Annotated in this window: 109 protein-coding genes, 3 pseudogenes and 2 riboswitches; of the genes and pseudogenes, 69 read left to right on the forward strand and 43 right to left on the reverse strand. The window is 61.7% G+C overall.

Annotated features, from left to right (window positions below):
- The 7 genes from MKZ35_RS06420 to MKZ35_RS06450 all read left to right on the forward strand — a co-directional run.
- Positions 1-391 (forward strand): hypothetical protein (locus MKZ35_RS06420; protein ID WP_482512407.1); only part of this gene is annotated, 391 nt, incomplete at its 5' end.
- Complete coding sequence (locus MKZ35_RS06425) at positions 384-887, forward strand: Mov34/MPN/PAD-1 family protein (RefSeq protein ID WP_482512408.1); 504 nt, start codon at positions 384-386, stop codon at positions 885-887. The genes MKZ35_RS06420 and MKZ35_RS06425, both read left to right, overlap by 8 nt.
- Positions 888-899: 12 nt before the next feature.
- Positions 900-2,042: an SAVED domain-containing protein gene (locus MKZ35_RS06430; RefSeq protein WP_482512409.1), complete on the forward strand. Its 1,143-nt coding sequence runs from the start codon at positions 900-902 to the stop codon at positions 2,040-2,042.
- 15 nt (positions 2,043-2,057) lie between these two features.
- Positions 2,058-2,330, forward strand: coding sequence for a hypothetical protein (locus MKZ35_RS06435; RefSeq protein ID WP_482512410.1), 273 nt, complete (start codon positions 2,058-2,060; stop codon positions 2,328-2,330).
- Between the two features lie 36 nt (positions 2,331-2,366).
- A complete protein-coding gene (locus tag MKZ35_RS06440; protein ID WP_482512411.1) occupies positions 2,367-3,128 on the forward strand; it encodes an SMODS-associated NUDIX domain-containing protein in 762 nt (253 codons plus the stop codon).
- 637 nt (positions 3,129-3,765) lie between these two features.
- Entirely contained in the window at positions 3,766-4,773 is a 1,008-nt protein-coding gene (locus MKZ35_RS06445) for a site-specific integrase (protein WP_482512412.1), read from the forward strand.
- Between the two features lie 25 nt (positions 4,774-4,798).
- Positions 4,799-5,170 carry a hypothetical protein gene (locus MKZ35_RS06450; protein WP_482512413.1) on the forward strand — a complete coding sequence of 124 codons (372 nt, stop codon included), beginning with the start codon at positions 4,799-4,801 and terminating at the stop codon, positions 5,168-5,170.
- 349 nt (positions 5,171-5,519) lie between these two features.
- Here MKZ35_RS06450 and MKZ35_RS06455 read toward each other — a convergent pair whose 3' ends face one another.
- Together MKZ35_RS06455 and MKZ35_RS06460 are read right to left on the reverse strand one after the other, a co-directional pair.
- The gene (locus MKZ35_RS06455) at positions 5,520-6,851 is read right to left on the reverse strand and encodes an ATP-binding protein (protein ID WP_482512414.1); all 1,332 of its coding nucleotides are present in this window, start codon (positions 6,849-6,851) and stop codon (positions 5,520-5,522) included.
- Positions 6,852-6,928: 77 nt separating this feature from the next.
- Positions 6,929-8,929, reverse strand: a complete 2,001-nt coding sequence (locus tag MKZ35_RS06460; protein ID WP_482512415.1) for a phospholipase D family protein — start codon at positions 8,927-8,929, stop codon at positions 6,929-6,931.
- A 247-nt stretch (positions 8,930-9,176) separates the two neighbouring features.
- Between MKZ35_RS06460 and MKZ35_RS06465 the strand changes: the two genes are divergently transcribed.
- Genes MKZ35_RS06465 through MKZ35_RS06480 form a run of 4 tightly spaced genes read left to right on the forward strand, consistent with a single transcriptional unit; the run spans position 9,177 to position 14,560 of the window.
- Positions 9,177-10,634 carry a site-specific DNA-methyltransferase gene (locus MKZ35_RS06465; protein ID WP_482512416.1) on the forward strand — a complete coding sequence of 486 codons (1,458 nt, stop codon included), beginning with the start codon at positions 9,177-9,179 and terminating at the stop codon, positions 10,632-10,634.
- Entirely contained in the window at positions 10,615-10,767 is a 153-nt protein-coding gene (locus tag MKZ35_RS06470) for a hypothetical protein (protein WP_482512417.1), read from the forward strand. The genes MKZ35_RS06465 and MKZ35_RS06470 overlap by 20 nt, the downstream gene beginning before the upstream one ends.
- Before the next feature lie 12 nt (positions 10,768-10,779).
- Complete coding sequence (locus MKZ35_RS06475; protein WP_482512418.1) at positions 10,780-13,443, forward strand: DEAD/DEAH box helicase; 2,664 nt, start codon at positions 10,780-10,782, stop codon at positions 13,441-13,443.
- 40 nt (positions 13,444-13,483) lie between these two features.
- Positions 13,484-14,560 carry a hypothetical protein gene (locus MKZ35_RS06480; RefSeq protein ID WP_482512419.1) on the forward strand — a complete coding sequence of 359 codons (1,077 nt, stop codon included), beginning with the start codon at positions 13,484-13,486 and terminating at the stop codon, positions 14,558-14,560.
- Between the two features lie 26 nt (positions 14,561-14,586).
- Here the strand turns inward: MKZ35_RS06480 and MKZ35_RS06485 are convergent, their stop codons facing one another.
- Both MKZ35_RS06485 and topA read right to left on the reverse strand, forming a co-directional pair.
- Positions 14,587-14,937 carry a hypothetical protein gene (locus MKZ35_RS06485; RefSeq protein ID WP_482512420.1) on the reverse strand — a complete coding sequence of 117 codons (351 nt, stop codon included), beginning with the start codon at positions 14,935-14,937 and terminating at the stop codon, positions 14,587-14,589.
- Positions 14,907-17,231 (reverse strand): type I DNA topoisomerase, encoded by a 2,325-nt coding sequence (gene topA, locus MKZ35_RS06490; protein ID WP_482512421.1) that lies wholly within the window; start codon positions 17,229-17,231, stop codon positions 14,907-14,909. Before topA ends, MKZ35_RS06485 begins: the two co-directional genes overlap by 31 nt.
- A gap of 188 nt (positions 17,232-17,419) precedes the next feature.
- Here topA and MKZ35_RS06495 point away from each other — a divergent pair, with 188 nt between their 5' ends.
- Positions 17,420-18,187, forward strand: a complete 768-nt coding sequence (locus MKZ35_RS06495; protein WP_482512422.1) for an IS5 family transposase — start codon at positions 17,420-17,422, stop codon at positions 18,185-18,187.
- 13 nt (positions 18,188-18,200) lie between these two features.
- On the opposite strand, the gene MKZ35_RS06500 is transcribed toward MKZ35_RS06495, so the two are convergent.
- The 5 genes from MKZ35_RS06500 to MKZ35_RS06520 all read right to left on the reverse strand — a co-directional run bounded on the left by MKZ35_RS06500 (position 18,201) and on the right by MKZ35_RS06520 (position 20,111).
- Positions 18,201-18,515, reverse strand: coding sequence for a hypothetical protein (locus MKZ35_RS06500; protein ID WP_482512423.1), 315 nt, complete (start codon positions 18,513-18,515; stop codon positions 18,201-18,203).
- A gap of 245 nt (positions 18,516-18,760) precedes the next feature.
- Complete coding sequence (locus MKZ35_RS06505; RefSeq protein WP_482512424.1) at positions 18,761-19,093, reverse strand: hypothetical protein; 333 nt, start codon at positions 19,091-19,093, stop codon at positions 18,761-18,763.
- Positions 19,094-19,121: 28 nt separating this feature from the next.
- Positions 19,122-19,457 (reverse strand): hypothetical protein, encoded by a 336-nt coding sequence (locus MKZ35_RS06510; RefSeq protein WP_482512425.1) that lies wholly within the window; start codon positions 19,455-19,457, stop codon positions 19,122-19,124.
- Between the two features lie 124 nt (positions 19,458-19,581).
- Complete coding sequence (locus tag MKZ35_RS06515; protein WP_482512426.1) at positions 19,582-19,758, reverse strand: hypothetical protein; 177 nt, start codon at positions 19,756-19,758, stop codon at positions 19,582-19,584.
- Positions 19,759-19,766: 8 nt separating this feature from the next.
- Positions 19,767-20,111 (reverse strand): hypothetical protein, encoded by a 345-nt coding sequence (locus MKZ35_RS06520; protein ID WP_482512427.1) that lies wholly within the window; start codon positions 20,109-20,111, stop codon positions 19,767-19,769.
- Positions 20,112-21,384: 1,273 nt separating this feature from the next.
- Here MKZ35_RS06520 and MKZ35_RS06525 point away from each other — a divergent pair.
- The 8 genes from MKZ35_RS06525 to MKZ35_RS06560 all read left to right on the forward strand — a co-directional run bounded on the left by MKZ35_RS06525 (position 21,385) and on the right by MKZ35_RS06560 (position 28,215).
- Positions 21,385-22,527 carry a replication initiation protein gene (locus MKZ35_RS06525; RefSeq protein WP_482512428.1) on the forward strand — a complete coding sequence of 381 codons (1,143 nt, stop codon included), beginning with the start codon at positions 21,385-21,387 and terminating at the stop codon, positions 22,525-22,527.
- Between the two features lie 184 nt (positions 22,528-22,711).
- The gene (locus MKZ35_RS06530) at positions 22,712-24,211 is read left to right on the forward strand and encodes an IS1182 family transposase (RefSeq protein WP_482512429.1); all 1,500 of its coding nucleotides are present in this window, start codon (positions 22,712-22,714) and stop codon (positions 24,209-24,211) included.
- Between the two features lie 288 nt (positions 24,212-24,499).
- The gene (locus tag MKZ35_RS06535) at positions 24,500-24,751 is read left to right on the forward strand and encodes a cation transporter dimerization domain-containing protein (protein WP_482512430.1); all 252 of its coding nucleotides are present in this window, start codon (positions 24,500-24,502) and stop codon (positions 24,749-24,751) included.
- Positions 24,752-24,776: 25 nt separating this feature from the next.
- Positions 24,777-25,454, forward strand: coding sequence for a DUF305 domain-containing protein (locus MKZ35_RS06540; protein WP_482512432.1), 678 nt, complete (start codon positions 24,777-24,779; stop codon positions 25,452-25,454).
- Between the two features lie 367 nt (positions 25,455-25,821).
- Positions 25,822-26,544, forward strand: a complete 723-nt coding sequence (locus MKZ35_RS06545; RefSeq protein ID WP_482512433.1) for a ZIP family metal transporter — start codon at positions 25,822-25,824, stop codon at positions 26,542-26,544.
- A 153-nt stretch (positions 26,545-26,697) separates the two neighbouring features.
- Complete coding sequence (locus MKZ35_RS06550) at positions 26,698-26,901, forward strand: hypothetical protein (RefSeq protein ID WP_482512435.1); 204 nt, start codon at positions 26,698-26,700, stop codon at positions 26,899-26,901.
- 11 nt (positions 26,902-26,912) lie between these two features.
- Complete coding sequence (locus tag MKZ35_RS06555; RefSeq protein ID WP_482512436.1) at positions 26,913-27,185, forward strand: hypothetical protein; 273 nt, start codon at positions 26,913-26,915, stop codon at positions 27,183-27,185.
- A 292-nt stretch (positions 27,186-27,477) separates the two neighbouring features.
- Positions 27,478-28,215, forward strand: a complete 738-nt coding sequence (locus MKZ35_RS06560; protein WP_482512437.1) for a DUF305 domain-containing protein — start codon at positions 27,478-27,480, stop codon at positions 28,213-28,215.
- Between the two features lie 41 nt (positions 28,216-28,256).
- Here the strand turns inward: MKZ35_RS06560 and MKZ35_RS06565 are convergent, their stop codons facing one another.
- Together MKZ35_RS06565 and MKZ35_RS06570 are read right to left on the reverse strand one after the other, a co-directional pair.
- Positions 28,257-28,694: a hypothetical protein gene (locus tag MKZ35_RS06565; RefSeq protein WP_482512438.1), complete on the reverse strand. Its 438-nt coding sequence runs from the start codon at positions 28,692-28,694 to the stop codon at positions 28,257-28,259.
- A gap of 82 nt (positions 28,695-28,776) precedes the next feature.
- Complete coding sequence (locus tag MKZ35_RS06570; RefSeq protein WP_482512439.1) at positions 28,777-29,493, reverse strand: phosphatase PAP2 family protein; 717 nt, start codon at positions 29,491-29,493, stop codon at positions 28,777-28,779.
- A gap of 227 nt (positions 29,494-29,720) precedes the next feature.
- Here MKZ35_RS06570 and MKZ35_RS06575 point away from each other — a divergent pair, with 227 nt between their 5' ends.
- Together MKZ35_RS06575 and MKZ35_RS06580 are read left to right on the forward strand one after the other, a co-directional pair.
- Positions 29,721-30,494, forward strand: a complete 774-nt coding sequence (locus MKZ35_RS06575; protein WP_482512440.1) for a phosphatase PAP2 family protein — start codon at positions 29,721-29,723, stop codon at positions 30,492-30,494.
- An 81-nt stretch (positions 30,495-30,575) separates the two neighbouring features.
- Positions 30,576-31,367, forward strand: a pseudogene (locus tag MKZ35_RS06580) (SdiA-regulated domain-containing protein); the annotation flags it as partial.
- A 70-nt stretch (positions 31,368-31,437) separates the two neighbouring features.
- On the opposite strand, the gene MKZ35_RS06585 reads toward MKZ35_RS06580, so the two are convergent.
- Together MKZ35_RS06585 and MKZ35_RS06590 are read right to left on the reverse strand one after the other, a co-directional pair.
- The gene (locus tag MKZ35_RS06585; RefSeq protein WP_482512513.1) at positions 31,438-31,647 is read right to left on the reverse strand and encodes a phosphatase PAP2 family protein; all 210 of its coding nucleotides are present in this window, start codon (positions 31,645-31,647) and stop codon (positions 31,438-31,440) included.
- Positions 31,575-32,018, reverse strand: coding sequence for a phosphatase PAP2 family protein (locus MKZ35_RS06590; protein ID WP_482512514.1), 444 nt, complete (start codon positions 32,016-32,018; stop codon positions 31,575-31,577). The genes MKZ35_RS06585 and MKZ35_RS06590 overlap by 73 nt, the downstream gene beginning before the upstream one ends.
- 114 nt (positions 32,019-32,132) lie before the next feature.
- On the opposite strand from MKZ35_RS06590, the gene MKZ35_RS06595 reads away from it, so the two are divergent.
- Positions 32,133-32,546 carry an EamA family transporter gene (locus MKZ35_RS06595; protein ID WP_482512441.1) on the forward strand — a complete coding sequence of 138 codons (414 nt, stop codon included), beginning with the start codon at positions 32,133-32,135 and terminating at the stop codon, positions 32,544-32,546.
- A 27-nt stretch (positions 32,547-32,573) separates the two neighbouring features.
- Positions 32,574-33,398, forward strand: coding sequence for a phosphatase PAP2 family protein (locus MKZ35_RS06600; protein ID WP_482512442.1), 825 nt, complete (start codon positions 32,574-32,576; stop codon positions 33,396-33,398).
- 92 nt (positions 33,399-33,490) lie between these two features.
- On the opposite strand, the gene MKZ35_RS06605 is transcribed toward MKZ35_RS06600, so the two are convergent.
- The 5 genes from MKZ35_RS06605 to MKZ35_RS06625 form a co-directional block, all read right to left on the reverse strand.
- Positions 33,491-33,925 (reverse strand): PepSY-like domain-containing protein, encoded by a 435-nt coding sequence (locus MKZ35_RS06605; protein ID WP_482512443.1) that lies wholly within the window; start codon positions 33,923-33,925, stop codon positions 33,491-33,493.
- 37 nt (positions 33,926-33,962) lie between these two features.
- The gene (locus MKZ35_RS06610) at positions 33,963-35,270 is read right to left on the reverse strand and encodes a sensor histidine kinase (RefSeq protein WP_482512444.1); all 1,308 of its coding nucleotides are present in this window, start codon (positions 35,268-35,270) and stop codon (positions 33,963-33,965) included.
- On the reverse strand, positions 35,267-35,944 hold the full coding sequence (locus MKZ35_RS06615) for a response regulator transcription factor (RefSeq protein WP_482512445.1): 678 nt from the start codon (positions 35,942-35,944) through the stop codon (positions 35,267-35,269). Before MKZ35_RS06615 ends, MKZ35_RS06610 begins: the two co-directional genes overlap by 4 nt.
- Positions 35,945-36,090: 146 nt before the next feature.
- Entirely contained in the window at positions 36,091-36,918 is an 828-nt protein-coding gene (locus MKZ35_RS06620; RefSeq protein ID WP_482512446.1) for a COG4705 family protein, read from the reverse strand.
- 203 nt (positions 36,919-37,121) lie between these two features.
- Positions 37,122-38,195: an acetamidase/formamidase family protein gene (locus MKZ35_RS06625; protein WP_482512447.1), complete on the reverse strand. Its 1,074-nt coding sequence runs from the start codon at positions 38,193-38,195 to the stop codon at positions 37,122-37,124.
- 258 nt (positions 38,196-38,453) lie between these two features.
- Here MKZ35_RS06625 and MKZ35_RS06630 point away from each other — a divergent pair, with 258 nt between their 5' ends.
- The 12 genes from MKZ35_RS06630 to MKZ35_RS06685 all read left to right on the forward strand — a co-directional run bounded on the left by MKZ35_RS06630 (position 38,454) and on the right by MKZ35_RS06685 (position 50,274).
- Positions 38,454-39,167 (forward strand): response regulator transcription factor, encoded by a 714-nt coding sequence (locus tag MKZ35_RS06630; RefSeq protein WP_482512448.1) that lies wholly within the window; start codon positions 38,454-38,456, stop codon positions 39,165-39,167.
- Complete coding sequence (locus tag MKZ35_RS06635) at positions 39,164-40,471, forward strand: sensor histidine kinase (protein ID WP_482512449.1); 1,308 nt, start codon at positions 39,164-39,166, stop codon at positions 40,469-40,471. Before MKZ35_RS06630 ends, MKZ35_RS06635 begins: the two co-directional genes overlap by 4 nt.
- Before the next feature lie 39 nt (positions 40,472-40,510).
- Positions 40,511-41,302, forward strand: coding sequence for a S1/P1 nuclease (locus MKZ35_RS06640; RefSeq protein WP_482512450.1), 792 nt, complete (start codon positions 40,511-40,513; stop codon positions 41,300-41,302).
- Between the two features lie 11 nt (positions 41,303-41,313).
- Entirely contained in the window at positions 41,314-41,532 is a 219-nt protein-coding gene (locus MKZ35_RS06645; protein ID WP_482512451.1) for a hypothetical protein, read from the forward strand.
- Positions 41,533-41,603: 71 nt separating this feature from the next.
- On the forward strand, positions 41,604-42,941 hold the full coding sequence (locus tag MKZ35_RS06650) for a TolC family protein (RefSeq protein ID WP_482512452.1): 1,338 nt from the start codon (positions 41,604-41,606) through the stop codon (positions 42,939-42,941).
- An 88-nt stretch (positions 42,942-43,029) separates the two neighbouring features.
- Positions 43,030-43,959, forward strand: a complete 930-nt coding sequence (locus MKZ35_RS06655; RefSeq protein ID WP_482512453.1) for an efflux RND transporter periplasmic adaptor subunit — start codon at positions 43,030-43,032, stop codon at positions 43,957-43,959.
- The gene (locus tag MKZ35_RS06660; RefSeq protein WP_482512454.1) at positions 43,956-47,192 is read left to right on the forward strand and encodes an efflux RND transporter permease subunit; all 3,237 of its coding nucleotides are present in this window, start codon (positions 43,956-43,958) and stop codon (positions 47,190-47,192) included. The genes MKZ35_RS06655 and MKZ35_RS06660 overlap by 4 nt, the downstream gene beginning before the upstream one ends.
- 63 nt (positions 47,193-47,255) lie before the next feature.
- On the forward strand, positions 47,256-47,657 hold the full coding sequence (locus MKZ35_RS06665) for a metal-sensing transcriptional repressor (protein WP_482512456.1): 402 nt from the start codon (positions 47,256-47,258) through the stop codon (positions 47,655-47,657).
- 60 nt (positions 47,658-47,717) lie between these two features.
- The gene (locus tag MKZ35_RS06670) at positions 47,718-47,891 is read left to right on the forward strand and encodes a hypothetical protein (protein ID WP_482512457.1); all 174 of its coding nucleotides are present in this window, start codon (positions 47,718-47,720) and stop codon (positions 47,889-47,891) included.
- Between the two features lie 96 nt (positions 47,892-47,987).
- A complete protein-coding gene (crcB, locus tag MKZ35_RS06675; protein ID WP_482512458.1) occupies positions 47,988-48,365 on the forward strand; it encodes a fluoride efflux transporter CrcB in 378 nt (125 codons plus the stop codon).
- A gap of 75 nt (positions 48,366-48,440) precedes the next feature.
- A riboswitch (Fluoride riboswitch) is annotated at positions 48,441-48,515 on the forward strand.
- Positions 48,516-48,571: 56 nt separating this feature from the next.
- Positions 48,572-49,912 (forward strand): voltage-gated chloride channel family protein, encoded by a 1,341-nt coding sequence (locus MKZ35_RS06680; RefSeq protein ID WP_482512459.1) that lies wholly within the window; start codon positions 48,572-48,574, stop codon positions 49,910-49,912.
- The gene (locus MKZ35_RS06685; RefSeq protein ID WP_482512460.1) at positions 49,909-50,274 is read left to right on the forward strand and encodes a DUF190 domain-containing protein; all 366 of its coding nucleotides are present in this window, start codon (positions 49,909-49,911) and stop codon (positions 50,272-50,274) included. The genes MKZ35_RS06680 and MKZ35_RS06685 overlap by 4 nt, the downstream gene beginning before the upstream one ends.
- A 14-nt stretch (positions 50,275-50,288) precedes the next feature.
- On the opposite strand, the gene MKZ35_RS06690 is transcribed toward MKZ35_RS06685, so the two are convergent.
- The 4 genes and pseudogenes from MKZ35_RS06690 to MKZ35_RS06705 all read right to left on the reverse strand — a co-directional run.
- Positions 50,289-51,200 (reverse strand): YncE family protein, encoded by a 912-nt coding sequence (locus MKZ35_RS06690; RefSeq protein ID WP_482512461.1) that lies wholly within the window; start codon positions 51,198-51,200, stop codon positions 50,289-50,291.
- 546 nt (positions 51,201-51,746) lie between these two features.
- Positions 51,747-53,417 (reverse strand): molybdopterin-dependent oxidoreductase, encoded by a 1,671-nt coding sequence (locus MKZ35_RS06695; protein WP_482512462.1) that lies wholly within the window; start codon positions 53,415-53,417, stop codon positions 51,747-51,749.
- A 272-nt stretch (positions 53,418-53,689) separates the two neighbouring features.
- Positions 53,690-54,169 carry an SLAC1 family transporter gene (locus MKZ35_RS06700; protein ID WP_482512463.1) on the reverse strand — a complete coding sequence of 160 codons (480 nt, stop codon included), beginning with the start codon at positions 54,167-54,169 and terminating at the stop codon, positions 53,690-53,692.
- Between the two features lie 35 nt (positions 54,170-54,204).
- Positions 54,205-54,459: pseudogene (locus MKZ35_RS06705) on the reverse strand (SLAC1 family transporter); the annotation flags it as partial.
- A 329-nt stretch (positions 54,460-54,788) separates the two neighbouring features.
- Here MKZ35_RS06705 and MKZ35_RS06710 point away from each other — a divergent pair.
- The 12 genes from MKZ35_RS06710 to MKZ35_RS06765 all read left to right on the forward strand — a co-directional run bounded on the left by MKZ35_RS06710 (position 54,789) and on the right by MKZ35_RS06765 (position 68,782).
- The gene (locus MKZ35_RS06710; RefSeq protein WP_482512464.1) at positions 54,789-55,229 is read left to right on the forward strand and encodes a universal stress protein; all 441 of its coding nucleotides are present in this window, start codon (positions 54,789-54,791) and stop codon (positions 55,227-55,229) included.
- 296 nt (positions 55,230-55,525) lie between these two features.
- The gene (locus MKZ35_RS06715) at positions 55,526-56,485 is read left to right on the forward strand and encodes a DUF2490 domain-containing protein (RefSeq protein ID WP_482512465.1); all 960 of its coding nucleotides are present in this window, start codon (positions 55,526-55,528) and stop codon (positions 56,483-56,485) included.
- A gap of 198 nt (positions 56,486-56,683) precedes the next feature.
- Positions 56,684-57,361, forward strand: a complete 678-nt coding sequence (locus MKZ35_RS06720; protein ID WP_482512515.1) for a response regulator transcription factor — start codon at positions 56,684-56,686, stop codon at positions 57,359-57,361.
- Complete coding sequence (locus tag MKZ35_RS06725; protein ID WP_482512466.1) at positions 57,358-58,635, forward strand: sensor histidine kinase; 1,278 nt, start codon at positions 57,358-57,360, stop codon at positions 58,633-58,635. Before MKZ35_RS06720 ends, MKZ35_RS06725 begins: the two co-directional genes overlap by 4 nt.
- Positions 58,636-58,734: 99 nt before the next feature.
- Entirely contained in the window at positions 58,735-59,250 is a 516-nt protein-coding gene (locus MKZ35_RS06730; RefSeq protein ID WP_482512467.1) for a hypothetical protein, read from the forward strand.
- Positions 59,251-59,275: 25 nt separating this feature from the next.
- Positions 59,276-60,196: a phosphatase PAP2 family protein gene (locus MKZ35_RS06735; RefSeq protein ID WP_482512468.1), complete on the forward strand. Its 921-nt coding sequence runs from the start codon at positions 59,276-59,278 to the stop codon at positions 60,194-60,196.
- A complete protein-coding gene (locus MKZ35_RS06740; RefSeq protein WP_482512469.1) occupies positions 60,103-64,539 on the forward strand; it encodes a CusA/CzcA family heavy metal efflux RND transporter in 4,437 nt (1,478 codons plus the stop codon). Before MKZ35_RS06735 ends, MKZ35_RS06740 begins: the two co-directional genes overlap by 94 nt.
- Positions 64,540-64,710: 171 nt before the next feature.
- Positions 64,711-65,799, forward strand: a complete 1,089-nt coding sequence (locus tag MKZ35_RS06745) for an efflux RND transporter periplasmic adaptor subunit (RefSeq protein ID WP_482512470.1) — start codon at positions 64,711-64,713, stop codon at positions 65,797-65,799.
- 28 nt (positions 65,800-65,827) lie between these two features.
- On the forward strand, positions 65,828-67,102 hold the full coding sequence (locus MKZ35_RS06750; RefSeq protein WP_482512471.1) for a sodium:proton exchanger: 1,275 nt from the start codon (positions 65,828-65,830) through the stop codon (positions 67,100-67,102).
- A 58-nt stretch (positions 67,103-67,160) separates the two neighbouring features.
- On the forward strand, positions 67,161-67,409 hold the full coding sequence (locus MKZ35_RS06755; protein WP_482512472.1) for a hypothetical protein: 249 nt from the start codon (positions 67,161-67,163) through the stop codon (positions 67,407-67,409).
- Between the two features lie 103 nt (positions 67,410-67,512).
- Positions 67,513-68,463, forward strand: coding sequence for an IS481 family transposase (locus MKZ35_RS06760; RefSeq protein WP_482512473.1), 951 nt, complete (start codon positions 67,513-67,515; stop codon positions 68,461-68,463).
- Positions 68,384-68,782 (forward strand): hypothetical protein, encoded by a 399-nt coding sequence (locus MKZ35_RS06765; protein ID WP_482512474.1) that lies wholly within the window; start codon positions 68,384-68,386, stop codon positions 68,780-68,782. The genes MKZ35_RS06760 and MKZ35_RS06765 overlap by 80 nt, the downstream gene beginning before the upstream one ends.
- 436 nt (positions 68,783-69,218) lie before the next feature.
- Here the strand turns inward: MKZ35_RS06765 and MKZ35_RS06770 are convergent, their stop codons facing one another.
- The 7 genes and pseudogenes from MKZ35_RS06770 to MKZ35_RS06800 all read right to left on the reverse strand — a co-directional run bounded on the left by MKZ35_RS06770 (position 69,219) and on the right by MKZ35_RS06800 (position 73,292).
- Positions 69,219-69,713: a hypothetical protein gene (locus MKZ35_RS06770; protein WP_482512475.1), complete on the reverse strand. Its 495-nt coding sequence runs from the start codon at positions 69,711-69,713 to the stop codon at positions 69,219-69,221.
- Positions 69,714-69,744: 31 nt separating this feature from the next.
- Positions 69,745-70,074 (reverse strand): hypothetical protein, encoded by a 330-nt coding sequence (locus MKZ35_RS06775; protein WP_482512476.1) that lies wholly within the window; start codon positions 70,072-70,074, stop codon positions 69,745-69,747.
- 64 nt (positions 70,075-70,138) lie between these two features.
- The gene (locus MKZ35_RS06780; RefSeq protein WP_482512477.1) at positions 70,139-70,555 is read right to left on the reverse strand and encodes a hypothetical protein; all 417 of its coding nucleotides are present in this window, start codon (positions 70,553-70,555) and stop codon (positions 70,139-70,141) included.
- A 35-nt stretch (positions 70,556-70,590) separates the two neighbouring features.
- The gene (locus tag MKZ35_RS06785) at positions 70,591-70,728 is read right to left on the reverse strand and encodes a hypothetical protein (RefSeq protein ID WP_482512478.1); all 138 of its coding nucleotides are present in this window, start codon (positions 70,726-70,728) and stop codon (positions 70,591-70,593) included.
- Positions 70,729-70,972: 244 nt separating this feature from the next.
- Positions 70,973-71,611, reverse strand: a complete 639-nt coding sequence (locus MKZ35_RS06790) for a zincin-like metallopeptidase domain-containing protein (protein ID WP_482512516.1) — start codon at positions 71,609-71,611, stop codon at positions 70,973-70,975.
- Positions 71,588-71,885: pseudogene (locus MKZ35_RS06795) on the reverse strand (ArdC-like ssDNA-binding domain-containing protein); the annotation flags it as partial. The gene MKZ35_RS06790 and the pseudogene MKZ35_RS06795, both read right to left, overlap by 24 nt.
- A 279-nt stretch (positions 71,886-72,164) precedes the next feature.
- Positions 72,165-73,292, reverse strand: a complete 1,128-nt coding sequence (locus MKZ35_RS06800) for an IS110 family transposase (protein WP_482512062.1) — start codon at positions 73,290-73,292, stop codon at positions 72,165-72,167.
- A gap of 438 nt (positions 73,293-73,730) precedes the next feature.
- On the opposite strand from MKZ35_RS06800, the gene MKZ35_RS06805 reads away from it, so the two are divergent.
- Together MKZ35_RS06805 and MKZ35_RS06810 are read left to right on the forward strand one after the other, a co-directional pair.
- On the forward strand, positions 73,731-74,033 hold the full coding sequence (locus tag MKZ35_RS06805) for a hypothetical protein (protein WP_482512479.1): 303 nt from the start codon (positions 73,731-73,733) through the stop codon (positions 74,031-74,033).
- Positions 74,030-74,815: a Fic family protein gene (locus MKZ35_RS06810; RefSeq protein ID WP_482512480.1), complete on the forward strand. Its 786-nt coding sequence runs from the start codon at positions 74,030-74,032 to the stop codon at positions 74,813-74,815. Before MKZ35_RS06805 ends, MKZ35_RS06810 begins: the two co-directional genes overlap by 4 nt.
- Positions 74,816-74,823: 8 nt before the next feature.
- Here the strand turns inward: MKZ35_RS06810 and MKZ35_RS06815 are convergent, their stop codons facing one another.
- From MKZ35_RS06815 to MKZ35_RS06840, 6 genes are all read right to left on the reverse strand, one after another.
- Positions 74,824-76,914, reverse strand: a complete 2,091-nt coding sequence (locus MKZ35_RS06815; RefSeq protein WP_482512481.1) for a toprim domain-containing protein — start codon at positions 76,912-76,914, stop codon at positions 74,824-74,826.
- A 103-nt stretch (positions 76,915-77,017) separates the two neighbouring features.
- Positions 77,018-79,240 carry a DUF3945 domain-containing protein gene (locus tag MKZ35_RS06820; RefSeq protein ID WP_482512482.1) on the reverse strand — a complete coding sequence of 741 codons (2,223 nt, stop codon included), beginning with the start codon at positions 79,238-79,240 and terminating at the stop codon, positions 77,018-77,020.
- A gap of 224 nt (positions 79,241-79,464) precedes the next feature.
- Positions 79,465-81,474 carry a conjugal transfer protein MobC gene (gene mobC / locus MKZ35_RS06825; RefSeq protein ID WP_482512483.1) on the reverse strand — a complete coding sequence of 670 codons (2,010 nt, stop codon included), beginning with the start codon at positions 81,472-81,474 and terminating at the stop codon, positions 79,465-79,467.
- Positions 81,475-81,609: 135 nt separating this feature from the next.
- Positions 81,610-81,822 carry a hypothetical protein gene (locus MKZ35_RS06830; RefSeq protein WP_482512484.1) on the reverse strand — a complete coding sequence of 71 codons (213 nt, stop codon included), beginning with the start codon at positions 81,820-81,822 and terminating at the stop codon, positions 81,610-81,612.
- A gap of 44 nt (positions 81,823-81,866) precedes the next feature.
- Complete coding sequence (locus tag MKZ35_RS06835; RefSeq protein WP_482512485.1) at positions 81,867-82,373, reverse strand: relaxase/mobilization nuclease domain-containing protein; 507 nt, start codon at positions 82,371-82,373, stop codon at positions 81,867-81,869.
- 103 nt (positions 82,374-82,476) lie between these two features.
- Positions 82,477-82,800 carry a plasmid mobilization protein gene (locus MKZ35_RS06840; RefSeq protein ID WP_482512486.1) on the reverse strand — a complete coding sequence of 108 codons (324 nt, stop codon included), beginning with the start codon at positions 82,798-82,800 and terminating at the stop codon, positions 82,477-82,479.
- A gap of 720 nt (positions 82,801-83,520) precedes the next feature.
- Here MKZ35_RS06840 and MKZ35_RS06845 point away from each other — a divergent pair.
- The 17 genes from MKZ35_RS06845 to MKZ35_RS06925 all read left to right on the forward strand — a co-directional run bounded on the left by MKZ35_RS06845 (position 83,521) and on the right by MKZ35_RS06925 (position 98,113).
- A complete protein-coding gene (locus MKZ35_RS06845; RefSeq protein ID WP_482512517.1) occupies positions 83,521-84,282 on the forward strand; it encodes a ParA family protein in 762 nt (253 codons plus the stop codon).
- A 65-nt stretch (positions 84,283-84,347) separates the two neighbouring features.
- Complete coding sequence (locus tag MKZ35_RS06850; protein WP_482512487.1) at positions 84,348-85,049, forward strand: hypothetical protein; 702 nt, start codon at positions 84,348-84,350, stop codon at positions 85,047-85,049.
- 288 nt (positions 85,050-85,337) lie between these two features.
- A riboswitch (cobalamin riboswitch) is annotated at positions 85,338-85,526 on the forward strand.
- Positions 85,527-85,874: 348 nt separating this feature from the next.
- A complete protein-coding gene (locus tag MKZ35_RS06855; RefSeq protein WP_482512488.1) occupies positions 85,875-86,903 on the forward strand; it encodes a sensor histidine kinase in 1,029 nt (342 codons plus the stop codon).
- A gap of 37 nt (positions 86,904-86,940) precedes the next feature.
- Entirely contained in the window at positions 86,941-87,501 is a 561-nt protein-coding gene (locus MKZ35_RS06860; RefSeq protein WP_482512489.1) for a response regulator, read from the forward strand.
- Positions 87,470-87,688: a LytR/AlgR family response regulator transcription factor gene (locus MKZ35_RS06865; RefSeq protein WP_482512490.1), complete on the forward strand. Its 219-nt coding sequence runs from the start codon at positions 87,470-87,472 to the stop codon at positions 87,686-87,688. The genes MKZ35_RS06860 and MKZ35_RS06865 overlap by 32 nt, the downstream gene beginning before the upstream one ends.
- 535 nt (positions 87,689-88,223) lie before the next feature.
- On the forward strand, positions 88,224-88,739 hold the full coding sequence (locus MKZ35_RS06870) for a hypothetical protein (RefSeq protein ID WP_482512491.1): 516 nt from the start codon (positions 88,224-88,226) through the stop codon (positions 88,737-88,739).
- A gap of 44 nt (positions 88,740-88,783) precedes the next feature.
- Positions 88,784-89,101 (forward strand): DUF4134 domain-containing protein, encoded by a 318-nt coding sequence (locus tag MKZ35_RS06875; protein WP_482512492.1) that lies wholly within the window; start codon positions 88,784-88,786, stop codon positions 89,099-89,101.
- A gap of 9 nt (positions 89,102-89,110) precedes the next feature.
- Positions 89,111-89,443: a DUF4133 domain-containing protein gene (locus MKZ35_RS06880; protein WP_482512493.1), complete on the forward strand. Its 333-nt coding sequence runs from the start codon at positions 89,111-89,113 to the stop codon at positions 89,441-89,443.
- Positions 89,444-89,469: 26 nt separating this feature from the next.
- On the forward strand, positions 89,470-91,956 hold the full coding sequence (locus MKZ35_RS06885) for a TraG family conjugative transposon ATPase (protein ID WP_482512494.1): 2,487 nt from the start codon (positions 89,470-89,472) through the stop codon (positions 91,954-91,956).
- A 30-nt stretch (positions 91,957-91,986) separates the two neighbouring features.
- The gene (locus MKZ35_RS06890; protein ID WP_482512495.1) at positions 91,987-92,550 is read left to right on the forward strand and encodes a hypothetical protein; all 564 of its coding nucleotides are present in this window, start codon (positions 91,987-91,989) and stop codon (positions 92,548-92,550) included.
- A 30-nt stretch (positions 92,551-92,580) separates the two neighbouring features.
- Complete coding sequence (locus tag MKZ35_RS06895; protein WP_482512496.1) at positions 92,581-93,228, forward strand: hypothetical protein; 648 nt, start codon at positions 92,581-92,583, stop codon at positions 93,226-93,228.
- Positions 93,229-93,242: 14 nt separating this feature from the next.
- On the forward strand, positions 93,243-93,893 hold the full coding sequence (locus tag MKZ35_RS06900) for a hypothetical protein (protein ID WP_482512497.1): 651 nt from the start codon (positions 93,243-93,245) through the stop codon (positions 93,891-93,893).
- 51 nt (positions 93,894-93,944) lie between these two features.
- Positions 93,945-95,081: a conjugative transposon protein TraJ gene (traJ, locus tag MKZ35_RS06905; protein WP_482512498.1), complete on the forward strand. Its 1,137-nt coding sequence runs from the start codon at positions 93,945-93,947 to the stop codon at positions 95,079-95,081.
- A gap of 35 nt (positions 95,082-95,116) precedes the next feature.
- Positions 95,117-95,731: a conjugative transposon protein TraK gene (gene traK / locus MKZ35_RS06910; protein ID WP_482512499.1), complete on the forward strand. Its 615-nt coding sequence runs from the start codon at positions 95,117-95,119 to the stop codon at positions 95,729-95,731.
- Positions 95,732-95,743: 12 nt separating this feature from the next.
- Positions 95,744-96,952, forward strand: coding sequence for a conjugative transposon protein TraM (gene traM, locus MKZ35_RS06915; RefSeq protein WP_482512500.1), 1,209 nt, complete (start codon positions 95,744-95,746; stop codon positions 96,950-96,952).
- 12 nt (positions 96,953-96,964) lie between these two features.
- Positions 96,965-97,828, forward strand: coding sequence for a conjugative transposon protein TraN (gene traN, locus MKZ35_RS06920; protein WP_482512501.1), 864 nt, complete (start codon positions 96,965-96,967; stop codon positions 97,826-97,828).
- Positions 97,829-97,921: 93 nt separating this feature from the next.
- Entirely contained in the window at positions 97,922-98,113 is a 192-nt protein-coding gene (locus MKZ35_RS06925; RefSeq protein ID WP_482512502.1) for a hypothetical protein, read from the forward strand.
- A gap of 13 nt (positions 98,114-98,126) precedes the next feature.
- On the opposite strand, the gene MKZ35_RS06930 is transcribed toward MKZ35_RS06925, so the two are convergent.
- From MKZ35_RS06930 to MKZ35_RS06965, 8 genes are all read right to left on the reverse strand, one after another.
- Entirely contained in the window at positions 98,127-98,855 is a 729-nt protein-coding gene (locus MKZ35_RS06930; RefSeq protein ID WP_482512503.1) for a nucleotidyl transferase AbiEii/AbiGii toxin family protein, read from the reverse strand.
- Positions 98,856-98,863: 8 nt separating this feature from the next.
- Positions 98,864-99,223 carry a DUF6922 domain-containing protein gene (locus MKZ35_RS06935; RefSeq protein ID WP_482512504.1) on the reverse strand — a complete coding sequence of 120 codons (360 nt, stop codon included), beginning with the start codon at positions 99,221-99,223 and terminating at the stop codon, positions 98,864-98,866.
- 126 nt (positions 99,224-99,349) lie between these two features.
- On the reverse strand, positions 99,350-100,462 hold the full coding sequence (locus MKZ35_RS06940; RefSeq protein WP_482512505.1) for a Fic/DOC family protein: 1,113 nt from the start codon (positions 100,460-100,462) through the stop codon (positions 99,350-99,352).
- An 87-nt stretch (positions 100,463-100,549) separates the two neighbouring features.
- Positions 100,550-100,849 carry an antitoxin VbhA family protein gene (locus MKZ35_RS06945; protein WP_482512506.1) on the reverse strand — a complete coding sequence of 100 codons (300 nt, stop codon included), beginning with the start codon at positions 100,847-100,849 and terminating at the stop codon, positions 100,550-100,552.
- Positions 100,850-100,912: 63 nt separating this feature from the next.
- Positions 100,913-101,191, reverse strand: a complete 279-nt coding sequence (locus MKZ35_RS06950; RefSeq protein WP_482512507.1) for a hypothetical protein — start codon at positions 101,189-101,191, stop codon at positions 100,913-100,915.
- A 94-nt stretch (positions 101,192-101,285) separates the two neighbouring features.
- The gene (locus tag MKZ35_RS06955; protein ID WP_482512508.1) at positions 101,286-102,920 is read right to left on the reverse strand and encodes a DUF4942 domain-containing protein; all 1,635 of its coding nucleotides are present in this window, start codon (positions 102,918-102,920) and stop codon (positions 101,286-101,288) included.
- A 179-nt stretch (positions 102,921-103,099) separates the two neighbouring features.
- Complete coding sequence (locus tag MKZ35_RS06960; protein ID WP_482512509.1) at positions 103,100-103,342, reverse strand: hypothetical protein; 243 nt, start codon at positions 103,340-103,342, stop codon at positions 103,100-103,102.
- Positions 103,343-103,395: 53 nt separating this feature from the next.
- Positions 103,396-103,920 (reverse strand): 2'-5' RNA ligase family protein, encoded by a 525-nt coding sequence (locus tag MKZ35_RS06965; RefSeq protein ID WP_482512510.1) that lies wholly within the window; start codon positions 103,918-103,920, stop codon positions 103,396-103,398.
- A gap of 229 nt (positions 103,921-104,149) precedes the next feature.
- Here MKZ35_RS06965 and MKZ35_RS06970 point away from each other — a divergent pair, with 229 nt between their 5' ends.
- Together MKZ35_RS06970 and MKZ35_RS06975 are read left to right on the forward strand one after the other, a co-directional pair.
- Positions 104,150-105,223, forward strand: coding sequence for a cyclic GMP-AMP synthase DncV-like nucleotidyltransferase (locus MKZ35_RS06970; RefSeq protein ID WP_482512511.1), 1,074 nt, complete (start codon positions 104,150-104,152; stop codon positions 105,221-105,223).
- Between the two features lie 5 nt (positions 105,224-105,228).
- Positions 105,229-106,559 (forward strand): ThiF family adenylyltransferase (locus tag MKZ35_RS06975; RefSeq protein ID WP_482512512.1); only part of this gene is annotated, 1,331 nt, incomplete at its 3' end.

Raw genomic sequence — 106,559 nt, forward strand, 5'->3', positions numbered from 1 at the left:
CTGGCCCACCCAGGCAGGCTGCTTGCAATGCTTGTACACTTCGAACGACCCCGATGCTCCCCTGGCCAACCGTGCCCTGTTCGCCGCGCCTGGGCAGGAGTTCAGCGTAGCACTTTCCGGCTGCGGCTCACTGCACACGCCATATGCCTCGCTGGATGCTTCGCAGACAGCCATTCTGGCCGCCCGCCTGGCCGTAAACGCGCTGACTGGCCGGGAAAAGGAAAGCCCCCTGTGGTCGTGGAAGGGCGATAAACGCGAATTCAAAGCCGCAGGCTTTAAAACTGGACCTAGATACAAGCTTTCGGAGGAGACACTGCGGCGTGAGGCAACCGTCTATATCAGTGCTGCATGCCCTGTTTGCGGCGGCAAAACCAACGTGCTACATGCTTGAGACAGACCCGCCATTTTTGATTTTTCGCCGCCATAACGGAGGGCGCATCAAAGTAACGGCGGCGGTCCTGCACGTTATACAAAGCTATGCCCAGCACAGTCGGCGAGCGACCGAAGCGGGCGGGGTCTTGCTGGGTCGCTACCTGCAGGGCAGTGCTGATGTGGTGATTGATGCCGTAACGGTCCCGATGCCCGAAGACAAACGCAGCCGGTATTCTTTTTACCGTGCCAAAGCCCGGCATCAAGCGGCCATCGACGCTGCCTGGCGAGCTAGCGGAGGCACGTGTACTTACCTCGGAGAGTGGCATACGCACCCCGAAACCCATCCTACCCCTTCGGGCATCGACACCACTGATTGGCGGCGGCGACTATGCACCGATGATTATCATGACGAGTTGTTTTTCTTGATTGTTGGCACGGTCGCAATCCGCGCCTGGTCGGGCAATGCCTCCTTATTGCCCTCAACTCCACTGCAACCCATTTCAATTCCCGCTTAGCTCTCCTTTTCAATGTCTTACACTTCAATTCCTGCCGATGTGCGATTTCAAATCTGGCTTCGGGCAGGAGGCCGGTGCCAGTTTCCGGGGTGCAACGAACCCCTGTGGAAGGACACGCTAACGCTGCAGAAAATGAACCGCTCCTACCTGGCTCACATCGTAGCCGATAGCCCAAATGGGCCACGGGGCGACGAGCACGAATCGGACAAGCTAAAGGATTCGCTATCGAATATCATGCTGTTGTGTGGTGACCACCACCGGCTTATTGACGGGCCAAACTGGCGGAATTATTCCGTAGAATCGCTCCGCACGCAAAAGCAGGAGCACGAAGACCGTATTGAGCGCCAAACCGGTCTGCAGCCCACGATGCGTACCCAAATTGTGCTCATCGGCACGCGCATCGGCACCCGGCGGGGCGATGGAGCCCTTAATGACGATGATGCGAAAACCGCCGTACTGCCAGCGCACTACCCGGCCACCGACCGAGCTATTCAGGTTGACTTGAGCGAGCTTGAGCTGACTGAGCAGGACCCCGGCTTTTGGGAAGTAGCCAAGACCCACGCCGAACGCCGCCTGGACCCCATAGTAAAAGGGGTGGATGCTACGGGCCGCCCTATCGTGCACCTGTCCATTTTTGGCCTGGCATCTATCCCTATTTTGATTTACTGCGGTAGCATCATCCGAGATTTTGTGACGGCCGACGTGTACCAGCGCCACCGCGTGCCCACAACCTGGGATTGGCAGCCCTTTGATAATGACGGTTTCGATTACAAAGTAATTGCGCCCGAAGCAGCCGATGAAGCCTGCTCCGTCGCCATTAACCTGTCGCTTAGTGGCCATGTTCATCAGCATGAAATAGACCGAGCGCTAGGCGAGGCACTACCCACCTACCTCATCACGATTGCCGACCCCAGCGTTCATTACCTGCACGGCCGAGAGCAGTTGGCCCTGTTCACTAAGGCTTGGCGCTTGCTGTTGAGTCGTATTCGGCAGCACCACGGCGACAAATGCGAAATCCACCTTTTTCCCGCGGTACCCGTTTCGGTAGCCATTGAAATCGGCCGGGCGGTGCTACCTAAAATAGACCCAGCTATTCACGTCTATAACCTCGACAAAATGACTGCCACGTTTCAAGCGGTATTGACAATTGCCTAATCTGTTTCCTCGCTTATGAATGCCCCCCTGCCTTCCACCGACCCCCAGGTTTTCACCCTCGTTCGCCACTCCGACGAAACCGGTATCAGCGGTACCGGGCGGGTGCTCGATGGCGTAATGTTTCACACGGGACAAGTAGTCGTCTGCTGGCGCTCCGACTTGCGCATCGACAAGCCCGGCCATAGTAGCATCGTTATTTATGCGTCATGGGAAGCATTCCACGCCATTCACATTGCCCCCCACCCCGTCGAACAAACCAAAGTACTATTCTCCCCGCTAGCTTTTTAAGTTAGGCTTCAACAACGCTTACCCCACGCCAAGAGCATGACGTTCATCCAGTTTCTCCCACATCTGATTAAAGGCAGTAAATGGCTGATTCCTAAATTATTTGAGGCGGAACGTGAGAAGCGCGGCCCCGGCTTTTTAAAAAAGTTAAAGCTGCTTTACGCCAGCAAAATCACCTTTCCGGATAAGCACCTGCGGGTATCTATTTCCTACCTTTTTCGCATCAAAATTGACGATAAATACTTGCTGATAAAAGGGCGCCGCATTGACCAATACCAACCAGTGGGCGGGGTGTATAAGTACTATTCGGAAGACGTGCGTGATTTTTTCAACAAGCTGGATGTGCGCGACGATAAGCTGATGCCCATCGACGACCATAGCCGAGACGACCTACGCCTCCGGGTACCTGGCAGGCATCTGATTGAATTCTTGAACTGGTTTACTTCGGAGCAAGGCCGCGAGACCGACCAGCAGCGCGAGTTTCAGGAAGAGCTGGTGGAGCCGGGCTTCCTCTCGGTTGCGTTCAGCAAAATAACCTCGCGGTATCAGTACACCGTTTGGCGGCCTCTAACCTACTCGCCTTACAGCGAAGCAACCGAGTTGATGGTGTATCAGGTGTACGAATTGCAGCTGACAAATCCGCAGGAAGCCGAACTAAAAGCATTGCAACAACAAAACGTGAAGGAACTGCGCTGGGTAACTGAGGACCAAATCAAGCGGCTCGGTGACGACCAGTTGGCCCACCCCGACCCCTTCCGTATCGGCCAGCACGCCTGCTATCTTTTATCGCCAGCGAGCTGAATACGCATAGCAGTCAGCTGACCGGCATGCAGCCCGTTCTCAGCATTACCCATCAGAAACCCATGCAGCAATCCCGTCGGCATCATTGGCCTTGGTTAAAAGTTTGGTCCAAAAGTTAAACGAAGGGCTGGAAGTCGGCTTCCATTTGACGATGAATAAGACCTCTGCGTCATTTCCCATGGTTTACCGGAGAAGTCGAACTCACCTTGACAATGACGCAACGGCCAACTCTCCAGCGTGCCGTCACCTATTCAACGCAGGTCGAAGTGTTAGTCGTTGGCCCTGATGTAGGTAGAAGCGATAAGGGTACCGAACAGGTCAACAAGGTGGGGCCATCAGGATGCATAAGAGGTCCCACTTTCCGGCCCCATTTCTACCTCCATAATCGCCACCTGTTCATTGGGGCCGGCAAGGTGCACCTTCTTGGCCCCACCCGTGCACGGCCACCTGGTGTTGCTACGCCCGTCGGCTACGTCCATCGAATGGCCGGCCGTTTAACCTTTGTACCAAACTTTTAACCAAGGCCAATATTTCCCGAAATAAACTTAGGTTCCATAATGCTTAATTATCGGACCTAAGTTTGGCGTATATTTGAGGCGCACTTGCAGTCCTATATTTTGCAATTGCCAAAAGCAAGATGGTACCAAAGGGAAAAAAGAACCTGCCGGCCGTGACCGGTGAGCTGCCGGCCCTGGCGCTGGCCAACGACCTGGCCGGACAAGTCGCGCCGAACGTCGGGCGCTACCTGGCCATGGGCCTCGAAGGCGCGGACAACACCCGCCTGGCGTACTCGGCCGACCTACGCAGCTACGAGGCCTTCTGCGTCGCGCACGAATTCACGCCCTGGCCGGCTGCCGTGGCCACGCTCGCCAGCTACGTGGCCCACCTGGCCGACATTCCGCGCAAGCTGGCTACCATCAACCGGCACCTGGCCGCCATCGAGAAAAACCACCAGTTGCTCGGGCTGCCCTCGGCCATCAACGCGCCGGCGCTGGACGTGCTGCGCAAGGGCGTGGCCCGCGCCGTGGGCAAGAAGCAGAAGCAGGCCCCGGCTTTTTCGGTGGCCCACCTCAAAAAGTGCCTCGCCGAGCTGGACCTGACCCGGCCGGAAGGCGTACGCGCGCACGCGCTCCTTTTAATAGGCTTCACCGGGGCCTTCCGCCGCTCCGAGCTGGTGGGTCTGAATCTGGAGCATATTGAGTTGACCGATGCCGCCCTCATCCTGAGCCTGCCCAAAAGCAAGACCAACCAGACTGGAGAGTTGGAGCAAAAAGCCATTTTCTACGCTTCCAATCCGCTCTTCTGCCCAATCCGCGCTTACAAGGCTTGGGTAGAGCTGTTGGGCGAGCGTACGCAGGGCCCGGTGTTCGTATCGCTCTCGCGGGGCAAGACCGGCGAACCGGGCATGCCGTCGCGCCGCCGGCTATCGGACCGGCGCGTCAATTTGCTCGTGAAGGAGCACCTGGGCGAAAAGTATTCGGCCCACTCGCTACGGGCTTCCTTCATCACCACGGCCAAGCTCAACGGGCAGTCCAACGAGTTTATCAAGAACCAGACGAAGCAGAAAACCGACGCCATGATTAGCCGCTACTCCCGGCTCGACGACATCATTGCCTATAATGCGGCTCACTCGCTGGGTTTGTAACTTGGCGCACCTACTTATATAAGGTATGGAAAACCTGCTCCAGCCCCGGCACCCGCTTGATAAGTATCACCAGTCGCAGTTGGAATTTCTAGCCGCGCTGCCGGAAGCGCAGCGCGCAGAGCACGCTCGCCTGTTTCGGTTGGGCAATGCCAGCTACCGCTATCAGCAGCAAGCCGTTGGAGAAATCATCGAGGCCGACTACCACGACTGGCTCGATGGCTTGCCGGCCAACATGCGCCGCTTGGTTGAGCAGGAAGGCTTCGAGCAAAGCAAAAGCAGCCTGGCGTTGCGGCGGCACGCCCTAGAACGGCGTGACCAAGGCTATTCCGCCTTTATGCAGGCCATTCTATCGCCCGAAGACTGGGCTTATCAGCAAAGTGTAGCCTCGGAATCATGAACCGCCCTGCTCCCCTCGCTTCGGCGCTGCAAGCGGTGGCCGCGGGCCCGCCCGACGCCACGAATTACTTCATGTAGTGCCCATGTAACAATTCGCGGGTTCTGGTATCCACTACCTGCCACTACGGCTTGGAAACGCCTTTTCTTATGTAGTGCTTATGTAACAGCCGCCGTGATTTCAGTAATGAGATGCGCGGCAGGACTGATGTAGGCGGCAATCTAAATGGCCCCTTGAACCCATTATGAACCCATACCGGTAAGCCCTGAATGATGCCAAAAGCGGCTTCTGCGCTTACCGGGGCCACTTATTGCGCTGCATACTGAGGTTGTCGCCAGCCGGCGTGAACCCTTTATGAACCCTTTAGCACGTACTCGGTGCCTACGCCGGTGGTGCCTGATTTTTGCAGGAAGCCCAGCCGGTCCAGCTCATTCAGGAAGCGAGTGGCCGTGGACTTGCTCACGCCCGCGAGCTGCTGCACGGCTGAATTGGTAACCGCCCCCGAAGCCTGGACGGCGAGGATGATTTTGACCAGCTCGTCGCGCAGGCCCTGCTGGCGCAAGGAATCTTCGGTGTACTTAAAAAACTCGACGGTGCAGCCGCCCGCCTCAAAGGTGTAGCGCGGCATCGGCAGCGCGTGCCGGCGGCACTCCGCCATCATTTTGAGGGTCCCCCGGCCCCAGGATTCAATGTAGCCGACCCGAAACAAGGTGTTGGCCAGGTCCGGGTTGAAGGGCCGGGACGGATGCTTACGCGTTAGGTTTTCCACGGTCCAATGGTCGGGCAGATGGCCGTCGTTCCAGAAGATGACCCGGTCATCGTACACGCTTAGCTGCACCGGCGAGCCACTGCTGTAGTCTTTGTGGGCCAGCGCGTTGAGCAAGGCCTCGCGCAGGGCCTCTTTCGGGAACATGAATTCCTCGGTGCGGTGGGCGCCCTCGTAGGTAATACCGGCGGCCAGGTACTTGGTCAGCAGCAGGTCCAGGCCTTTTTCAATCTGGTCGAGCAGGGGGCCATGCACTTCGTCCTGGTAGCGCAGGTCGTGGTCGGTGGCGAAGCGGCCTATTTTCAGGTAGGCCCCGGTCACGAACCGCTCCGGGGTCGGGTGAAACAGCAGAATCGCGGCCCGCTTCAGGAAGGGGCCTTCCACCAGGTGCAGGTTTTCCAGGAGGGTGCTGTCCGCGTCGAGCAGCACGTCGGCGTCGACGCGGCCGCTGCGGCGGGCGCGCTGGCGGAACAGCTCCAGCGCCGGGGTGCTCAGCGCGGCCACGTCGGCACCAGGCACGGGCACACCATCCCAGTGCTTGCCCTGCTTGCGCAGCAGAAACTTGTCGAGCGCCGTGCCCTTTAGCTCCTGCTTGGTGCTGCCGCTGCGGTAGTGGTACTGGCCTTTGTAGCTGATGGGATACGGGTACGCTTCCACCACGATTTCCAGATACGTCAGCTCTCCCTCCTGGTGGCTGTGCACGTCCACGAGGATGCCGAGCAGGTCGCGGACCTTATTGGGAATTTCCTCCAGCAATTGGCGGCTGTTGGCAATGCCCACCACCTGGCCTTGGTCGTTCTTGCCAATGGTGAGCGTGCCGCCCTGGGCGTTGGCAAAGCCGCAGAGCCACTTGATGTATTCGTCGCGCCACGACTCTTTCCATTCGGTATTCTGACTTTCGTGGGCAGCAGGTGGCATTTAGATGGGGGTGACGGCGGGAGTTGAACAACCCAAATTTAGGCGTTAAACCCACGGGAAGCTAAAAAAGCCAGTGACTATTGCTCACCCAACACGCGCCGCCACCAGCTTGGCTTTTTACCCAGCTGCACTTCCAGAAAGGCTTCCAATTCATCCTTTTTGAAGACCAGCCGGTCGCCCTGCCGGCCGCTGCTCAGCAAATAGTCGGGGATGTCCTTGCGCAGTTTGCGCAGCGTCATCGGCTCCATGAGTAGCACGGCGCGGGTGCCGCTTATTTGCCAGGCCGTGGGGTTGTGCTGGAGGATTTCCAGCAGTTCAGTACGCACTTTGTCGTGCTTGCCACGGGTGTAGCCGTCGAGCGAAACGACGGTGCACCACGCGGGCAATTCCATTTGCGGGGGCAAGGAATCTCGAAACAACGCAACCAGAACTTCGCTGGAAAACGTGAGAATATCCAGCGGAAAGCCCTCTGTTTGCAGCTTCTCGCACACGCGCAGCAGGTAGCGCCGGTAGAACGCCGTGCCGAGCTGAGACTTGAGATGCTTGACTTGCCGGGCCAGGGTGCGACTCACGCCGGTGTGGTCGGGCAGCGACGCATCGGTGTAGAGCACGAGACAGCGCTTGCGAATCTCGGTTTCGAAACTGTCCTTTTCCTGGTTCATGGAGAGTACCACGGCGGGGTACTGGCCTACCAGGTGGTCTTCCTTGATGAGGGCCACGGCGTGGGCATTGAAACGGGCGGCGTCGAGGTCGTCGAAGGCCAGGGGGTAGCGCTGGTTCTGCTCGCGCAGGCCGGCCACTTTTGACTTCGTGAACCAGTCTTTTTCCAGAAAGCCATCGAGCCCGAACATGGACTTGAGCAGCAGCCGAATCAGCTCCGATTTGCCGCAGTTGCTGCGGCCGTACAGAATGCCGAAGATGGGGTAGTCGTAGATGAAGCCGTTGCGGGCCGCGTCGTTGCGGATGTCGCACAGAAACGGGCTCAGGTAGAGCCAGCACTGGAAGGTGAAGTAGTCGCGGGCCAGCTTGTCGGCGTTGCCGTGAAACTGCTCGTAGCCGGCGAAGTACTCCACCAGCAGGGCGGCATCGGCGGCCACGTCGACATCGGCTACGTCCAGCGACCAGGGCTGGCCGCCGCGCGTGACGCGGGCCGTGCGCCAGTCCACGGTCACGGTTTCCTCATCGTTGTGCTCGGCCGTGCGCTGGTGGGATTTGACGTAGCGAATGCCTTCCGTGGCAATCTTCCGGTCCACGCGCACCGCGTTTTTGCTGGTCACGAGCTGGGCGGCCAGCTCGGCCAGTACTTTGGGCGGGCGCTGGGCCAGGAACTTCTCAATGACGACCGGCCCCGGCGGGGCCTGCTCTATCACGTAGATGGTGGGCAGGCCGTTGCCGGCCGTGGCGCGGGCCGGGTTGAAAAGCGGTAGGTGCGAAGCGTCGAGTCGTTCGGCGGTGAAGGCCTCTTCGGCCACGGGCGCGGCCGACTGTTCCCGGATGGCCAGGTACTTAGCCTGCTTCGCCTCCCACGCCACGGGGTCGTTGTCGAACACGTAGAAGCTCTCGTTCTGCACGCCGCCAAAGCCGCGCTCCGACAGGTTGGCGCTGCCCGCCAGCACGCGGGTTTCGCCGGTGGCGCTGTTTTCGAGCAGGAAGAGCTTCTCGTGCGACACCAGCTGCTGCACCACGAAGAAGCGCAGCGTGCCGGCCGCGATGCGGGTGTGGAGGTCCGCGTGGCGACCATCGGGCTGGCGCAATGCTTCGGCTAGCTCTTCGCGAATCTCACTCAGCAACAGGGTTTGAAAATGCAGCAGCTTGGCGGCGTCGTTGATGATGTCCTCGCGGCCGAAGATGATTTCCACGTCGGGGCACCAGGCCGCCAGCTGGGCTATCATCGAAATACTGTTGGAATAGGTTAGCACCCGCACCCGGTCGTAGCCGCTGAATAGCTGCGCGGCGGTGCTCGTATCGGCGCGTTCGGCGCGGGCGTACACTACTTCCAGGCCCGGCTCGGGAGTGCGCTCAAACAGGCTGGGGGCGGCCGGTCTGGCCGGTTTGGCGGGGGACTTGGAAGAACTCACCGGAATCAAGCTAAATGGGGCCGGAGTATCGGCTTTTGGGCCAGAAAGATGGGCGCGCTGGCCGAACGCAACCAGGCCCCAGTGACATGCTAACGAAGATAGTGCTTTCGGATTCATGATTTTAGCACGAGGCCCGGTGGCTCATGCGTGGGCATTCTGCACAACCAGTTTTTTTCGCTATGCTATCAGATTAGCTCCCCGTTTTGGCCCTCCGTACCTTCGTCCTCACACCTATTGCCACCCCCGCATGCCCACCCTCCACTGGATTGGTAAAGACAAAGTCATCAACCACCACCAGGACGTTCCTTTCCGCCTCCTCGACCACCAGTACGGAGCCCTGGCCGACGGCACCCAAACCGCCGAACCCACCGGCAGCGGCAACCAGATTATCCACGGCGACAACCTCGAAGCCCTGAAAGCCCTGCTGCCGCAGAACGAGGGCCGGGTGAAGTGCATCTATATCGACCCGCCCTACAACACCGGCAACGAGGGCTGGGTGTACAACGACAACGTCAACGACCCCAAAATCAAGAAGTGGCTCAGCCAGGTAGTGGGCAAGGAAGGCGAAGACCTTTCCCGCCACGATAAATGGCTGTGCATGATGTACCCACGCCTCAAGTTGCTGCACAAGCTGCTGGCGGAAGATGGCAGCATTTGGATTTCGATTGATGATGTCGAAGGTTCTAACCTTCGGCTGGTTCTGGATGAGATATTTGGAGCAAGCAATTTCATTGATACCATTATCTGGCAAAAGAGCTTTTCACCAAATAACACCGCTCAATTTCTATCGGCGAGTCACGAATTCATACTGTGTTTCGCTAAAAATCGCAGGTCGTGGAAAATCAATTTATTGCCTCGTACAGAAGAAGCTGATGGACGCTATCAGAATCTAGATGATGATGTTCGTGGCGATTGGACATCTGGCGATATGAGCGCCAGAAACTATTATGGCGACGGCGACTATCCTGTAGTTTCCCCTTCTGGGCGAGTTATTCCTGGCCCGCCAAAAGGAAGGTATTGGACGATTAATAAAGAGAAGTTTGATGCCCTAAATGCTGACAATAGAATCTGGTGGGGGAAAAAGGGCGAGAATGCACCTCGCCTAAAGCGGTTTAAGGAAAACGTCAAACAGGGTATCGTCGCTCAGACTATCTGGCCGCATAGCGAAGTTGGGCACTCACAAGAGGCTAAGAAGGAAGCAAATAAGGTTTTACATGACGTTGAAACCTTCCCAACTCCAAAACCTACAAGGCTGATTGAACGGGTTTTACAACTCGCCACTGACAAAGACTCAATCGTTCTCGACAGCTTCGCTGGCAGCGGCACCACGGCCCACGCCGTCCTCAAGCTCAATCAGCAGGACGGCGGCAACCGCAAATTTATCCTCACAGAGATGGAAGACTACGCCGAGCACATCACGGCGGAGCGGGTGAAGCGCGTGATGCGGGGCTACGCCGGCCAGCCCGGCACCGGCGGTAGCTTCGACTACCGCACGCTGGGCGAGCCGGTGTTTACCGAGGGCGGCGAGCTGAACGAGCAGGCGGGGCTAGCGGGCCTGCGCCAGTACCTCTACTACGCCGAAACCAAGCAGGCCCTACCCCCTAGCCCCGGCCGAAGCCGACAACGCGGCCTTCCTGGCCCTCTACGACGATACGGCCTACTACTTCCACTACGCGCCCGATGCCGTGACCACGCTGGGCCATGACTTTCTGGCCACCATGCGCACCCGCGCCGGGCAGTACATCATCTACGCCGACAACTGCCTGCTCACTGCGGACTTCATGACCCAGCACGGCATCATTTTTAAGAAAATCCCCCGCGACATTTCGCGCTTCTAGCCCCCGGCCGACATGGAGCTCAAACCCTACCAGCAGGAGGTCATCACGGACCTCGCCCGCTTCCTCGACTGCGTGCAGGCCACCAAAAACCTGCCCGACGCCTTCCACGAGTTCTGGGCCGCGCACCCGCGCACGCCCTTGCAGCCGTTTCCGGGCACGGCCATCGAGCCCTACAAAAACACGGTCCAGAGCGTGCCGCACGTCACCATAAAGGTGCCCACGGCCGGCGGCAAAACCTTCCTGGCGGCCAACGCGCTGCGCACCATCTTCGCCGCTTTCCCGGCAGGCCGGCCCAAGGCTGTGGTGTGGCTGGTGCCCTCCATCACCATTCTAGACCAGACGCTGCGCAACCTGAAAGACGCCGGCCACCCTTACCGCCAGAAAATCAACACCCACTTCGCCGGCCGGGTGGAGGTGTACGACAAAGCGGCCCTGCTGCAAGGCAGCGGCTTTTCGGCCAGCAGCGTGCAGGAGCAGCTGAGCCTGGTGGTGCTGAGCTTCGACAGCCTGCGGGCCAAGAATAAGGAAGACCGCAAGGTGTACCAGGAAAACGGCAACCTGCAGTCCTTCGGCACCCTGCTGGGCGATGACGAGGACATTACGCTCATGCGCGTGATTCAGGCCCTGAACCCGGTGGTGGTGGTGGACGAGAGCCACAACGCGGAAAGCGACCTGAGCGTGGACATGCTCAAGAACCTCAACCCCTCGTTCATCCTCGACCTGACGGCCACGCCCCGCAAAAACAGCAACATCATCAGCTTCGTGGACGCGCTGGCGCTCAAGAAGGAGCACATGGTGAAGCTGCCCGTCATCGTCTACAACCACAACGACCGCACGGAAGTCATCAACTCGGCCCTGCAATTGCAGCGCAACCTGGAGCTGCAGGCCCGGCAGGAGCAGAAAGCCGGCGGGCGCTACATCCGGCCCATCGTGCTGTTTCAGGCCCAGCCCAAAACGGCCGACGACAACACCACCTTCGAGCTGTTGAAAAAGAAGCTCATCGACCTGAAAATCCCCGAAAGCCACATCCGCATCAAGACGGCCGGGCTCAACGAGCTGAAGAACGAAGACCTGGCTTCGCCGAAGTGCGAAGTGCGCTACATCATCACGGTGAATGCCCTGAAAGAAGGCTGGGACGCGCCGTTTGCCTACATCCTGGCCTCGCTGGCCGACAAGTCGTCGGCCGTGGACGTGGAGCAGATTCTGGGCCGGGTGCTGCGCCAGCCCTACGTGGCCCCGCACGCCGCGCCCATGCTCAACATGAGCTACGTGCTGACGGCCTCCGGCAAGTTTATGGAGACGCTGGCCAAAATCGTGGTAGGCCTCAACAAGGCCGGTTTCAGCGCCCGCGACTACAAAGTAGCCGACCCGGCCACGCTGGCCCCCGCGCCCGACCCGCTGGCCAGCTTCGTGCAGGCTCCGCTCAACTTCGATGCGCCTACCCCCACGACGGCGGCCGACGACCTGGCCGACATCGACGTGCGCCGCATTGCGCCGCTGGCCCCCGCCACCGACGAAGCCGCTGCGGCCGTGTTGGTCACGGACCCGCTGGCCAGTCTCCCGGCCGCCGGGGGCTCGGTGCAGGCCATTGCCGAAGCGGCCCTGGCCCAACAAGCCGAGTTTGAGAAAACCGTGGCCGCCAGCACCGCCGGCGGGGCCACGCCCCTGCCCACCGTGCTCCAATCCCTCGTGAAGACCTACCCCATCAAGGAAATATTCCGCGAGCAGGCCGCCGCCCTGGTGCTGCCCCAGTTCTTCTGGAAAAAGCCCGCCGCCAGCCTCTTCGACAGCGGCGAAGGCAGCCAGGCCGTGCTGCTGGAAAAGGAATACCTGCTCGAAGGCTTCCCGCTGGGCAAGGCCGACACCAACATCAAGTTCGACGGCGTATCGGCCGAGCTCTACCGCGTGGACCTCGACGAAACCAAAAAGGAAGCCACGCCCACCTTCGCTCGCATCGACGGCGATGCCAAGGAGCGCATCATGGCCTTCATCCTGGACCCGGCCCGCAAAGACAGCCGCGTGAAGAACTTCACGCGCCGCATCCTCGACCTCATCGGCAACCTCTACCCCATTGCCGACAAGGAGATTGAGCGCTACGTGAAGCGCATTCTGGAGGACTTTACCGACGAGCAGTTCACCGACTTTGCCAACCACGAGTACACCTACACCGGCAAAATCAAGGACAAGATTAAGCTGCTGTCGGAGGAGTACGCCTACAAGCAGTTCCGCAATTTTCTCGACCAGGACAAGGCCTTTATTCAGCCCGCCTACATCTTCCCCACCCAGATTTCGCCCGGCGACACCAGCAAGGATATCACCAAATCGCTCTATGAGCAGGAAGGCAAAATCAACGGCTTCGAGGAAAAGGTCATCAACGAAATAGCCAACCTGCCCAACATTGCCTTCTGGACCCGCAACCCCGAGCGCGGCAAAGGCTTCCGCATCAACGGCTTCCTGAACCACTACCCCGATTTCATTATCCAGACCAAAAGCGGCAAAACCCTGGTGGTCGAAACCAAGGGCGACCACCTCGACGCAGAGCAGAAAATCAAGCTCGGAGCCACCTGGGCGCAGAAAGCCGGCAACGCCTTCCGCTACTTCATGGTGTACGAGCGCCGTGTGGTGGACGGAGCCTACAAGCTGGATGACTTTCTCAATACGCTCCGCGAGATATAGAGCCAGGCCAGATGCTGGTACCTGATACACTGTTCATATTATGCTCACTCGAACCGAAGCACTCAAAATTGCTCGTCTTTTTCGCTTTTTTGATGCTACCTGCCGTCAGGACTTATCGACCCGACGCATAATATCTGAGCGCGACTATGTTTCAAATCTGGCAACGCACATCCGTTACCCACTAGGTGCAGTATTATCCAGCAGTCTACTCTCTGCTGGAAATTTCTTGAACAAGGGGCGAATTTTTCATAACGGAAGCCCCCGCTTTGTATCCGTTACCTCGGCCCCTAATATTGAGCAGGAGTATGGTTGCGATGGTATCATCATTTTCAGCTTCGACCACGGCAAAGGCAAAGTTTTGCACCGGGTGGGCATGTATGAGGCCAAATGGCCCCGACTCAAAAAGAACTCAACGCTGATTGCGAATGGCTGGGATGACATAGGTTGGCGACCAGTCAGCAAAAAGCGAATCCCGCCGCCGCCTAAAATCTACAAGTCCCGCTTCACGAACGAGGTTCTTAGGCAACAAGCACTTGTGCATTCCGGGTTTGTGGTTTGGGAACAGTTTTTCTGTCAGAAGGAAGTGCTTTACCGGGATGCAAATTTCAGACTGTATGGTTCCACATGCGTTTGGCATAAGCATGCTCACCGCTACCTAGTAGATAATCCATGGCTACAGCCAGGTCCGGGCTCTGATTTTCATGGACCATCTTCACGAGCGTGGAACGAACACGATTTGACAGCTCTTCTGCAACGCAATAGTTTGAGCTTTGGCTACCTTATCTATTTGATGTTGCGTCCCAACCGTTTAGGGAAATATCTCACGGCGGTTAACAATGAAATCCGCATATCTGCTTCTGCTACGAGAAGGCCGTCTAAAGCGGAAAACTATCATGGCTCTGACCTTTCCTATCAACAGGCCATCAGGGATGACAATGACCGTCTAATAACGATTCCTGTGTTCACAAATGACGACGCAGCTGCTGATTTTCCAGATGCCATTGCTCAATTCATGCGTACCAGCGGCATCAATAGCTACGTTCACGTTACGGTTGACGCTGGGTTTATTCCAGAAGAAGAGCTAGAGATATTTTTGCAAGGCATTGATGAAAAATAGCTTTTGTGTTTAGGGTGCCAGTTCTGCTAAAACATGGCCATCTGCATTTGGAAAGTTTCCAATGCCTCACCATCCGGCAGCAAAAACCGCTGGCTCGGGCTACTCGGCGGAAACTGCAGCAACTCGTTCGGCACGTCGAGGCTACGCAGCAGGCGGTGAAGTAGCCGCGGCTCCTCCTTCTTCAGGTTGCCGTTTTTCAGGTTGATAACGGTGGTGTAAGGAAACTTGTGCGCCTCGCAAAAAGGCAGCAGCCCGCCCCGGGCAATCATTTTCAGCCGGTTCTGGGCATAGAGCAGCGCATCCTGATAGAGTAAGGCCAGATTCAGGTCAGGAAAGCTCAGGGGTGCTACTTCCGGCCCGCGTTTTTCTTCTTCCATGCTTTATAGTTTTTAATCATTTCGGCGGCCTGCTCGGCCGTTGTGGCCTTGGCCTGCTCCTCCGTACAGTCGGGCTTAAACTTAGCTTTTACCACTCCGTCGGTCACGAAAAGGCCCCACTCGTTGCGGCCGATGGTGAATTTGCCGACAGTGGCCAATACATTTTTAGCAGCGGTGGCCTGGGCCTTCATGATACAGTTGATGGCCAGCGCTGGGGTAACGGCCGCGGCAGTTATACCGGCTGGCAAATCGAAATACTGCTCGTTCCACTTCAGGTAAACGCCTTTGGGGCCCTGCCCTACTACCACCGGCTTGCCCTGGTGCTGGCCTACCTCGCGGGGAGCCGAGGCTCGGCGCAGGGTGATGATGTCCTGAGCCTGCGCCTCGCTCAGTTGCGCGGGGCTGATGCCTCCGGTAATGTTGTAGTATTTCTCGGCGTGCAGGACATAGGGGCCGTTTTTGCCGGTTCCCACCAGCATTTCCGCGCCTTCAAAGTGGCCGACCAGGCGCTTTTGTAACTCGGCTCGGTCCGGGGTGAGCTGGTCGGCGGCGGCCACCCAGCCCAGCAGGTTCTTGTCGAACATCGGCACGAACTGCTGGTAGGTCTGCTGGCCCCGGGCAATCTTATCGAAAACGGCTTCGCAGCCAGCGGTGAACTTGTAGTCCATCACCTTCGGGAAATTCCGCTCCAGAAACTCCGTGACCTGGGTGCCGATGGCCGTGGGCAGGAGCTTGTCCTTATCGGCTCCCAGCGTCTCGCTGCGCTGGCTGGTGGTCAGTTGGCCGCTCTGCCAGGTCAGCACCTGCGCGCTCAGCTTCTTGCCTGCGACACTACCGGTGCTGATGTACTTACGGGCGAAAATCGTGCGCAGGATGGACGCGTAGGTACTCGGTCGGCCAATGCCCTGCTTTTCCAGGTCTGCGACCAGGGTGGCCTCGTTGTAGCGCTTGGCGGGCCGGGCAAAGCGCTGCCGCGCCTCCAGCTTGACCAGCGTCAGGGCCTCGCCTTCCTGCACCGGATGTTTGAGCGTCGTTTCGGCCTCGTCATCGGGCTCCTCCCCTTCTTCCTCGGCGTCCTGATACACGGCCAGGTAGCCGGCACGGGTGAGCACGCGGGTGGAGCTGGTGTAGGTGTCGGCGGTATCGGCGGCCGGGGCGAGGGTTATCGTGGTCTGGTCGTACTGGGCAGCCAGCATCTGCGAGGCCAGGGCGCGGGTATAAATCAGTCGGTAGAGCGCCTGCTCGTCGGGCGTGTCGCCGGCGCTGGACTGCTCCCAGTGCGTGGGGCGGATGGCTTCGTGGGCTTCTTGCGCGCCGTCCTTGTTTTTGGTCTGGCGGGCCTGGAACTGGCCGGCTCCGAACTGCGCGGTAATCTGCGCCTGGGCCTGCTGGGTGGCTTCCTCGCCCAGGTTCACGCTGTCGGTGCGGATATAGGTGATGTGCCCGCCTTCGAACAGCTTCTGAGCCAGGTCCGACACCTTCTGCACAGTAAAGCGGAGCTTTTTCACGCCCTCCTGTTGCAGCGTCGAGGTGGAGAAAGCCGGCGAGGGTTGGCGCTCTACGGGTTTCTTCTCCACATCCAGCACGCCAAAGTCCGCGCCGCGGCCGACCTGCTGCAAGTAAGCCTGCGCCTGGTCAAGCGCGGCGAAGGGGGCGTCCGTGCGGCGGGCCCGCAGCTGCTCGCCGTGGCTGGTCTGCAGGGTGGCCACCACCGGCACCGTAAACGTGTCGATGAACTGCTGAATCTGCCGCTCCCGCTCCACCACCAGGCGCACGGCCACCGACTGCACCCGGCCGGCCGAGAGGCCCGCCGCCAGCTTGCGGTTCAGCACCGGGCTGATGGTGAAGCCCACCAGCCGGTCCACGGCCCGCCGGCCCTCCTGGGCGTGCACCAGGTGCAGGTCCACCGTAGTAGGCGTATCCAGCGCAGCTTTGATGGCCTTCTCGGTGATTTCCTGAAAGGCGATTCGCTTGGTGGTGCGCGGGTCCAGCCCCAGCACCTCGCAGAGGTGAAACGCAATGGCCTCGCCTTCGCGGTCGGGGTCGGTGGCCAGGTACACGCCCTGGGGGCCAGCAGCTTTGGCCAGGCGGCGCAGATTAGCCACCACCGCCTTTTTATCGTCGCTCACGACGTATTTCAGGGCGTGGCCATGCTCGCGGTCGATGCCAATGTCGCCCCCGCCTACGGGCAGGTCCCGAATGTGGCCCACGGACGCGGCTACCTCGTAATCAGGCCCCGCGTAGCCCTTGATTTTTTTAATCTTGTTGGGGCTTTCGACGATAATGAGTTTCATGAAACGCAGCTGGTACGCCACGAAACTACTGAGCCGCTTTAGCCCTTGGGGGAAAAAAGGACGAGTGGTAAAAACTCGCGGGTGAAGTGCAGCAGCTGGCCACGAATGGTAGAAAAGCTGCCCGCTTAGTTAGCCGTTTTCTGACTAAAAGCTAGGGGGTGTTTACAGTTAAGCTCGTACTTTGAAGGATGAACAAAGACCGCAGTTTGTTGACGGACGTGCAGTGGGAACGGCTTTCGCCGCTGCTGCCGGGCCAGGAACGCTCGCCGGGTACGACGGGCAAAGACACGCGCCTGTTTGTGGAGGCCGTGCTCTGGCGGGCGCGTTGCGGCGTATCCTGGCGTGATTTGCCTGTCGAACGGTTCGGCCCGTGGCACACGGTCTATGCCCGGTTTCGACGCTGGCGGCAAGCCGGGGTCTGGCCCCACGTACTGGCACAGGTCCAAAACGCCACCGGCTTACAGCGGTTGTTGGTCGATTCCACGGCCGTGCGGGCGCACCAGGTGGCGGCGGGGGCTAAAAAAGACAGCCCCTGTGGGCAAGCCCTTGGCCGCAGCCGGGGTGGCTTCACGACCAAACTACACCTGAGTTGCGATGCGCAGGGCCGCATTTGCGCCCTGGCCCTGACCGGCGGGCAAGCCGGTGATTGTCCACAAGCGCCGGGCTTGCTCGTTGGCCACTTGCGCCCCGGCCAGGCCGTGCTGGCGGACCGGGCCTACGACGCAGGCTACGTGCGCACCCAAATCCACCAAGCCGGCGCCACGGCCGTGATTCCCAGCAAGAAAAACCGCCTGCTCGCCCTGCCCCACGATGCCGACCTCTACAAAGAACGCAACCACATCGAACGGGCCATCAATGGCTTGAAACGATTTCGAGCTGTTGCCACCCGCTTTGATAAACGCGCCGCCAACTACTTTGCCACCTGTTGCCTCGTTGCCGCTTTAACCTGGCTATGATTGTAAACACTCCCTAGCTGGCGTCTGGCTGGTTCTTCTTGAAGCGCGGGCGGCCCAGCGCCGGGGCGGGCGGCTCCACGGGGTTGTCCATCTGCTTCTGGGCCAGCTTGGTCATCGTGAGCAGGTCGGACTTGGCCAGCTCGGCTACTTTCACCAGCTCGTTCAGGGTGAAGCTGCCAGGGTTGGCCATGCGCACGTTGAGCGTGTTGTGCGAGATGCCGATATGCCGGGCCGTGTCGCTGCGCATACCCAGGGCGTGAATTAGTTCGGCCAGCGAGTTATAGGAAAGAGGTTTGAGCATAGCCGGGGCCGCAAAGAGGTCTAACACGAGCAAAGATTAGTCAATTTTTGCAACATTACGGCCCCCGCCGTCCCGTAGTTCGGTCTATTCGAAAAAGCGGGGCGCGCTCAGCCGGACAATCTCCTGCCCGTCCGGTTCGGTGATGCGGTCGAGGTACACCAAAACCTTGCCGTCGCGGGCCTGGCGCTCATCGGCCAGCTACCGCTAAATGGAATTGTTAACAGGGCAAGATAAGACGAGAATGAGAGCCAAAAACCACTTTTTATAAGCGGCTATTTGCCTGCTACCAGGGACGGGCTGTTCCACTCGCGGTAAGCGGTGGTGTAGCGGTCGGCCACGATGGCCAGGCGCCCGGACTGGTCCCCGCGCTTTATCCAGACGTGGGAACTGCCGCAATGCACGCGGTAGCCGGGACCCAGCAGCTGGCGGGCTAGGCCGGCGAACTCGCGCACGTCGGCCGTATCGGGTGCGGCCTCGATAAGCTGCCGCAGCTGCTCCAGACGCTGCGCTTCGGCTGCATCGGCCGGTTGCTGCTCCACGGCCAGATAAGCCAGCTGTGGGGCGAAAAAGGGGCTATTCAGGGGGTGTTGAGTGGTTGGGGGCATGACAAAAAGAACAAAAGGGAGAAAATGGCTACTCGATGGGCGGTCCGGGGCTGGCCAGTTCCCATGAGAGCAGCAGCACCTGGGCATTGTGGAAAGCCTGGCCGAACACGCCGCGCTGGTAATCGCGGGCCAGCTGGCCCACGTTCGCAAACTCGTAGCGCAGGCCCGTGTCACCCAGGGGCTGCAAAAACCGGTCGGCCTCCTCGGCGCTGAATCCGCTTAGGTCCCGGCCGTTACTGAGCAGCAGCTGTACGCCGGGGCGCTCGTGGCGGCCCCGCTCGTAGGTGGTATAAATCAGGCCGACGGCCCGCTCACGGGCATAGTACACGGCATCACCAACGGCTAAATCTTGAGCTTGGGGCATGGGATTGGAGTTAGTGAAGAAGCAAGGAAAACTGACCGCCCTGCTCCTCGCGGGTGGCCCGTAGTGCCTCGCGGCCGATGGGGCGCACCGCCCGCACCAAGGCGCTGAGCACGTCAAAATCGGCCTAGGTGTTGATGTGTACGCCAAGGCGCTGGGCCACTTCGGCGGTCAGGCCGCCGTTGTCGAGGCCTTTGTCTAGCTGCTGCATCAGCACTTCCACGTCGGTGATGGCGGCAATTACACGGCTGCGGTACTGGTTCCACCCCGGATGGAGGATGGTGGGGGCTTCGCTGGCTCGCATCCCGGATGCTAAAGGTGAGTATCGTATCCCGTTACCGACGTAAAGAGGCTGGGTAAATCCTCCCCGTACACCATTTCAAACGTCTGCTGATTGGTGATGACCGGCACCCAGTCGACCAGCTTCTGGTGGTAAAACTCCACCGTGTAAGTATCAGTCGGCATGAGGGTAATTTTCAACCGGTTCACCTGGGCCTGGTTGCGGCGCAGGTCCATGCGCAGCCAGGGGTTGGGGTTGCTGGCCGTCCGGCCGGCCGCCATGAGCTTGTCGGCCCCGGTCATGGCCAGGAACCGCCAGCCCCCGAGTTGCAGCAGGATGGTGTAAGCTTCTTCGACGATTTCGGGGGCGGTGCTCATCAGTTTGGGGCTGGTCTTAGTGGCGTTTTCTATGCTATTTAAACGCCAAAATGACTGTTAATGTTTCAATAATATTTAAATTATAGTTTTAATTATTGATTGTTAACAAGCGCTTTTGGAACTACTTGCCCAGAAAAACGATGTAGCTGGTATGGTTGCCTTGGTTGCGCAAGCATCCCATGGTGACGTTCGCGCACTTCGAACACTAAAACCTGTCGGGCATTGGTAGTATAAAGCCGGTGAATATGTTACAGGGAATTAGGGGTATATTTTACAGCTAAAGGCCTGTTTTTTTGTGCTTTGCTTACACTTAATAAGGTGTTTTTGGATCATTAATATTTCAATAATATTTAAATTATTGTGTCTGTTTTTGTTATTCTAATGGTGCTTTTGGCCCGTACATTGATTCTTTTCCCCCTTGTTCCTATCAGCAGACCTCGTTCCCGGCTTATCTCCGGTGTTCTACAGCGGTAGTGATGTCTAGGTCTTAACCATTCAGGATTCGGCCTGACGGTCACTCCAAAAAGCTCGCTGTCTAGGGGTAGTTACCCTGGGAGCATCAGTGGCTCTAGAAGCCATGAGTAGCTGCTGATTATCCTAGTACCTTGGCAGTACAAGATGTCCTAATCAATCTCGTAATAGTGGTATAAAAAAGCAGAAAAGTGCAATCCCGTTTTTTTGCCCTTTTAAACTTTGTTTTTTGTTTTCCTTTCGGCTCCTTGTGCCGTTCAGGTATATACCACCAGTTCTAAATGCTTTTTCTTTTTTCGAACTAGATAGTTGTAATTAACAGATTAGTTAAAAAGAGCCTATTAGTTTACTATAAGGAGTAAATGCCCAAAAGCTAAGTTCTGGACAGGTAAAAGCTAAGTTTCGGACAGGTGCTTCAGATTCAAAAGCTAAGTTCTGGACAGGTTTTGGTCTTCAAATGGTAAGGTTTGGACAGGTAAAAAGTAAGGTTTGGACAGGTGGTTATCCACATTACCCGGGACGCTTCCGGGGCAGAGTCTGAGTGGGGAAACGGAATAAGCTAAGGTTTGGACAGGTTCCCAGCGGCATTGACCGCAGGTCTTTGGGATTGGGGTTCCGGCGAGCTGACCGAATAAACTAAGCTTTGGACAGGTGGTGGGCGCGGCTCTTTGGCCGGTGTTTGTGGGAGGGAACGAGCGAGGGGTTTACGCAAAAGGTAAGGTGAGCAAAATCGCACCTTACCTTATTAGCCGTTTTGGTATATCTTGCGTATCCTTCCCACCGCTGTCCATTGCTTAACCCCATGGCTGATAAACGTATCTCCCGTACCCCTGCCGCCCCGCTGCTGGAGCTTGACCTCAAGTACGAGCCCGAATACCGGGGCGAAGTCAAGCAGCACTGGAACGTAACTTTTGCCCACCAGAAGAAGATTTCGGTGTACGGCAAGCGCATCATGGCGCGGGTAATCGACCAGATTCGGGACAACGACTACCAGTTGCGGGACTTCTACCAGCTGCACATTTCCTCCATCCTGGAAGGCACCGACATCGAGCCGGAGACAGCGTATTCCAAAATCAAGGGGGCGCTCTACGAACTGGCCGACGTGAAGTGGGAGTTTGAGAGTATCGGCGACAAGGAATGGTATTTCCGGCACCTGCTCGATACCACCCGCGAGCAGCGCGTGGGCTACAAGGACGGCATCATCACTATTCTGCTCAATCCGCAGCTGGCCCCCTACCTGGTGAAGGCGGCGCACTTCAGCAAGTTTCCGCTGCACGGCTACATGAACCTCAAGAGCTGGTACAGCATGCGGTTCTTCGAAATCCTGGCCGCCTGGCAGGACAAGGGCTACTGGGAAGTGCCGGTGGAAGAATACCGCCAGTATATGGATTGCTGGTATGAGTACGACAAGCGTGGGCAGGTGAAGAAAGGCAAGACCGGCAAGCCGATGATGAAGTACCCCAATACTATGCTCCTGATTGCGAACACCATGAAGGAGCCGGAAAAGGAGCTGGCTGGCACTGATTTTGAGTTTACCTTCACGCCCATTTACGAGACTACCCGGCCCACCCGGGGCCGCAAGAAGATAATCCGGTTTCGGTTCGAGCTCAAGAAGGGGCCGACGCTGAAGGACATTCCCGCCTCCTGGCTCGAAAACGCTGATACCGGCAGTATCATCGCCCGGCTGCGGGACTGGAAGGTTACCGATGCTAACATCGTCAAGTACGCCCCCATCCTCAAGCAGGAAGGGGCACTGGAGCTGCTCAAGGCCTGGGAGGCGAAGAACCGCTCAAATCGCCACATCGATGATAAGCTGCGCTACTGCAACGCGGCCTTCGTGCGGGCCGGCAAGCAGGCGCTGGAGGATGCTAAGCAGGCTAAAATCGACGCCAAAAATGAGGCGGCGGAGGCCAAGCTCATCGTGCAGCAGGCCCTGAATCTGTAACCTAGCTACCGCCACAGGCGAAACCTTGGCTTTGGTTAAAAGTTTGGTCCAAAAGTTAAACGGGCCGTTGGTTACCGGTTGCCAGTGGCTGTCGGGTTGACTTCCATTACTGCGCGGCGCTGGGGCCAGAAAGGTATAGTGGCTGTTGCAGAAGTAGGTAGCTGGCCAGCGGTACCTTAGGTCTATGCAGGGCCACAAGCAGTTCACCGACAAAGTCGTCACCCGCTTTCGCTTGTCCGAGCGCGAGGCGCCGTATAATCTCTACCGCCGCCTGAGCGAACTACTCAACTGGGGCTTCCTGTATCAGCAGACGCAGATGCTGTACAGCCATACGGGCCAGCCCTCGCTCGACCCGGTGGTCTTTTTTAAGCTGATGCTGGTCAGCCGCCTGGAAAACCTGGTCAGCGACCGCCGCCTCGTGGAGCACTGTAGTCTGCGTTTGGACATCCTCTATTTTTTGGGCTACGAGGTGGACGAGGATCTGCCCTGGCATTCCACGATCAGCCGCACCCGCCAACTCTTTCCGGCTGCCGTGTTCGAGCACCTGTTCGACCACGTTTTTGCCCAGTGCGTGGCCGCCGGGCTGGTCACGGGCCACACCCAAGCCGTCGACTCGGCCTTCGTTAAAGCCAACGCCTCGCTGGAGAGTCTGTGCGAAAAGCAGCCTGCGGAAGCGCCTGCGCCCGTCCTGCACGTGGCTGGCGAACCGGTGGTGGAAACGCCAGTGGTGATACGCTCCAGTCCGGCGCACCACTTGCGGCGCGTCGCCACCGCCCACGCCCGCTACGCCCGCAATGCCAGTGGCCCGTTGGGGCGTAGCCGTCCCCAGGCCCAGCTGCTGAGCAACAAAACGCACTACAGCCCGGCCGATCCCGAGGCGCGCATCTCGGTCAAACCGGGGAAGGCCCGTGCCTTGAATTATCTGTGTAGTATGGCCGTGGACGAGGGCCATGGCCTCATTAGCCACGTGCAGGCCGATTTTGCAGACCGGCGCGATAGCGTGCTGCTGCCCAGTATCGTCGCGCCACTGCACCAGCGTCTGCTTGCCCATGACTTACCGGTGACCGATGTCGTCGCAGACACCAACTACTCCAATGGCGTGAATTACGCCTTACTCGAAGCCCGGGGCATTACCCCCTGGATTCCGGTCTTTGGCCAGTATAAGCCCGAAATTGAGGGCTTTCCCTATGATCGGGAGGCAGACTGTTTTACCTGTCCGGCCGGCAAGCGGTTGCCGTTTAAACGCTTCGATTCCAACCAGGACGGCCGACTCTCCAAGCGCTATAGCGCCTCCACGAGCGATTGTCGACGCTGCGCGCGCAAACCAAGCTGTGCCCCCAAGAGCAAGTGCCGCAAAATTACGCGCACGGCCTATGCGGACCATTACCGCCGGGCGCTGGCGCGGCAGCAAAGTCGATTAGGTCAACGGATGCGCCGGCTGCGCCAGCGCACGATAGAGCCGGTATTCGGCAGCTTGCTGCAGCACTACGGGCTGCGGCGCGTCAACACGCGGGGCCGTAGCAATGCCCATAAAACGATGCTGCTCACGGCCATCGCTTTTAACCTCAAGAAGCTGCTCAAGCACCAGCCCAAACGGGTACTCCGGCTAGCTATTTCCCTGCCTGCCCTACCACTTAGGAAGCCGTTTTTTCCCTGCTGGAAGAGGCGTCACCACCGGCAATAGCAGTTTAACAATAGTAAGTGAAAGAGGCGCAGGAGTTCTGCAACAGCCACTATTCCTTGCCGGCCCCAATCAACAGGTGGCTGTTATGCAGGTAGAAATGGGGCCGGAAAGTGGGACCTCTTATGCATCCTGATGGCCCCACCTTGTTGACCTGTTCGGTACCCTTATCGCTTCTGCCTACATCAGGGCTAACGACTAACACTTCGACCTGCGTTGAATAGGTGACGGCACGCTGGAGAGTTGGCCGTTGCGTCATTGTCAAGGTGAGTTCGACTTCTCCGGTAAACCATGGGAAATGACGCAGAGGTCTTATTCATCGTCAAATGGAAGCCGACTTCCAGCCCTTCGTTTAACTTTTGGACCAAACTTTTAACCAAGGCCAAGATGGGCTTCGAGTACTTCGCCGACCTGCATGTCATCGTCGACGGCCGCATCAGCGTGCGCGAAGGCCATAGCATTGCCGGCGCAGTGAAGGCCGCCATCAAGCAGGCCAAGCCCGCCGTGTACAACGTGCTGATGCACATCGAACCCACCGAGTAAAGCCTCCGCCCTAAAGCCCCTTTTCATGAACGTGCACTCCGCCTATTTCGCGCTGCTTCTCAGTGCCAGCTTGGCCATCGACAGCTGCAACGCCCCCCACGACACCAACGCCCACGAGCAGGAAGCCCACGCCGGCCAGTCCAAACCGGCCCCCGTGGCCGCCCCGCCCAGCCTGCGCGACACCCTGCAACTGCTGGTCCACCAGCTCGACACGCTGCGCCGCACCGGCGACTGGGACGCCGATTTTGCCCGCCTGATGCAGCTTCACCACGCCGGGGCCCAGCGCCTGGCCCGGCTGGAGCTGGCGCAGGGCCGCGATTCGACCCTGCGTGGCCTGGCTCAGCAGGTGCTGAAGGACCACGAGCGCGACAACCACCTGCTCACGCTGGCCGTGACCCGCGAACGGCCCGGCGGCCGGGACTACCGCCCCGGCAACGCCCGGGATGCTTTTGTCCGGCGCATCGCCGCCGCGCTGGCTCCCCTGCGCCAGTTGCCGCCCCTGCCCGGCACCCCCGACGCGGATTTTGCCACCCTCATGCGCCTGCACCACCAAAGTGGCGTGGCCCTGGCGCAAACCGAACTGGCTTTTGGGCAGAACGCGCAGCTAAAGCAAGCGGCCCGCGAAATCATCCGGGACGAGCAGCCGGAAATCAAGCAGTACCAACGCTGGCTGCAAGCCCATGCCAATACCCCGTCCAAGTAATTTACCCCCATGCTGCTGACCATTGTGTGTTGTTAAACAAATAGGGCAAAACCTCCGACTCGGCCGCACAGCCGCTTGCTTTCCCTAATTAGTTATTTGGCTGACAATGCTTTACCAGGCACACGGATAAAACGATAGTCTAAACGTTCGTTTTCGCTACCCTCTTTCGATTGTGTTAAGGAGCGTGTAAGACTATCGGTTTTCCGATGCTCTTATGCCGCTTTTGCACCTTACCACGAGCAACCACGCCATTTGGCCACGGACTCGGAGGTTTTCCCCTATTTGTTTAACAACACCCATCATTCCTACCGCCGTCACCCCGCCCTGGCCCATCCTGCTCGGCTTTTCGGTCCTGCCGGCCGTTGTCATGATTGCGGGCGCGGCCCTGGCCGTCTGGCGCGCGCCCGGCCCGCAGCTGCGCAGCGCCATCCTGCACTTCGCGGCCGGCGTCATCTTCTCAGTCGTCGCCGTCGAGCTGCTGCCCGACATCGTCCAGCACCACGCCCCCTACGAAGTGGCCATCGGCTTCGGCCTCGGCGTGACCACCATGCTCGGGCTGCGCTACTTCACCCAGCGCCTTGAAAAACAGGAAAAAGCCGGCAAAGACGCCGAACCAGCCGCTGACCGCTCGGGCCTCGCTACTGCCACCGCCGCATCGCTGCCGTGGGGCCTGCTGGTGGCCATCGGCATCGACATATTCATCGATGGCCTGCTGCTCGGCATCGGTTTCGCGGCCGGGGCCAAAGAAGGCACCCTGCTGGCCATCGCCCTCACCATCGAGCTCCTTTCGCTCGGCCTGGCCACCGCCGTCGAGCTGCGCCAGGACGGCCACGGCAAGGGCCGGGCCGTGGCCATCGTGGCCGGCACCTCCCTCATGCTGCTCATCGGGGCCGGCATCGGCACCACCGTGTTGCGCGGGGCCACCGGCAACCTGCTCGAAATCGTGCTTTCCTTCGGCCTGGCCGCCCTGCTGTTTCTCGTCACCGAAGAGCTACTCACCGAGGCCCACGAGGAAACCGAAACCCCGTTGCTCACCCTGGCTTTCTTTGTCGGCTTCCTCTTATTCCTGCTGCTCGGCATGATTGCCTAGCCGCCGCTTATCCCACTCCCCATGCACCCCGCTAAAATCGACCTGACCCTGGAGCCCGCCGGCCGCCGCATTGCTTTTTCCAAAGAACTGCTCGAAGTAGCCCACCTCTTCCGCCGCGTGGGCGGCCAAGCCGCGCCCTGACCGCGCCTGGCCGTGAACACCCGCTCGCCCTACCTCGACACCGACACCTTCGCCCCCGGCACCCTCCTGGAATACTTCGTGCAGCACGAAACCCAGCAGGGCGACGAAGAATCCCGCAGCCATGTCGTCAGCACCCTTGTTTCGGGAAACGGCGGCCAACGCTCTTCCTATCGGCCGTTGCTCCGTATAACCTCCCAAACCACTTTTTCACGTTAACGCCCGCTTCCATGACCCCGCAGCAAGACCACCCCGCAGAGCACCAGAAAATCATCGAGGCCCACCAGAAGGCCGCCCATTATTTCGAGCACGCCGTGCAAAACCACCGTGCCGCTGTCGAACACCTCAAAAAGGGCGACCACGAGAAAGCGGCCCACCACGGCTACACCGCCTACGGCTTTGCTGCGCACGGCCAAAAGCACGCCGAGGAAGCCGCCTTGCACCACTCGCACGAGCACGGCGACCACGAACCCCTGCACGCCCACGAGCAGGGCGGCCACTAAGCCCGGCCCTAGCCGCATTCCATAAAAAGGCCAGTCTTCTTCCCGAAGCTGGCCTTTTCCCCTTTTTTCCAATACCCATGACCGTAGCCGAAGAAAACGGCCAAGCCGCGCCCTGACCGCGCCTGGCCGTGAACACCCGCTCGCCCTACCTCGATACCGATGCTTTCGCGCCCGGTACTTTGCTGGAATATTACGGGCCGCACGAAACCCGGAGAGGGGAGCCCAAGGCCCGCAGCCACATAGCCGGCACCACCCCCTCGTGCCTTTCGTTCGGCTCACCTATCTTCCCTCGATGCGTCGTGTTGCCACCCCCGTTTTACGAGTTGCCCACGCCTTGCTTCTGGCCGGCGGGCTGCTGCTCGCCAGCTGCCGCAGCGGCCCCGAAGAAGCGGCTGATGTCCACGAAGCCGGCGCCCCGGCCACGATGATGGCGGCCCTGTACACCATGGCCGACCACTCCCAGGCCCTCCAGCAAAAGGGCAACCTCGACCTCTACTTTGCCCAGCTCATGCGCGAAAACCACCGCGCCGCCGTGGCCATGTCGGCCCTGGAGCTTAAGCAGGGCCAGGACCCCGAGCTGCGCCGCGTGGCGCAGGACATACACCACGCCCACCAGCAGCTCGTTTTGGGCCTGGACTCGGCCATCCAGCGCATTCAGGCCCAGCCGCCTGCTTTCCCGGAGCACACCACCCAATCCCACGAGTTGGAGAAGCTGCTCGAAGCCGCCACCACCGGCCTGCACCCCGCCGCCCACCGCAATATTTCCCAGGCGGCAGGGGATAAGACGCCGTCGGATAACTACTTTGAGCGGGCGGCCGAGGATGCCGGCACGGGCAGCATCGACCGGGACTACGCCGCCCTGCTCGGGGCCCACCACCAGAACGCCATTGCCCTGGCCCACGCCGAGCTGCAGCTGGGCCGCGATACCTCGTTGCAAAAAGCCGCCTACTTCATTCTGCAAGACCAGCAGCGCGAAATCGACCAACTGCAGGCCTGGCTGAAGCAGCACCCGGCAAAGGCAGGCAATTAATGGCCTTGGCGGTTCAGCAGGAAGCCCATTCGACCGCTCCGCTACCCAACTTTGGTTACGGCTTCCACCAGCTGATAGCCACCTGCTTCCAAGGATGCCTGAATGGCTTTTAAATCAGGGCCATTGATGTGGGCGGTGGCCACTTCGGCTTCGCCCACGGCCACCCGGTCCACCACGAGTCCGAGCCCCGTCAACTGCTCGCGCACCCAGACAATGCAGTCGGGCGCGCACATGTTGTCGATGGTCAGCACGTAGCGCACGAGCTGCGTCATGCCGGCAGTATCGTCTTTGGGAAGGGCCATAATGAGTAGCGGGAAATCCAACTGGTACGGTTGGCAACCCCCATGCAACGGAATAGCCGCGCCCCGTGTTCGACCCGCATGTGCCACCACCATAAGCCCGCGCTCAAACTCCAACGCTTCGGCATCTACCTGGCCGTCGGCATTCTGGTGCTGCTGAGCCAGTACTACGGGTCGCATTAGAGTCGGAACGGAATACGACGGTAGGGGAGCTGGGGCCGGCAAGTTTTGTGCTGGCCTGAACCTGCACCCGTGAGGCTTCTCAGAAAGCCGGCGTTTTGGGTGCCGTCCCGCGCCACTCGTGCCAGACGAGGCTCAGCTCCCGGAAGTAGTGCGAAAAGAGCAGGTGCAACCCGCCCACCCAGCCAACCGAGCCAACCCAGCCGGCCAGGACGTCGGAAGGATAATGCACGCCCAGATACATCCGCGACCACCCCATGCCCCCGGCCCAGAGCACCCCGGCGGCCACGGCCGGCCAGCGCCAGCGGGTGCGCCACAGCAAAAAGCCCACTGCCGCCGCTACCGCCGCCGCCGCCATGGAATGGCCGCTGGGGAAGCTGGACGACGTTTCCGGGGCCAGCGACACCCACAGCGCTGGCCGCGTGCGACCGAGCAGGTACTTGGCCGCTAGGTTGAGCAGTTGCGCCCCGACCACGGCCAGGGCAAAGAAGGACAGCGCGCGCCGCTGCCGGGCCAGTAGCAGCCCCGCCGCGATGGCCAGCGCCAGCAGCGAAGCTCCCAAAGGCCCGCCGGCGCGGGTAATGGCCAGCGCCGCAGTATCCAGGCCCGGGCTGCCGTGGGCGTGCAGAAACTGTAAAATGCCCTGGTCGCCGGGCAGGCCCTCGCCTTCCCATACCTCACTGGCTACGCGCACGAAAATGAACCAGGGGGCGACGAAGCCCAGCAGCAAGCCCGCCAGCAGCTTGCGGTGGTGGTGCCAGACGTGGCGAACAAAGGGAAGCAAGGAGGTAGCGGCCATCGCCAAAAAAGGGAAATCAGTGGACCAGCGGGTAAACTGCCGCTAACGCAAAGCCGGCAGCGGGGGCGAAGTCTTCCAAAAGAATTTAGAATTGGCACCGAACCTTGTTGGGGTTATCGAGGCGGTAGCGACCCGGGACGACTTTCACAAAGCAGGCAAAGGACATGAGGAGAAAACAACCGTCCGGTCCGGGTAACCCTCGTTGGCGGGGCTACTTACCGTGCCTGGTGTTGCTCGGGCTACTGGGTGGACCCGTTCGGGCGCAGCGGCGGCCGTTGCCCGTTATTCCCGATTCCCTGCGCCCGGCGGGTCCGCTCGCCGCTATCCACTCCCCGGTGGTGCGCGTGGCCGTGGCCGTGGGCCCGCCGGTGCTGCTCATCGCCCACGGGCTGCTCACCCGCAACGGGCACGGCCGCTGGCTGGGCAGCAGCTACGCCGTGCAGGAAGAGGTGCACGAAGCCTTTCCCACTTTCCACACCGACCTCGACAACTACTCGCGCTACGTGCCGGCCGTGGCCGTTTTCGGCCTGAGCCTGGCCGGGGTGCCGGCCCGCCACGACCTGGTGGAGCGGGCCCTGCTGCTGGAAATGGCCACCATTCTCAGCACCGAAACCACCGTCTTCATCAAGGAGCGCACCGGGGTAGCCCGCCCGGATAACCCGGCCGACCTGTCTTCTTTTCCCTCGCACCACACGGCCGCGGCCTTTGCCGGGGCCACTTTTATGGCCGAGGAATACGGCGGACGCAGTCTCTGGTACAGCGTGGCCGGCTACTCGGTGGCCACGGCCACCGGGGCCATCCGGCTGCTCAACAACCGCCACTGGATATCCGATGTGACGGTGGCCGCCGGCATTGGCATTCTCTCCACGGAGGCGGCCTACGCCGTGTACCCGCTGCTCAAGAAAGTTGTGTTCCGGGGGCGCACGCCCCACGGCCTGCTGCTGCCGGCCCAACCCCTGGGCAGCCGCGCCGGCGTGGCCCTGGTCTGGCTGCTGCGCTGAGGCGGGGGCAGGCCATCAATCAATCCCCGTTTTACCTAATCCCCCTTCTCCCTAGTGATTAAAGCCATTATAACCGTTGGAATGCTCCTGAGCGGGTGCGGCAACCCCCAGCCGGCCGCCACGGCCACCCCGCCCGCATCTGCTGCCGCGCGCAGCGCCTACGACTTCGCTCACCCCTCGGTCACCTATGCGTTGCCGCCCGAACTGCTCGAAATCTCCGGCCAGACCTGGGTGAGTGATACCCAGTTGGCCTGCATCGAGGACGAAACCGGCGATTTGCTGTTTTACAACCTGGGCACCCAGCGCCTGGACAGCACCGTGCACTTCGCTGGCCCCGGCGACTACGAGGACGTGGCGCGCGTGCCCGGCGGCTGGCTTATCCTGCGCAGCGACGGCACCGTGTTCCGGCGCACGGGCCGCACCACCACCACCTTCGCGACCGGCCTGAGTGCCGCCAGCGAGCCCGAGGGCCTGACCTACGACGCGGCCAGCCGCACCCTGCTCGTGGCCTGCAAGGGCGAAGCCGGCGCGGGCCTGGACGGCACCCAGCGGGCCGTGTACCGCCTCAACCCCACCACGTACCGCATCGAGCCGAAGCCGGCTTACGTGCTCGACATCGAAGCCATCCTAGCCCGCTCGCCCGACGCGGCCCGTAGCGGCAAGGCCGGCAAAAAAGCGGGGCAACTGAGCCGGTTCGCCCCCTCGGCCGTGGCCGTGCACCCGCGCACCCACCACGTGTTCGTGCTCTCGGCCCGCGGCAACGACTTGGTGGAGCTGGACGCCCAGGGCCGCCTGGTGGCCGCCCAGACCCTGGATACCGGCCTGTTTCCGCAGCCCGAAGGCCTGGCTTTTGCCCCCAACGGCGACTTATTCGTGTCGAGCGAAGCGGGCAGCAAAAGGGGCAGGGCCGCCTGTACCGGTTTCGCGAGCAGCGGGCCCAGCCCTAGAGCGGCGGATTCGGCAGCCCCACCCGGCCGATGCCCCACGCATATGCCCGCGCCCCCGCCCAGCCCAGCAACCCGCCCAACAGGGCCCCGCCCACCACATCACTCGGATAATGCACCCCCAGGTATACCCGGCTCAGGCACACCAGCCCGGCCCACAGCAGCAGGGCCCCTTGGCCACCCGGAAGCGGCGGGGCAGCACCAGGCACAGCAGCGTGGTGAGCGCGGCCACGTTGGCGGCGTGCGAGGACAAAAAGCCCAATTCTCCGCCCGGCCCGTCGGGCAGGTAGAGCAGCGGGCCCAGGTCGGGGGTGTGGGAGGGGCGCAGCCGGTGCACGAAGGGCTTGAAGCCCCGCGCCGAAATCGAATCGGCCAGCCCCACGCAGATGCCAATGGCCGGCAGCAGCAGCAGGGCCCGCCGCCGAAACAGGTAGCCCAGCACCACCAGCAGCACCAGGTAGCCGCTCAGCCAGGCCGTGCGCTCGGAAGCGAACACCATGAGGGGGTCGAGCAGCGGGGTGTGCCCGCCGTTGATGAACCGGAGCAGGGCGTGGTCGGCGTGGCGCAGCAGATTCAGCATGGGCAGCGGGGCAGGAAAGGGGCAAAGGTCACCAACCCCGCGCGGTCCCGGCCGCGGCGGAACCGCATTTATTTTTCATTCTCTCCTTTTTCAACCCTTTAATTCCTGAACCTCATGTGGTGGATGTATGCGTTGCTTTCGGCCTTCTTTGCCGCCCTTACCGCCATTCTGGCCAAAATTGGTATTCAGGGCGTGGACTCTAACCTGGCCACGGCCATCCGCACGGTCGTGATTGTGGTGCTGGCCTGGGGCATCGTCTACTTCCGGGGCGGCCTGGACCAAATCGGCCTGCTCACCCGCTCCAACCTCATTTTCCTGGGCCTCTCGGGCGTGGCCACGGGCCTGTCGTGGATATTCTACTTCCGGGCCCTGCAGCTGGGCAAGGTTTCGCAGGTGGCCCCCGTCGATAAGCTCAGCGTGGCCCTGGCCATCCTGCTGTCGGTGGTGTTTCTGGGCGAAAAACTTACCTGGCACACCGGCGTGGGCGCGGCCATGATTATCGGCGGCACCCTGGTCTTGATTTTCTAAACGCTAATCTTTATCCCTTCCCGTTCTATGAATCTACGCGCGCTGCTCCGCCACTCCACTTTTGGCCTGCTTTTGCTGGGGAGCTCCCTGCCCGCCGCACTGGCGCAGCAAGTGCCCGCCCCGGCCCCGGCCGACACGCTCCACAAATTTGAGCGCCCGGGTACGGGGGCGGGGGCCGTCGACAAAAAGCCCTGGTACCGGGGCAAGCTGGTGCGGGCCAGCATCGTGCCGGCGGTGCTCATCGGCTACGGCATCAACACGATTAACGGCCACGGCTTCTACTCGTCCTACGACGCCAAAAGCGACGTCAACCACTTGTTCGGGCCGGGCCGCCACACCCGCGCCGACGACTACCTGCAGTTCGCGCCCTACCTGGAGCTGGGCGGGGTGCTGCTGGCCGGCGTGGAGAGCCGCAACGACCGGGTAAACCTGGGTCTGGTCATTCTGAAAAGCGAGCTGATTATGGTGTCCAGCGTGTTCATCGTCAAATACGCCACCAACATCGACCGGCCCGACGGCACCCCCACGGCCTTCCCGTCGGGGCACACGGCGCAGGCGTTTCTGGCCGCCAGCATTCTGCACACCGAACTGCGCGACAAAAGCCAGTGGTACGGCATCGGGGCCTACACCCTGGCTACCGGCGTGGCCGCCCTGCGCATGATTAACGACAAGCACTGGGAGTCGGACGTGTTTGCCGGGGCGGGCTTCGGCATCCTCTCGGCCCACCTGGGCTACCTGTCGCACCGCTACCGCTGGGGCCACCGGCCCCAGGACACGGCGTCTTCGTTGCAGGTAACGCCGCTCTACTACGCCGGGGCCACCGGCCTGAGCCTGCGCTGGCAGCTGCGTTAGCAGTGGGGCCAGCATGGTCAGGCCTTACACCACAACACCCCGCCAGCCGGGGGCTGACGGGGTGAGGCATCGGGGGCGGGCCTACGCGCGGGTTATTTCTTAACCAGCGAGCCGTCGGCGTTGAAGAGCACGTCGTGGCTTTTGCCGCCTTTGCTTACTTCGGCCTCATAGGTCGTCTTGCCCTCGGCCGAAACCAGGGTGGCGGCTTCGGTCACTTTGTAGGCCTTGTAGTCGCTGGCCAGCTTGGTGCGCACGGCGGCCGGCAGCTTAGCCGGCGACATGTCCGATTCGGTTTCCACCAGTTCGCCGGCCGGGGTAATCAGGGCCGACATGGTGATGCCGTTCTGCGTGAAGCCGGCTTCGTACTTGGTCCCTTCCTTCTCCCAGGTATTGCTGGTGATGGCGGGAAACTTGGCTTTGAAGGTGGCCTTCACCGCGGCGGGCACCTGGGCGGGCTTGAGCATTTGGGCGTGGGCGGGGGCGGTCAGTGCCAGGGCAAAGGCGGCCATAATCAGGACTTGCTTCATCAGTGAAATAGGATTGTTGGTGAAATTATACCCAAAGCTATTGCCCGATAATGTGATTTTTCTGTAGTGCTAGCCTATTGACAATGTTAGGGTTAGGCAGCTGGAAAAAGTCCACCCGCAGCGTGTGGATGGCCCCGGCCGGCCCAAACTCATAGCTCAGTCCAAACTCGTAGTGCTGGCAAATCTGCTGCACGATGCTCAGGCCCAGGCCGGGCGAAGCGGAGGCCGCGTGGTGCTTGCGGAACCGCTCGAAAAACCGGGCGGGGTCGCCTTCGATGACCGGGCCGGCGTTGGCCACGACCAGCGCCTCGGCGCTGAGCGTGACCTCGATGACCCCGCCGCCGAGGCTGTGCTTGAGGGCGTTCTGGAGCAGGTTGGCCACCAGTGAATCGGCCAGGCCGGGGTGCATCGCCAGCACCGGCACCCCGGTCACCACCACGCGCAGCGTCAGGCCCCGGGCGGCGGCCAGCTCTTCCAGCTGGCCGGCTTTTTCCGTCACCACCTGGTCCAGCCGCACGGGCACGGCCTGCGCGAACTGCTGGTTTTCGATGCGGCTGAGCAGGGTCAGGGCGTGGTGCAGGCGCGAGAGGCGGTGGGTGGCCCCGTAAAGCGCGCCCACGAGTACGGCCGAGGCGGGGCGCAGGGTGTCGTCCTGCACGAGCTGTTCCAGCTGGGCCTGCATGATGGCCAAGGGGGTTTGGATTTCGTGGGCCGCGTTTTCGGTGAAGTCCTTGAGGCGCTGGTAGTCGGCGGCCAGGCGCGCGCTCATCTGCGTTAGGGCCTGGTTGAGCTCGGTAAACTCGTCAATGGGCGTAGCCGGCAGCGCCAACGGGCCGCGCCGGTGCAGGTCGTAGGTGCGCAGCTCGGCCAGCGTACGCTGGAACGGGGCCCACAGCCAGCGGGCCAGCCAGCGGTTAAGCACCAGTAAGCTCCCGAACAACCCCCCGAGTACGGCCAGCATCACGCTCAGCACCACCAGCAGCAGGTCGGCCGTTTCCAGCTGCGACTTGCGCAGCGTCACCCAATACCGGGTGCCGGCCCGCTGCACCGGAAAGCTCAGCTCGCGGTAGGGCACCATGGTTTGCTCTTCCTCGTCGTAGCGCACGGAATCGTGCAGGCCCTCGGTCACCGGCGTGCGGCTCACCCGCAGCGAATCCCCTAGCAGGGCACTGGTCCGGGGCGCGGTGCGGGCGTGGGTGAGGATACGTTGCTGGTCGAGAAGCTGTTCGTCCACTTCGTTGCGCAGCGCCCAGTTCAGGCTGAAGTACAGCACTACCCCGCCCAGGGCGAACAAGGCCACGGCCAGCAGCAGGTAGTAGCGGTTGGTTTTGGCGAGCAGCTTCATGCGGCCCGCAGGCGGTAGCCCAGCCCGTAAATGGTTTGGATGTAGTCGCCGGCCCCGTGCTCCTGGAGCTTCTTGCGCAGGTTTTTCAGGTGGGTGTACACGTAGTCGAACGAGTCGGAGGCATCCGCCTCGTCGCCCCAGAGGTGCTCGGCGATGGCCTCCTTGGTGAGCACGCGCTGGGGGTTGGCCAACAAATACAGCAGCAGGTCATACTCCTTTTTGGTGAGCGTCAGGGGCTCGCCGTGCACGAAGACCTGCGCGTCGTCGGGCCAGGCCACCAGGTCGCGAAAGACCAGCTGCCGCTGCCCCTTAAACTGCCGCCGCCGGATGATGGCCTTGAGCCGGGCGTTCAGCTCGGAGAGGTGAAAGGGCTTCACCAGGTAATCATCGGCCCCCAGCCCCAGGCCCGTGAGCCGGTCGTCGAGCGCGGCCCGCGCCGAGATGATGAGCACGCCCGCCGCCGAGCCATCGGCTTTGAGGGCCCGGATAAGGTCGAGGCCGTTGCCGTCGGGCAGGGTCAGGTCCACCACCACGCAGTCGTACTGATAAAGCTTTATTTTCTCGTGTGCCAGCGCGTAGGTGGGCGCTATTTCGCACACGTAGCCGTCTTGCACCAGGCAATTCACAATGGCCGAGCGCAGGCCGGGCTCATCTTCAACCAGCAGGATTTTCATGTGACTCCGCTTGCCGATTAGGAGTAAGCGAACGTAAGAATAAACGTCAATTCTGTGCGCTTCCTGGCCGGCAGCGCGTGGATAAGAGTCGTTATGAAACCTAGTGATTTCCTGCAGGGGCTTGCTGGCCGGCGGCCGCGCACCCATCAAGCCCCTTCGTTCTCGCCCCGTGCGCCCGGTCCCGCGGCAACTGCCGGCACCCGTTCGGCCCGCTGGGGGAATACCAGTAGCCCAATGATAATGAGGACCGCCAGCACGGCCGAGGCCGTGTAGCGGCTCAGCTCCAGCCCCCCGTTGGCGCGGGGCTTATCCAGAAAATCACCCACCGTCGCCCCCAGCGGACGGGTCAGAATAAAAGCGGCCCAGAATATGACGGTGCGCGAGATGGTGGTCCAGTAATACGCCGCCGCGATCAGGGCCAGGCCGGCGGCGAAGACGAGCGCGCCGCCTTCGTAGCCCAGGCCGAGGCCGTCTTTTGGGTCGGCCACCCAGTCGCCCGCCGCCGTGCCCAGGGTTTGGGAAAACATGACGGTGGCCCAGTAAAATACTTCGGCTTTGCGGGTGGTGAGCTGATTGACCGATACCGACCCCAGCGACCAGTACCAGAGCCCCAGACAAGCGAGCAGCAAGGCCAACAGAATCGACGTGCCGCCGATGTAGCCGATGCCCAGTGAGCGGTCGAAGAAGTCGGCCAGGGTAGTGCCGGCCGTGGTCGTGGCCACGATGACAAACCAGAACAAATACGGATGAAACTTCGTGGCCCGAATCTGAGCAGTGACGGCCAGCACGAAAATCGTGGCAAAAATGGCCGTGCCCACCAGATAGCCCAGGTTCATTGACATCGTGACGGCGTCGCCCGCCGTTTCGCCCAGGGTGGTCGCAATGATTTTTACTACCCAGAAAAGAAAAGTCACCTCGGGTACCTTGCTGAAGTCCATCTTCTGCTCAGTCGGGTTCATATCAATCGTGTTCATGCGGCGGGAGCCTGCCTGGCGCAGGATGCTTAAGTGGGCAATGCGAAGAAGCGCCCGGCTCCTTCTGTTGAGGGCTAGATACTGTGCCTACTGCCCAAGCTTTGTAATTGAATGGCTTGGGCAAACCCAGCGCAAGGGTAGCCTGCAATACTGTGGTTAGTCTGGAGCCAATGCTACCCCCTCGTCGCTATTGCTGCCCGATTTTACTTGCGCGTCGCGGCGATGAAGAGGCTTTTGGGTAGAATGGCGTGTACGCCCTTGGAACCGTCCACGAGTTGGGTCACGTGCAGGTCCACGGCCACGCTGCACAGCACGTAGGCGTCGTCGCGGCTCAGGTGCTTTTCGGTGACGAGGAAGTCCACCATGTTGCGCGTGGCCAGGCTTACGGCCTCGTCCAGGCTGGTATCAAACCCCATGGCAATGAATTCCGTGGGGGTTTCGGCCCGGGGCCAGTTCAGGTGCTGGCCCTTGTGCACGATGAATTGGAAGGTGCCCACCAGCGAGGTTTCCAGCGCTTTCAAATCCACTTCGCCGTCGCCCTGGGCGGCGTGCCCGTCGCCGGCCGAGAACAAGGCCCCCGGCGCGTGCACCGGAATGAAGAGCGTACTGCCGGCCACCATCTCCTTGTTGTCGATGTTGCCCGCGTTTATCCAGGGCGGGTAGGAGCTGATGCGGCCCGACACGTCGGGCGGGGCAACACCCATGCTGCCAAAAAAGGGCCGCAGCGGCACCTCGATGCCGGGAGCGAAGAGCCCCACCAGGCGCTTGAGGTCCAACGGCACGATGCGCATGCGGGCATACGGGAAGTCGTTGGGCAGCGCGCCGTGGCCGGGCGTGAAAGCGTTGTAGGCGTAGGGTACGGCCAACTTTACGTCCTGAATGCGCACTTCGAGCACGTCGCCGGGCTGGGCTTCTTCCACGTAGATGGGGCCGGTGAGGATGTGAATGCCCGGCCCTTTGTCCGTCACCTGCTGGATAATTGCCCGTAGCTCGGGCTGCACCTGGGCGGGCAGCAGGCCCGCTTCTTCCAGCAGCGCGGGCGTACACGCCACCAGCGTCTGCATCTGCACCACGTCGCCCGATTTAATCCGCAGCTTGGGCGGGGCCGTCGCGTCGTAGTAGCCTATCGTCACGGTTTGGGGCGTGGCCAGCAGCTGCTTGACCGGAGGGGCCGCCGCCCGTGTGGGTGGCTGCTGGCTGTGGGCGCTGAGCCCCACCCATGAAAGGGCCCCCAGAGACAGCAGGGCCACGCCTTTTTTGAATATGGCTTTATTCATGATGCTCAGCGAAATAAGGGGGCGGTGGTGAGAATGATGCGATACGTGCCTTGATTGGAAATGACCACCGGGCGGCAAGAGGCCGGGGCTTGGAAAAAGGGGGTGACGTTCAATTCGTTCAGCGCCGCTTACCCTGCTGAAAGCTCGGGTACGATTCTGAGGATATTTAGAAACGTAATTATTTTGTGGATGAGCATTAGCGGCACCCAACAACCCCATTCCCCATCTTCCAATTTTCTTCCAACTTGCCGCGTAACCTTGTCCTTTCCCCGCTGCCCTTTCCCCATGAAGCTCCTGATTGTCGAAGATGAAGCTGAGCTGGTGACTGACCTCGTGGACTACCTGCGGGGCCAGCACTACGTGTGCGAAGTGGCCACGACGTATGAGCAGGCCCGCGAAAAGATGCTGTTTCACGACTACGACTGCATCCTGCTCGACCTGACCCTGCCCGGCGGCGACGGGCTGACCCTGCTCGGCGAGCTGCAGCGCCAGCACAAGGCCGACGGCGTCATCATCACCTCGGCCCGCGACGCGCTGGAAGACCGCATCCAGGGCCTGCGCCTGGGGGCCGACGACTACCTGCCCAAGCCCTTTCACCTGGCCGAGCTCAGCGCCCGCATCGCGGCGCTGGTGCGTCGCCGCCGCTTCAACGGCACCAACCGCCTGGTGGTGCACGACTTGCTGGTGGACGTGCAGGCCCGCACCGCCGCCGTGGGCGAGCACCCACTGCCGCTCACCCGCTCCGAGTTCGACTTGCTGCTGCTGCTGCTGGCCAACCAGGGCCAGGTGGTGGCCCGCGGGGCCATCGCCGAGCACTTGAGCGGCGACGCGGCCGAGCTGTTCGACAACTACGACACCATCTACGTGCACGTGCGCAACCTCAAGCGCAAGCTGGCCGAGGCCGGGGCGGCCGACTGCATCCACACCGTGTACGGGCTGGGCTACCGCTTCGAGGCCCCCGCCGCGCCGTGAAGCTGCTCACCCGCACCACGCTGGCGCTGCTGGCTTACGCCGGGCTGGTGCTGGTGGCCGGCACCTTCGTGTTCTACGCCATCGTGCGCCGCCTCAACAACGCCGACGTGGACGACGCCCTGCGCCTGCGCCGGCAGGAAGTGACGCGGCTGCTCCCCTACGTGCACACCCCGGCCGAGCTGGCCCTGTGGATGCGCCTGGACCCCAGTCTGAAGCTGCACCCCACGCCGCCGGGGCCACCCGTGCCCGATACCATCAGCGAAGTCGTGGGCTACGACAGCCTGGCCCGCGAGCCGGAGCCGGAGCGCCAGCTGGTGTCCTACCTCACCTACCAGGGGCGGCCCTACCGGCTGGTGCTGCGCCGCTCACTGGTCGAAAACCACGAGCTGCTCACCGGCCTGGCCGAGTCGCAGGCCATTTTGCTGGCCGTGCTGCTTGCCGGGATGCTGGGCCTGCAGGCAGTGCTGGCCCGGCGGCTATGGCGGCCGTTCTACCGCACGCTGCGCCAGTTGCAGCATTTTCGTCTCGACCAGCCCGCCGAGGTGACGCTGGCCACCACCACCACGCGGGAATTTGAGGAGCTGCACGCGGTGCTGGCCCGGCTGCTGGCCCACGTGCAGCGCACCTACCGCAGCCAGAAGGAATTCACCGAAAACGCCTCCCACGAGCTGCAAACCCCGCTGGCCGTGCTCCGCACCAAGCTGGGGCTGCTGCTGCAGGCCCCGGGCCTGACCGAAGTGCAGGCCGGCCACCTCGACGCGCTGCTGGCCGTGACGCAGCGCCTGGCCCGCCTCAACCGCAGCCTGCTGCTGCTGGCCCGCCTGGAGAACCAGTCCGTCGCGCCCCCGGAAACCCTGGACCTGGCCGAGGTGCTCCAGGCCCAGCTGGGGCAGTTGGAGGAGCAGATAGCGGGGGCCGAACTGACGCTCATCACCGACCTGGCCGCGCCGGTGCCGGTGGCTGCCCCGCGCACGCTGGTGGACATTCTGGTGAGCAACTTGCTCACCAACGCCATCCGCCACAACCACCCCGGCGGTACCATCCTCGTGCATCTTACGGCGACGAAGCTGCGGGTGGAAAACACCGGCCGCCCGCGCCCGCTGCCGGCGGGGCAGGAATTTGGCCGTTTCCGCAAGGAGGCCGACAGCGCCCCCGGCGGGGTGGGCCTGGGCCTGGCCATCGCCCACCAGATTGCCGAAACCTGCGGCTTCGGCCTGCGCTACGAGTATCCGGGCGAAGGCCGCCACGTGCTGACCGTTACGTTTTTGTTACTTGCTCACCCGCAACTAGCCCTTTCCGTTTAGGGCAATCCAAGCTTTTCTTCTCGTCCCTGCTTATTGGTTATGCTCAAGAAAATCCTCCCGCTGCTGGTGCTCGTGCTCCTGCCGCTCACCGGCTGGTGCTGGGGCGTGGTGGGGCACCGCGCCATTGGCCGCATTGCCGAAAACCACCTCACGCCCCGCGCCCGCCGCGAAATCCAGCGCCTGCTGGGCACTGAAACCCTGCCGCTGGTGAGCACCTGGCCCGACGAAATCCGGCCCGACCCGCAGTACGCCGCTCTGGCCCCCTGGCACTACGTGAGCGTGCCGCCCGGCCTGCCGCAGCCGCAGTTCGTCGGTTTTCTAACGGCCAGCGCTCCGGCTGTCGGCAGCGCCTACACGGCCATCGTGCAGCAGCTCAAAGACCTGAAAGACCCCGCTAAAACCACTTCCGAACGGGTTTTTGCCCTCAAGTGGCTGGTGCACCTGGTGGGCGACGTGCACATGCCCCTGCACGTGGGCAACCCCGACGACCACGACGGCAACCTCATCAACGTGAGCTGGCGGGGCCACGACACCAACCTGCACGCCATCTGGGACACCGACCTGGTGGAATACCCCGGTCTTAGCTGGACGGAAATCGCGGCCGCCCTCGACCACGCCACGCCCGCCCAAGTCCGGCAGTGGCAGCAGGCCGAGCCGGCCGCCTGGCTGTACGAGTCCTACCAGCTCTGCCCGCCGATTTATGCCGAAGCGGCGCAGAATACCAAGTTTGATTACCGCTATTACCCCGCCCACGGCCCCACCGTCGACCAGCGCCTGCTGCAAGCCGGCGTCCGGCTGGCGGGGGTCCTCAACGCCGCCTTTGGCAGCTAAATCTTTTTTCTATGGCCCGCACGCAACCCTTTTTCCATCACCTCGCGCTCCCGACGGGCCTCATGGCCCCGGCCCCCGAACCCGAGCGCTACCCTTACCACGACAACGACCAATGCCCCGAAGGGCAGGCGGTGAAAACCAGCGGCGAGTGGCAGTACTACGAAGGCCACCCCGGCGAGGAGCGGTCCGAGTGCCCCAGCTGCGCCGCCTTGAACCGGGCGGAACCGTAGCGCCGGTCCTTCTTCCAACTATCTTCCAAATTGGACGGGTACTTGCGGCGAATTTCGCCGTATTCGTTGCCATGCCCTTTTCTCTTTCGCATTTCTCCCGCTTTTTCCGTGGCGCGGCCCTGCTGTTGCCCGGCCTGCTGGCCCTGATGGGAGCCCGGGCCCAACCGGCGGCCCCCGCGCCGGCCCGCGACCTGAACTTTTACCTGGAGCAGGCCCGCCAGAACAGCCCCCTGGCCCGCGACGCCCAGAACCAGATTCAGGCCGCCAGCATCGAGGCCCAGCGCCTGCGGGCCCTCTACACCAAGGCCCAGGTGACGCTGACGGGCAACTACCTCGTTTCGCCGGTTATCTCGCACGACAACGGCCGCAGTGAGCTGCTGTACTCGGGGCAGAACGCCGAGAGCTACTCCGGCTACGACAAGAACCTGACTAACGGGGCCTTGTACCAGGGCTACGCGCAGGTGACGCAGCCGCTTTACAATGCCATTAGAAACCAGGCGTACACCCTGCAGGCGCAGAACACGGCGCTCGGATTACAAAACCTGGCCCGGCTCTCGGTGCACGACTTGGAAAAGCTCGTCGGCGACCAGTACATCCTCTGCCGCCAGGATTTGGAGCAGCTCGGCTACGTGCGCGAATTGCTGGGCCTGCTCGACAAGCAAAGCCTGCTGGTGCGCAAGCTCGTGGAAGCCAGCCTGCTCAAGCAGTCGGACTACACTCTGCTCACCATCGAGCAGCAAACCCAGCGGCTGGCCCTGAACACCTACCGCACGTCCTACCGCCGCGACCTGCTGGATTTGAACGTGCTCTGCGGCCTGGGCGACACCACCGAAGTGCAGCTGCCCGCGCCCGCCCTGACGCTGCAGCGCACCCCGGTGGGCACCTCCCGCTACGCCGAGCGCTACCGCCTCGACAGCCTCAACCTGGCCTTCACGCAGCAGGTGTTCGAGCTGCGCTACCGGCCCCAACTCAACGCCTTTGCCAACACCGGCCTGAACGCCGTGGCCCTGCGCGACATTCCCAACCGCTTTGGGGCCAGCGCGGGACTGAACTTTACGATGTTCGTCTTCGATGGCCACCAGCGCCAGCTCAGCCGCGAGCGCACCAGCATCCTGTTCCGCTCGGTGCAGCAGGCCCGCCAGAATTTCCAGACCGTGAACCCCGTGCGCCTCACCCGCCTGCTGGGCGAGCTGCGGGCTCTGGAAGAGCGCCAGCGCCTCTCCCGCGAGCAGCTGGCCAGCTACCGCGCCCTGCTCGACTCCTACAAGCGCGAGGTGGTGGCCGGTCAGCTACCCGTCATCAACTACGTGCAGGTGCTCAAAAGCTACGCCACCGCCAGCCGCGACCTAGTGCTGCTGGACAACAACCGCCTGCTGCTCATCAACGCCTACAACTACTGGAACTGGTGATTTGAATGAAGAATGAGGAATCAGGAATGAAGAATTTCCGCCTGACTCAAAATTCCTCATTCTTCATTCCTCATTCTTCATTCATTTTATGCCTTTTTCGATGTACCGCGCCGCCGTCTGGCTGCTGTTGCTGCCCCTGCTGCTGAACGCCTGCAAATCCAAAGCCCCCGACGAGGAGGCCGGCCCGCCGCCCCGCGCCCAGGTGCGGGTGGTGAGGCCCGCCACCCAGGCCGTGGAAGAGCACGTGACCCTGCCGGCCACCTCCATCTACCCGCGCAAAAGCGGCGTGACGGCCCCGATTGCCGCTTATATCACCGTCGTGCGGGTGCGCCTCGGCGACCGGGTAGCGGCCGGGCAGGTGCTGTTTGAGCTCGAAACCAAGGAGCGCCGCGCCCTGGGGAATAATGCCGAGCGCATCGACCCGTCGTTGCGCGGCTTCGGGCTGGTGACGGTGAAGGCCCCGGCCAGCGGCATCGTCAGCCTGCTCGACCACGCCCAGGCCGGCGACTACGTGCTGGAAGGAGCCCCGCTCTGCACCGTGGCCGAAAGCAGCAAGCTCGTGTTTCAGCTCAACCTGCCCTACGAGTACCATAGCCTGGTGGCCAGCCAGCCCACCGTCACCCTTGTGCTGCCCGACAGCACCCGGCTGACCGGCACCGTGACGGCCCCGCTCGCCAGCGTGAACACCAGCCAGTCGGAAGTATACTTGGTGAAACCCCACAACCCGCCGGGCGTCATTCCCGAAAACCTGGTGGTGCAGGTGCTGCTCACCCGCGCCCGCCGCGCCGCCACGCAGGTGCTGCCCGCCAGCTGCGTGCTCTCCGACGAGACGCTGCACCACTTCTGGGTGATGAAGCTGGTCAATGACTCCACCGCCGTGAAAGTCCCGGTGACGCTGGGCGTGCAGAAGCCCACCGAGATGGAGGTGCTGACCCCCACTTTCGGCCCGCAGGATAAGATACTGAGCGCCGGCAACTACGGCCTGGCCGACACCGCCAAAGTAAAAGTCCTGCGATGAGCGAGCCCCTGACCAAGCGCCCGGCCACCGCAGCTGCCGCGCCCGCCCCGGCCCCGCAACCGCCGGCCGCCACGCTGCCCGGCGGCGACGACAGCACCTACTTCCAGACCTACCGCAAGCCGATTCTGCTCGTCGGCGTGCTGCTCATCGTGGTGGGCCTGTTTGCCTACTCGCGGATGCAGACGGCCCTGTTTCCGGAGGTGACCTTCCCCAAAATCACGCTCATCGCCGATGCCGGCCAGCAGCCGGTGGACCGCATGATGATTACGGTGACCAAGCCGCTGGAATCGGCCGTGAAGCGGGTGAAGGGCGTGACCATCGTCAAGAGCAGCACCAGCCGCGGCTCCTGCGTGGTGGAGGTGTACCTGAACTGGAACGTGGACGTGTACGCCACCAAAACGCAGCTCGAAAGCCGCCTCAACGAGATAAACGGCTTGCTGCCGGCGGGGGTCACCATCTCCACGGAGGCCATGAACCAGTCGCTTTTTCCGGTGCTGGGCTACACGCTGGAAAGCACCAGCCGGGGGCCCATCGCCCTGCGCGACGCGGCCAACCTAGTGGCGCGGCCCCTGTTTTCGCAGGTGGCCGGCGCTTCCAACGTGGTGGTGCGCGGCGGCAAGGTCAAGCAGTTCGTCGTCATTCCCGATGCGGCCAAGCTCACGCAGCTCGGCATCGCGCCGGCCACGCTGCAAGCCGCCTTTGCCAACACCAACTTCGTGCTCAGCAACGGCAACCTGGCCGATTTCCGCCGCCTCTACCTCACCCTGACCGATACCCGGCTGGGCGGCGTGAACGATTTGAAACAGGTCGTTATCCGCGCCGACGCGGGCCGGGTGGTGCGCCTGCAGGACGTGGCCACGGTCGACATCCAGGAGCAGCAGGAGTTCGTCATCATCAACGCCAACGGCCACGACGCGGTGCTCATCGACCTGGTGAAGCAGCAGGGCGTGAACCTGGTGGACTTCACCCGCGACTCGGAAGCCAAGGCGGCCGAAGTGCGCCGCCTGCTGCCGCCGGGCATGGTGCTCAAGCCCTACTACGACCAGTCGGCCTTCGTGACCGACAGCATCGACAGCGTGGTGCACAGCATCGTCGAAGGGCTGGCGCTGGCCATCCTGGTGATGATAGTATTCCTGCGCTCGTGGCGGGCCAGTTTGGTGGTGCTGCTCACCATTCCGGTCACGGTCTGCTTCACGCTGCTGGTGCTCTACCTGTTCGGCATCACCATCAACATCATGTCGCTGGGGGCCATCGCGGCCTCGGTAGGCCTCATTATTGACGATGCCATCGTCATCATCGAGCAGATTTACCGCACCCACGAAGAGCATCCGGAGGAGAGCAAATTCCGGGTGGTGCGCGAGGCCATCCGGGCGCTGTTTCCGGCCATGGTGGCCTCCTCGCTGAGCACCATCGTCATCCACTTTCCCTTCCGGCTGATGAGCGGGCTGGCGGGCAGCTTCTTCAAGGAACTGTCGGACACGATGCAGATTACCATGGTCTGCTCGTTTCTGGTCACCTGGCTGCTACTGCCGGTGCTGCACCTGCTCATCGGCTACCGGGCGGGCAAAAACGCCCACGACCACAACGCGGCCGAGGAGCAGTCCGCCAAGCTGGGCTGGCTCACGGGGCTGTTTGCGCGGCCGGTGCTGGCGGTGTTGTTTGTGCTGGTGCTGGCCGGCGGGGCCTGGTTCGTGTCGGGCAAGCTGGAAACCGGTTTTCTGCCCGACCTCGACGAGGGCACCATCGTGCTCGACTACTACTCGCCGCCCGGCACCTCGCTGGAAGAAACCGACAAGATGCTGCGCGGGGTTGAACAACTCATCATCGCCAATCCCGAGGTGGAAAGCTACTCGCGCCGCACCGGCATCCGCATGGCCTTCCGCACGGTGCCGGCCAACTTCGGCGACTACTCCATCCAGCTCCGGCGCGACCACAAGCTGAGCACGCCGCAGGTGATTGACCAGCTGCGCAAGGCCATTACCGCCACGCAGCCAGCCCTGACCATCGACTTCGGCCAGCGCATCGCCGACCTGTTGGGCGACTTGATGAGCACACCGAGCCCCATCGAAGTCAAGATCTTCGGCGACGACCAGGCCACCCTCGAAAAGCTGGCCCGCCAAACCGGCCAGCTGTTGGAAAAGGTGCCCGGCGTGGCCGACGTGGAGGACGGCCTGGTGGTGGCCGGCCCGAGCATCGTGTTCCGGCCCGACCTGGGCAAGCTGGCCCTCTACAAGCTCACGCCCACCGACTTTCAAAACCAGCTCAACGCCCTCACCGGCGGCGTGCCCCTGAACAACGGGGCCAGCCAGGGCAGCATCTCGCCCGCCCAGAGTGCCATGCTCGGCGGCGTGCAGATTGGCCAGATTCAGGACGGGGAGCAGCTGCGCCCCGTGCTGCTGCGCTTCGTCGATTTCAGCCACAACAGCCTCCAGCAGCTCCAGAAGCAGGTCATCTACCTGCCCGACGGCTCGGTGAAGCCGCTGCCCTTCTTCACCAAAATCGACGTGGAGCCGGGCGAGGTGGACCTGCGCCGCGAAGACCTCAAGTCGGCCGCCGTGCTCACGGCCCGCCTCAACGGCCGCGACCTGGGCTCGGCCATCCAGGAAATCCAGCGCACCATCGGCCAGCACGTGGCCCTGCCGCCGGGCTACACCGTGGTGTACGGGGGGGCCTACGCCGAGCAGCAGGCCTCGTTCCGGGAGCTGGAGCTGATTCTGCTCACGGCCTCGCTGCTGGTGTTTGCCGTGCTGCTGTTTCTGTTTCGCGAGTGGCTGATTTCGCTGCTGGTGCTCTTCATCTCGGTGCTCGGCATCACGGGCTGCCTGCTGGCCCTGTTCTTCACCGGCATCGCCCTGAACGTGAGCAGCTACACCGGCATCATCATGATTGTGGGCATCATCGCCGAAAACGCCATTTTCACCGTCAACCAGTTCTACACCAGCCTGGAAGCCACCGGCGACATCGACCAGAGCATCCGCTTCGCCATTGCCCTGCGCATCCGCCCCAAGCTGATGACGGCCATCGGGGCCATCCTGGCGCTCATGCCCCTGGCCCTGGGCATCGGCCTGGGCGCGCAGATGCAGCAGCCCCTGGCCGTGGCCGTTATCGGCGGCTTCCTGGTGGCCCTGCCGCTGCTGCTGTTCGTGCTGCCCACCGGCATGCGCCTGATTTACCACCATGTGAAAGCCCCGGAGCTGAAAGCGAAGGCGGAGGAAGTGCCGGCAGCGGCGTAGCCCAAAAAAGACCAGCCGGTACCAGCGTTTTTCCTGCTGCTAATCGCCAAAGCGAGTCCGTTTTTGTACTGGCTGGTTACACAACGTATCTTTATCCGCTACCTGACTTCTAATCTCATGCTCACGCCCCGCGAAAAGAAACAGTTGCAAAAAGAGGTAAACGCTGTGCGCGGCCAGCTAGACGCCCTGGAACGGCTGCTGCACCAGGACGCGCCAACGGTGCGCGAGTTGCACGAGCAGTTTCAGGCGGTGGAGGGCAAAATCAAGCGGGCCGTGCATACCGCCCTCGACGACGTGCTCCGCCGGCACCTTGCCCTTACACTGGTCAGCTCCCTCGACGCTTGCCCTGGCGCGTGCGCCTATTGCGACCAGCTCGAAGCCGTGCGCCAGCGCTACCCAACCCTCACCACCCGCGAAGTGGTAGCGGAAATCGACTCGCTGAAAAATAAACTGGAAAACCCTTGACAAGCCCCGGTAGGTCAGAAAGACCTTTGCCAACACTTTTTCATTTAACACCCATTCCCCATGAACAAAGTCCTGTTAGCCGGCCTGCTGGCCGCATCCACGCTGGCTTTTGCCGGTACGCCCAAAGCCAAGAAGAAAGCCCTGGCCGCCAAAACGGTGGCTTGCAGCAGCGTCTGCAAGCCCGGCTGCCAACCTTGCCCAGCTACTCCCAGTTGCCCCGTAAGCTGCCGGTAGGCAATGCGCCCATCGCACAAAAAAAGCCTGGCCAACTGCCAGGCTTTTTTGTGCGATGGGCTTACAGGGAGTTGCCCGCTTGACCCCTTGCGCTTCATGAACCGTTCCATCCTTTTTATTGGCCTGGGGGGCTTTCTCGGGTCCATCAGCCGCTACTGGGTGCAGCAATACGTTACCCGGTACGTGCCGGTGGGCTTTCCACTGGGCACGTTCCTGGTGAATGTCAGCGGCTGCCTGCTCATCGGGCTGCTGCTGGGCTATTTTGAGCGGCATACCGGGGCGCCCCTGGTCTGGCGGCTGTTTCTGACTACGGGCTTCTGCGGCGGGTTTACCACCTTTTCCACCTTCGCCTTTGAGAGCCTGACCCTGGCCCGCACCGGGGAGCTGCTGCTGCTGGCAGCTTACCTGGCGGGCAGCCTGTTCGTGGGCCTACTGGCAGCGTTCGTGGGCTTCTGGCTCGCCCGTTTCGTGTGAGTTCATCGGCGCGCGGACGGGGGAAAGAGGCGGGCGGCGGGTTTCAATTGGCGAGCAAAGCCGCTATCTTTGGGCTTCCAATCCGGTGATGGGGTACCACCGCGAACCGCCTCCGCCTCCGGGCGCTGCGCTGATGACTCCTACGAACACCACGGCTTCGCGCCCGCGGAGCGTGGTTTTTTGTTGGCTTTATTTCCCCGTTGCCCGTGGCTACTCGCCTTTCCCGCTTTTTCTTGTTTAGGCCCGCGCTGGCCATCGAGCAAACCCCCCACCTGGTTTTTCTGGTCCGTTGGCTGCTGATTTGCACCGCCGTTGGAGTGCTCGCGGGCTCCGCTTCGGCCTTCTTCCTGTTTGCCCTGAACTGGATTACGGCATGGCGCGAAGCCCACCGCTGGATTATCTGGCTGCTGCCCGTGGGCGGCTTCGTCATCGGGGCCAGCTACCACTATCTGGGCCAAAGCGTGGTGAAGGGCAACAACCTACTCATCGACGAGATTCACAACCCGCGCAAGGTCATCCCGCTGCGCATGGCCCCGCTGGTGCTGTTCGGCACGCTGGCCACGCACCTGTTTGGCGGCTCGGCGGGCCGCGAGGGCACGGCGGTGCAGATGGGCGGCACCTTGGCCGACCAGCTTACCCGCTGGCTCGGGCTGCGGCCCCGCGACCGGAAGATTCTGCTCATCGCCGGCATCAGCGCGGGGTTTGCCTCCGTGTTCGGCACGCCGCTGGCCGGGGCTGTGTTTGGGCTGGAAGTGTTTCTGATTGGCGCCATTCGCTACGATGCCATCGTGCCGAGCTTCCTGGCCGCCGTCTGCGCCGACCTCGTTACCAAGGCCTGGGGCGTGGGGCATACTCACTACCCGCAGCTGGAAGTGCCGGCCATTACGCCGGGCACGCTGCTGCTCACGGTGGGCGTCGGCATCCTGTTTGGCCTCACGGCCCGCGGCTTTGCCACCCTCACCCACCAGATTACGCACTGGTTCAAGCGCATTGCCTACCCGCCGCTGCGGCCCGTGGTGGGGGGCGTGCTGGTGGCGCTGGCCGTGGCGGCGCTGGGCACCACCAAGTACATTGGCCTGGGTGTGCCCACCATCGTGGCATCCTTTCAGGCCCCGCTGCCGCCGCAGGATTTCTTAATTAAGCTCGGGCTGACGGCCCTCACGCTGGGCTGCGGCTTTAAGGGCGGGGAGGTGACGCCGCTGTTTTTCATCGGGGCGGCGCTGGGCTCGGCCTTGGCGCTGGTGCTGCCGCTGCCGGTGGCGCTGCTGGCGGGCATGGGCTTCGTGGCCGTGTTTGCGGGCGCGGCCAATACCCCACTGGCCTGCACCTTCATGGGCGTGGAGCTGTTTGGTGCCCATGCCGGCGTGTACTTTGGGCTGGCCTGCGTGGCGGCCTACTTATTCTCGGGCCACTCCGGCATTTATTCGGCGCAGGTCATCGGCCACGCCAAGCACCTGCGCTTCGGCCGCGAGCAGGGCCGGCAGCTGGGCGAGGTTGCCGCCCACCGCAAAAACGGCCAGTCCACCACTCCCAAACCCACGCCATGAAGCGGCATCACCCCCAACCCAACGTCCCGTACACCGTGCTGCGGCTCTACTTTCCGCACGGCGCGCACGTGGCCGGCCGCCAGGGCTGGCGCCGCCTGCTGGGCCAGCCCCTGGCCCACGAGCTGCTCAAAGCCGCCAAGGCGCTGGACATCGAGCAGGCCATTGCCTTCAACGTGACGGCCGGCTACCTGCGCGGCGACGCCCTGCACCACGGCCAGGTGGAGCACATCGCCCTCAAGCACCCGCAGTGCGTGGAGCTCATCGACCACCCCGACCAGATTGCCCGCTTCCTGGAGCGTAACCAGCCCCTGCTGGAACAGGTGCGCTTGCTGCTGCGCGAGGCCGGCAACGCGGAGCGCTAAGCCGGAACCAGGCATCAGGCGGCGGGCCGGTAGACCTGAATGGCGGCCGGCTGCGGGCCCACCTGCGGCAGCGCCACGATGAATACATCCAGCTCCGGGGAATACAGGGAGGTGCCCGCCCCCGGCCGGGTGGGCAGCTGGTCGAGCGGGCGGTAGTGGTCGGGGTCGTCCTGCCCGATGACGGCCACGGAGCCCGCGCCGCAGGACACGTAAATCCGGCGGCGGCGGGCGTCGTAATACACCCCGTCCGCCTCCTTGGCAATGGGCAGGCGCGCCACGGGCTTGCCGGTGAGGGTGGAGAAAATCAGCAGCTCGCCCGGCTCGCAGGCCACCAACAGGCGGTGGTGCAGCCGGTCCAGCGCTATCGGCACGTTTTCCGTTGCGCCCGGCACGGGCCAGGTGGCCACCACCCGGCGCGTGGTGCGGTCCACGACCTGGATGACGTGGCGGCGGGGCACGTTGACGTAAATCCGGTTGCCGTCCAGCTCAAACTGCTTGGGGAAGTCGGCCAGCGGAATTGAGCCGGTCACTTTGTTCAGCCGCAGGTTAATCACCCCCAACGCCCCGAAGGTATTGCCCACGCCCACGTACAATTCCCGCGTGCAGGCGTCGTAGCGCAGGTTGTTGCACTTCTCTTTAAAAGCGTAGGTGGCCACGGGGCGGTAAGTGTCGCCGGTCAAAGCCGTCACTTGCGCGTCGAGGGCGGTGGAGATGAACAGCCGGTTCAGCTCGGGCCGGTACACCACCCACTTGGGTTCCTGCAGGTGGGCAATGCTGGCCAGGGGCCGGGCGTGGCGCAGGTCCACCACCTCGACGGTGTGGTTGTCCTGGGCGGCCACGAACAGGCGCTGGCCCGCCACGTCCACGGCCATCAGGTCAAAGCCGCCCTTCACCAGGGGCAGCGGGATGGTGGCCGTCAGCGCCAAATAGTGCTTCGGGCCCGGAGATGTTCGAGGTGGCCCCGTTTGCGTAACAGCCGGGGGGAGAGCCCGCCCCACCCGACCACAAAAAACAGCAGGGCACGGCCGGTAGATAAGGAGCAAAAACGCATCACGAAACGGAGTAAATTCGTCGCAAGGCTAGCGCCCGAATCTAAAGATTGTTGGTACGCCCTTAAGGGGCAAGGCAGCTGGCAGCGGTTTGCCAGGTCTACTAGGGGTCCTCTCAGAAAACGGAAAATACAGCACGTTAAGGCGTGGAATACGGCTGTAGGGGCTTGAATTCGCTTGTTACCTACTTGGTGAGCCAAATGCCAAAGAGAGCCCACCCGTACGCGGTTCCTTTAAACGTCCGATTTGGCGAGCCGACAAGCTGGCTCAGATGCCTAGCGCTGACTTTCGGGTGACCCCCGGCAGCGCCCGAACCTTCCGGCTTCCGCTTCCCGTAACCAGCCGTCCCAGAACAGAGGCGTTGCGCAAGAAACCGCCGGTATTTACGTTTTATTGCTTCGCGCATCCTCCCATGCGGTGGGCTCAGGTATCGGCCAGCAGGTCAAAATACTCGTCGTCCTCGTTTTTGCCGCCGAAGCCTTTGCCAACCGTGGCGTGGCTTTCCACGAACTCGACCCGGCAAACCCACTTCACCATTTTGTAGCCCAGCTGGTTTTCCACCCGCAGCCGGAGTGGCGCGCCGTGGCCTTCGGACAGGGGCGCGTAGTTCATTTCCCAGGCCAGAATAGAGGCGGGTTTGAGGCAGTTGGCCAGCGTGTGGGTGTCGTAGTACGCGCCGCCGTAGAGGCCCTCGCCGAAGGAGTAAAACGCCACGGTGGTCACGGAAGCGTGGGGTTTTACCAGCTCGACGAGCTTGCACAGGGGCAGCCCGCCCCATTCGGCAATGGCCGACCAGCCCTGGATGCAGTGGTGCATGGTGATGTTTTGCTCCCGCCCCAGCTGCTTGAGGTCGGCCAGCGACAACTCCACGGGGTTCTCGACCAGGCCGCCCACGCGCAGCTTAAAATCCTGGAACTGGTTCGCGGCCAGGGTGCGCCACTGCGCCGAGTCCGGCAGTTTGCCGTTGAGCCAGAAGTAGGGCGTGATGTCGGCCTTCGTGTAGTAAACCGTGGGGCGAAACTTGTCAATCGACCAGCGCCAGAGGTTGCCGTTGATGGCGGCGGCGGTTTGCTGGAGCGCCCGGGGCCGCTGCCACGACACCCAGTGCGCCAGCAAAGCGGCGGCCACGGTCAGCAGCAGGATGCCGGCCCCCATCCAGAGCCCGGTGTGACTCACGGCGTCGTCCTGGCCGGTGCCCATGTGGTTCATGTTGCGGGTGAGGCCGGTGGCGGCCACCATTGCTACGTGAATGATGGTGAAGGCTACGTAGGCCACCAGCACCAGAAAATGCACCGAGCGCGCCCCCTGCCGGTTGCCGAACAGCTTGGGGAACCAATGAAACCGGTTTTCGATGGCCGGCGACATGGCCATGCCGCTCAGCATCGAAATGGGCGCTAGCAGGAACACCACCGCGAAATACGACACCTGCTGCAAGGCGTTGTAGCGGAAAAAGCCGTTCGGCTCCACCGGCAGATGGAAGGTGGCGTAGTGCACGAAGATGCGCCAGGCGTCGGGCACCACCTGCCACGACGTGGGTACCAGCCGCTGCCACTGGTTGGTGAAAAACAGCAGTGCGATGAACACCGCCCCGTTGAGCAGAAAGAAGGGCACCGTGATAAAATGCCAGTGCCGGGCCAGCCCGACGGTGTGCCGGTAGCCGGGCAGCCCCAGCACGGGGCTCAGGTAGCGGGCGTCCTCTTTGGCCGTCCACACCCGGTCGGTGGGCACGGCCACCGGGGTGAAGCGGAGCCAGTCGGTGCCCGGCGCGCAGCCGTTGTTCCAGTACAGGCGGGCGTGGTCGGCCAGGATGGAGAGCCCGCTGCGGACGATGAGCACCAGGAAAAAGAAATTCACCCAGTGGCCGATGCGCAGCCACGCCGGAAAGCCCTGCGGGTCGGCGGCGGTGGGGGCCACCAGCCGCGCCGACGGGTCGGCGGGCAGCCCAAAGGCCAGGTACTGCGCCCAGGCCAGCCCCACCGGTACCAGCACCAGCGCCGCGCACACCGCCAGCGCCCCCGGCTGGAATCGGGCCACCAGCCGGCGGTCGGCGGGGTAATGCACGGCGCGTTCGGCCGCATTGTGGGTGGTAAACATGGAGGGTTGCAGAAAAGTGAAACGGGTTTACCAAAGACCGGGCGGCCCGGTGTGGTCACGGCCAGCGTGAGCAGAAAAGCGGCGTGCCGCGTCAGCAACGGAGCAGGCGTTAAGTCTGCTGCTTGTCTTCCCAGATAGCCGCCGCGACAAGGTGGCGCTTATTTCGGGGGCAGCGCCTCCGGGGGCCGGCCCCCGCCCCTATGCCCGCGCCGGTTCGGGGGTGGGAGTTGGTTTGGGGGGTGCCAAAAAGTGGTGCAGCATCCCCCCCATCATCAGGAACCAGGCTGCCAACGCAAGGAAAATAAAATACGTCGGAATGAGTTGAAGGGCCGCAACTCGGCCAGCGCCGGCGTGTGCTGCATGGCCCCGGCCAGGCTGGCCCCCGCCAGCACCGTAATGGCCCCGGCTCCAATGCTCACCCAATAGGCGGCGCCCACTTCTTCGCCCACCAGCCGCACGAAGGCCAGGCGGTAGAACAGCAGCGTGCTGAGCACCAGGTACAACCAGCTGCCCACCAAAAACAGGCCCAGCACCCCAAACACGCCCACGTCGGCCGGCAAGCTGCTCGCGGGCAGCAACTTCGCGCCCAACACGGCCAGCGCCTCGGTGGCCACCACCAGCAGCAGCCACCGCCCGCTGAAGCCTTGCTCCAGGGTAGGCTTTTTCGCCCCCGTGCTGATGCTCCACAAAAAGGCGTAGAGCAGCACCGCCCAACAGCCGGCCGCGCCCCCCACAGCACGCTGCCCAGCCAATGATTGCCGCGCAATTGCACCAACTGGCTGCCGAGCAACGTGGTGGCCGGCACCAGGGTCAGGAAGCCGGCACCGGTTTCGTGCGCGGTCAAGGCCCGCCAAAATTCCTTGGAAAACAGCAGGATACGCAGCAGCAGCCCCACGAACAGCGGGTACAACCCCAGATTCAGGTAAAAGAACCCTTCCGCCACCCACGTCAGCTTCAGCGCGTGCGCCGCCAACGAAATAATGCCCGTGGACATCACCAGCGCAAAATACGCGGGCGCAAACTGCTGGACGACCGACTTCATCGGCGGGGGAAGGAGTAGGATTTTAGCATACGGAAGTATACGGCAGCCTTGCTTATGAACAGGCGGATGGCAATTGGCTGTGGAGATGAGCCGTGTTGCGCTCGCCTTGTTAGCGCGCTAATCGCGCAGCAAAACCGATGAAGAAAATGTCAGTTAAAGCGCTACAGCTACCGGTGCCATCGAGCCGGCGGCATCCACAGTCACCGCAAAGCGGCAACGAGCAACTCAGCTAGATTACGTTTTTTGTACCACGCTTTCGGCCAAATTCCTTAACGTGCTATATTTTACGTTTTCTGAGTGCCCCCTACTACTTTTAATCATCCCTGCTCATGCCGTACCGTAAAATTCTGATTGCCGTGGATGAGAACCCGCCGGCATACCGGGCCGCGCAGGCCGGCCTGGCCCTGGCGGCTGCGCTACGGGCCGAAGTCGGCCTGGTCTTCGTACTGGACGAGCGCCGGAGCATCGGCAACGTGGAAACCGGCCCGACCGGCCCCCAGGCCCTGGCCCAGCTGCACGCCACCGGCGAGCGGCTGCTCGACCAGCTGGCGGGCCTGGCTCCGGCCGGGGTGCCCATCAGCCGGTTTTTGCCGGCCGGTGCGCCCGCCCGTGAAGTGGTGGCCGTGGCCGAGATGTGGGGGGCGGACCTAGTGGCGATGGGCACCCACGCCCGCACCGGCCTGCCGCACCTGCTGCTGGGCAGCGCCGCCGACGAAGTCATCGCCCGGGCCCACTGCCCGGTCCTGGTGGTGCCTTTTAAGGAAGGCTAGTCCAGCGGGCCAGCACACTGCCGGCCTTGGTTCAAAGGTTGGGGCAACTGGTAGTGCTGGCTGATTTTCCCCCTTGCCATAAAGTGTCAATAGAATTGACCCGTAGCTTGCCACCACTCATCTCCGCAGGCTCGTAATGGCAAAAAAATCTCCAGCAGCAAACGAGGGAGCCAGCGCGGTTTCCGGACACCTTTCAGTCTTGGCACTTGCACTAACCTGATACAGCGCCAAATACGCGTAAAATAAATAACTGCCTCTTTTACAAGGGCGATTAATTTCCCCTGAGGAAAGAAAGGATGGAGCAGCACAACCGCATTTTCATTGGGCTTTTCTGGACGCGCGCCCGCCCAGCTTGCTTTGCGGAGGCGCGGCTAGCGGCCGGCCCCGCGCGGCCTCCATCGGCTAAAATACCCGCCTTGCCGGCCGTAACGGCTCATTTCTGGCATTTTATGCTTCTCCTGGGGCTCCTGCTCTTCGGCTCTTCTGCGTTGCTGGCCCAATCTGCCCGCCCCGCCAGCCCCACCAACCTGCTGTGGACGGAAGCTTCCGTGGAAGGGAAAATCGTGCGGCGGTTTTATTACGACGTGGACTTTCAATACCGCCGGCAAGCCGATGCCAGCAACGTGCTCGATGGGAGCCACTACAACCTGCTCAAGTACCCGTCCGAAATGGTGTTGCGGCCCTTTCTTACCTACAAGGTCGATTCGGCGTTGAGCATTGCGTTGTCGCCCCTGGGCTGGTATGGGAAATGGGCACCGGTCCCGACTCAGGGCCTGCTTTTTACCCCGGAGCTGCGCCTGGTGCCCCAAATAATATACAAGCACCCGCTGGGGGCTTTCCACCTGGAGCACCGGGGCCGGTACGAGTTTCGTTGGGGAGGCGAGCCGCACCTGGTGCCGAACGGCAACGACCTCGACGAGGGCTATCAATTCGCCGAAGCCAACGAAAAGGGCCGGATTCGCTACCGCTTGAAAGCCGCCCGCCCGCTGGGGAAAAGCCGAAACCAAGCAAGTAAGCTAGCCGCCAGTGCCTACAATGAGCTGTTTATCAGCGTGGGCGAGCAGGTGGCCCGCGCCGACCGCTGGGACCAGAACCGCACGTTTCTGGGCCTGGAATACACGCTGCCGGGGGATATTACGCTGGAGGCCGGGTACCTGCAGCAGCTCGTCTTTCCGGGAGGACAGCGAACGAACCACATCCTGTCCCTGAGCATTCAGGCCAATGATTTGAACAGCTTTTTTAAGCGTCCCAACTAGGCTGACTCCCTTTGGTGGTTTAGTCATCACCTGCTGTGGCGACATGTGCAGCTGCTGCCGGGCCTGGGGCTGGGCTTCCTGGCCCCGTGGCTGCTATTTCTGGAAATGGCCGAGGAAATCTGGGAAGGCACCCAATTCCCGTTAAATTTGGGTTGGCAGGTTGCCCATTGGCCTTCTCATTTCCGCCCCGTCCCCCTTGTGAAAATTCTCCTCGTCGAAGATGAGCCCACCCTGCGCACTTCCCTGGCCGAGCACCTGCGCGCCGACGGCTACCGGTGCGAGGAAGCCGCCGACTACGCGCACGCCCACGAGCGCATCAAGCTCTATCAGTACGACTGCGTGGTGGTGGATTTGACCCTGCCCGGCGGCAACGGCCTCGACCTGGTGCGCACGCTCAAGGCCGACGGCTCCACGGCCGGGGTGCTCATCATCTCGGCCCGCGACGCGCTGCCCGACAAGGTGCTGGGCCTGGAACTGGGGGCCGACGACTACCTGACCAAGCCCTTCCACCTAGCCGAGCTCACGGCCCGCGTGCACGCCCTCATCCGGCGGCGGCAGTTTCAGGGGCAGCGGGTGCTGCGCTTCCGGGAACTGACCGTGCAGCCCGACCGCGCCCAGGTGCTGGTGGGCCCCGAGCCGGTGGCCCTCACCCGCAAGGAGTACGAGCTGTTGCTCTACTTCCTGGCCAACCCCAACCGCCTGCTGACCAAGGAAAGCATCGCCGAGCACCTCTGGGGCGACGCGGCCGACACGTCGGACTCGTTCGACTTCATCTACAACCACCTGAAAAACCTGCGCAAGAAGCTCCAGGAAAAGGGGGCCCGCGACTACATCCGCACGGTGTACGGGCTGGGCTACGAGCTGCGCGCGGAATGAAGCTGCTGACTACTACTACCCGTTACTACCTGCGGCTGGCGGCGCTGCTCTTCGTCCTGGGCGCGGGGGCCTTGTACGCGGGGCTGGTGTGGGCCCTGCGGGCGGAAATGGAAGAAAAGCTGGTCACCGAGCGGAATTACCTGACGCCCATTTTGCAGCGCACCGGCCGGCTCCCCCTGCCGCTGGGCGACCAGCGAACCCTGAGCCGCCGCCCCCGCCCGCCCGGCTTCGACGACACCTTGGAGTACGACCCGGTGGGCCGGCGCTGGGAGCCGTTCCGGCAGCTGCACTTCCCGGTGCAGGTGCGTGGTATCACGTACTGGGTGACGCTGCGCAAGTCGCTGCTCGAAAACGACAGCCCCCTGGGCGTGGTGCTCTCGGTGATGGCCGCCGTGCTGGTGGGGCTGCTGCTGAGCCTAGCCGGGCTGAACCGCTTGCTCTCGGGCCGGCTCTGGCAGCCCTTCCACCAGACCCTGGCGGCGCTGCGCGGCTACGAGCTGCAGGGCCAGCCGGCGGCTCTGCGCCTGCCCGCCGCCACGCCCATTGACGAGTTCACCGAACTCAACCAGGCCCTGACGCAGATGAGCGCACGGCTGGCCGCCGAGTACCAGTCGCTGAAGGAGTTCACCGAAAACGCGGCCCACGAAACCCAAACGCCCCTGGCCATTCTGCAAGCCAAGCTCGAACGGCTGCTGCAGCTCGGGGCCCGCGACGCGGAAATGGCCCCGCTGCTGCGCGACGCCTACGGGGCCACGCTGCGCCTCTCGCGCCTGCACCAGGGCCTCACGCTGCTCAGCAAGATTGAGAACGGCCAGTTTCCTAACCCCGCGCCGCTGCGCCTGGCCGACGTAGTGGCCGACAAGCTGGCCCTGTTGGAGGAGCTGGTGAGCGGCAAAGAGCTGGTGTTAACCTACGAGGCCACCGACCCGGTGCCCGTACGCATGCACCCGGCGCTGGCCGATTCGCTGGTGGTGAACCTGCTGCAAAACGCCATCAAGCACAACCAGGTGGGCGGCTCGCTATTCGTGCGGCTGACACCCGATACGCTCGAAATCCGCAACACCGGCCCCGCGCCCACCGGCGACCCCGCCCGGTACTTCGAGCGGTTTCAGAAGCAGCAGCCCGGCTCGGCCTCGCCGGGGCTGGGGCTGTCGGTGGTGCAGCAGGTGTGCCGCTACTACGGCTTCGGGGCGCGCTACACCTACGAGGCGGGCAGTGGGCACCACGTGCTGCGGGTCAGCACCCGGCCCGGCAGCCAACCCGGCAGCCAATAGGCTCCACATAGAATTAGCGGGTTGTTTTGCAGCCGTACTGGTGCCGTTAACTTCCTTCCCCGGGTGAATGGCAGCTATGTCTTTGACTGCCTATGCTGTTTGCTTGCCCGCGCCCGGCTGTCTGCTTTTTTCGCGGTCGGTGCCCTTATGGTCGGTCCGGCGGACTTGTCTTTGGCAGCCTCAGGCAGCACGTATCTGTTTCAGGCACCTTATAAGCTGGGAAAAAGGGCCACTCCCTCTACCGCCCCACTACCCCCTACGGTCATGGCGGCCCTGCACCAGAAATTTGGTTCTCATCTTCCCCCATTAGTGTGGCAGGCTCATCCTTATGGCTACGTGGTGCAGTTTGAAGTTAACCACCTCACGGTAGAAACCTGGGTGACCCCGGCCGGCATGATTTGGGAAACGCACCAGCAGTTGCTGCTATTTGACGTGCCGGCAGGTATTCTGACCACCTTGAGAGCGCGATTCAGCGGCCGCCGCCTTACAGTGTTACATCTGGTCACCAGCCCGGCGCGTACCCTCTATGAGGTGCAGCTGGAGCAACCTGGTCGTGCGCCGCAGTTGTATCTGCTGGAGCGCGATGGTCGGATTGTCGGAGGACCGTACAATTAGCTATCCAATTAATTGAGCTAGTAAAATGCGGCGTCCCCGACTTGGTCTTGTTGATTTCTGCCGGTTGAGCGTGTGCGTACTCCTGTGGTGCGGCCGGACGACTCAGAGCATGGGGCAACGACGGCCAGTGGCCCACGCCGATACGACCGTGGTTGCCCCGCAACGAAAAGCAAGCGTGCATCGGCTACTGCTACCGTCTCTGCTGTTGGGAGCGGGGGCGCTGACGACTGAGCGAATAGAACTGCTGGAAACCGATGAAGTAGTGCGGGAAGAAAGCCGCGAGCATCTGCCCCGCGTGCGGACCAGTATCGACGACCAACTGCGCCATGTGCCCGCCTACACCGCCCTGGGGTTGAGCTTACTCGGCGTGAAAGGCCAACACGGTACGCTGAGTCAAGCGGCATTGTTCACCCTAACGTACATCATCAACAACACCCTGACCAGCAATCTGAAGCGGCTGACCCACGTGGAACGGCCGCAAGGCAACAGCTTCGATTCCTTTCCCAGCCAGCACACCAGCGCCGCCTTTTCCGCCGCGACGTTTCTGCACAAGGAATACGGCGGCCGCAGCATCTGGTACAGTGTCGGCGGGTACTCCGTCGCAACCGTCACCGGGGCCCTGCGCGTGGTTAAAGACAACCACTGGCTGTCCGACGTGCTGGCCGGCGCCGGCGTGGGCATCGTTTCCACGGAGCTGGCCTACTGGTTGTATCCGCACGTGCAGCGAGTCCTGCCAGCCCGGCTGCGGGAGCGGGCGGTTATCGTTCCGCTCTCCAACGGCAGCGCGACCGGCGTCACGGCAGTTCTCTTTTTTAAGTGGCCTAGCGGCCCCTCCCACGAGCTCAGCAGCGCATGTTTGATAAAATCATTCACTTTTCCATCCACAACAAGCTGCTTATCGGCTTTCTGGTGCTTGGGCTCGTGGCCTGGGGCGGGTACTCGGTGACCCAGCTGCCCATCGACGCGCTGCCCGACATCACCAACAACCAGGTGCAGGTCAACACCATCTCGCCCGCGCTGGCCACCCAAGAAATCGAGCAGACCGTCACGGCTCCCATCGAGCTGGCCCTGGCCAACGTGCCGGGCGTGATTGAAATCCGCTCCATCTCCCGCTTCGGCTTGTCCAACGTGACCATCGTCTTCCGCGAGGACATGGACCCCTACCGCGCCCGCCAGCTGGTGAGCGAAAAGCTGCTCGACGCCATCCAGCAGATTCCGCCCGGCTCGGGCACCCCGGAGCTGGCCCCCATCAGCACCGGCCTGGGCGAAATCTACCAGTATGTGCTGCGCCCGGCCAAAGGCTACGAAAAGCAGTTCACGGCCATGGACCTGCGCACCCTGCAGGACTGGGCGGTGCGCCGGCAGCTGGCCGGCATCCCCGGCGTGGCCGAAATCAACGGCTTCGGCGGCTACCGCAAGCAGTACGAGGTGGCCGTGAACCCGCAGCGCCTGCGCCAGACGGGCATCACGATGAGCGAGCTGCTGACCGCCCTGCAAGTCAACAACCGCAACACCGGCGGCGCCTACATCGAGAAAGGCCCGCGGGCCTACTTCATCCGGGGCCTGGGCCTGGTGCGCGGGCTCAACGACGTGGGCCGCACGGTGGTGGCCGTGCGGGCCCGCACGCCCATCCTGGTGCGCGACGTGGCCACGGTGCGCTTCGGCGCGGCCGTGCGCTACGGGGCCATGACCCGCAACACCGAGGGCGAGGTGGTGGGCGGCGTGATTCTCATGCTCAAGGGCGAGAATTCCAACCAGGTGGTGGGCCGCGTGAAGGAGCGCATGGCCCAGGTCCAGAAATCCCTGCCGAAAGGGGTGATTATTGAGCCCTACCTCGACCGCTCCGACCTCATTGGGCGGGCCATCCACACGGTGACCAAAAACCTCATGGAGGGGGCACTGATTGTGATTTTCGTGCTCATCCTGTTCCTGGGCAACTGGCGGGCCGGGCTGGTGGTGGCCTCGGTCATCCCGCTGGCCATGCTGTTTGCCATCATCATGATGAACCTGTTTGGCGTATCGGGCAACCTGCTCAGCCTCGGGGCCATCGACTTCGGCCTGGTCGTGGACGGGGCCGTCATTATCGTGGAGGCCATCGTGTCGCGGGTGGCCCACGGCCGGCCCGCCGGCGCGCCCGCGCTCACGCCGGCCGAGATGGACGCGACGGTGTACGACGCGGCCCACCGCATCCGGCAGTCGGCTTCGTTCGGGGAAATCATCATTTTGATGGTGTATCTGCCCATTCTGGCCCTGGCCGGCATCGAGGGCAAGATGTTCCGGCCCATGGCCGAAACCGTGGGCTTTGCCATCGTTGGGGCCCTGATTCTCTCGCTCACCTACGTGCCCATGATGGCCGCGCTGGCCCTGAGCCGCCAGGCCGACACGAAGGAGTCGTTTTCCGACAAGCTCATGGCGCGGGTGCAGCGACTGTACACGCCGCTGCTGGCTGGGTCGCTGCGCCACCGCACCCTCGTGCTCGGCCTGGCGGTGGGCCTGCTGGCCGGGGCGTACCTGCTGTTTCGCACGCTGGGCGGTGAATTTATCCCGACGCTGGACGAGGGCGACATGGCCATTGAGCTGCGGATGCCCACCGGCACGGCCCTGGGCCAAACGGTGGCGGCCACGGGCCAGGTCGGGGCCATTCTGCGGAAGCAGTTTCCGGAGGTGAACGGCGTGGTGAGCCGCATCGGCGTGGCCGACATCCCCACCGACCCCGACCCGATTGAAGTAGCCATGGTCACCATCCTGCTCAAGCCCCGCGCCGAATGGACTTCGGCCAGCTCCCGCGAAGCCCTCGCCAACAAGATGAAAGCGGCCCTGCAAGTGCTGCCCGGCATCAGCTACGAGTTTTCGCAGCCCATTCAGCTGCGCTTCAACGAGCTGATTAGCGGGGCCCGGCAGGACGTGGCCGTGAAGATTTACGGCGAAGACCTGGCCCGCCTGGCCACGCTCGGCGCGCAGGCGGCCGCCCTGATTGCGCCCATCAGTGGGGCGCAGGACGTGGCCGCCGAGCGCACCGCCGGCCTGCCCCAAATCACCGTGGACTTCAACCGCGACCGGCTGGCCCAGTACGGGCTGAGCGTGGCCGACGTGTCGGACGTGCTGGCCACCGGCTTTTCCGGGGCCACCGCCGGCACGGTGTACGAGGGCGCCAAGCGCTTCGACCTGGTGCTGCGGCTCGATTCGGCCCACCGCACCGGCATCGACGACGTGCGCGCCCTGCCGGTGGCCCTGGCCGACAGCGCCCAGGTGCCGCTGGGGCAGGTGGCCGAGATTGCGCTCAAAGACGGCCCGGCCCAGATTTCGCGCGAGGACGGCAAGCGCCGCATCACCGTGGGCCTGAACGTGCGGGGCCGCGACGTGCAAAGCGTGGTGCAGGACATTCAGGGCGTGCTGGCCAAGCAGCTGCCCTTGCCGCCCGGCTACTACATCACCTACGGCGGCCAGTTCCAGAACCTCATCGAAGCCCAGCACCGGCTGAGCATTGCCGTGCCGGTGGCGTTGCTGCTCATCTTCGTGCTGCTCTTTTTCACCTTCGGCTCGCTGAAGGAGTCGCTGCTGATTTTCACGGCCATTCCGCTCTCGGCCATTGGGGGCGTGGTGGCGCTCTGGGCGCGGGGGCTGCCGTTCAGCGTGTCGGCGGGCATCGGCTTCATTGCCCTGTTCGGGGTGGCCGTGCTCAACGGCATCGTGCTCATCGGCGAGTTCAACCGCCTCGAAGCCGACGGCATCCACGACGTGCTGGAACGGGTGCGCCTCGGCACCCAGGCCCGCCTGCGGCCGGTGGTGATGACGGCGGCCGTGGCCTCGCTGGGCTTTTTGCCCATGGCCCTGTCTGACACGGCCGGGGCCGAGGTGCAGCGCCCGCTGGCCACCGTGGTTATCGGCGGATTGGTCACGGCCACACTGCTCACGCTGGTGGTGCTGCCCATTCTCTACAGCCTGTTTCTGAAGGACGGGTGCGGGGCCACGCCGGAGATGCCGGAAACGCCGGAGCCGCTCCCCGCGCCCGTGGCTTCGCCCGCCAATGCCCCGACGGGCGCTCATCCAATTGCTGGGGTCGTGGCCCTGCTGCTGCTCGCGGCCGGCTTCCTGCTTCCCGGCCGGAGCTACGGCCAAACGCGGCCCGTCACCCCCGCCGCCGTCACCACCCCGGCCCTGACCCTGGACGCGGCCCTGAGCCAGGCCCTGAAAGGCAACCCCGGCATCCAGAGCGCCAACTTCTCGGTGCAGCAGCAGCAGGCCTTACTTGGCACGGCCACGGAGCCCGGCCGCACGGGCCTCAGCTACAGCTTCGACAGCAACGCCGCACTCTCCGGCAACCGCACCTACGGCGTGGCCCAGAGCCTGGAGTTTCCCACCGTCTACACCCGCCAGGCGAAAGCCCTGCGCCAGCAGGTGGCCCTGAGCGAGCGCACCCGCGCCGTGACCCAGGCCGGGCTGCGCCGCGACGTGCAGGCCGCCTACTACCAGCTGGCCTACGGCGCGGCCCGCCTGCGCCTGCTCACCAACCAGGACAGCCTCTACCAAGACTTTGCCCGGGCGGCGGCCATCCGCTACCAGCTCGGCGAGGCCTCGTACCTGGAGCAGGTCTCGGCCCAGGCCCGCGCCCGCGAAGTGGAAGTGGCCCACCGCCAGGCCGAGGCCGACCGCCGCATCTTCGACCGCGAATTACAGCGGGTGCTCGGCGCCCCGCAAGCCTTCGAGCTGCCCGCCGATGCCCTGCGCAAGCTGCCGCCGCCCGCCGCCCTCACCGACACCACCCTGGCCCGCGACAACCCCACCCTGGCCCTGTTTCAGCAGCAAGTGGTGGTGGCCCGTGCCCAGCAGCAAGTGCTCAAGGCCCGCAACCTGCCCGACTTCACCGCCGCCTACAACCGCCAGACCCAGGCCGGCCAGGGCGGCTACTACGGCTACGGCCTGGGCATCAACGTGCCCATCTTCGCCCGGGCCCAGCGCAGCCGCACCCAGGCCGGCGCGCTGGCCATCAAGGTGGCCGAAGCTGACCTGGCCACCACCCGCAACAACGTGCAAACCGCCTTTATGCAGCAGGTGCAGGAAGTCAGCAAAGCCGACGAGGCCCTGCGCTACCTCGAAAGCGCGGGCCTGCGGCAGGCCCAGGAAATCGTGCGGGTGGCCGAGAAAAGCTACCGCGCCGGCGAAGTGGGCTACGTGGAGTACGTGGCCGCCCTCACGCAGGCCTACGGCATCCGCGGGCAGTACCTCGACGCGCTGAATCAGTACAACCAAAGCATCATCGCCCTGACCTACCTGCTGGGCCGCAACTAGCGCCGGCCCCACGCCTTTTCTTATGACGTTCCCCCATTTCCCCCTGCTCTCCCTGCTGGCCCTGTCGCTGCTGCTGGGCGGCTGCAACCGCCAGGAGCCGGACGAAGACGCCGACGCTGAAAAAAGTCGGCCCCCGCCCGCCCAACCGACCCGCCGCTGGACCCCAACCAGGTGCAGCTCTCTCAGAATCAGGTCACCGCTATTAACCTCAAGCTTGGCCGCCTCACGGCCCAGGACGTGAGCAACGTGGTCAAAGCCACCGGCACCATCAGCCTGCCGCCGCAGCGCCGGGCCAGCGTGAGCGCCTACCAGGGCGGCATTATCCGGTCCCTGCCCGTGACCGAGGGCCAGCCGGTGCGCCAGGGCCAGGTGCTGGCCGAGCTGGAAAACCCGGACTTCGTGCAGCTCCAGCAGGACTACCTCACCCAGCGCGACCAGTTCGTGTTTCTCGAAACCGACTACCGCCGCCAGAAAGCCCTGCTGGCCGAGCAGGTGGGCGTGGCCAAAAACGTGCAGCAGACCGCCGCCAACTACAACGCCGCCCGCGCCACGCTGCGCAGCCTGGAAAGCCGGCTCACCACGCTCGGCATCGCCCTGGGCCCGTTACGGGCGGGGCGCATCGTGAGCCGCCTGCCGGTGAAATCGCCGCTCACCGGCCGCCTGCGCTACCAGCCGGGGCTGGCGTTGGGCGCGTCGGTCACGCCCGCCGCGCCAATATTCGAGGTGCTCGACACCCGCCGCCTGTTCGTGGAGCTGCGGGTGTTTGAACAGGATTTCGGCCAGGTCCACGTCGGCCAGGCGGTGCACCTGACCTTCCCGAGCCTGCCCGGCCTGGCCGGCATTGTGGCCAAAGTTTCCTACATCGACCCCGCCTTCGACGCGGCCACCAAAACGGTGAAGGTGCGCGCCGTGCTCGACGACAACCGCAACGAGCAGCTGCTGCCCGGCCTGTTCGTCAACGCCATCATCGACGTGGACGCGCCCGCCGCGCCCGCCGCCGTAACCGCCGTGCCCGACGCGGCCCTCGTGCCGGAGGGGGAGTCCTCGTACATCTACGTGCTGGTAAAAACCCGCAAGGAAGAAACCGGCACCGAATACATCTACCAGAAATACGAGGTGCGCCCCGGTCCCTCGGCCAAGGGCTTCACCGCCATTACGCCCGTGGACAAGCTGCCGGCCAACGCGCAGGTGGTCGTCAACGGGGCTTACTACCTGCAAGCCCAGCAGGGCAAAGGCAGCGGCCCGGAAACCGATGACTAAAATGCACCCCTCTTTATAAGCCCTCTTCATGAGAAAATTCTTCCTTTATGTAGCGCTGGCCGTGGCCGCGACCCTGCCCGGCTTTTACCTCCGTTTCACGGGTACCCACCTCACGCCCGTGCTGGAAGCGGCCGTGTTCTTCGTGGCCATTCTCGGGGCCGGCTTCCTGCTCTCGTGGGGCGCGGAGGCGGCCGAGGAACACGTCTCGCAGGGCCTGGTTATCGGGGTATTGGCGCTGGTAACGGTGCTGCCCGAGTACGCCGTGGATTTGTACTACACCTACCAGGCCGGCCTGCACCCCGGCTCGGCCTACGCCGGCTTCGCCGCCGCCAACATGACCGGGGCCAACCGCCTGCTCATCGGGGCGGGCTGGCCGCTCATCGTGGGGCTCTACTGGTGGCACAGCGGCAAAAAAGTAGTAGAGCTGAGTTGGGACAACGCCGCCGAAATCGCCTACCTGGCCCTGGCCAGCCTCTATTCCTTCGTCATCGTGTGGCGGGGCAGCATTGGCCTCGTTGATTGCGTGGTGCTGGTGGGCATCTTCGCCGCCTACCTCTGGCGCCTGAGCAAGCTGCCCAAAGCCGACCACGACGCCGAAGAAGAAGCGGAAGACGATGACGATGAAGTAGGCCCGGCGGCGGCCCTGGTGACCCTGCCCGTCCGGCAGCAATGGCTCATTATGGGCGTCTTGACCGTGGTGGCCGTGGCCGTCATCATCATGGCCGCCGAGCCGTTTGCGGAATCCCTGCTGGCCGCCGGCCGCCAGTTGGGCGTCAACCAGTTCCTGCTGGTGCAGTGGGTGGCCCCCTTCGCCAGCGAGGTGCCCGAAGTGGTACTGGTGGTGCTCTTCGTGTTCAACAACCGCCCCACGGCCGCCCTCGGGGCCCTGGTCAGCGACAAAATCAACCAGTGGACCCTGCTCGTGGGCATGATTCCGGTGGTCTACGCCTTCGGGGCCGGCCACCTGACCGGCTTTCCGCTCGATGCCCGCCAGCACGAGGAGTTCTTCCTCACGGCGGCCCAGTCCTTGTTCGCCGTGGCCCTGCTGCTGCGCCTGCGCCTGAGCCTGGCCAGCGCGGCCATATTGCTCGGTCTGTTCAGCGTGCAGTTTGCCCTGGCGTGGGTATTCGAGCACGAAGAGGCCCGCAGCGTGCAGCTGCTCACCGACATGGGCTGGCTGTACATCGTCCTGGCCCTCGGCCTGTTCTGGTGGAACCGCGCGGGGCTGGTGCAGTACGTGCGGGTGGGGCTGCTGGCCCAGGCCGAGCCCCCGGCTGCCCTCGTCGACAACCCAAAGGCCTAGCCAGCCACGGGCAACGCAGCCTCTTTGCCCTTCTCCTGCTCGAAAACAACCTTTTCACATGCGTTTCTCCCAACCTGTCCTCGCTGCGCTGGCCCTTTCTGTTCCAGCGGTGGCCGCCCAGGCGCAGGAGGCGCCCGCACCGGCCCGCCACTACCCGCGTACTTTGCCCGGCCTCACGCGCGGGTGGGGGGCGCCCTACGGGTGGGGCCTCGACGTGAGCCACCTCCTCACCCGCCGGCTGGACCTGAACGCCGGGGTGGGGGCCAGCATCACCGGCCCCAAAGTGGGCGTCGGGGCCACGTATTAACTCGCCCCCGGGCACCGGGTCTCGCCCTTTTTCGGGGCCAACCTAGTTGTATAGTCCCAAGGAGTGATGGTGTATTTTCCGGGCTGGAATTTCGCACAGACCTATGGGACAAGTACTCCACGGCAGCGCCCGCACAACGGCGGCAATACGGCGCGCTATCCAACACAGCCAGGAAAGCCTACAAAGCCTAGCCACGCGCTACAGCATCAACCCGAAAACGGTGGCCAAGTGGCGCAAGCGCCCCACCGTCCTGGATGCACGCATGGGACCTGAACCGGTTTCCACAGTGCTTAGCCCCGAGCAGGAAGCCATTGCCGTCGCCTTTCGTCGGCACACCCTGCTGGCACTGGATGATTGCCTGTACGCGCTGCAAGCGACGATTCCGCACCTGTCGCGCTCCGCCCTGCACCGGTGTTTCCAACGCCACGGCATCAGCCGCTTGCCCCTGAACGAAGACGGGCAAAGCCCGCCGAAAAAGAAATTCAAGGACTACCCCATCGGCTATTTGCACGTCGATTTTGCCAAGGTCCAGACCGAAGAAGGCAAGCAGTATCTCTTTGTGGCCATTGACCGGACCAGCAAGGTGGCCTTTGCCGAACTCCATCCGCGGGCCAAACGGGTCGTCGCGGCCGAGTTTCTGCGGCGCGTGCTCGACAAGCTGCCCTACAAAGTGCACACTGTCCTGACCGATAACGGCGTCCAGTTCACGCCCCAGCCGCACCAATTCCTGCCGGGTGGGCACAGTTTTGACCGCATCTGCTGGGAATACGGCGTGCAGCACCGGCTGACCAAGCCAGCTCACCCCTGGACCAATGGCCAAGTGGAGCGCATGAACCGCACCATCAAAGAAGCCACCGTCCAGCGCTTCCATTACCAGACCACGGGCGAGCTAAACCAGCACCTGCAAGCCTTTTTGCTGGCCTACAATCACGCCAAGCGCTTGAAGACCCTGCGAGGCCTGACCCCGCACGAATTTGTCTGTACCCAGTGGCAACAGAACCCCACTATCTTTACCCGCAACCCGACCCACCTCACGCTGGGACTATACACCTAGTGCACAGCGGCGGCCGCAGGACGTCCGCGTAACCGAAGCCCACCGCGTCTTCGACCACACCTTCACCAGCAGCGAGGAAGCCCACGTCAACTTCCTTTCCACCAACCTGCTGCATCTGCGCAGCGGCTTGCGCTGGCAGCCCACGCCGCGTTTGGCCCTGCTTGGCACCCTCGGCTACGGCTTCGTGCTCGGCGACGACCCCATCGCCTACCTGGAGGAGCCTTCCCGGCAGTCCCTGCGCGACGCCGTACGCCTTCAGTCACCCGGCGGCCTGAAGCTTTCGATGGGGCTCGCGTTTGCCCTGAGCCGTCGGGAATAGCCAGCCAAGTGCCGCTTGTGCTACCCTTTTCGCTATGCTTGAGCCCGTCAAATCCCTGGCCATTTCGCGGCTAGCAGTTGCAGCAAGAAGTGCAGCGACGAGCCCCCTCGCGCCCACATCACCAACAACGACACCCAACCCGCCTGCGTGCAGATACAGACCTCCGGCGGCAACACCCTCAACATCAACAACGTGGTCGCTGGCGCCTCGTCCAACTACGCCAACTATTCAGTCGGCGCGGGTTTCAATGGCGGGAAGGTTGGGTAACATCAGGAGTGTAATAAACTGCGGGGCTGGTTAGGCCTGTCCGGTGGGCTTAGTCCTGGAACTGGCTATGATAGAGGTCGCCTAGCGCCTCGGCTTCGGCGGCCTGGTAGCCGTCCTCCGGGTAGTCGCGCTGCTCGTCCTCGGGATGCTCAGGGTACTCCTCGCGGTCCTAATTGTCGTCGGCGTATTCCGGTATCCAGTCGTCCGGCCGGTTAATAGCCGGGTTATTGCCGTTGGCCTCGTGGGCTTGGTCAAGCTGGTCCGATAAACGGCCCAACTCGTCCTCCTGCGGCATCGCTACTACGGCGGCTGCCGGTGCCGGCGTCAGCTTGCGCGACTCTAACTCGCGGCCAAAAAAATGACCTAGCGTCACGCTTGGGGCTTGTTTTTGGTGCCAGTCCGGCATTTCGTCCGGCTGGCAGATTACGCCCAAGTACCCGTCCGCATGGAAATAGGCTTTCACCTCGGCCGGGCCAAAGCCATTCATATAAATATGAACGCGGGAGCCAATTTCGGGCACTACCGTATCACCCGACCAATCCAAGTCTATTGGCAAGCTCAGACGGGTTGGATAGCCTACCCACTGCGGGCAAGGGGTCACGGAGTTGAGCCACTGCGAGGAACTGATTTCGGGCTGCTTCGGGGCGGGGGCGGGAGTTATCATATCGAAGGGAAAGGGCGTTAATTAGGAAAGATTAGCGGCGACTGTTGGCCTTATCGGCGGACGCGGCGGGCTGCAAATGCCACTGGCGCAGCCCTTCGGGCATCCGCTCATAATCCAGCCGGTAGGTGAAGAGGCCCAAGCCGGCAAACAGGATGAGCAGTTCGCCCTTCTCATTGCTCCACTGCGAGTAATAGAGCCCGTCCCGGCCGGTAATGCCACCCCCGCCTACCTGGTTGAAGCTGGCTGGTACATCGACCTGGCCCAGACAGGTTTCGATAATGATAAAATGGCTGGTCTGGATATTTTCCTGGGCCAGCTTAATAGCCTGGTCCAAGGTCAGGGGGCGGGGAGTGGAAGACATAAGCTACTGACTAAGAATGAAGGAAAGGAAAAGTGGGGCCACCCTCATGGCCCCCGTAAGCAGACTAGGCGGCAAGGGCTAACTGGCTGCCGAATACGCACCCGGCGCGGGGGCTGCGGACCTTGCGGCGGCCGGTCTTGGCGTGGTGAGTCGTTTCCGTTACCAGTCCGAGAAAGCCCGCTGCGTGACAGTAACCTTTCACCTCGGCCCGCTCGGCGTGGCCCTCGCGGTTCACCGTTACGGTGGCTCCGATGGCCGGCACCGGTGCTTGATTCGACCAGTGCAAGCCGCCGGGCAGCATCGTTAAGCGGGGGGCGGGCGTAAACTCGGGCGTGGGGTTGGTCAGCTGCGCGGCGGCATCCTGGCGGGCCTGCCAGGCATCCTCGCGGGCCTGATGTCTGGCGGCATTGTCAGCGCGCAGACGTGCTAAGCGGGCGGCGGGAATACGAAGGGCGGGGCGAGTGGTGAGGATGGTTTTCATACTGCTGCAATGGGAATGGAGTGAGAAAAAAGCGGCTAGAACCAAGGGGCGACTTCCCATGCGGCCAGCTCAGCGGCCGATACTGGCGCGGGGAGTCCAGGCGCTTCGTCGGCTAGGTCAAAACGGTCGGCCAAAACTTCGCCGGGGGCTAAATCAAACGCTTCGTTAAACATGGCTAATCAGCTGTTTTATAGTTTGTTGCTTATACTTATTAAACGTAAAATTTCGCTTTAATGTTTCAATTATATTTAAAATAAATAGTCAATTTTTGATTAAATATTAAGCACTTTGGCCCTGGATTTGGCTTTTTCCCTTTTGTCTGTTTTGCAGTCGTTGTTTTGCAATTGCAAATTCCTTTTGTTCCCCGCCCCGCTAACCGCCTGACCGGACTTTTCCGGCCGGGCGGTTAGCCTTTGGCTATTCCGGGGATTCGGTGGCGGCGCTAGTAGCATCCGCTTCGTAGCTGGGCACGATGCCTAGAATGTGGTTAGCGGCCTTCTGACCCTGACTGGCGGCGGATATAATCAGGTGTTTGTCGTTGCGCAGGGCTTGCAGCCAGTTGGCGATATAGCTGGCGCTGCTGGGTTCGGTCAGGGCCAAATCCAACCCCGCCGCATTGCTCAGGAACGAGGCCCCTAACTCGGCTACCAGTTCTTCCTTGGCGTAGGTTTCGCTGCCAAAGGCAGCCAGCTCGGTCAGCGTGGGACGGTCCAACCGTTTGGCGTGGCCGGTAGAGTGCGTTAGCTCATGGAAGAAGGTATGGTAATAGTCTTCGGCCGTGTGAAAGTCGCTGGCCTCGGGCATGGTCACCGTATCGGTACTGGTCCGGTAAACGGCTTCGCTACCCCGGTGCAGCACACGGGGGCCGCCCACGTAACCGGCCAGCACCTGCTCGGCGGCCTGCTGAGGGGTGTGCTCACGGCTGGGCAGTTCGGGAAACTTCCATTCCACTCCCTCAATCTGCGCCACGTTGAAAACGGTCGAGTATTTCAGGAAGGCTTTTTTCTTCTCCTCGCCTTGGCCGTCGTCCTTCTTGGTGACGGTGAAGAAAACCACCGGCATCCCCTTCTCGCCCCGGCGAACCTGCCCGCCCAGTTCCTTGGCTTGGTTGTATGTCAGAAAGTAAGGGTGCTCGTACTCCAACATCCCCAACAACAAGGCATTCACGCCCTGATAAACGTGCTTGCTGCGGTAATTGCGGGGCGCGGCCGTGGGCCGCGTTCCACGGCTTCTTCCACGGGGTCACGCCGTTCTCTAGGGCCATAATGATGCGGTTAGTGATGATGTCATACACATCGACACGGGGAGCGGAAGCGGGAGCGTTTTTCATAGCTTAACGAGTTGGTTTTGTGCTTGCTGCTTATACTATTTAAACGCAAAACCCGTCATTAATGTTTCAATAATATGTAAATTAAAGCTTCAATTATTGATTAAGTATAAGCGCGTTTTGGCACGGATTCTGATTTTTTCCCTTTTGTTCCTCTTTCCGTAATCAACCAGTAGTGGCCTACCCCTCCAATCCTGATGCGGCCAACCAGGCGCAGAAGTGCTTTTCTTGAGTCCGCGAAAGATACTGTGATGAAAAACAAGCCGGAGGGCCAATTTTTTGTTAGATTTGGGCTGTCAAAGGAGCGCCGTTTGGTGCATCCTGTGTAGCCTCGGCCCCGGTGGTCGGGGCTACTTTTTGCGGCAGGACCGTCGCCGGGTGATAGTGGGGGTTGTAGTCTTGGTCGTTTTTCCAGAGCGAGTAGCTGAGCAGGAGCAGTTTGCGCATGACGGCAATCACGCCGACCTTGCCGTTGGGGGAGCGGGCGCGTAGCCGGGCATAAAAGGCTTTTTGCTGTTCGTTGTAGCGCAGGCTGCTGACGGCCGGCAGGTAGAGGGCCGTGCGCAGGCGGGCGTTGCCGCGCCGGGAAATGGCCGTGGGCCGGGCCAGGTTGCCGCTCTGGCGCTGCACCACGTCCAGGCCGGCATAGCTGGCCAATTGCCGCTCGTTTTCAACCAGGGCGAAGCCACTGGTTTCGGCCACGATGGTCACGGCCGTGGTTAGGCCGATGCCCGGCACGCTCGTGAGCTGGGCCAGCTTGCGGGCCAGCGCGGGCGTGGCGTCCACCACGGCCGCGGTTTGGGCGTCAATCTCGGCCATTTGGGCTTCGAACAGGGCCTGGCGCTGCTGCAAGCGTTGCAGGGCCAGCGGGTCGGGCTCGTAGCTATGGGCGTAGGCGTGGGCCCGGTTCTTGGCCTGAGCGGCCTGGGTGCGCAACGCGGCCCGCTCGCGGGTGAGCGAACGCAGCTGGCGCATGGCGGGGGTGAGCGGCTGCCAGGCCGGCAGCTGGCGCTCCAGCCCCAGGCGGCAGAGCAGGCGCGCGTCCAGCGCGTCGGTCTTGCTTTTCTGCTCCGTGCTGCGGGCAAAGTGCTTGACCTTGTTGGGCAAGAGCACGCTCAAGGCCTGCTGCTGGGCGCTGAGGTAGTAGGCCAGTTCTTCGTAGTACACGCCCGTGGCCTCGACCACGAACCAGAGCGGGCGCTCGGGTTCGGCTTGGCCGGCGGCCACCCAGCGGCGCAGGGCCTCGAAGCCGGCGGCGTTGTTGGGGAATTCGACCACTTTGCCCAGGCGCAGGCGCTGGGCGGCGTCGATGCTGCCCAGGCAGGCGGCAAACGTGGCCTTGGCGATGTCGATGCCGACAACATACTTGAGCAAGACGGGCGGCGGGGCGGCCGGGGCTGTGGCAAGCATAACAAAAGGGAATAAAAGGTGGAAAACAGGCCACCCGCAAGGTTTTCACCGCAACTTTCCTCGTTTCATGCGGGATGCCGCCGCTGCCGGGGCTCCCTTTATACTGTCCAGTCTTCGGGCAAAAACAGAAGGCGGGGCACAGTCTCTGTCGCCCAGCATCACCGCCGAATGGCGGCGTGCTTATGGATGGGTGGTGACCCCGCCTTCCTTGCCGGTAACGCCGATAATTTACGGCAGCACAATCATACGAGGGATGGTAGGGGATTAGTCCGCAGGACCGCAGGCGCAGCCGTAGCCCCGCACTGCCCGACCTGCAGGGGTTTGCCCAAATGTCCGCAACGTGGATTACTTAGTAAAAGCATCGCCAACAACAGGCAATAAGGCAGGATTCGCTACTTTTGATTACTGTTTCAGTCGCCTGTTTATCCCGTCCAAGTCATGACTACAGCTAGCCAAGCCGCTTATCAGGCCCTGCGGGATTACCTGAACTCACTGCTCAGCCCCACCCATCCCGACCAGGCGCTGGTGGAGGTGCCGGCGGCGTTGCGGCCGGGCCTGGAAGCGTTCATGCGCGGCAAAACCGAGTACCAGGACGAAGCCGGACGGCGCATGATTTACGCGGCCGACTTGGCCGCCTGGGCCGGCGACCTGATTCACGGCGCGGGCCTGGCCACTCCCCTACCCCTGGCGACGGTGGACGTGGCGGCCCTCCGAGCAGCCACCCTGCGGCAGGCTGCATGACGTGGGCCGAGATTGAGCGCCTGACTAAGCAGGTACAACAGCTCCCGCCAGTGCGCCAGCAAACCAGTCAGCAGCTCAGTCAGGTAATGGTTTCGGCCCACTCGACCATGATTGAGGGCTCCCGCGTGACGGTGCTCGAAGCCTTCGATTTCCTACTTGGCGAAGCGCCTACCCTGGGGCCGGGCAAGCCGCTGGAGGGCTACGATATGCTGGGCGACCACGCCCGCGCCCTCGACCTGGCGTTGGAGCGGGCCGATGCGCAGCAACTGCCCGGGCCGGCCTTCCTGCGGGAGCTGGCAGGGGCCGTCATGCGCAGCACCGGCCGGGTAACCAACACGGCCCTGGGCACCGTGGACCCCACGCAGGGTGACCTGCGCCGCAACAATGTATTTATCGTCGGGGCCAGCTCGTTTCCCAACGCGCAAAAGGTACCAGCCCTGGTAGCCGCCCTGGTCGGGGAGTTGCGTGAGCGGATGCTGGTAGCGGCCACACTACGCCAGCAGCTGGAGCTGGCTTTTGAGGCCCACCAGCGGCTGGTAAGCATTCACCCCTTCAACGACGGCAACGGGCGCACCTCCCGGCTGCTCATGAACTACGTGCAGCGCTACTACGGCCTGCCGCTGACCATCGTGTTCCGCGAAGACCGCCAGGCCTATTTCGAGGCCCTGGAGCAAAGCCGGGTGGCAGAGGACCTGACCGTGTTTTTTGATTTTATGCTGGGCCAGCACGGCAAATCATTGGCTTACCAATTGTCGGTGGCTAAACCACCGTCACGTTCCTGATTGATATATTAGCGTTTCAGGCCTCTTTTGGAAGCCTCCCCCGCAGCCTGCTGCATGGCCATTGATTGAGCAGGTGCAGCCCCGAGAATCTGCACGGCCTGGCGTAGCTGCTGCACGGCGGCACTATCTTTTAAGGTAACCAGCTTATCGACCACGGCCAACACCTTCTCCACATTTTCCCTGTTCAGGCCCGCCAGCGCAGGCTTCTTCACAAGTTGCCGGCTAACTTCCTGCAATCGCGCCGCGTCCAAGCCGGCGGCACTCTCGCGCAACTCTTTAACCACTTGCCCCGCCACCTGAATAAACGATTGGCGGGCCTGGTCGTGAGCCGGGGAATTGCTCGGCACCAATTGTGGACCGGCCAGGCGCTGCTTCTGCTGCGCAGCGGCGAGCTGCCGGCGCTCCGGCGCATCCTGCACGGGCTCAATAACTGTGGCCCGTAGATTTTGGGCGAGCGTATCCAGTGCAGAACTTATAGCGGGCAGCTGCGGCGAATCCAACTGGTAGCGAAGCGTTAGCTCGGTGGTAATCTCCCGGGCCACGGTCGATTCCAGCTTGATGGCATGGTCAATTGTGAGCCCGACTTTTTCGATATTCTCCCGCAACGGAGGGAGCGGCGCCACAGCATCGCGGCTTTCGCGCAACTCGACTACAAGCAGCCGCTGTCCACTGGCGCGGGCTTGGGCCTGCGCTTCGTGCTGCTGCGTGATTTTGCTGGTGTCTTCGACGGTGGGGCTGTCCCAGTGCGCTTGGCCGAAGCCGTACTGGTCCTCGTCAATGCTGCCCAGCTCGCGCTGCACCACGCGTTGCAGCTGGTCTTGTTTCAGGTCCTGGTTCCAGTCCTTGCCCTGGCTCTTCACAATCTCAATCCGGTGCTCAAAAGCCAGCGCCTGGCTGGCCGCCCGATTGAATACGCCCAGCGCTTCGCGGCTCATCGGAATGTGAAACTGGTAGGTGTGGGCTCCCAGCTTGTTGGAATGAATCAGCTCATCCCGCAGGGTCTGGCTGCTGGCTGGCGAGGCTAGAGAGCCGTATTCCTGGGCGTACTGCCGGGCGGTTTGGTCGTTATAGATTTTGAGCTGCTGACTCAGCGTCTGCACGCCGGCCGGATGAGCGGCAATAATTTCAACGGTCAGCAAGTGCTCGTGCTCGCGGACTACTTTCATGGAATTCTGGTCGCTGGCCAGGCCGGCCAGCAGGCGCGTATCGAAGTGGTGGCCCTGGGTATCGTTGTCGAAGGCGGCCCGGATGCCCGGAATGTATTCCTCGCGGAGCAGCCGCTTTAGCTCGAAAATCTTGTTCTGCGTGAGCGTGCCGGCCGTTGAGGCATACAGGGCGCTTTCGCCGCGGTGCAACTGGGCATATGACAGCGTATCAAGGGCCGATTCGCTGACTACCAGCACCGCCGCCGGCCGGCCCTTGGGTAGCTTGCTCAGCCACAGCGAGCGGGTGAACTGGCTTTCCGGAGCCTGGCCCTTGAAGCCTTCCCCTTTCAGCTCCAGCCCCACCACGCGCCCTTCGTGGTAAGCTGGGAAGGCCGTATTGACGAAGGTTTTGGCCGGCATTCCCTCTTTCTGAACCGTGTAAAACTGGTTGAGAATGCGACCGGTGAACTGAGGGTTCTCAATCGTGCTTTTGGTAATACCCCGCCCTTCCAGATAAGCCGTGTTTTCGAGCGGCCGGCAATGCTGGGTGTAAATACTGTGGAACTTCTCGCCGGGTGCGGTTTCGATGATTGGCGGCAAATCGAGCTGGGGCCGCTGCTCTTCCGGCAAGCTCAAGTAGGTGCGGAAGTGGTCGTTGACACTCTGCCACAGATTGCGGCCCGGCTGCTGGGCAATACCGGCGATTCGGCCGGAGTTAACCCGGTTCTTCATCCAGTCGATGACGGTGCCCTTGTCACGGTCATCCTGGGCGTTGAAGTACATCCAGTCGCCGCCCCGCCCTTTGAAAATAACCAGGGTATCATCACCCTCGAAAACGTGCCATTTGCCCTTGCCCAGATGCTCGCCTTTTTTGAGGTTGTAGCCGAAGTGGCTTAGCAGCTCAGGCAGTTCAACCTGCTCCTTAATTTTCTGGAATGTGAGTTCATGTTCCATTTATCGAAGTGTAATTCGGTGGGTGGGGCGCAGAAAAAAGAAGCCCGGAAAAGTGCTTCCGGGCTTGGGTGGACAGAAAAAAGAGTGGATTCAATCGGTCTGATTAGCGGCGCGGTCCTCGGGCTTTCACCTGGGGAGCTTCTGCCACCGGCGGGGCCGGGGCGACAGTCTGGGTAGTTGCTTTCACCGTCTGTTCCGATTGCAGGGTCTGGCGCTGACGCAGCTCGTGGGCGGCCGGCTTCACCTCGATGCAGGCCTTGGCGGCATTCACCTGCACGGTGCCGTCGAACTTCTCTCCGCAGTTGCCGCTGGCCATATTGGCCAGCGCGACCACCTTGCCTTCGCGCAGGTCGTGGCTTTGCTCGGAGGTGAGCTTGACGCCGGCCACGGTGTCGTGCAACGTCACCTTGTTTTCGGGTAGGATGACCACCTTATTCATGGTCTTATCAACAGCCACGTAGCCGTTGAATTCACGCCCCTGCTCGTCTTTGAGGCCCCTAATCAGGCCAGCGTTGCCTTCGGTTTCGAGCCGCTGGCGCTGCTCAGGGGTGAAGGGCTGCCCGCCAATCTCATTGGGAATAACCAGCTTTTCCTGGGGCAATTCCATTTTGAGGGTGGCCGTACCGTCGGCCTCGCGGTGGAGCACCATCTTACCCTCGAATTTCACGGGTTCCTGGCCTTCCTTACCCGCTACCTGCATGGGCAGCAGGTCGGTTTTCTCGCCGCTGAGCAGCTTTTGCAGCTGACCACTGCTGGCTAGTTCTTCCGGGTTCAAGCCGAGGGAGGCCAGCACCTTTTGCGGCACCTCGCCAGCCTGAAACAGCGTGGCTGCCGGAGCCGTCTGGGTTGTTAGGGACCGGCTGGCGACATCCCCCACGGTAGGGCTGGCGGCTACGCTGGGCTCTCTTCCATCTGGTCCCTGCTGTTCTAGCAGCAGCTCCGGCTGGGCAGCACCGGCCTGCCTGGTCAGGCGGGCCTGCAAGTCCTGGCGGGTTTTCTCGTAGTCTACTTCCAGATTCTGCCGGGTCTTCGGGCCGCCGTTCAAATGGGCGTAGAAGTTTTTCAGAAACGCCGAAGCCGGATTGCCGCTGGTGTCAATGTCAAAAAGGCTCTTGCCATCGCGGATAACCTGCTCGCTGGTCTTACCCTGCTGCTGGGCCAGCTGCTGCACCCGCTGCCCGGCGGCGGCCTGCTGCACCTGCTCCGGGGCGGTGAGGGCGTGCTTGGGCACTGCCGAGAGCTGGGCGCTCAGAGCATCCCACTGCTTCACGCCGAAGGCTTCCCGGACCTGCTTGCTGCGCTGCGGCTCATAGTCGTCATCGTAACCCACTTCCTGCCGCCGGGCCGCCGCCTGCTCGGGTTTCTCCACCACGGCCACCCCGTTACCTACTTGCCGGAAGCCTTGCAGAGCGGCTTCCAGCTGGCCGAGCTTATGCGACTCGGGGTCGTAGCTCACCCCGAAGCCGCCGCTGAGCTTGCCCGCCGGGTCGCGTTCCAGCTGCAAGGCGCCCACCGCCACTCCGGCTTCTTTGAGCTGGTCAAGGTAGGCCCGCATTTCCAGCAGCGGGGCCACTTCGTCGCCCTTCTGCAGCCAGGTAATGCGCAGCTCGCCCACCGGCTTCCCGCCGACGGCAGAATCAGGCGCTGGCGCTGGGGCAACGGGTGGCTGCTCGCTGCCTTGCCCCTCCCCTATCGGCGGTTGCTTCCGCTGCTCAGGGTCTGCGGCACCTTCTCCTAGCTCCGCCCGGGCTTCATCCCGCAAGGCATCAGCGTACGTTGCCCGGCTATCATCGGGGCCTTGCTGCGCGATATTGGCCACTACTTCAAGCTCCGCTTCGGCCTCGGCGCGGGTGGCTCCCGTGGTCGGGGCCACTTCGCCGGCCAGTTCCCCGGCTCGCGTGTTTAACTCCACTGGTTGGGCTGCCTGCGGCGAATTGTCCCCGAACACCTGCATCTGCCGGGTGAGTTTGGTGGCACTGAAGCCCACGCGGCCCAGCTCAGTAATCTTCCAGTTATCGCCCACCTTTTCCAGCATCGTAGGCTTTTCGACGGTAAAGAACCGGTCGTCCGCGCCGGGCAACTTGGTCGTAGTGGATACGGGCAGCACGGTGTCATTAAAGGAATTCAGCAGCTGGCCATCTGCGCCAGGGGCTGGGACCAGCGCCGCCTGGTCAGGATTCGCCGGGTTCACCTGAATCTGGTACAGCGAGTGCCCGGCAGGTTCCCGCTGCAACACCTGGCTGCCAATATTACCGTTGGCCGTGGGCACCGAACTCATGTACCAGATTGCCGGCGTGGGGGTCATCACTTCATCTTGCTCTGCCATCGGAGGAGTGGGTTAGTGAATAAAAAGGCTGCCTTTATTGGCCCTAAAGCCCTGGTCAGCCCGGAATTCGACGCTGCAAACCTATCGGTCCCCAACAGGCCCTAGGGAGAAAGTTGACGAGTGGCCCGAAATGGCCCATGAGGTGCAGCTCCGACACACGAACGGCACGAAGCCGGGGCGCAAATCCCGGCTCCGTGCTGTAGGGTCGGCGGCCTGTCTTAATCTTACTTTTCTGCCTTCTCCTTGATGAGGTGCCGCAAGGTTGGGTCCTGCCCGATGCGCACCAGCTCCCGGGCGCACAGCTCTTTCACGTCGGTTTTGATGCGGTTGAAGTTGGCCTTAATCATCTCCTCGGCCTCGTCCTTGCCCGTGGCCGGGTTGATAAAGCTGGTGATGTCGGGGATGGGCTGGTAAGCGCTGGCCTCAGCGGCTACTGCTTTTAAGTCTACCTGAATCCGGGCGTGAAACACCTTCTGCGCGATTTCCTCGCCGAAGTTGTCGGCCACCGCGCCCACGAAATTGCCCTGCGTGAGGTTGGCAATGGTGCTGGCTGGAATCATACTATCCATTTGCGTCGAAAGGCTGGTGCTGGTTTCGCGCATGTTGATGCTCAGGCTCTGGCGCTGCTGCAGGATTTTGCCAAACCGCTCGCTCAGCCACTTGCCGCTGTTGCCCGACACCTGGCCGCTGAATACATTGCCCACCGTGTTTTTGATGACTTCGGCCTCTTTCTGCCCGTAGTCGCGCTCCAGCTGCGAGAAGTCCTGGAATCCCAGGCAGGTGCTCACCTTGTTGCTGCGGGCCGTGGCAATGAGGTTATCGAGTCCCTTGAAGTAAATGGTGGGCAGCTCGTCGATGATGATGGAGGATTTACGCTTGCCCTTCTGGTTCACCAGCTTCACCAGCCGGGCATTGTAAAGGCCCAGCGCCGCCCCGTAGATGGCCTGCCGGTCGGGGTTATTGCCCACGCACAATACTTTGGGCTCCTCGTTGCTGTTGATATCGAGCGTGAAGTCATTGCCCGACATCACCCAGTAAAGCTGCGGGGAGGCCAGCCGGCCCAGCGGAATCCGGGCGCTGGCAATCTGGCCTTCCAGTTGCTCAATGGCATCCTTCTGGAACGCCGACACGAACGGCTTCACCAGGTTTTCAATCTCGGGGTAAGAGGCCAGCACCGGGAATATCTCCTCGTAGTCCCGGCTCAGAAACTCGATGACGTGGGGGAAGGTGCAGTATTTGCCCTCCTCGAACAGCTTCAGAAACCAGATGATGGCCGCCACGAAGTTGATGGGCGACTCCACGAAAAAGTCCCCCTGCTTCTGAATCCAGCTCTTGTTGAGGTTGAGCATGATGGTGGAGGCGCTTTCGTAGGCATCCACGATGTCCGTCATCAGCTCGGGCAGCAGCGGGTTGCAGCGGTGGCTTTTGCGCGGGTTATCGAAGTTGATGACGTAGAAGCCCACCGGCTTATCGAACTTATCCTGGTGGCGCAGCAGCGTGTTGTAGCAGATGCGGCTCAGGTCGTCAAACTTGTAATCGTAGATGTACATGCAGAAACCCTTGGCCAGGTGCTGCCGGATGAACTCGTTGATGATGGCAAACGATTTGCCCGAGCCGGGCGTACCCAGCACCATCGTGGCCCGGAAGGGATTGACCACGTTCAGCCAGCCGTGGTGCCGCTTGCCCCGCAGCTGGTACTCGGTGCGCAGGTTCACCGAATACTCGTTTTCCATCAGCCGCTCCTCCTGCGGAAAGCTCTCGTTGTCCTTGTTGAAAATGTCCTTCATCAGGTCGTTGTTGAACAGCCGGCTCAGCCAGGCTCCGGCGCTCAGCAGCAGCAGAAAGCCCCCCGACAGCAACCCGGCATATAGCGCCGTCGTCAGCCCGGCCCCCAGCGAAAACCCGCGCACCATATCCGACCCATAAATCAGCGCCAACCCAATAGCGGCGTAGCCCGCCACCGAGGCCCCTTTGAGCTTTTCATTGGCCCGTCCCCGCGTACCGAGGCAGCTGAGCAGCAGGAAGACCACGGCCAGCGTCTTACTCACCCAACTGGCCTTAAACATAAAAGTGTTCCTGGTAAAGCTATCCAGCAGGTGCTCGACAACGGCCGGCGTCCAGCCCATGGCTTTGAAGTAGCTAAAGCAGTAATAGTAGATGTTAACGCCCATCAGCACGATGGCAAACAGGCGCATAAACTCCATGATTTTCCGTAGTCCTTTCTCGTCTTCCATCGCTTGAAACACTTGGTGAATCAAGCAACTTACCCCCGCCGGCAAAGCCTGGCGGGAGTTATTTGACGAGTGGTTCAAAGTCAGCGGTGAGGTGCACGCTGGGCACACGAATGAAACTACTCACCCGCCCAAAACTTACCGGAAAGGTCCTTTCCGGCGGGGGCGCTTTGGCAGCTCCGGTCTGCTTTGCACTGGCAACGCAGTTGGTTGGGCCACACCGGGCGCACTATCCGCTTCCGGCACTATCGCTACCTGCACCACGGGCGCGGCTAGGGCCTCGCGCAGTTGCGCCCCTTTATAACCTACTTCCTGCCCCCTCACCGCCACGCCATTCATTTCAAAGCTCACCCCGCGTAAAACGCCGCCTTTATCGTGCGTATAGCGAACTCCAATCAGTTTTTTTGCAATTGCAAAGTTAGCCACTCCTCCCCTCCCCTATCGGGTCGGCTGAGTAAGTGCTGTAACGTCTGGCTCACCTGCTCCCGCGCCGTTTCCTTCGTCGGGTCCAGCGCCTGGAGGCTGCGCCGTCGTTCGGGAATGGGGTCCATGCCTAGTTCCTGGCTTATCTGCCGCGTGATGGCCGGCTGCCGATAGAAGTTATTGTCCGTCCGCAGGGCCGGTCCTCCATCAATCGGCACCCGATTCAGGTAGATGTGAACGTGGGCGTGCTTCTTATCCCGGTGCTCATACACGACCACTTGGTGCCGGTCAATGGGTGCGCCAATCAACTCGCAGTAACGCTGCGCGGCAGCGACCTTCTGTGCCTGACTTACCACCTCCCCCGCCTTCCACGAGAGCACGGTATGCCACACCGGCTTTTGAATCTTCTTGCTCTGGGCCGCCACGGCGCTCATATCCTGCGCCATTTCTTTGGGACTGCCGGGAATAACATTTGCCACGACTAAAAGCGGGGCTTCGCCCGGCTCCTTTCCCTCCCCTGCCGCTGCCCCGCTCCGTAGGTAAGCGCACCTTCAAAGTCATTGCCCGTGGTGGTTTTAGCAATCATACCAAGTACCCCCTTATAATGGCCAGCGCCTGGAGCAACTGCGCTTCATGGCTACCAAATGATTTACCCGCCTGGGCCAGACGAGCTATCTGATTCAGGTTGGTTCCAATGCCTACCAGCTGTCGCCGTAGCTCCGGCGGCATACTTTCTTTGAGCTCAACCCCTCGCCCAACATCGCGCAAATAAGCCGACACTTTTTTATAGCCGGCGGCCTTTACTTTAGCCTGCAATTCCTTTTTCTCCTCTGGACTAACCCGCACGTCGATGCGCAAAGTGCGAGCAGCATCGGCGGCATTTTCAGCTGATTTCTCCGGCTCCATTGTGATTGTGGGTGTATTAGCCTATCCAGGCTTCCTAAAAATACTCTAGGATTCTGAATCGCTAAACTATCTACGCTAAACTAGCAAGCCAAGCCATGTGAGCCTGCGAACTTGGCTGTGTCATTAAATCGGGTAAACGAAGTTTGTCCGGACAATGACATGGCTTGCTGGTCGTCGAACGAGCTACAGGAACGGAGTAGATGAACGGTGCTAGAACTAGAGCTACAGACTTCGAATTTTGCCACAATGCAACTTTAGCACTTTGCAACTTTACACCTCATTAATAATTAAGGATTAACCCTGCTAAGCTTGGTAGCATACTCCTGATTATTGCCACACTGCACCGTTGCAACTTTGCCACTTTATAACACAAACAAAACTATTGCTTGAATCTTACATATTAATGACACTTTGCAACAACTCACCAAAGCAACTTTGCCACTTTACCCCAAATTACCAACCGTAATTTTTGTCCTAATGTTGCTTTGCAACAACGCAACATATTACCTTCGCCACTCTGCAACTAAACAACAATGGCGCAATAACACTTTGATGTTTTGCAATTTTGCAACATAACATCTTTGCAATTTTGTTGTTAAGCAACTTTATTGCAATGTCTTAATACAACTTAGTTGTGTTGCAACAGTGCCCCTTTGCAACTCATAAATCAGCGGTCATAAAACTTCCGGTCCCACGCATGAATCAACCCCACGTACTCGCATTTGCCACCCAGAAGGGGGCGCTGGTAAGTCGACCATCGGCACGCACATGGCCTCGGCGCTGTGTTACTACTATGGCTACAAGGTGGCCATGGTGGACTGCGACTACCCCCAGAACTCCCTGCACGCCTACCGCCTCGAAGAGCAGAACCGGCTGCAATCGGAAGCGCCGTTTCAGGCCCGATTGCTGAAGCAGGGTATTCCGCCGTACCCGGTTATCATTTCCAGCGTGGAGAAGGCCGTTAGCTCCATCGAAGGATTGTTTGAGCAGGACTACGATTTCATTCTGGTGGATACGCCCGGTACAGTGAACGTGGTGGGCCTCCCTGAGCTGCTACGGCTGGTGGATTACATCTTCCTGCCGATTGAGCCTGACAAGGGCTCTATTGCCTCCACCATGTCTTACATGGGCATCCTGGGCCAGTTTGTGCAGGCCCGCGATGAAGATTCCAACCTCTTGGGTTTCTATGCCTTCTGGAACAAGTTCGTGAAGTCCGAGAAAAAAGGGATTTATGATAAAACGGAGGAGCTTTTTCAGGAGAAGGGGCTGCCCTTGCTCAAGAGCCGGGTCGAGTTGCTGATGACCTACAAGGAAAACCGCTCCACGATGTTTCCGCTGCCCGAGCGCGACCTCAACCGGCTCGGCCTGGGCCAGCTCATCCTGGAAATTCTTACCCTCGTGATAGGGGAGGGGTCCGTCACCCCATCGGGTAAAACCATTGCGTTTACCGCCCCGGCCGTCGAGTCAGCGCCTGGCGCTTAGCCGCACCATTGCGTCAGCCGCTGTTTCATTTGCTCTCCAACTCCTAGCCTGCTTCCTCCTTCGTCATGGCCAAAGCCTCCACCAAGAAACCCAAACTCACCCCGGAAGAACAAATGGCCGAGCTGGCCCGCCTGACGGGCTCCGTCGCGGCCATCAGCCACATGGGTACCAGCCAACCCTTCGTACTGCCCGGAGCCGCCCCGGCCCCGGAGACAACGCCCACGCCGGCGGCTCCCGCCCTGGAGCCGGCAGCCATACCCGTCGATGCTGCGCCATCGGTACCAGCAGGGCAGCCGGAGCCGCCCGTGACGGTCGCGCCCATCGCCGCGGTGGAGCCAGCTTCCCAGCCAGCTACTCCTCCAGTGCCAGCGGCCAGTGCTCCTCCGATAGAACCAAAGGGAGAGAAAGCGCCGGCCGTTGCGACTCCGGTACCGCCGATTGCTCCAGCAGCGGAGTTACCCGCTGAGGATGACGAGGACGAGGAAGATGCCGAGGCAGTGCCGACGCCGGCCGCCACGGGGGACGGCAAGGATAAGCTGGACCTGACCGCCCTGTTTGCGGATTCATCGGAGAAAAAATCCTTCCAGATACGCATCACGGCCAGCCACCAGCAGTTTTTCCAGCAGATGGGCTTACTGCTGGGCGGGGGAGCATCCTCCACCGATGTTATTCACAACATCCTCGCCCAGTTCAAAGCAGCGAACGAGGGACAGATTCAGAAAGCGTTTCAGCGGCAGCTGCGCCAGATGATGTCGCCAAAAAAATAACGGGCTTTTCTACCATCGCACAGGACGGCTTTGCCAGGGAAGAAATCGGAGCCGGATATACCGCGGTGGGAAGCCTGGGCAGGGTGGGGGAGGAGCAAACGGCTCAAGCTGTTAGACGGATGCCGGGCGTTGTGCACGTGATGTACAAGGTCCGGCATTCTGCATTTTAGTGGCCAGCATTTTCAGGCGGCCAATGCTCGCAAAAAGCTCGTTGCCGAGCCGGCCGGGCCTAAAATGAGTAACCGGCGAAGCCCATACCCCGTATCCGCAGCACAAGTTCTTTGCAATTTTCGATTGCCGTAGAGAGGTTTCCGGGTAATTCCGGGATTAAAAAAGAACCGTGTGAGAATCACGGACTGTCGCGCAACTGTAAGTGCCGCACCAAGTTATCGTCGACGCATAGCCATTGCCCTCCAGGGTGAGAAGGCTGACGATAATGGCACAAGTCAGGATACTTGCCGCCCTACGACTTTAGACACATGCCCTCGCAAGCAGGGGCAGAAATCTAGCTCATTGAAGTGTGAAAACCCTTAGGCCCGACTGGCAATAGTCGGACCAGGGGGTTGCGTTTACCCGGTCTACCCGGTCTACCCAACACTTCGGCTCCGCTGGTCTGGTCCCTGCTGCTTGGGCATTCGCCCGTTGCGAGAATGATGCTTCATCATTCCTTTCACAAAGCAGTATGCTCACTCTACCTCCCGACTTCCCGCGTTCTGGAAGCCAACAGCAATTCCGCCAGCACGGATACGCCCGGCCAGGGCGAACCGATAATGATGACAATGCCTGTCCGGTGGCAAAACCTGCCCTGCCACTTAACGGTGCTCTATGGCCCTGGGAATAGGACTGCTCGTGGTTGCTCTCCTGTCCCAACGGACTACCAGCGATACGACGGGCCAGAAAACCCTTTCTCAAGTCGAAAAAGCTGCATACCTGGCCGGTTCTACCAGGGAGCGAAAACCAAGTGAGCGTAAGCCAGGCGTTGCGGAACAAAATGCGCTGACGTTTGCACAGCTAAAGGGGCAGGTCGCGGTGCAGGTGCGTGAGCAGGAAATCAGGCTGCTGACCCAGCAGGCCCGCACGGCCGCCGCCCTGGCGCGGGAGCAGCAGCAGCGCCAGCGCGCCTTGGTCGGGGTGGCGTGGCTGCTGACCCTGGGGTTGGTCGCGGGAGCCATCTTCTACTGGCGGCTGCGGGGCAACCGGGCCCTGCTGGCGCGCGCCCACCGGGAAATCAGCGCTTCCATGGCGGAGAAGGAAGTGCTGGTGCAGGAAATCCACCACCGGGTCAAAAACAACCTGCAACTCGTCAGCAGCCTCTTATCCTGGCAGAGCAGCCGCTCGGCCGACCCGGCGCTAGTGGAGGTACTCACTGGCAGCCAGGCCCGAATCCGCAGCATGGGCCTGGTGCATGAGTTGCTGTTCCAGGCCGATAACCTCGCCCAGGTCCGCCTGGACACCTATTTGACGGAGCTGCTGCAGTCCCTGCATACCTCGCTGAACTCCGCCCGATGCCCCATTGAGCTCACGGCGGAGCTGGATGCCGTGGTGATGGAGGCCAAAGACGCCAGTGCCTTCGGCTTGCTGGTCAATGAGCTGGTCACGAATGCCTACAAGCATGCCTTTACCCAGCAGGCCGGCGGATGCCTGCAAATCACCCTGTGCCAAAAGAAATGCCCGTACGGGTTTCAGCTGCGGGTCATCGACAACGGCGTGGGGCTCCCCGACTGCGGCCTCGTGGGCAAGCCCGAATCCCTGGGCGTCGACCTGGTTTACTCGCTGGCCAAGCAGCTAAAAGCCACCGTTGCGGCCACCCCGCACCACCCCCACGGCACCTGCATCGAAGTCACCCGCGCTTAATGACCCAGCTTGCCAATTCCCACTCACTTCCTTTGCTATGTCTACCATCCTAATTGTTGAAGACGAAATCCTGATTGCCGATGAGATTGCCCGCATGCTGACCCGCCTCGGGCATCAGGCCCTGGAGCCCGTGGATAACGGGGAAGAGGCCCTGCGCGTGCTGGCCCGGCGGCGCGTAGAGCTGGTATTGATGGACATCAACATCGCCGGCGACTGCGACGGCATTGCCACCGCCCTGCTGGTGCGCCGGCAATTTGCCGTCCCCGTGGTGTTCCTTACGGCCCGCTCGGACTGCACTACCCTTAACCGCGTCAAGCTGGCCCAGCCCTACGGCTACTTGGTCAAGCCCTTTACGGAAGACTCCCTGCGGGCGCAGGTGGAACTGGCCCTCTACAATGCCTACCAGGCCGGACCCACCGGCCCCATTTACGACACCGCCAATGCCGGCACCCGCCGAGCGGTGCCCCAAGTTCACGGACTACCTGTTTGTGCGCAAGGGCTCGGGCCACATCAAGGTGCTGCTCGCCGACATTCTTTACTTCGAGGCCCTCCAGAATTACGTGCGGATGCACACGGTGCGGGAGAAATTCGTGTTTGACTCCACCATGAAAGAGCTGGAGCAGAAGCTGCCCGACCATTTTTTTAAAGTCCACCGCTCTTACATCGTGAACCTGGACCATGTGCAGGCCTACGAAGAGAGCGGCGTATTGCTCGGCGAGGAGTACGTGCCGGTCAGCCGTTCGTCCAAAGATGAGCTGAAAAGCCGCATTCATTTGGTGGGGTAGCCCACGCCTTGATGGCCATGTCAACGGCACGCAGCCCGGTTTAGCCGCCGGAGCCGCGTGCCGTTCGTGTGTAGGGGCTGCACCTCAGCATCGAATTCTAACCATTCGTCAACTTTCTACCCAAGCGGTTTATAGCCCGGATAGGTTTGTAGCGTCAAATCACGGTTTGGCAAGTTCACGCCCGGACCGGTCGGCCTGGGGTGCCACGCTATTGCCTCTCGATGCTCAGTGCCTATTCCTGGAGCCAGTTTGGCCTTTTCGCCCTGGTTCTGGTCATCCTCTACTACCTGGTGGTTGGCCTGCTATACTACCGGGCTGAACTCACGGCCCTGCTGAGCTCCGGCCGGAAAGGAGTCAGTGGCCAACTCGCCGGCGCGGGCGGTAGTGCGGTAGCACCTCCCCGCTGGTCCGCCCCACTTCGGCCTTTGTTAAGGCCACACCGGCGGCCACCGAAGCCCGCGACGATGCCGTGGACGACCCGGAGCGCCCCGAAGCCGGCGCGGACCAGAACCTGCCCACGGCGGCAGAGCCGCTGGTGGGAGGGGCGCTGCCCGATTCCACCGGCACGGCGACCGGCCAGGATGCAAGCACCAGTGATACTGTGCCGATGGAGGCAACGGCCGGCGCGGGTGACGAGGCGCAGGTGCAGGATGAAAACCGCATCGAGGAGGCCGACCAGGCCGATGAGCACCTGGCTGCCCTGGTCCGGCGCGAAGCCCACAATCAACCCGCTGATTCATTGGCTGCGGACGCAGCATCCGCTGGGGCCCTTGAGCCTGAGACCGTGCAGCAAGCTCTGCTGGTCGACGGTTACGAACCGTTGGCCGCCTTTGATGAGCCGGTGGCTTCGCGGCTGGACATCGCCCCGGTTAATCAACCTACGCTGGTGGCCGCGGCCTCCGTTGCGGAATACCTGACCCTGCTGCAAACGGGCCAGCAGCCCGCCCTGCCAGTCGAGCTGGCCGGCACTACCCTGGCCGAGCAGATGGCCCAGCAGATGGCCCTCAACCACGCCGAGCTGGATGACCTCTTCGGCCCCGACGACGAGTAGCCCGGTGCTCCTCTCCCAACTCTCAGATTCCATTTCCCATTGCCATGAATAAGAAATCCTTCGTTACCTCGCTCGCCCTCGCGGTCCTGCTCCTCAGCTCGCAACTGCTCTACGCCCAGACCGGCGGCGGCAACGGCACGGCCGGCATTCAGGATGCTACCACCCAAGTCACCAGCTACTTCGACCCGCTCACCAAGCTCATGTACGCCATCGGCGCGGTACTGGGCCTTGTAGGGGCCATCAAAGTCTACGGCAAGTGGAACGCCGGTGACCAGGACACCCAAAAAACGGCCGTGTCGTGGTTTGGCTCGATGATTTTCCTGGTTATCGTGGCCACGGTGGTGCGGTCCTTCTTCCTCTAAGCCGCGGTCATGCCCATCTACGACCTCAATCGTGGTATCAACAAGCCCGCGGAATTCAAGGGCCTGGTGGGCAGCAACATCTACTTCCTGGCCGCTGGCATCGGGCTGGTGTTCGCCCTGTTCGTAACCTGCTACCTGCTGGGCGTGCCGCTGCTGCTCACCGTGCTGGTCACCTTCCTGGCCGGGGGTGGCATGTGGGCCGGGGTGTTCGCCCTGAACCGCCGCTATGGTGAGCACGGACTGATGAAGGCCGCCGCCCGGCGCTCGTCGCCCAAGTACATCACCAACCGGCACAGCCGCTTATTCCAACGCCTCAACGAGGACCCGGCCGGCCGCGCCTAGCGGCCGGCTTGGGTGCTTTCCCGCTTATGAGCAATAAGGTTCTGCCCTCCGTTTCTCTGGAATCCAAGCAGCCCATCTACAAGGTGGAAAAGGATTGTCTCATCTCGAAGAATGCGGACGTGACGGTCGCCTTCCGGCTGGATTTGCCCGAAATCTTCACCCTATCGCGGGAGGATTATGCCCAACTGCAGGCCGCCTTCGTGAAGGCCGTGCGGCTGCTGCCCGACCACTGCGTGGTGCACAAGCAGGACTGGTACGTGGAGGATAAGTACGCCCCCGGCTTTGAGGCCGAGCGCACGCTGCTCTCCTCGGCTTACGAGCGGCACTTCAATGAGCGGCCGTTTCTGAATCACTTCTGCTACCTCTACATCACCAAAACCTCGTCGGAGCGGCCCAACTGGGGCAGCACGTCGGGGCTGCTGGCCCGGCGCAACATCGTGCCCAAGGAGATGCTCGACACCAAGGTGTTGGAGAGCTTTTTCGACACCGTGGGCCAGTTTGTGCGCACCCTGGAAGGAGTGGGGCCGACCAACGCACCCTACATCCGCTCGCACCGGCTCACCTCCGATGAGCTGGCCGGCACGGCGGAAAAAGCCGGGCTACTGGAAAAGTACCTGGCGCTGGACCTGTCCGACCAGGCCCTGCAAGTTGACCTGGACCTGACCGAAGGACTGAAAGTAGGGGCGGAGTTCTGCCAGATGTTTTCGGTGGCCAACCTCGATGATTTGCCCACCTCGGTGGAAACCGATATTCGCTACGAGCAATACAGCACTGAATACTCGGACTTCCCCATTTCGTTTGCCGCCCCGCTGGGGTTGCTGCTGGGGGCCAATCACATCCTGAACCAGTACGTGTTTCTGGATGAAACCACCAAGACGGTCAAAACCTTCGAGCAGAAAAAGGACCGGCTCAACTCCCTCTCGCTCTACTCGCGGCAGAATGCCATCAATTTCGAGTACTACAATGCTTTTCTCAACGAGCTGATTGCCCACAAGCGGCGGCCGGTGCGGGTGCATTGCAACGTGCTCACCTGGGGCCGGCACGAGGAGGAGCTGACCGAAGTACGCAAGCTGGTGAACGCGGCCTTTAATGCCATGAACTGCAAGCCGCGGCAGAACACCGTGGACATCGCCGCCCTGTACTGGGGCGGCATTCCAGGCAATGCCGGCGACTTTCCCAGCGAAGAAACCTTCTACACCTTCATCGAGCAGGCGGTCTGCTTCTGGACCAGCGAAACCAATTACCGCAGCACCGGGGCCACCAAGGGCATTAAGCTCTCCGACCGCCTCACCGGCAAGCCCGTGCTGGTTGACATTTCGGATGAGCCGATGAAGAAACAAATCATCTTCAACCGCAACAAGTTCGTGCTCGGCCCCTCGGGTTCGGGCAAGTCGTTTTTCACCAACCACATGGTGCGCCAATACTATGAGCAGGGCGCGCACGTCCTGCTGGTAGACACCGGCAACTCCTACAAAGGCCTTTGTGAGCTGGTGGGCGGGGTGTATTTCACCTACGAGGAGGACGACCCGATTGCCTTCAACCCCTTTCTGATTTCCGGTAAGCTGGACGTCGAAAAAAAGGAATCCATCAAAACCCTGCTGCAGGCGCTCTGGAAAAAGGACGACGAAAGCGTAAGCCAGTCGGAGTACGTGTCGCTCTCCACGGCCGTGAGTTTGTATTACGTGATGCTCGAAGCCAACCCGCTTATCAAGCCGAGCTTCAACACGTTCTACGAGTTTGTTAAAGGGCCGTACCGCAAGATTCTGGAAGAGGAAAAGGTCCGGGAGAAGGACTTTGACATCGACAACTTCATCTACGTGCTCAAGCCCTACTACCGGGGTGGGGAGTACGACTACCTGCTGAACTCCGAAAAGGAGCTGGACCTGGTGCAGGCCCCCTTCATCGTATTCGAGCTGGATAACATCAAGGACCATCCCATCCTGTTTCCGGTAGTCACGCTCATCATCATGGAAACCTTCATCTCCAAGATGCGCAAGCTGAAAGGGGTGCGCAAGATGATACTGATTGAGGAAGCCTGGAAGGCCCTGACCACGCCGGGCATGGCCGCCTACATCAAGTATCTCTTTAAGACGGTGCGAAAGTTCTTCGGCGAGGCCATCGTCGTCACGCAGGAAATCGACGACATCATCGGCAACGAGATTGTCAAGGATGCCATCATCAACAACTCGGACTGCAAGATTCTGCTCGACCAGCGCAAGTTCATCAACCGCTTCGATGAAATTCAGGCGCTGCTCTCGCTCACGCCCAAGGAAAAGGATTTGGTGCTGAGCATCAACCGCGACAACAAGGCCTCGCGGGGCCGCTACACAGAGGTATTTATCAGCCTGGGCGGGGTCGTGTCGAAGGTGTACGCCATTGAGGTGTCGAAGGAAGAATACGTGACCTACACCACCGAAGAAACGGAGAAAGTGCGGCTCTTCGAGAAGTACCAGCAGACCGGCGACATGCCCATGGCCATTAAGCTTTTCGCCAACGAGTTGCGCGAAGGGTAGGGGACTTGAACTGAACCAAAGGGAAAAATCATGAAGAACACCATGCTTTCGATACTCGGGCTAGCCGCTTTGCTGGCGGGCTGCAGCTCCGATACGACTACTACGGCAACGAATACTAAAGCTACTGCTGAGGTAGCTGCTCCAGCCGCGTCCGCCTCGTCGGTAGCTGTGGCCGCTACGGCCTTCGCCGATAGCATGGCGGCGACTCCCAAAGCCGAAAAGGCCGATATCGCCGCCGTCCGGGCCTACGCGCAGGCGGTGAACACCTGGGAGGCCAGTGACTTGAACCCGGCTGTGAAGGAGCACCCGGTGGTGGCCAACGTCTGGAAGCGCTACCGCTACGTGCTGCGCGCCGTGGTTCGCTCGCGGGGCATGAAGCGCGTGAAACCCGAAGACGTGGCCGCCTGGAATGGCTTTACCCCGCAATGCGAGGAAGTTATGAAAATGCTCCTGCCACTTACCCAGGAGCCCGGCGTCACAGCGACGCAAGCGCTGCCCACGCTGATGAGTGTGGAGGCTGGGATTGGCAACGTCCGGTTCGCGGCCGAGCGCCACATGATGTACCTGGAGCATCCCTACACGCGGACGCTGTAATCCAGCCTCTTTCACCTGTTCGTCCTCCCCATGATAACGAAGATTGGAATCCTCTGCCTGGCACTGCTCGGCCTTAGCGCCTCGAAAGCATCAGCCCAGCTGGTGGTGACGGCCCCGGTGCTGGAAGTGCAGAGCGGCGTGCAAACCGGCCTGCAAAACACCATGAAGGGATTGGAGGCCGCGGCCAACAAGCTGGTGGCGCTGGGCGTGAAAGAGCAGGAATTGACCAAGACTTTCTCCCTCAAAAACATGGAGCAGCACAAGGCCTGGTACGACGGCCTGATGAAGGTGAGCGGCGCGGTGCGCGACTACCGTCGGGTGCGGGCCATCTACGCCAAGCAAACCCAAATCATCTCGACCTACTCCTCGGCCATCAACGTGCTGCGCACCTCGCGCTACATCACGCCGGCCCAGCTGACGGAAATGGTATCCATCTACACGAAGATGCTGGCCGAAGGAGCCAACACCGTGTCCGACCTGGCCACCATCACCAGCCCGTCCATGCTCAAGATGACCGACGCGGAACGGATGGAATTCATCGATACGCTGGACGCCAAAATCACCGACCAGCTGGGCCTGGTCAACTACTTCACCCGGCGCAACATGATGGTGCTGAAAACGGCCCAGCAGGCCGAACAGGACCACCAAACCCTGCTCTCCCTCATGGGCGCGCACTAACGCTACCTCTCCCGATGAAAGCATTCACCACAATGCTGCTGCTTGGCCTGGGGCTGAGCACGCAGCCGGGCTTTGCCCAGGCTCCGGCCGTCATATCCGCGCCCATCGCCGAATCCAGCTCGCGCAAGCAGATTGTGCACCAGGGCGTTTCGACCACGCTGCTGGGCCGGGGCAAGGCCCTGGCCGGCGACATGAAAGTGGTGAGTGGCAAAATTAAGGGCATCGTGGACCAGACGCAGGCCCTGCACGCGCAGTGGTACAGCAGCCTTCTACAGATTAGTGCCGGGGTCCGCAACTACCGCCGGGTGCGGGAAATCTACGCCGCGCAGGCCTTGATGATTTCGCAGTTCAGCTCGGGCGTGGCCGACCTGCGCGGGCGCGGCCTCTCCCCGAATCAGGTAACCGAAGCGGCGCAGGTGTACCAGATGCTGCTGCAGGAAAACGTGGCCCTGATTGGCGAGCTGGCCACCATCATGACCACCAACCGGGCCGAAATGACCGACCCGCAACGCATCAAGTTCATCAACAAGATTGGCGACAAGATGCAGCAGCAGCAATATCTGATGACCTACTACACCAATAAATGCCGGGCCGTGGCCCTCTCGCAGCAGCAGGCCATTCAGGACCGGGCCTCCGTCCTCACCCTCGTGGGAGCCCGGCAATAGCGCCCGCTTCGACTTTCCATCACTTAGCCCCCAACCTACCCGAATATGGAAATGAATTCCATCACCGCGCAAATGCTCCAGATGGAGCAGATGCTCAGCCGGCTCTATGATTCTATGCTGCCCCTGGTGGCGCAGTTCGTAACCCTGGGCCGGGCCGTGGGGGGTATTGGAGCCCTCATTTTCATCAGCTCCCGGGTGTGGGGCCATATTGCCCGCGCCGAGCCCATTGACCTGTACCCGCTGCTGCGCCCGTTTCTGATTGGGCTGGCCATCCTGCTGTTTCCGCAACTGCTCGGCGGCCTGCGCGGCATCACCGGGGCGCTGGCGTCGAGCACGGATTCGGTGCGGGTGGACCAGACTACGCAGATTACGGCCCTGCAGGACCAGAAAAAAGCGCTGCTGGCCGCCCGGCCCGAAAACAAGTACTTCGCCACTGACGAGGCTTATGAAAAGCGGCTCGACGAGCTGGGCATGATGAACATGGGCCAGCAGATGTCGCTCACGTTCGATAAGCTCAAGTACGACGTGAACCAGAACTTCCGGGAGTGGATGAAGAACACGCTGGAGCTGTTCCACGTCGCGGCCCGGCTGCTCATCAACGTGCTGGCCACCTTTCTGCTGATTGTGCTCTCGGTGCTCGGGCCGCTAACCTTCGGGCTGGCCATCTTTCCGGGCTTTGGCAACTCCATCCCCAAGTGGCTCGGTCAGTTCATCACTATTAGCCTGTGGGTGCCGGTGGCCAACATCTTCGGGGCCATCATGGGGCAGTTTCAAATCATGATGCTGCAGGGCGACATCACGCGCCTGACCTCCAACCAGGGCGTGGACTCGGCCGACTTCGGCTACCTCGTCTTTCTGTGCATTGCCATTACGGGCTACCTGATTATCCCATTCATCACCGATATGATGATTGCCGCTTCCGGGGCTGGCATGGCCGCCCGGGCCATGCAGTCGGCCATGAGTGGCGGAGCAGCTACCGCCGGCGCGGCAGCTGGGGCGACCGGTCGCGCGGGTGCAGCTGGCGTATCGGGGGCCGCGGCGGGGCTAGGGGCGGCCGTGGGAGCCGGCCAGGCGCTGGCCGGTGGCACGGGCTCCGGCAACATGACGCGCAGTGAATCGGCGGGTCACCGGGCGGGCACGGCGGTGCGTGAGCGGGCGAGCAGCTTCGTCAACCGCCTGCGGGGCTAACCTCTACACGGGCTTTCCCATTATTCCCATTGACTATGTTCGCTTCCCTCAAAACCATCGATTCGGCTTTTCAGCAGGTCAAAACGCTGGCGCTGCTTTTCATCGTGGCCGTGCTGTTGCTGGCCGGCACTATCGCCTACTTCGCTTTCCAGACGACCAACGCCGCGGCCAACCGCATCTACGTGCTGGAAGGCGGGCAGCTGCTCACGGCCGGGGCGCAGGATGCGCGGGCCAACCGGCCCGTGGAGGCGCGCAGCCACGTCACGCGCTTTCACGAGCTGTTTTTTACGCTCGACCCCGACCAGAAAGCCATTGGTAGCAATGTCAATAAGGCGCTGTACCTGGCCGATAACTCGGCCAAGCGGCAGTATGAGAACTTCAAGGAGAAGGGATTCTACAATGACCTGATTGCGGCTAATATCAGCCTGGAAATGACCGTGGACAGCGTGGTGGTGACGAACTCGCGCCCGATGGTGGCACGGTGCTACGGGCGGCAGCGGGTCATTCGGGCCACCTCGGTAACCAACCGCAATTTCCTTTCTGAGTGTACCCTGCGTGACGTGACCCGCTCGGAGAACAATCCCCACGGCTTCCTGATGGAGAACTGGCGGGTGCTCAAGAATGAAGACCTGAATACGCTCCCCCGCTAATCCTCCTCCATTATGGCAACGACAACCACCGCGCAGCACGATGCGCAATTCCTTCGGACCCGCAAGATGGCCACCTTCCTGCCGGTGGTGGGCGTGCCCTTTCTGGCCGTGATGTTCTTTCTGGGCGGGGGCGGCCAAGGCACGCCGGCGGCAGCGCAAAACACCGAAACCGGTTTTAACACCAACCTCCCCAAAGCGGAGAAGGGCACCATCACCAGCAGCAAGCTCGAAGCCTACGCCAGCCCCGTGGACACCCTGCGCAACCGGGGTCTGGTGGATGCCCGCCTCGATACGGCTTCGGGCTCGGGCCTCTCCTACGCGGTAGGGGCCGATGGCAAAGCGGGCCCCAACGGCTCCGTCGACAAGTCGGTGGTCGAGGCCCAGCAGCAGTTGATTGCAGCCCAACAGGCCCAGATGAATGGCGGCGTAGCGCCGGGCACCGTGGCTCCCGCAACGACAGCCCCCGGTGCTCTCACCCCGCAGGAGCAGATGGAGGTGATGCGCAGCCAGCACGAGCGGGACCTGGCCGAGCAAAAGGCCCAGCTGCAAATGGCCGCGCTGCTGGCCCAGTCCAACAGCGCCGGTGGGGGAGGAGCGGCCCCGCGCACGGTGGCGGCGGTGCCGAAAAAGAAGAAGCCTATGACCCGACTACGCGCCATCGATGATGACGCCGTAGTATCGCGCCTGGGCTCTAATGGACCAGGGCGCAAGCGCACGGCCTCTTTCCAGGGCTTCGATGCCGAAACCGGCACGGGCGGCGATGGCAACACGCTGCCTGCCGTCATCCACGAATCGCAGGAAGTCGTGAGCGGCTCGCTGGTGAAGATGCGACTCACCGAATCAGCCGTCATCAACGGGCACACGCTGCCGGCCAACACCTTCATCTACGGCAAGTGCAGCCTGGCCGGCGAGCGGCTCAGCATTGCCATTGAAACGCTTAAATCGGGCAACAGCGTGTTTCCGGCGGCGCTGGAAGTGTACGACGTGGACGGGCTGGAAGGCTTGCACATTCCCGGGGCAATCACCCGCGACGACGCCAAGCAGGCTGGCGCCGAAGGACTCGGCGCGGCCGATATGCTGACGATGAGCGCTGACCCAGCCATGGCCGCGGCCGGCGTCGCGGTCAGCGCCGTGAAAGGCATCGGCCAGAAGAAAATCCGCCTGGTCAAAGTCCGGCTGAAAGCGGGCTACAACGTGATGCTCAAAGTAGACAAAGACTAACGACTCCTTCCCATGAAAACTACCCTATTTGCTACCAGTGCCCTTTTGCTTGGCCTAGCCACGGCCCCGGCGCGGGCCCAGACCTCGTCCGCCCGGATGCTGCAATACTCGGAAGCTAACAAGCTGCCGACCTATCCGCTCTACATCAGCGACCAGAAAACGACCCACCTGGTGTTTCCCTTCCCGGTCACTTACGTCGACCTGGGCAGTTCGGGCCTGATTGCGGCCAAGGCCACCGGCGCGGAAAACATCGTGCGCGTGAAAGCGGCTTCGGCGGGCTTTCCGGAGTCGAACATGACGGTGCTCACCTCGGATGGCAAACTGTACTCCTTCGTCGTAAACTACCAGCACGACCCCAAGGTGCTCAGCCTCGACCTAGGCGCGGCCGGTTCGGCCTCGTCGGCGCAGGGGGAAGCCATTCTGTCGAATTCGCCCATTCCGCAGGGCAATCTGGACGCTTACTCCCGGCAGGCGTTGGCGGCGGGCGGCTCTTCGGCCAGCGAGAGTGCCAACCAGCTCAGCGTGCGCGCCGGCAACGTGGGCTACAAGCAGGAAACCCTGTTTTTCCCGCTGCACATTGCCAACAAGTCAAACGTGACTTACGACGTGGACTTTGTTAAATTCTACATTCAGGACAAACAGGTAGCCAAGCGCACGGCCGAGCAGGCCCTGGAAATTATGCCCATTTACGTCTTCAACGGGACCCAGAAAAAGATTGACGTCAAAGGCCAGCTCGAACAAGTTTACATCTTCAAGAAATTCACCATCCCCGAGCAAAAGCAGTTCATCATCGAGGTGTATGAGAAGGGCGGCGGGCGCAACGTCAAGCTCAAGCTCGCCAATGCCGACCTGCTCAAGGCCCGAACGTTCAAGTAGGTCGCACCTGGGACTGGCAGCCCTTAAAAGCAACGAAAGATGCTTCTACAGCGTTTCTTGCTTAATTAGCGTGAAGATTTAACCCGTGTTGATATGCGTAGCTTCCTGATTTTCGCGGCGATTATCGCCTTCCTTTATTCGTCCTGGGCCCCCAGCTGGGGCAGTACTGCCGCTACCTGGGGCCTGGTACTCTTCGGCTTGAGCAAGTTCTGGGGACTTTCCAGCAAGGTCACGCCGCCCAGCCGCAATCCGTACAACCCTTACGAGCGTTTCAAGCCTTTCTAGGCAGTCGCTGCAACTACAACTTCGGCCCCCGGCGCTTCGGCGCGGGGGCTTTTTGCTGCTGGGGCAAAGACGTCGTGGCATTCGAATCGTTCATCTGACCCAACACCGGCATCACCAGCCGCTGTTCCACGATGGGCGGAAACAGTCGGTCGGGGCTGCGCTGCATCTGCTCTAGGCGCGTGGCAATGGCTGGCCAGCGGTAGCCCTGCATTTCGGGCTTCATGTTGAAGTCGATGTCGCCGTGGAAGGCCAGAGCGCGGGGCACTTCAGAGGAGGACGTATTGAAGCGGCCCTCATAGGCCTGGCGCATCTGGTTCAAGGTGAGCTTTTCGCTAAGCGCAGCCACGTCCACAAAGTCCCGGAGCCGCTCTCCACTCATCACCACTCCGGCCAGCTTCATGGCCCCCAGGTCCTCGAGCGAGGCCATGCGAATATTCGAGCCCGGATAGAGCACGGCGGGCCGACACAGCTGGAAGCCATAATTCACCACGTCGGTTTTCACTTGTCCGATGACACCCTGAATGGCCGCTTTGTCCCATTCCGGCTCCTGAGCCCGCATTCGCTGCAGAGCGCCGTCGGCCCGCATCTCATACTTGCTTAGCAGCAGGTCTTTAATTTCCCCGTCAATCGGCGTGGGGCCATCCGAAAACAAGTCGAGGTCCCGGCTGCGACGGTGGCCCAGATGTAACGCCAAAGCCGTTCCCCCTACCAGGACAAACGGCTTCAGTAAGGGCTCCTGCATGAGTTGCGCTAGGAGTTGAAGGTTTGCGGTATCGACTGCTTGCGCTGGTAGCATCTAAGCGTTTCCTTTTCAATATGGAAGAACTGGCACACGGCCGCAATGGCGGCATCCGACATGTAGGGCACGGTTTCGACGATTTCCTGCACGCGGGGACGGCCGTAATAAGCCAGCATAGCCGCCCAGTCCTCCTTGCTGCCGCGCTGAATGACGCGCTGCACAATAGTGCGCGCCATGGCCTGCGGGTCTATCGTCTCGGGGTCCACGTCCCACAGCAGCGTCGGCAGATGCTCGGCCAGCGGTGCCGGCACGGCCTGCGGTTCGGACACCACAGCCGGGGCCTCGGGGGTAGGAGTTGTGCGCTTTTCCATGATAACAAGGTATGATTTTGAACGTCAAGGCAGCTTCCACCCTCTACGTCGGGCACGAACCAAACGGATAAAAACTCACGGCCTGGCCTGTCTATTTAAACAGCAGCGGCAGCTCTATAGTTGCGCTTAGCAACCGGGGCTTATCTTACATTTTTGGTCCTCTACGCTTCTGACTGGGCGTTTTTTTGGTTGGGATGCGGCTCTTTTCTCCACCTGCCCCTTAGTCAATTCCGGCCCAGCCTGCGGCTCGGCTTTGAGCGGCGGCCCAGCTACCAGCAGCACCACCGTGACCAGGGGCAATGCCCGCAGCAGGCGCGCCACGCGCTGGCGCAGCCGGGCATCTTCCAGCTTGGCGGGCAGTTGCTCCAGCAGCTCGGCCCCGGTTCGCAGGATTTCCAGTCGCGCGGGCTGCCCGGCATCGGGATGGACAACGCTGCGGGTGACCTGCATTATCTGGCGGGCTACCGCAGTGTGGCGGCCGCCGAGCAGGGCACGCCAGATGGGCTCCTGGCTCTGCTGCACTTCGCGCATGGCGTCTACGCGGCGCAGAAACTCGGGCACCACCACGGGCGCGGCGGGGGCCAGCACCAACCCAGGCAGCGGGGTGACTATCTGAGCAAAAAAGGCGCGCAGCGGCTGCAAATCCATTTCCGGGTTTCCGGCGGGCCGCAAAATAGCGTAGTCGCGGGCCTGGTTGTATTGCTTTGGGTGCGACTGCGCAATGAGGTTCACATCGTAGCCGGCATTCTCGCCCAGCACCTGGAACGCCACGCCCAGCGTCCGGCCGTTGCCCTCCCGGAAAGCGTGGGCGTAGTTGTACTGGTCGAAATAGTAAGCCGCGCGGGCCACAAACTGGTCTTTGTCGAGCCCCTTCAGGAAACGCTCAGCGGCCAGCTGCTGCCCGATGGCATCCAGGTGCGCCGGCAACTGCTGGTAGCTGCCATAAAACATGGTTTGCTGGCCGGCGGCAGTCGTATCGGCCGAAGTTGACTTGGTGGCCTGAAACTCGCCCCAGCCCCGCAATTCCCCGGCCCAGGGGTACACATCCTGAAAAAGGTGGCGGTGCAGGGCCCGCAGGCCCTGGGCGTTGTGCGGCTCCACTTCCACCCGGCCAGCCAGCACTTCCAGCATGCGGAAGTGGAAGCGGTTACCTTCAACTTCGGCCAGCTTGTCCTCATCCGTACTGTTGAGCTTGTTAATTAAAACACCGGAGTGGGGGTCAGTAAAACCGTCAGTCATGGAGCAGATTCGTGCGGGTATCCCGTAGAAAAGCAAAACGCCCCACCAACTGGCAGGGCGTTAGCGTATTGATAAAGAGACGAGAAGTTAGTGGGACAAGGAACGCGCCTTGGTCACGGCGGAAGCTTGGCGGGGTGCTACGCCCGCAATGCCGTCGGCTCCGCGCGTGAGCACCGGAGTCTGCGCCTGGGTTTGGTAGTACGCGTCCAGCTGCGCATTCACCTCGGCCAGGCTCAGTTCACCGTTTATATAGCGCTGGCTCAGCAGCTCGGCAAAGGGGCTCAACTTGCGGTCCTGGGTTGCGTTCAGCGCCGCCGCCCGGTCAGACAGCGCCTGGCGCTGCTCGCGGGTTGCTTCCTTGGGGCCAAATTTTACGAGGGTATCCATGCTGTCTCGCCTGAGTGGTCTACTACTGCAAACGAAAGTTAGGCAAAAATGTGCCAACCCGTCCTAACTCTCCGCTCCCGTTGCCTGCGCGTCGGCCAGGGCCGCATCCAGCACCGTTTGCACGGGCACGGTCAGCAGCTCGGCCACCCGGAGTGCCTCGCCTACGGTCAGGCCGGAAGGGTCGGCTTCGCGCTGCTTGATGGTGCGGTAGGTCATTTGCAGGTGCTCCTGCAGTTCACGCTCCGTAAAGGAATAGCGGCCGTGCCGCAGCAGCTGGCTGAAACGCTGTCCGGGCGGCGGTTCAGCACTGGCCGGGGCCGCTGGTAGAGGGGGTGTTTTCATGCGAGCAGTATACTAATATCCTGCATACGCGCCTGGGGGCAGTAAGGCAATGCCCTCACTACCCCCGACGCGGCTAGCTGGCTGGCGCGGTTGCTCAGGCCGCCAGCCGCAGCTGCATTTGGGTGCCAGGCGCGACCAGCGGCTCCGCATCGGGCACCAGCGGGTGAGCCTCCGAAGTAGCAGCCTTGGCCTGGCGGGCACGATAAGCAGCCATTTCGGGACCGGGCAGCCACTGCCGGCCGGCGCAGGCCCGGAGGTTGAACTCCTGCCAGAGAAATTCCTCGCGGAAAATCAGGTGCACCGTTCCCTTCTTGAAGGCACGGATTTCAAAGAACCGGCTATACACCGTGTACACGCCGTTCGGGTTGGGGTTTTGGTTGCCGCAGCGGTCAAGCGCAGTGTCGATGCCCACGCAGGTATCATAGTTTTCGCCCGTCAGGTAGCACATTACCCGGTCAATGTCGGCGTAGTCGTCACGGCGGTTCCAGTTCACCCGGAAGCCCTTGCCCGAGTAGCTTTCCTCCACCGCATAGGGCAGAATCACCTTGCGGTTTACCTTCCACTGCGAGTTCGTGACCCAGCCCTCCACATGCAGGCGGTTTTCCTTGTGGTACTTGGTGAAGGTGTCGAACACCGATTCCACGGCCTGCTCCATGATGGTTTCGCGGTTGTCGAGTACCAGCGCCACCAGCTCGGCCACGGCCTCGTGGGTGAATTCCTGGTAGCCCTGGGCCTTGCTGAAGGCCGCGAAGTTGCGGCGCACGTCGGCCGTCATCAGCTTCTGAATGTTCACCTTGTCGAGTACCAGCCCCCAGATTTGCTGGTTCATCTCGTCGGCAAAGTTGTTGTAGCTCGTGCGCAGGCTACCGCGCTCCAGGCTGGCCTCGGCCAGTTTCAGCACGTCCTGATAGTCGTTGCGCAGCAGGCTTTTGGCGTAGAATTTCATGCCCTCGCGGGCCTGCAGGTAGGCAGCGTACTGCGCTTTCAGGCCCTCGTACTCAGCGGCCATATTGCCGATAACGTCGCGGGTAGCCACGGCATTGGCGAAAAGGTTTTCGTCCAGCTCCGGCCCCCGGCGGCCCCGGCTGCTGAACTCGAACGTAAGGCGGTCGGCCTTGGCGGGCTTGTGCAGCCGTACCAGGCTCACCCCTACGTTGGTGGGGCGCTCAGCTTCGGCGAAAACGGCCCCCAGCGCCTCGCTCGTGCCGTGGTCCTCGATGAGGCGGGCCAGCAGTTGCCGGGTTTCGGTGTAGGTGTTGGCCAACGTTTCGGTGTTGAGCAGGCACACCACATCGCCGCCAGCGGCTACCACATCCCAGGCCTTGAGTAAATGTCGGTCGCCGTTGGAAAAGGGCGGGTTCATTATTATCAAGTCGAAGAAATGGTCGCCCCGGTAGTTGAGAAAGTCGTTGGCAATAACCTTATATCCCTTATCGTGCAGCACGGCGCGCAGGTCGGGGTCGGCTTCGCAGCAGTATACGTTTTGCTTGCCGCTTCGGCTGTGGTAGTCCTCCCGGTCCAGCCAGGCCGTCAGCTCGTCCACGATGGCCCCGCTGCCAGCGCTGGGCTCCAGAATGGTGAGCTTGCGCAGAGCTGCCGCGGCCGGATTATAGCGACGGTACCGGTCGCCGCTTGTGTCTTCGTTGCCGGTTGGGGTGGGGTTGAAAAACGGGTCGAGCATGCGCTGAATAACGGCGGCCGGAGTAGGAAAGAATTCGGGGTTAAGCATGACGTCTGACGGGGCTAAGGTAATGGTGAACAACCACTTGCTTATCCTATTAAACACAATTAAAGACATTTTTGTTGCTAAAAAGACAACAATATTTGTTTAAAATCAACCATATGCTTTAACCGCTCAAACACTTCTTCCCTTTTGTTCCTTATAATTTTTGCCGGCGGTACGCCGGCTCAAACACTCCGCTGGCGGTACCGGCCCTTGCAGGTTCGGCCAGCAGCCAATGAAAAGGAGGGAGGCCCGGCCGGGGCTGCAAAGCGCACCGGGGGCGGGGCCGGCATTCCGCCGCGACCAACGGGAGCAGAGGAGAGCCAGCCCCGCCCCCGAGTAAGCGCCGCTGCCTGGGCCGGGCCGGCGCGGGGGGCTTTTGCGAGAAGGATAGGAAGGGCGCGACCATCGGGAGTGGTGCGCAGCACGCTAGCGCAGCGAACCCCTGCATAGCCTGGCCCGGCGTGCTCGCCCCTATATGTTATCCCAATGGAATTTCGAGAAAAGGTTGATACTCGCCGGCTTCCTCTTTCCGATAAACAACCAAGACGGCAGGCTGGAAAATAACCGATTCTGTGAACCGCTCTGTGGCGGCAATTAGCAGCTCATTGAAAGAGTACGGAATGGCCGGAGCATCGGGCTTCAGGTGCAATAAGCTAAGGTGAGGGGTGTACCACACACCTTCGAAGCAAAGCGCTTGGTCGGCGGCGGCTGTACCAAGCGCCTGTAATAGCTCCTGATGAAAGCTAATCAAATTAGGCGACTTCACCCGGAGGAAAATCGCAGTATTACCAAAGCTTCCGACACCCTCTATACTGACAGAAAAGGCGGGTTGGGCCTGACATATCTGCCGAACCGTCTCCTGCCATAACTCGAAGACGCCAAGCCCACAGGGTGCTTTTACCGTGATGTGTGGCTCTACGCCCTTCAATCCCAATATTTGCCTTAATTCAAGCACCGAGCTTACCAATAAACCGGGGGGCTTGAATCCTAGGAAGTAGCGCATAATAGGTGAAGGTTATTAGCTTGATGTATTGAGGTGTGGTAAGAAGACTGCTTTCGCAACAAGACTATTTCAGTCAAAATGGCAGAATAAAAGTAGTTTTTGGCCTTTGCTCACTCTGCTAATTAATTTGGCACATCATATGTTCAACTAGCAGATATCCCCAGCCGTTGCGCAGCAAATTTTAGCAGGCGATTGGGCTCACCTAATTCCAATCTTACCCCCTGCAAGTATGGCAAACGTACAAACTCAATTCGACACCTTTCATTCCGCCATCCGGCTGGGACGATTCAAAAAAGAGAAGCAGCTGCGCGACAAGCGTAACGTAATTCGCCGGCGGTTGCGAGCTAATCTGCCCGGAGTTTTCGCGAAGTACAACGAGCCCAACTTGGTGCCGACTTTTATGAACCAGGGCAGCTACAAGATGAACACGGGCATCAAGCCCTTGGCTGGCAGTAGCGGCTATGACATCGACCAAGGGGTGTATTTTGAAACGCCGACGGATGGTATCTATGCATCTCCCGTGACATTGAAGAAGCGGGTGCAGGAGGCGCTCAATGGCCTTACGGACGATATCAAAATCCGGCGCCCCTGCGTAACCGTTTTCTACAAAGCAAATGGGACCGAACGTGCCTATCACGTAGATTTGGCCATCTACTCGGCGCGGGGCAGCAACAAGGACGGTAAGGACTACCTGGCAACGGGCCGGGCCGGCTCATCGGCCGATGACCAGGAATGGAAAGTGTCGGACCCCACGGGCCTGCAACACGAGCTGTTCCGGCAGTTCAAGGATGACAACGCGGGCCGGCAGCAGTTTCGACGGGCAATTCGCTTCATCAAGCGCTGGAAGGACGAGAAATTTTCCAGCGACGGCAACGGGGCACCCCGCGGCATTGGCCTGACGCTCAATGCCCATTACGGGTTTAAACCGGTGTACTCGGACTATGCCACGCGCAAAACGGATGACCTTGGCGCCATGCGTAAGCTGGTTGATGATATGCTAAGCCGGTTTTCCTACCAGTGGCGCGCGAAAAAGCAGGAGTACGGTCAGTGCATTGTGGCCGACCTGATGGTGGAGCCGTGGAGCGACGTGTACGAAAACATGACGCTGGCCCAGATGACCACCTTCGAGTCTAAGCTCAAGGAGTTGAAGGAAGCCTTGGACTACGCCCATACCGAAGTGGAGCCTGACAAAGCTTGCGAGCGACTGCGCAAAGTATTTGGCTCCGACTTTCCCATTCCTGCTAAGTCAGATTCGGCTCAGCGCACGAAGGCTGGGGTAGCGTCTTCGGGCATTTCGGGGTAGAGGATATGACGACGGGTCAGGCAGAAGAATGGCTCGCCCAAGGGTTGGCAGATGGCTTGTTGCAACAGCATAGTTCCGTATTGCCGATGGGGGGTGGCTACCTGCGGGTGGCTACCATGATAGACGTAATGGGAAAGTCGGTAGGCATTTTCATTGAAATACCTACCGACTTTCCCCTCAGCCTACCGCCTATTTCGCTACAGGAGCCAAGTGCCCTCGGCTATCTACCCCACGTTTCGGCCTCGGGTAGCGTGTGCTATGCTGACTCGGAAGGGCTGCTGCTGAATAGGCAGCGCCCGGACTTGGTGCTTACTTGGTCGGTGGAGCATACGCAGGCCGTTCTGGCCACTGGCCTGGGCCCCAGCCGAGTGGGGGAATTCATGCGGGAGCTGGAAGTGTACTGGGCACAGCTGAGCGAAACTGGAATCTATAATTTTCTGGACCCATCAACTGCGGCCTCTACGGCTACGGTTTACAGCGACCGGCAGCTTCGCCTGCTCGCCGCCAGTGAGGCGCAAGTGCCCCGGTGGTTTCGCCCTAAAACGGGTTCTGTACCAGTCATCGGCTCCGCAACTTACCTGCCGTTGGTGGCCAGCACAGCCTTCGTGCCACCGCGCCCAGATGAGCCGTTCTGGACTATTGAGCAGTTGCGGACCCTGGTTGAGCCCACTTTGGCTGCGATGCCACCTAAACGCCGCCGGCAGTTGTTCAAGAAAGATGGCTGCTGGAAAGGCACTTTGGTATTAGCCATTCCCATGGCGGATGGCCATTATTCCCTAATTGGCATTGATTACACAAGTGCCAAAGGTTTTCACCCATTCGACAGCCGAGGCCGGGACTTCGAGCTGCATCCGGTGCAGCTACACCGCTGGGAGCGGTCGTATATCGTGCCTCGGGGCGGTGGCAAGGCCGATTTAACGACCAAGAAGGTGCTGCTAATCGGGTGCGGGGCCATTGGTGGCCACTTGGCCTACGAGTTGGTACGAACTGGGGTGCAGTGGTTGACATTGGTCGACCACGACATCCTTACGCTTCATAACATGCACCGCCACGCGCTGGGTAAAAGCGGGTTAGGCAAATTTAAGACAGAGGGCCTGCGCGATGATATTCAGGACAAGTACCTGTATGCTGAAGTAACATCGGTAGCTAAGAAATTTCAGGAGGCCCGCGCGGCGGGCGAAATAAAGATTGAGGCATTCGACCTTATCATCGCCGCGACTGGAGAAGCTACCTTGGAGCTATATCTCAACGAACAGCTACGCGCGGTACCACAAGCGCCACCGATAATCTATTCCTGGCTGGAGCCCTACGGCCTTGGGGGGCATGCGCTCCTAAC

It is taken from the genome of Hymenobacter sp. R533113, from assembly GCF_056835965.1.

Excerpts from the sequence above, each read along its gene's own strand:
- MKZ35_RS06425 (WP_482512408.1), top strand. The coding sequence starts at position 384 with ATGCTTGAGACAGACCCGCCATTTTTGATTTTTCGCCGCCATAACGGA.
- MKZ35_RS06430 (WP_482512409.1), top strand. The coding sequence starts at position 900 with ATGTCTTACACTTCAATTCCTGCCGATGTGCGATTTCAAATCTGGCTT.
- MKZ35_RS06435 (WP_482512410.1), top strand. The coding sequence starts at position 2,058 with ATGAATGCCCCCCTGCCTTCCACCGACCCCCAGGTTTTCACCCTCGTT.
- MKZ35_RS06440 (WP_482512411.1), top strand. The coding sequence starts at position 2,367 with ATGACGTTCATCCAGTTTCTCCCACATCTGATTAAAGGCAGTAAATGG.
- MKZ35_RS06445 (WP_482512412.1), top strand. The coding sequence starts at position 3,766 with ATGGTACCAAAGGGAAAAAAGAACCTGCCGGCCGTGACCGGTGAGCTG.
- MKZ35_RS06450 (WP_482512413.1), top strand. The coding sequence starts at position 4,799 with ATGGAAAACCTGCTCCAGCCCCGGCACCCGCTTGATAAGTATCACCAG.
- MKZ35_RS06455 (WP_482512414.1), bottom strand. The coding sequence starts at position 6,851 with ATGCCACCTGCTGCCCACGAAAGTCAGAATACCGAATGGAAAGAGTCG.
- MKZ35_RS06465 (WP_482512416.1), top strand. The coding sequence starts at position 9,177 with ATGCCCACCCTCCACTGGATTGGTAAAGACAAAGTCATCAACCACCAC.
- MKZ35_RS06475 (WP_482512418.1), top strand. The coding sequence starts at position 10,780 with ATGGAGCTCAAACCCTACCAGCAGGAGGTCATCACGGACCTCGCCCGC.
- MKZ35_RS06480 (WP_482512419.1), top strand. The coding sequence starts at position 13,484 with ATGCTCACTCGAACCGAAGCACTCAAAATTGCTCGTCTTTTTCGCTTT.
- MKZ35_RS06485 (WP_482512420.1), bottom strand. The coding sequence starts at position 14,937 with ATGGAAGAAGAAAAACGCGGGCCGGAAGTAGCACCCCTGAGCTTTCCT.
- topA (WP_482512421.1), bottom strand. The coding sequence starts at position 17,231 with ATGAAACTCATTATCGTCGAAAGCCCCAACAAGATTAAAAAAATCAAG.
- MKZ35_RS06495 (WP_482512422.1), top strand. The coding sequence starts at position 17,420 with ATGAACAAAGACCGCAGTTTGTTGACGGACGTGCAGTGGGAACGGCTT.
- MKZ35_RS06505 (WP_482512424.1), bottom strand. The coding sequence starts at position 19,093 with ATGCCCCCAACCACTCAACACCCCCTGAATAGCCCCTTTTTCGCCCCA.
- MKZ35_RS06510 (WP_482512425.1), bottom strand. The coding sequence starts at position 19,457 with ATGCCCCAAGCTCAAGATTTAGCCGTTGGTGATGCCGTGTACTATGCC.
- MKZ35_RS06515 (WP_482512426.1), bottom strand. The coding sequence starts at position 19,758 with ATGCGAGCCAGCGAAGCCCCCACCATCCTCCATCCGGGGTGGAACCAG.
- MKZ35_RS06520 (WP_482512427.1), bottom strand. The coding sequence starts at position 20,111 with ATGAGCACCGCCCCCGAAATCGTCGAAGAAGCTTACACCATCCTGCTG.
- MKZ35_RS06525 (WP_482512428.1), top strand. The coding sequence starts at position 21,385 with ATGGCTGATAAACGTATCTCCCGTACCCCTGCCGCCCCGCTGCTGGAG.
- MKZ35_RS06530 (WP_482512429.1), top strand. The coding sequence starts at position 22,712 with ATGCAGGGCCACAAGCAGTTCACCGACAAAGTCGTCACCCGCTTTCGC.
- MKZ35_RS06535 (WP_482512430.1), top strand. The coding sequence starts at position 24,500 with ATGGGAAATGACGCAGAGGTCTTATTCATCGTCAAATGGAAGCCGACT.
- MKZ35_RS06540 (WP_482512432.1), top strand. The coding sequence starts at position 24,777 with ATGAACGTGCACTCCGCCTATTTCGCGCTGCTTCTCAGTGCCAGCTTG.
- MKZ35_RS06545 (WP_482512433.1), top strand. The coding sequence starts at position 25,822 with ATGATTGCGGGCGCGGCCCTGGCCGTCTGGCGCGCGCCCGGCCCGCAG.
- MKZ35_RS06555 (WP_482512436.1), top strand. The coding sequence starts at position 26,913 with ATGACCCCGCAGCAAGACCACCCCGCAGAGCACCAGAAAATCATCGAG.
- MKZ35_RS06560 (WP_482512437.1), top strand. The coding sequence starts at position 27,478 with ATGCGTCGTGTTGCCACCCCCGTTTTACGAGTTGCCCACGCCTTGCTT.
- MKZ35_RS06565 (WP_482512438.1), bottom strand. The coding sequence starts at position 28,694 with ATGCGACCCGTAGTACTGGCTCAGCAGCACCAGAATGCCGACGGCCAG.
- MKZ35_RS06570 (WP_482512439.1), bottom strand. The coding sequence starts at position 29,493 with ATGGCCGCTACCTCCTTGCTTCCCTTTGTTCGCCACGTCTGGCACCAC.
- MKZ35_RS06590 (WP_482512514.1), bottom strand. The coding sequence starts at position 32,018 with ATGCTGAATCTGCTGCGCCACGCCGACCACGCCCTGCTCCGGTTCATC.
- MKZ35_RS06595 (WP_482512441.1), top strand. The coding sequence starts at position 32,133 with ATGTGGTGGATGTATGCGTTGCTTTCGGCCTTCTTTGCCGCCCTTACC.
- MKZ35_RS06600 (WP_482512442.1), top strand. The coding sequence starts at position 32,574 with ATGAATCTACGCGCGCTGCTCCGCCACTCCACTTTTGGCCTGCTTTTG.
- MKZ35_RS06605 (WP_482512443.1), bottom strand. The coding sequence starts at position 33,925 with ATGAAGCAAGTCCTGATTATGGCCGCCTTTGCCCTGGCACTGACCGCC.
- MKZ35_RS06610 (WP_482512444.1), bottom strand. The coding sequence starts at position 35,270 with ATGAAGCTGCTCGCCAAAACCAACCGCTACTACCTGCTGCTGGCCGTG.
- MKZ35_RS06615 (WP_482512445.1), bottom strand. The coding sequence starts at position 35,944 with ATGAAAATCCTGCTGGTTGAAGATGAGCCCGGCCTGCGCTCGGCCATT.
- MKZ35_RS06620 (WP_482512446.1), bottom strand. The coding sequence starts at position 36,918 with ATGAACACGATTGATATGAACCCGACTGAGCAGAAGATGGACTTCAGC.
- MKZ35_RS06625 (WP_482512447.1), bottom strand. The coding sequence starts at position 38,195 with ATGAATAAAGCCATATTCAAAAAAGGCGTGGCCCTGCTGTCTCTGGGG.
- MKZ35_RS06640 (WP_482512450.1), top strand. The coding sequence starts at position 40,511 with ATGCTCAAGAAAATCCTCCCGCTGCTGGTGCTCGTGCTCCTGCCGCTC.
- MKZ35_RS06645 (WP_482512451.1), top strand. The coding sequence starts at position 41,314 with ATGGCCCGCACGCAACCCTTTTTCCATCACCTCGCGCTCCCGACGGGC.
- MKZ35_RS06650 (WP_482512452.1), top strand. The coding sequence starts at position 41,604 with ATGCCCTTTTCTCTTTCGCATTTCTCCCGCTTTTTCCGTGGCGCGGCC.
- MKZ35_RS06655 (WP_482512453.1), top strand. The coding sequence starts at position 43,030 with ATGCCTTTTTCGATGTACCGCGCCGCCGTCTGGCTGCTGTTGCTGCCC.
- MKZ35_RS06660 (WP_482512454.1), top strand. The coding sequence starts at position 43,956 with ATGAGCGAGCCCCTGACCAAGCGCCCGGCCACCGCAGCTGCCGCGCCC.
- MKZ35_RS06670 (WP_482512457.1), top strand. The coding sequence starts at position 47,718 with ATGAACAAAGTCCTGTTAGCCGGCCTGCTGGCCGCATCCACGCTGGCT.
- crcB (WP_482512458.1), top strand. The coding sequence starts at position 47,988 with ATGAACCGTTCCATCCTTTTTATTGGCCTGGGGGGCTTTCTCGGGTCC.
- MKZ35_RS06685 (WP_482512460.1), top strand. The coding sequence starts at position 49,909 with ATGAAGCGGCATCACCCCCAACCCAACGTCCCGTACACCGTGCTGCGG.
- MKZ35_RS06695 (WP_482512462.1), bottom strand. The coding sequence starts at position 53,417 with ATGTTTACCACCCACAATGCGGCCGAACGCGCCGTGCATTACCCCGCC.
- MKZ35_RS06710 (WP_482512464.1), top strand. The coding sequence starts at position 54,789 with ATGCCGTACCGTAAAATTCTGATTGCCGTGGATGAGAACCCGCCGGCA.
- MKZ35_RS06715 (WP_482512465.1), top strand. The coding sequence starts at position 55,526 with ATGGAGCAGCACAACCGCATTTTCATTGGGCTTTTCTGGACGCGCGCC.
- MKZ35_RS06725 (WP_482512466.1), top strand. The coding sequence starts at position 57,358 with ATGAAGCTGCTGACTACTACTACCCGTTACTACCTGCGGCTGGCGGCG.
- MKZ35_RS06735 (WP_482512468.1), top strand. The coding sequence starts at position 59,276 with ATGCGGCGTCCCCGACTTGGTCTTGTTGATTTCTGCCGGTTGAGCGTG.
- MKZ35_RS06740 (WP_482512469.1), top strand. The coding sequence starts at position 60,103 with ATGTTTGATAAAATCATTCACTTTTCCATCCACAACAAGCTGCTTATC.
- MKZ35_RS06750 (WP_482512471.1), top strand. The coding sequence starts at position 65,828 with ATGAGAAAATTCTTCCTTTATGTAGCGCTGGCCGTGGCCGCGACCCTG.
- MKZ35_RS06755 (WP_482512472.1), top strand. The coding sequence starts at position 67,161 with ATGCGTTTCTCCCAACCTGTCCTCGCTGCGCTGGCCCTTTCTGTTCCA.
- MKZ35_RS06760 (WP_482512473.1), top strand. The coding sequence starts at position 67,513 with ATGGGACAAGTACTCCACGGCAGCGCCCGCACAACGGCGGCAATACGG.
- MKZ35_RS06770 (WP_482512475.1), bottom strand. The coding sequence starts at position 69,713 with ATGATAACTCCCGCCCCCGCCCCGAAGCAGCCCGAAATCAGTTCCTCG.
- MKZ35_RS06775 (WP_482512476.1), bottom strand. The coding sequence starts at position 70,074 with ATGTCTTCCACTCCCCGCCCCCTGACCTTGGACCAGGCTATTAAGCTG.
- MKZ35_RS06780 (WP_482512477.1), bottom strand. The coding sequence starts at position 70,555 with ATGAAAACCATCCTCACCACTCGCCCCGCCCTTCGTATTCCCGCCGCC.
- MKZ35_RS06785 (WP_482512478.1), bottom strand. The coding sequence starts at position 70,728 with ATGTTTAACGAAGCGTTTGATTTAGCCCCCGGCGAAGTTTTGGCCGAC.
- MKZ35_RS06800 (WP_482512062.1), bottom strand. The coding sequence starts at position 73,292 with ATGCTTGCCACAGCCCCGGCCGCCCCGCCGCCCGTCTTGCTCAAGTAT.
- MKZ35_RS06805 (WP_482512479.1), top strand. The coding sequence starts at position 73,731 with ATGACTACAGCTAGCCAAGCCGCTTATCAGGCCCTGCGGGATTACCTG.
- MKZ35_RS06810 (WP_482512480.1), top strand. The coding sequence starts at position 74,030 with ATGACGTGGGCCGAGATTGAGCGCCTGACTAAGCAGGTACAACAGCTC.
- MKZ35_RS06815 (WP_482512481.1), bottom strand. The coding sequence starts at position 76,914 with ATGGAACATGAACTCACATTCCAGAAAATTAAGGAGCAGGTTGAACTG.
- MKZ35_RS06820 (WP_482512482.1), bottom strand. The coding sequence starts at position 79,240 with ATGGCAGAGCAAGATGAAGTGATGACCCCCACGCCGGCAATCTGGTAC.
- mobC (WP_482512483.1), bottom strand. The coding sequence starts at position 81,474 with ATGGAAGACGAGAAAGGACTACGGAAAATCATGGAGTTTATGCGCCTG.
- MKZ35_RS06840 (WP_482512486.1), bottom strand. The coding sequence starts at position 82,800 with ATGGAGCCGGAGAAATCAGCTGAAAATGCCGCCGATGCTGCTCGCACT.
- MKZ35_RS06850 (WP_482512487.1), top strand. The coding sequence starts at position 84,348 with ATGGCCAAAGCCTCCACCAAGAAACCCAAACTCACCCCGGAAGAACAA.
- MKZ35_RS06855 (WP_482512488.1), top strand. The coding sequence starts at position 85,875 with ATGGCCCTGGGAATAGGACTGCTCGTGGTTGCTCTCCTGTCCCAACGG.
- MKZ35_RS06860 (WP_482512489.1), top strand. The coding sequence starts at position 86,941 with ATGTCTACCATCCTAATTGTTGAAGACGAAATCCTGATTGCCGATGAG.
- MKZ35_RS06865 (WP_482512490.1), top strand. The coding sequence starts at position 87,470 with ATGCACACGGTGCGGGAGAAATTCGTGTTTGACTCCACCATGAAAGAG.
- MKZ35_RS06875 (WP_482512492.1), top strand. The coding sequence starts at position 88,784 with ATGAATAAGAAATCCTTCGTTACCTCGCTCGCCCTCGCGGTCCTGCTC.
- MKZ35_RS06880 (WP_482512493.1), top strand. The coding sequence starts at position 89,111 with ATGCCCATCTACGACCTCAATCGTGGTATCAACAAGCCCGCGGAATTC.
- MKZ35_RS06885 (WP_482512494.1), top strand. The coding sequence starts at position 89,470 with ATGAGCAATAAGGTTCTGCCCTCCGTTTCTCTGGAATCCAAGCAGCCC.
- MKZ35_RS06890 (WP_482512495.1), top strand. The coding sequence starts at position 91,987 with ATGAAGAACACCATGCTTTCGATACTCGGGCTAGCCGCTTTGCTGGCG.
- MKZ35_RS06895 (WP_482512496.1), top strand. The coding sequence starts at position 92,581 with ATGATAACGAAGATTGGAATCCTCTGCCTGGCACTGCTCGGCCTTAGC.
- MKZ35_RS06900 (WP_482512497.1), top strand. The coding sequence starts at position 93,243 with ATGAAAGCATTCACCACAATGCTGCTGCTTGGCCTGGGGCTGAGCACG.
- traJ (WP_482512498.1), top strand. The coding sequence starts at position 93,945 with ATGAATTCCATCACCGCGCAAATGCTCCAGATGGAGCAGATGCTCAGC.
- traK (WP_482512499.1), top strand. The coding sequence starts at position 95,117 with ATGTTCGCTTCCCTCAAAACCATCGATTCGGCTTTTCAGCAGGTCAAA.
- traM (WP_482512500.1), top strand. The coding sequence starts at position 95,744 with ATGGCAACGACAACCACCGCGCAGCACGATGCGCAATTCCTTCGGACC.
- traN (WP_482512501.1), top strand. The coding sequence starts at position 96,965 with ATGAAAACTACCCTATTTGCTACCAGTGCCCTTTTGCTTGGCCTAGCC.
- MKZ35_RS06925 (WP_482512502.1), top strand. The coding sequence starts at position 97,922 with ATGCGTAGCTTCCTGATTTTCGCGGCGATTATCGCCTTCCTTTATTCG.
- MKZ35_RS06930 (WP_482512503.1), bottom strand. The coding sequence starts at position 98,855 with ATGCAGGAGCCCTTACTGAAGCCGTTTGTCCTGGTAGGGGGAACGGCT.
- MKZ35_RS06935 (WP_482512504.1), bottom strand. The coding sequence starts at position 99,223 with ATGGAAAAGCGCACAACTCCTACCCCCGAGGCCCCGGCTGTGGTGTCC.
- MKZ35_RS06940 (WP_482512505.1), bottom strand. The coding sequence starts at position 100,462 with ATGACTGACGGTTTTACTGACCCCCACTCCGGTGTTTTAATTAACAAG.
- MKZ35_RS06945 (WP_482512506.1), bottom strand. The coding sequence starts at position 100,849 with ATGGATACCCTCGTAAAATTTGGCCCCAAGGAAGCAACCCGCGAGCAG.
- MKZ35_RS06950 (WP_482512507.1), bottom strand. The coding sequence starts at position 101,191 with ATGAAAACACCCCCTCTACCAGCGGCCCCGGCCAGTGCTGAACCGCCG.
- MKZ35_RS06955 (WP_482512508.1), bottom strand. The coding sequence starts at position 102,920 with ATGCTTAACCCCGAATTCTTTCCTACTCCGGCCGCCGTTATTCAGCGC.
- MKZ35_RS06965 (WP_482512510.1), bottom strand. The coding sequence starts at position 103,920 with ATGCGCTACTTCCTAGGATTCAAGCCCCCCGGTTTATTGGTAAGCTCG.
- MKZ35_RS06970 (WP_482512511.1), top strand. The coding sequence starts at position 104,150 with ATGGCAAACGTACAAACTCAATTCGACACCTTTCATTCCGCCATCCGG.